The sequence below is a fragment of the Lysobacter sp. Soil_C_15 genome (genome assembly GCF_057657315.1).
Map to the genome: position 1 here is coordinate 592,998 of NZ_JBDGIR010000002.1, position 110,840 is coordinate 703,837.

At 68.7% G+C, this 110,840-nt stretch carries 103 protein-coding genes, 1 tRNA gene and 1 pseudogene (2 of these 105 cut by a window edge); 48 read left to right on the forward strand and 57 right to left on the reverse strand.

Translation table 11 applies throughout. The features are described from left to right. On the reverse strand, nucleotides 1–882 hold the 5' portion of the coding sequence (locus tag AC3A57_RS06690) for a M14 family metallopeptidase (protein ID WP_487578178.1). It extends 39 nt beyond the left edge of the window; only the first 882 of its 921 coding nucleotides appear in the window; it begins with the start codon at nucleotides 880–882; its stop codon lies beyond the left edge, outside the window. Between the two features lie 162 nt (nucleotides 883–1,044). Here AC3A57_RS06690 and AC3A57_RS06695 point away from each other — a divergent pair, with 162 nt between their 5' ends. Beyond that, the gene (locus AC3A57_RS06695; RefSeq protein WP_221672271.1) at nucleotides 1,045–1,275 is read left to right on the forward strand and encodes a DUF4287 domain-containing protein; all 231 of its coding nucleotides are present in this window, start codon (nucleotides 1,045–1,047) and stop codon (nucleotides 1,273–1,275) included. A 50-nt stretch (nucleotides 1,276–1,325) separates the two neighbouring features. Beyond that, on the forward strand, nucleotides 1,326–1,676 hold the full coding sequence (locus tag AC3A57_RS06700) for a hypothetical protein (RefSeq protein WP_221672270.1): 351 nt from the start codon (nucleotides 1,326–1,328) through the stop codon (nucleotides 1,674–1,676). 21 nt (nucleotides 1,677–1,697) lie between these two features. Here the strand turns inward: AC3A57_RS06700 and AC3A57_RS06705 are convergent, their stop codons facing one another. From AC3A57_RS06705 to AC3A57_RS06720, 4 genes and pseudogenes are all read right to left on the reverse strand, one after another. Further along, nucleotides 1,698–2,120, reverse strand: coding sequence for a YqaA family protein (locus tag AC3A57_RS06705; RefSeq protein ID WP_487578407.1), 423 nt, complete (start codon nucleotides 2,118–2,120; stop codon nucleotides 1,698–1,700). A 63-nt stretch (nucleotides 2,121–2,183) separates the two neighbouring features. Continuing rightward, complete coding sequence (locus AC3A57_RS06710; protein ID WP_487578179.1) at nucleotides 2,184–4,244, reverse strand: M13 family metallopeptidase; 2,061 nt, start codon at nucleotides 4,242–4,244, stop codon at nucleotides 2,184–2,186. Between the two features lie 400 nt (nucleotides 4,245–4,644). Continuing rightward, a pseudogene (locus AC3A57_RS06715) lies at nucleotides 4,645–5,043 on the reverse strand (DUF1801 domain-containing protein); the annotation flags it as partial. A gap of 40 nt (nucleotides 5,044–5,083) precedes the next feature. After that, nucleotides 5,084–5,659, reverse strand: a complete 576-nt coding sequence (locus AC3A57_RS06720; RefSeq protein ID WP_487578180.1) for a DUF1801 domain-containing protein — start codon at nucleotides 5,657–5,659, stop codon at nucleotides 5,084–5,086. A 189-nt stretch (nucleotides 5,660–5,848) separates the two neighbouring features. On the opposite strand from AC3A57_RS06720, the gene AC3A57_RS06725 reads away from it, so the two are divergent. Continuing rightward, entirely contained in the window at nucleotides 5,849–6,691 is an 843-nt protein-coding gene (locus tag AC3A57_RS06725; protein ID WP_487578181.1) for a class I SAM-dependent methyltransferase, read from the forward strand. Nucleotides 6,692–6,694: 3 nt separating this feature from the next. Here AC3A57_RS06725 and AC3A57_RS06730 read toward each other — a convergent pair whose 3' ends face one another. Next, a complete protein-coding gene (locus tag AC3A57_RS06730) occupies nucleotides 6,695–7,492 on the reverse strand; it encodes an alpha/beta fold hydrolase (protein ID WP_487578182.1) in 798 nt (265 codons plus the stop codon). A gap of 171 nt (nucleotides 7,493–7,663) precedes the next feature. Continuing rightward, nucleotides 7,664–8,536, reverse strand: a complete 873-nt coding sequence (locus AC3A57_RS06735) for a class I SAM-dependent methyltransferase (RefSeq protein WP_487578183.1) — start codon at nucleotides 8,534–8,536, stop codon at nucleotides 7,664–7,666. Nucleotides 8,537–8,601: 65 nt separating this feature from the next. On the opposite strand from AC3A57_RS06735, the gene AC3A57_RS06740 reads away from it, so the two are divergent. After that, nucleotides 8,602–9,081: a helix-turn-helix domain-containing protein gene (locus AC3A57_RS06740; protein ID WP_487578184.1), complete on the forward strand. Its 480-nt coding sequence runs from the start codon at nucleotides 8,602–8,604 to the stop codon at nucleotides 9,079–9,081. A 9-nt stretch (nucleotides 9,082–9,090) separates the two neighbouring features. Here the strand turns inward: AC3A57_RS06740 and AC3A57_RS06745 are convergent, their stop codons facing one another. The 4 genes from AC3A57_RS06745 to AC3A57_RS06760 form a co-directional block, all read right to left on the reverse strand. After that, complete coding sequence (locus AC3A57_RS06745; RefSeq protein ID WP_487578185.1) at nucleotides 9,091–10,248, reverse strand: hypothetical protein; 1,158 nt, start codon at nucleotides 10,246–10,248, stop codon at nucleotides 9,091–9,093. Nucleotides 10,249–10,340: 92 nt separating this feature from the next. Then, nucleotides 10,341–10,742 carry a hypothetical protein gene (locus AC3A57_RS06750; protein ID WP_487578186.1) on the reverse strand — a complete coding sequence of 134 codons (402 nt, stop codon included), beginning with the start codon at nucleotides 10,740–10,742 and terminating at the stop codon, nucleotides 10,341–10,343. Further along, on the reverse strand, nucleotides 10,739–11,035 hold the full coding sequence (locus AC3A57_RS06755) for a hypothetical protein (protein WP_487578187.1): 297 nt from the start codon (nucleotides 11,033–11,035) through the stop codon (nucleotides 10,739–10,741). Before AC3A57_RS06755 ends, AC3A57_RS06750 begins: the two co-directional genes overlap by 4 nt. Before the next feature lie 413 nt (nucleotides 11,036–11,448). Beyond that, nucleotides 11,449–12,465, reverse strand: a complete 1,017-nt coding sequence (locus AC3A57_RS06760; protein WP_487578188.1) for an alpha/beta fold hydrolase — start codon at nucleotides 12,463–12,465, stop codon at nucleotides 11,449–11,451. Between the two features lie 144 nt (nucleotides 12,466–12,609). Here AC3A57_RS06760 and AC3A57_RS06765 point away from each other — a divergent pair, with 144 nt between their 5' ends. Continuing rightward, nucleotides 12,610–13,509: a LysR family transcriptional regulator gene (locus AC3A57_RS06765; RefSeq protein ID WP_487578189.1), complete on the forward strand. Its 900-nt coding sequence runs from the start codon at nucleotides 12,610–12,612 to the stop codon at nucleotides 13,507–13,509. 132 nt (nucleotides 13,510–13,641) lie between these two features. Further along, nucleotides 13,642–14,580: a hypothetical protein gene (locus AC3A57_RS06770; protein ID WP_487578190.1), complete on the forward strand. Its 939-nt coding sequence runs from the start codon at nucleotides 13,642–13,644 to the stop codon at nucleotides 14,578–14,580. A gap of 43 nt (nucleotides 14,581–14,623) precedes the next feature. On the opposite strand, the gene AC3A57_RS06775 is transcribed toward AC3A57_RS06770, so the two are convergent. After that, the gene (locus AC3A57_RS06775) at nucleotides 14,624–14,872 is read right to left on the reverse strand and encodes a hypothetical protein (protein ID WP_487578191.1); all 249 of its coding nucleotides are present in this window, start codon (nucleotides 14,870–14,872) and stop codon (nucleotides 14,624–14,626) included. A 292-nt stretch (nucleotides 14,873–15,164) separates the two neighbouring features. On the opposite strand from AC3A57_RS06775, the gene AC3A57_RS06780 reads away from it, so the two are divergent. Then, the gene (locus AC3A57_RS06780) at nucleotides 15,165–16,259 is read left to right on the forward strand and encodes a VOC family protein (RefSeq protein ID WP_487578192.1); all 1,095 of its coding nucleotides are present in this window, start codon (nucleotides 15,165–15,167) and stop codon (nucleotides 16,257–16,259) included. On the opposite strand, the gene AC3A57_RS06785 is transcribed toward AC3A57_RS06780, so the two are convergent. Then, a complete protein-coding gene (locus AC3A57_RS06785) occupies nucleotides 16,234–17,940 on the reverse strand; it encodes a tetratricopeptide repeat protein (protein ID WP_487578193.1) in 1,707 nt (568 codons plus the stop codon). The genes AC3A57_RS06780 and AC3A57_RS06785 overlap by 26 nt on opposite strands. A gap of 143 nt (nucleotides 17,941–18,083) precedes the next feature. Between AC3A57_RS06785 and AC3A57_RS06790 the strand changes: the two genes are divergently transcribed. Next, entirely contained in the window at nucleotides 18,084–18,683 is a 600-nt protein-coding gene (locus tag AC3A57_RS06790) for a hypothetical protein (protein WP_487578194.1), read from the forward strand. 14 nt (nucleotides 18,684–18,697) lie between these two features. On the opposite strand, the gene AC3A57_RS06795 is transcribed toward AC3A57_RS06790, so the two are convergent. Further along, entirely contained in the window at nucleotides 18,698–19,531 is an 834-nt protein-coding gene (locus AC3A57_RS06795) for a transglutaminase-like domain-containing protein (protein ID WP_487578195.1), read from the reverse strand. A gap of 219 nt (nucleotides 19,532–19,750) precedes the next feature. Here AC3A57_RS06795 and AC3A57_RS06800 point away from each other — a divergent pair, with 219 nt between their 5' ends. Next, nucleotides 19,751–22,177: a SpoIIE family protein phosphatase gene (locus AC3A57_RS06800; RefSeq protein WP_487578196.1), complete on the forward strand. Its 2,427-nt coding sequence runs from the start codon at nucleotides 19,751–19,753 to the stop codon at nucleotides 22,175–22,177. Nucleotides 22,178–22,204: 27 nt separating this feature from the next. Continuing rightward, a complete protein-coding gene (locus tag AC3A57_RS06805) occupies nucleotides 22,205–22,597 on the forward strand; it encodes an STAS domain-containing protein (RefSeq protein ID WP_487578197.1) in 393 nt (130 codons plus the stop codon). A 201-nt stretch (nucleotides 22,598–22,798) separates the two neighbouring features. Here the strand turns inward: AC3A57_RS06805 and AC3A57_RS06810 are convergent, their stop codons facing one another. Next, complete coding sequence (locus AC3A57_RS06810) at nucleotides 22,799–23,035, reverse strand: DUF2188 domain-containing protein (protein WP_487578198.1); 237 nt, start codon at nucleotides 23,033–23,035, stop codon at nucleotides 22,799–22,801. Nucleotides 23,036–23,340: 305 nt separating this feature from the next. Between AC3A57_RS06810 and AC3A57_RS06815 the strand changes: the two genes are divergently transcribed. Both AC3A57_RS06815 and AC3A57_RS06820 read left to right on the forward strand, forming a co-directional pair. Then, nucleotides 23,341–23,856, forward strand: a complete 516-nt coding sequence (locus AC3A57_RS06815; RefSeq protein WP_487578199.1) for a DUF2975 domain-containing protein — start codon at nucleotides 23,341–23,343, stop codon at nucleotides 23,854–23,856. Between the two features lie 2 nt (nucleotides 23,857–23,858). Next, nucleotides 23,859–24,080: a helix-turn-helix domain-containing protein gene (locus tag AC3A57_RS06820; RefSeq protein WP_487578200.1), complete on the forward strand. Its 222-nt coding sequence runs from the start codon at nucleotides 23,859–23,861 to the stop codon at nucleotides 24,078–24,080. 203 nt (nucleotides 24,081–24,283) lie between these two features. On the opposite strand, the gene AC3A57_RS06825 is transcribed toward AC3A57_RS06820, so the two are convergent. Next, entirely contained in the window at nucleotides 24,284–26,302 is a 2,019-nt protein-coding gene (locus AC3A57_RS06825; RefSeq protein ID WP_487578201.1) for a M13 family metallopeptidase, read from the reverse strand. Nucleotides 26,303–26,920: 618 nt separating this feature from the next. On the opposite strand from AC3A57_RS06825, the gene AC3A57_RS06830 reads away from it, so the two are divergent. Both AC3A57_RS06830 and AC3A57_RS06835 read left to right on the forward strand, forming a co-directional pair. Next, entirely contained in the window at nucleotides 26,921–28,426 is a 1,506-nt protein-coding gene (locus tag AC3A57_RS06830) for a S8 family serine peptidase (protein ID WP_487578202.1), read from the forward strand. 553 nt (nucleotides 28,427–28,979) lie between these two features. Then, complete coding sequence (locus AC3A57_RS06835; RefSeq protein ID WP_487578203.1) at nucleotides 28,980–30,194, forward strand: alpha-lytic protease prodomain-containing protein; 1,215 nt, start codon at nucleotides 28,980–28,982, stop codon at nucleotides 30,192–30,194. A 350-nt stretch (nucleotides 30,195–30,544) separates the two neighbouring features. On the opposite strand, the gene AC3A57_RS06840 is transcribed toward AC3A57_RS06835, so the two are convergent. Beyond that, a complete protein-coding gene (locus tag AC3A57_RS06840) occupies nucleotides 30,545–32,086 on the reverse strand; it encodes a S1 family peptidase (RefSeq protein ID WP_487578204.1) in 1,542 nt (513 codons plus the stop codon). A gap of 203 nt (nucleotides 32,087–32,289) precedes the next feature. Here AC3A57_RS06840 and AC3A57_RS06845 point away from each other — a divergent pair, with 203 nt between their 5' ends. The 4 genes from AC3A57_RS06845 (at nucleotide 32,290) to AC3A57_RS06860 (ending at nucleotide 37,004) form a co-directional block, all read left to right on the forward strand. Then, entirely contained in the window at nucleotides 32,290–33,408 is a 1,119-nt protein-coding gene (locus AC3A57_RS06845; protein WP_487578205.1) for a hypothetical protein, read from the forward strand. Nucleotides 33,409–33,680: 272 nt separating this feature from the next. Further along, entirely contained in the window at nucleotides 33,681–34,364 is a 684-nt protein-coding gene (locus AC3A57_RS06850) for a hypothetical protein (RefSeq protein WP_487578206.1), read from the forward strand. A gap of 77 nt (nucleotides 34,365–34,441) precedes the next feature. Next, on the forward strand, nucleotides 34,442–35,140 hold the full coding sequence (locus AC3A57_RS06855) for a hypothetical protein (protein ID WP_487578207.1): 699 nt from the start codon (nucleotides 34,442–34,444) through the stop codon (nucleotides 35,138–35,140). Nucleotides 35,141–35,162: 22 nt separating this feature from the next. Next, nucleotides 35,163–37,004 carry a peptidoglycan-binding domain-containing protein gene (locus AC3A57_RS06860; protein ID WP_487578208.1) on the forward strand — a complete coding sequence of 614 codons (1,842 nt, stop codon included), beginning with the start codon at nucleotides 35,163–35,165 and terminating at the stop codon, nucleotides 37,002–37,004. A gap of 129 nt (nucleotides 37,005–37,133) precedes the next feature. Here the strand turns inward: AC3A57_RS06860 and AC3A57_RS06865 are convergent, their stop codons facing one another. From AC3A57_RS06865 to AC3A57_RS06875, 3 genes are all read right to left on the reverse strand, one after another. Next, nucleotides 37,134–37,625: a Rossmann-fold NAD(P)-binding domain-containing protein gene (locus tag AC3A57_RS06865; protein ID WP_487578209.1), complete on the reverse strand. Its 492-nt coding sequence runs from the start codon at nucleotides 37,623–37,625 to the stop codon at nucleotides 37,134–37,136. Beyond that, entirely contained in the window at nucleotides 37,600–37,773 is a 174-nt protein-coding gene (locus AC3A57_RS06870) for a hypothetical protein (protein WP_487578210.1), read from the reverse strand. The genes AC3A57_RS06865 and AC3A57_RS06870 overlap by 26 nt, the downstream gene beginning before the upstream one ends. Nucleotides 37,774–37,868: 95 nt before the next feature. After that, entirely contained in the window at nucleotides 37,869–38,117 is a 249-nt protein-coding gene (locus AC3A57_RS06875) for an XAC0095 family protein (protein ID WP_487578211.1), read from the reverse strand. Between the two features lie 100 nt (nucleotides 38,118–38,217). Here AC3A57_RS06875 and AC3A57_RS06880 point away from each other — a divergent pair, with 100 nt between their 5' ends. After that, nucleotides 38,218–38,460, forward strand: a complete 243-nt coding sequence (locus AC3A57_RS06880) for a helix-turn-helix domain-containing protein (protein WP_487578212.1) — start codon at nucleotides 38,218–38,220, stop codon at nucleotides 38,458–38,460. 688 nt (nucleotides 38,461–39,148) lie between these two features. On the opposite strand, the gene AC3A57_RS06885 is transcribed toward AC3A57_RS06880, so the two are convergent. The 9 genes from AC3A57_RS06885 to AC3A57_RS06925 form a co-directional block, all read right to left on the reverse strand. After that, nucleotides 39,149–40,705 (reverse strand): TIGR04141 family sporadically distributed protein, encoded by a 1,557-nt coding sequence (locus AC3A57_RS06885; RefSeq protein ID WP_487578213.1) that lies wholly within the window; start codon nucleotides 40,703–40,705, stop codon nucleotides 39,149–39,151. A 254-nt stretch (nucleotides 40,706–40,959) separates the two neighbouring features. Next, nucleotides 40,960–41,328, reverse strand: coding sequence for an XVIPCD domain-containing protein (locus AC3A57_RS06890; protein WP_487578214.1), 369 nt, complete (start codon nucleotides 41,326–41,328; stop codon nucleotides 40,960–40,962). A 21-nt stretch (nucleotides 41,329–41,349) separates the two neighbouring features. Continuing rightward, the gene (locus tag AC3A57_RS06895) at nucleotides 41,350–42,162 is read right to left on the reverse strand and encodes a zeta toxin family protein (RefSeq protein ID WP_487578215.1); all 813 of its coding nucleotides are present in this window, start codon (nucleotides 42,160–42,162) and stop codon (nucleotides 41,350–41,352) included. After that, a complete protein-coding gene (locus AC3A57_RS06900; RefSeq protein ID WP_487578216.1) occupies nucleotides 42,159–42,515 on the reverse strand; it encodes a hypothetical protein in 357 nt (118 codons plus the stop codon). Before AC3A57_RS06900 ends, AC3A57_RS06895 begins: the two co-directional genes overlap by 4 nt. A 215-nt stretch (nucleotides 42,516–42,730) precedes the next feature. Beyond that, a complete protein-coding gene (locus AC3A57_RS06905) occupies nucleotides 42,731–43,123 on the reverse strand; it encodes a GFA family protein (RefSeq protein WP_487578217.1) in 393 nt (130 codons plus the stop codon). An 85-nt stretch (nucleotides 43,124–43,208) separates the two neighbouring features. After that, nucleotides 43,209–43,766, reverse strand: a complete 558-nt coding sequence (locus AC3A57_RS06910; protein ID WP_487578218.1) for a DUF3228 family protein — start codon at nucleotides 43,764–43,766, stop codon at nucleotides 43,209–43,211. Nucleotides 43,767–43,853: 87 nt separating this feature from the next. Then, nucleotides 43,854–44,702 carry a methyltransferase domain-containing protein gene (locus AC3A57_RS06915; protein WP_487578219.1) on the reverse strand — a complete coding sequence of 283 codons (849 nt, stop codon included), beginning with the start codon at nucleotides 44,700–44,702 and terminating at the stop codon, nucleotides 43,854–43,856. A gap of 190 nt (nucleotides 44,703–44,892) precedes the next feature. After that, the gene (locus AC3A57_RS06920; protein WP_487578220.1) at nucleotides 44,893–46,665 is read right to left on the reverse strand and encodes a proprotein convertase P-domain-containing protein; all 1,773 of its coding nucleotides are present in this window, start codon (nucleotides 46,663–46,665) and stop codon (nucleotides 44,893–44,895) included. Nucleotides 46,666–47,299: 634 nt separating this feature from the next. Next, nucleotides 47,300–50,830 carry a methylmalonyl-CoA mutase family protein gene (locus tag AC3A57_RS06925; RefSeq protein ID WP_487578221.1) on the reverse strand — a complete coding sequence of 1,177 codons (3,531 nt, stop codon included), beginning with the start codon at nucleotides 50,828–50,830 and terminating at the stop codon, nucleotides 47,300–47,302. 474 nt (nucleotides 50,831–51,304) lie between these two features. Here AC3A57_RS06925 and AC3A57_RS06930 point away from each other — a divergent pair, with 474 nt between their 5' ends. Further along, nucleotides 51,305–51,625, forward strand: coding sequence for a YXWGXW repeat-containing protein (locus tag AC3A57_RS06930; protein ID WP_487578222.1), 321 nt, complete (start codon nucleotides 51,305–51,307; stop codon nucleotides 51,623–51,625). A 573-nt stretch (nucleotides 51,626–52,198) separates the two neighbouring features. On the opposite strand, the gene AC3A57_RS06935 is transcribed toward AC3A57_RS06930, so the two are convergent. Further along, nucleotides 52,199–52,546: a hypothetical protein gene (locus AC3A57_RS06935; RefSeq protein ID WP_487578223.1), complete on the reverse strand. Its 348-nt coding sequence runs from the start codon at nucleotides 52,544–52,546 to the stop codon at nucleotides 52,199–52,201. 154 nt (nucleotides 52,547–52,700) lie between these two features. Here AC3A57_RS06935 and AC3A57_RS06940 point away from each other — a divergent pair, with 154 nt between their 5' ends. The 3 genes from AC3A57_RS06940 to AC3A57_RS06950 all read left to right on the forward strand — a co-directional run bounded on the left by AC3A57_RS06940 (nucleotide 52,701) and on the right by AC3A57_RS06950 (nucleotide 55,855). Further along, complete coding sequence (locus AC3A57_RS06940) at nucleotides 52,701–53,804, forward strand: Glu/Leu/Phe/Val dehydrogenase dimerization domain-containing protein (protein WP_221672228.1); 1,104 nt, start codon at nucleotides 52,701–52,703, stop codon at nucleotides 53,802–53,804. Between the two features lie 133 nt (nucleotides 53,805–53,937). Continuing rightward, complete coding sequence (locus AC3A57_RS06945; RefSeq protein ID WP_487578224.1) at nucleotides 53,938–54,696, forward strand: carbonic anhydrase family protein; 759 nt, start codon at nucleotides 53,938–53,940, stop codon at nucleotides 54,694–54,696. 1 nt (nucleotide 54,697) lies between these two features. Further along, nucleotides 54,698–55,855, forward strand: coding sequence for an isovaleryl-CoA dehydrogenase (locus AC3A57_RS06950; protein WP_221672226.1), 1,158 nt, complete (start codon nucleotides 54,698–54,700; stop codon nucleotides 55,853–55,855). Nucleotides 55,856–56,705: 850 nt separating this feature from the next. Here the strand turns inward: AC3A57_RS06950 and AC3A57_RS06955 are convergent. Beyond that, entirely contained in the window at nucleotides 56,706–59,510 is a 2,805-nt protein-coding gene (locus AC3A57_RS06955; RefSeq protein ID WP_487578225.1) for a S8 family serine peptidase, read from the reverse strand. A 361-nt stretch (nucleotides 59,511–59,871) separates the two neighbouring features. On the opposite strand from AC3A57_RS06955, the gene AC3A57_RS06960 reads away from it, so the two are divergent. From AC3A57_RS06960 to AC3A57_RS06990, 7 genes are all read left to right on the forward strand, one after another. Beyond that, nucleotides 59,872–61,047, forward strand: coding sequence for a thiolase family protein (locus tag AC3A57_RS06960; RefSeq protein WP_487578226.1), 1,176 nt, complete (start codon nucleotides 59,872–59,874; stop codon nucleotides 61,045–61,047). Nucleotides 61,048–61,169: 122 nt separating this feature from the next. Beyond that, nucleotides 61,170–61,547 carry a hypothetical protein gene (locus AC3A57_RS06965; RefSeq protein ID WP_221672223.1) on the forward strand — a complete coding sequence of 126 codons (378 nt, stop codon included), beginning with the start codon at nucleotides 61,170–61,172 and terminating at the stop codon, nucleotides 61,545–61,547. Nucleotides 61,548–61,743: 196 nt separating this feature from the next. Next, nucleotides 61,744–62,133: a hypothetical protein gene (locus AC3A57_RS06970; RefSeq protein WP_487578227.1), complete on the forward strand. Its 390-nt coding sequence runs from the start codon at nucleotides 61,744–61,746 to the stop codon at nucleotides 62,131–62,133. Nucleotides 62,134–62,383: 250 nt separating this feature from the next. Continuing rightward, nucleotides 62,384–63,994, forward strand: a complete 1,611-nt coding sequence (locus AC3A57_RS06975; protein ID WP_487578228.1) for a carboxyl transferase domain-containing protein — start codon at nucleotides 62,384–62,386, stop codon at nucleotides 63,992–63,994. Nucleotides 63,995–64,617: 623 nt separating this feature from the next. Next, a complete protein-coding gene (locus AC3A57_RS06980) occupies nucleotides 64,618–65,205 on the forward strand; it encodes a bactofilin family protein (protein ID WP_487578229.1) in 588 nt (195 codons plus the stop codon). Next, nucleotides 65,202–65,576: a hypothetical protein gene (locus AC3A57_RS06985; RefSeq protein ID WP_221672217.1), complete on the forward strand. Its 375-nt coding sequence runs from the start codon at nucleotides 65,202–65,204 to the stop codon at nucleotides 65,574–65,576. The genes AC3A57_RS06980 and AC3A57_RS06985 overlap by 4 nt, the downstream gene beginning before the upstream one ends. A 36-nt stretch (nucleotides 65,577–65,612) precedes the next feature. Beyond that, complete coding sequence (locus AC3A57_RS06990; RefSeq protein ID WP_487578230.1) at nucleotides 65,613–66,158, forward strand: hypothetical protein; 546 nt, start codon at nucleotides 65,613–65,615, stop codon at nucleotides 66,156–66,158. Nucleotides 66,159–66,228: 70 nt separating this feature from the next. Here the strand turns inward: AC3A57_RS06990 and AC3A57_RS06995 are convergent, their stop codons facing one another. The 3 genes from AC3A57_RS06995 to AC3A57_RS07005 are packed head-to-tail and all read right to left on the reverse strand — an operon-like array spanning nucleotide 66,229 to nucleotide 68,610. Beyond that, on the reverse strand, nucleotides 66,229–66,471 hold the full coding sequence (locus AC3A57_RS06995; RefSeq protein WP_487578231.1) for a DUF6587 family protein: 243 nt from the start codon (nucleotides 66,469–66,471) through the stop codon (nucleotides 66,229–66,231). 1 nt (nucleotide 66,472) lies between these two features. Then, the gene (gene feoB / locus AC3A57_RS07000) at nucleotides 66,473–68,338 is read right to left on the reverse strand and encodes a ferrous iron transporter B (RefSeq protein ID WP_487578408.1); all 1,866 of its coding nucleotides are present in this window, start codon (nucleotides 68,336–68,338) and stop codon (nucleotides 66,473–66,475) included. Nucleotides 68,339–68,364: 26 nt separating this feature from the next. Continuing rightward, nucleotides 68,365–68,610 carry a FeoA family protein gene (locus AC3A57_RS07005; protein ID WP_487578232.1) on the reverse strand — a complete coding sequence of 82 codons (246 nt, stop codon included), beginning with the start codon at nucleotides 68,608–68,610 and terminating at the stop codon, nucleotides 68,365–68,367. Between the two features lie 131 nt (nucleotides 68,611–68,741). Here AC3A57_RS07005 and AC3A57_RS07010 point away from each other — a divergent pair, with 131 nt between their 5' ends. The 5 genes from AC3A57_RS07010 to AC3A57_RS07030 all read left to right on the forward strand — a co-directional run bounded on the left by AC3A57_RS07010 (nucleotide 68,742) and on the right by AC3A57_RS07030 (nucleotide 76,157). After that, nucleotides 68,742–69,524, forward strand: a complete 783-nt coding sequence (locus tag AC3A57_RS07010; RefSeq protein WP_487578233.1) for an enoyl-CoA hydratase-related protein — start codon at nucleotides 68,742–68,744, stop codon at nucleotides 69,522–69,524. A 202-nt stretch (nucleotides 69,525–69,726) separates the two neighbouring features. Then, on the forward strand, nucleotides 69,727–71,757 hold the full coding sequence (locus AC3A57_RS07015; RefSeq protein ID WP_487578234.1) for an acetyl/propionyl/methylcrotonyl-CoA carboxylase subunit alpha: 2,031 nt from the start codon (nucleotides 69,727–69,729) through the stop codon (nucleotides 71,755–71,757). Nucleotides 71,758–72,085: 328 nt separating this feature from the next. Next, on the forward strand, nucleotides 72,086–72,700 hold the full coding sequence (locus tag AC3A57_RS07020) for a hypothetical protein (protein WP_487578235.1): 615 nt from the start codon (nucleotides 72,086–72,088) through the stop codon (nucleotides 72,698–72,700). Next, nucleotides 72,697–73,596: a hydroxymethylglutaryl-CoA lyase gene (locus AC3A57_RS07025; protein WP_487578236.1), complete on the forward strand. Its 900-nt coding sequence runs from the start codon at nucleotides 72,697–72,699 to the stop codon at nucleotides 73,594–73,596. The genes AC3A57_RS07020 and AC3A57_RS07025 overlap by 4 nt, the downstream gene beginning before the upstream one ends. Next, entirely contained in the window at nucleotides 73,593–76,157 is a 2,565-nt protein-coding gene (locus AC3A57_RS07030; protein WP_487578237.1) for a putative bifunctional diguanylate cyclase/phosphodiesterase, read from the forward strand. Before AC3A57_RS07025 ends, AC3A57_RS07030 begins: the two co-directional genes overlap by 4 nt. Before the next feature lie 201 nt (nucleotides 76,158–76,358). Here the strand turns inward: AC3A57_RS07030 and AC3A57_RS07035 are convergent, their stop codons facing one another. From AC3A57_RS07035 to AC3A57_RS07050, 4 genes are all read right to left on the reverse strand, one after another. Then, the gene (locus AC3A57_RS07035; RefSeq protein ID WP_487578238.1) at nucleotides 76,359–76,955 is read right to left on the reverse strand and encodes a hypothetical protein; all 597 of its coding nucleotides are present in this window, start codon (nucleotides 76,953–76,955) and stop codon (nucleotides 76,359–76,361) included. A gap of 45 nt (nucleotides 76,956–77,000) precedes the next feature. After that, nucleotides 77,001–77,750, reverse strand: coding sequence for a KilA-N domain-containing protein (locus AC3A57_RS07040; protein ID WP_487578239.1), 750 nt, complete (start codon nucleotides 77,748–77,750; stop codon nucleotides 77,001–77,003). Between the two features lie 296 nt (nucleotides 77,751–78,046). Further along, nucleotides 78,047–78,307 (reverse strand): DUF4304 domain-containing protein, encoded by a 261-nt coding sequence (locus tag AC3A57_RS07045; protein WP_487578240.1) that lies wholly within the window; start codon nucleotides 78,305–78,307, stop codon nucleotides 78,047–78,049. Between the two features lie 58 nt (nucleotides 78,308–78,365). Then, the gene (locus AC3A57_RS07050; RefSeq protein WP_487578241.1) at nucleotides 78,366–79,028 is read right to left on the reverse strand and encodes a DUF4189 domain-containing protein; all 663 of its coding nucleotides are present in this window, start codon (nucleotides 79,026–79,028) and stop codon (nucleotides 78,366–78,368) included. A gap of 204 nt (nucleotides 79,029–79,232) precedes the next feature. On the opposite strand from AC3A57_RS07050, the gene AC3A57_RS07055 reads away from it, so the two are divergent. From AC3A57_RS07055 to AC3A57_RS07080, 6 genes are all read left to right on the forward strand, one after another. Then, nucleotides 79,233–79,715, forward strand: coding sequence for a GNAT family N-acetyltransferase (locus AC3A57_RS07055; protein ID WP_487578242.1), 483 nt, complete (start codon nucleotides 79,233–79,235; stop codon nucleotides 79,713–79,715). 82 nt (nucleotides 79,716–79,797) lie between these two features. Next, entirely contained in the window at nucleotides 79,798–80,568 is a 771-nt protein-coding gene (locus tag AC3A57_RS07060) for an SDR family NAD(P)-dependent oxidoreductase (protein ID WP_487578243.1), read from the forward strand. A 126-nt stretch (nucleotides 80,569–80,694) separates the two neighbouring features. Next, the gene (gene yeiP, locus AC3A57_RS07065; protein ID WP_363796654.1) at nucleotides 80,695–81,261 is read left to right on the forward strand and encodes an elongation factor P-like protein YeiP; all 567 of its coding nucleotides are present in this window, start codon (nucleotides 80,695–80,697) and stop codon (nucleotides 81,259–81,261) included. Then, complete coding sequence (locus tag AC3A57_RS07070) at nucleotides 81,251–81,613, forward strand: hypothetical protein (protein ID WP_487578244.1); 363 nt, start codon at nucleotides 81,251–81,253, stop codon at nucleotides 81,611–81,613. The genes yeiP and AC3A57_RS07070 overlap by 11 nt, the downstream gene beginning before the upstream one ends. Then, nucleotides 81,610–82,083: a GNAT family N-acetyltransferase gene (locus AC3A57_RS07075; protein ID WP_487578245.1), complete on the forward strand. Its 474-nt coding sequence runs from the start codon at nucleotides 81,610–81,612 to the stop codon at nucleotides 82,081–82,083. Before AC3A57_RS07070 ends, AC3A57_RS07075 begins: the two co-directional genes overlap by 4 nt. A gap of 405 nt (nucleotides 82,084–82,488) precedes the next feature. Further along, entirely contained in the window at nucleotides 82,489–84,576 is a 2,088-nt protein-coding gene (locus tag AC3A57_RS07080; protein WP_487578246.1) for a phosphocholine-specific phospholipase C, read from the forward strand. A gap of 630 nt (nucleotides 84,577–85,206) precedes the next feature. Here AC3A57_RS07080 and AC3A57_RS07085 read toward each other — a convergent pair. Further along, nucleotides 85,207–85,356 (reverse strand): hypothetical protein, encoded by a 150-nt coding sequence (locus AC3A57_RS07085; protein ID WP_487578247.1) that lies wholly within the window; start codon nucleotides 85,354–85,356, stop codon nucleotides 85,207–85,209. Between the two features lie 170 nt (nucleotides 85,357–85,526). Further along, entirely contained in the window at nucleotides 85,527–86,153 is a 627-nt protein-coding gene (locus AC3A57_RS07090; protein WP_487578248.1) for an NUDIX hydrolase, read from the reverse strand. A gap of 207 nt (nucleotides 86,154–86,360) precedes the next feature. Between AC3A57_RS07090 and AC3A57_RS07095 the strand changes: the two genes are divergently transcribed. The 5 genes from AC3A57_RS07095 to mtnC all read left to right on the forward strand — a co-directional run bounded on the left by AC3A57_RS07095 (nucleotide 86,361) and on the right by mtnC (nucleotide 91,719). After that, complete coding sequence (locus AC3A57_RS07095; RefSeq protein WP_487578249.1) at nucleotides 86,361–87,842, forward strand: amino acid permease; 1,482 nt, start codon at nucleotides 86,361–86,363, stop codon at nucleotides 87,840–87,842. Between the two features lie 242 nt (nucleotides 87,843–88,084). Beyond that, on the forward strand, nucleotides 88,085–89,512 hold the full coding sequence (locus AC3A57_RS07100; protein WP_487578250.1) for an amino acid permease: 1,428 nt from the start codon (nucleotides 88,085–88,087) through the stop codon (nucleotides 89,510–89,512). Nucleotides 89,513–89,611: 99 nt separating this feature from the next. After that, the gene (locus AC3A57_RS07105; RefSeq protein WP_487578251.1) at nucleotides 89,612–90,250 is read left to right on the forward strand and encodes a methylthioribulose 1-phosphate dehydratase; all 639 of its coding nucleotides are present in this window, start codon (nucleotides 89,612–89,614) and stop codon (nucleotides 90,248–90,250) included. Then, entirely contained in the window at nucleotides 90,247–90,804 is a 558-nt protein-coding gene (locus tag AC3A57_RS07110; RefSeq protein WP_487578252.1) for a 1,2-dihydroxy-3-keto-5-methylthiopentene dioxygenase, read from the forward strand. The genes AC3A57_RS07105 and AC3A57_RS07110 overlap by 4 nt, the downstream gene beginning before the upstream one ends. Nucleotides 90,805–91,020: 216 nt before the next feature. Then, on the forward strand, nucleotides 91,021–91,719 hold the full coding sequence (mtnC, locus tag AC3A57_RS07115; RefSeq protein WP_487578253.1) for an acireductone synthase: 699 nt from the start codon (nucleotides 91,021–91,023) through the stop codon (nucleotides 91,717–91,719). Between the two features lie 433 nt (nucleotides 91,720–92,152). On the opposite strand, the gene AC3A57_RS07120 is transcribed toward mtnC, so the two are convergent. The 13 genes from AC3A57_RS07120 to AC3A57_RS07180 all read right to left on the reverse strand — a co-directional run bounded on the left by AC3A57_RS07120 (nucleotide 92,153) and on the right by AC3A57_RS07180 (nucleotide 103,396). Further along, nucleotides 92,153–92,371 carry a hypothetical protein gene (locus AC3A57_RS07120; protein WP_487578254.1) on the reverse strand — a complete coding sequence of 73 codons (219 nt, stop codon included), beginning with the start codon at nucleotides 92,369–92,371 and terminating at the stop codon, nucleotides 92,153–92,155. A 7-nt stretch (nucleotides 92,372–92,378) separates the two neighbouring features. After that, entirely contained in the window at nucleotides 92,379–92,831 is a 453-nt protein-coding gene (locus AC3A57_RS07125) for a type II 3-dehydroquinate dehydratase (RefSeq protein ID WP_487578255.1), read from the reverse strand. Nucleotides 92,832–92,992: 161 nt separating this feature from the next. After that, entirely contained in the window at nucleotides 92,993–93,586 is a 594-nt protein-coding gene (locus tag AC3A57_RS07130; RefSeq protein ID WP_487578256.1) for a YdeI/OmpD-associated family protein, read from the reverse strand. Then, the gene (locus tag AC3A57_RS07135) at nucleotides 93,583–95,199 is read right to left on the reverse strand and encodes a calcineurin-like phosphoesterase C-terminal domain-containing protein (protein WP_487578257.1); all 1,617 of its coding nucleotides are present in this window, start codon (nucleotides 95,197–95,199) and stop codon (nucleotides 93,583–93,585) included. The genes AC3A57_RS07130 and AC3A57_RS07135 overlap by 4 nt, the downstream gene beginning before the upstream one ends. 467 nt (nucleotides 95,200–95,666) lie before the next feature. Further along, nucleotides 95,667–96,311 (reverse strand): bifunctional phosphoribosyl-AMP cyclohydrolase/phosphoribosyl-ATP diphosphatase HisIE, encoded by a 645-nt coding sequence (gene hisIE, locus AC3A57_RS07140; protein WP_487578409.1) that lies wholly within the window; start codon nucleotides 96,309–96,311, stop codon nucleotides 95,667–95,669. A gap of 16 nt (nucleotides 96,312–96,327) precedes the next feature. Continuing rightward, nucleotides 96,328–97,140: an imidazole glycerol phosphate synthase subunit HisF gene (hisF, locus tag AC3A57_RS07145; protein WP_487578258.1), complete on the reverse strand. Its 813-nt coding sequence runs from the start codon at nucleotides 97,138–97,140 to the stop codon at nucleotides 96,328–96,330. After that, nucleotides 97,134–97,883: a 1-(5-phosphoribosyl)-5-[(5-phosphoribosylamino)methylideneamino]imidazole-4-carboxamide isomerase gene (gene hisA / locus AC3A57_RS07150; protein WP_064749669.1), complete on the reverse strand. Its 750-nt coding sequence runs from the start codon at nucleotides 97,881–97,883 to the stop codon at nucleotides 97,134–97,136. Before hisA ends, hisF begins: the two co-directional genes overlap by 7 nt. A gap of 2 nt (nucleotides 97,884–97,885) precedes the next feature. Next, complete coding sequence (gene hisH / locus AC3A57_RS07155; RefSeq protein ID WP_064749668.1) at nucleotides 97,886–98,497, reverse strand: imidazole glycerol phosphate synthase subunit HisH; 612 nt, start codon at nucleotides 98,495–98,497, stop codon at nucleotides 97,886–97,888. Then, a complete protein-coding gene (gene hisB / locus AC3A57_RS07160) occupies nucleotides 98,497–99,654 on the reverse strand; it encodes a bifunctional histidinol-phosphatase/imidazoleglycerol-phosphate dehydratase HisB (protein WP_487578259.1) in 1,158 nt (385 codons plus the stop codon). Before hisB ends, hisH begins: the two co-directional genes overlap by 1 nt. Continuing rightward, nucleotides 99,651–100,748 (reverse strand): histidinol-phosphate transaminase, encoded by a 1,098-nt coding sequence (gene hisC / locus AC3A57_RS07165; protein ID WP_487578260.1) that lies wholly within the window; start codon nucleotides 100,746–100,748, stop codon nucleotides 99,651–99,653. The genes hisB and hisC overlap by 4 nt, the downstream gene beginning before the upstream one ends. A gap of 43 nt (nucleotides 100,749–100,791) precedes the next feature. Next, the gene (hisD, locus tag AC3A57_RS07170) at nucleotides 100,792–102,093 is read right to left on the reverse strand and encodes a histidinol dehydrogenase (protein WP_487578261.1); all 1,302 of its coding nucleotides are present in this window, start codon (nucleotides 102,091–102,093) and stop codon (nucleotides 100,792–100,794) included. Nucleotides 102,094–102,101: 8 nt separating this feature from the next. Beyond that, nucleotides 102,102–103,016, reverse strand: a complete 915-nt coding sequence (hisG, locus tag AC3A57_RS07175; RefSeq protein WP_487578262.1) for an ATP phosphoribosyltransferase — start codon at nucleotides 103,014–103,016, stop codon at nucleotides 102,102–102,104. Between the two features lie 68 nt (nucleotides 103,017–103,084). Then, nucleotides 103,085–103,396, reverse strand: a complete 312-nt coding sequence (locus AC3A57_RS07180) for a YerC/YecD family TrpR-related protein (protein WP_221672175.1) — start codon at nucleotides 103,394–103,396, stop codon at nucleotides 103,085–103,087. A gap of 231 nt (nucleotides 103,397–103,627) precedes the next feature. On the opposite strand from AC3A57_RS07180, the gene AC3A57_RS07185 reads away from it, so the two are divergent. Beyond that, on the forward strand, nucleotides 103,628–105,502 hold the full coding sequence (locus AC3A57_RS07185; protein WP_487578263.1) for a sensor domain-containing diguanylate cyclase: 1,875 nt from the start codon (nucleotides 103,628–103,630) through the stop codon (nucleotides 105,500–105,502). 12 nt (nucleotides 105,503–105,514) lie between these two features. Here AC3A57_RS07185 and AC3A57_RS07190 read toward each other — a convergent pair whose 3' ends face one another. The 3 genes from AC3A57_RS07190 to hisS all read right to left on the reverse strand — a co-directional run bounded on the left by AC3A57_RS07190 (nucleotide 105,515) and on the right by hisS (nucleotide 109,761). Next, a complete protein-coding gene (locus tag AC3A57_RS07190) occupies nucleotides 105,515–106,063 on the reverse strand; it encodes a prolyl hydroxylase family protein (protein ID WP_487578264.1) in 549 nt (182 codons plus the stop codon). 154 nt (nucleotides 106,064–106,217) lie between these two features. Continuing rightward, nucleotides 106,218–108,116 (reverse strand): HAL/PAL/TAL family ammonia-lyase, encoded by a 1,899-nt coding sequence (locus AC3A57_RS07195; RefSeq protein ID WP_487578265.1) that lies wholly within the window; start codon nucleotides 108,114–108,116, stop codon nucleotides 106,218–106,220. A gap of 259 nt (nucleotides 108,117–108,375) precedes the next feature. Next, nucleotides 108,376–109,761 (reverse strand): histidine--tRNA ligase, encoded by a 1,386-nt coding sequence (hisS, locus tag AC3A57_RS07200; protein ID WP_487578266.1) that lies wholly within the window; start codon nucleotides 109,759–109,761, stop codon nucleotides 108,376–108,378. Between the two features lie 274 nt (nucleotides 109,762–110,035). Here hisS and AC3A57_RS07205 point away from each other — a divergent pair. Continuing rightward, nucleotides 110,036–110,112 (forward strand) — tRNA-Pro (locus AC3A57_RS07205). Nucleotides 110,113–110,326: 214 nt separating this feature from the next. Here AC3A57_RS07205 and AC3A57_RS07210 read toward each other — a convergent pair. Continuing rightward, nucleotides 110,327–110,840: the 3' end of an SEL1-like repeat protein gene (locus AC3A57_RS07210; protein WP_487578267.1), read on the reverse strand. It continues 743 nt past the right edge of the window; 514 of the gene's 1,257 nt are visible here — the last part of the coding sequence; its start codon lies off the right edge, out of view; the stop codon is at nucleotides 110,327–110,329.

The window sequence follows — 110,840 nt, forward strand, 5'->3', positions numbered from 1 at the left end:
CGCCGCCGCCTGCGCGGCGTTGCACTGTTCCGGCGTGGCGCGCGGGCTGTCCGGATAGACCTCGGTGGTGGTGGTGTAGCGCGCGTCGGTGATGCCGGCGCACAGGCCGAGCTGCTTGACCGGGTAATTGATCACGCCGTGGGCGACCACCGGCGAGCCGATGATCTCGCCCTGGGCGTCCGGCGGCGCGATATGGGTGACCTGCTCGACCGCGGCGATCACCGCCTGCTGGAACTCCGGCTGCGGATTGTCGGTGTCGCCGACCAGATAGAAGCCGTCGGGGATCTCGCCGGGCTCGAACGGCTTGCCGTCGCGCGCGGCCAGCGCCGGACGGAACTCGGATTCGTCGCTGTCGGTGGTCTCGTGCAGGTCGATGTGCAGCAGCACCTGCGCCCGCACCGGCGCGACCAGGCGCAACAGCGCCGCCGATTCCTGCGCCGGGCTGTTCTCGCGGAACGAGCGGTTGGGATCGATCGCATCGACGTTCCAGCGGTGGATGCGCTCGTAGGCCCAGGGGCTGATGCAGGGCGCGACCAGCAGGTTGGCGCGGCCGGCGTAATCGGCGGCATGCCGGTCGAGGAACCGCAGCGCGCCGTGCACGCCGCTGGTCTCGTAGCCGTGCACGCCGCCGGTCACCAGCGCCACCGGCAGGCTTGCGTCCCAGTCGCGGCTCTTGACCGCGAACAGCGGATAGGCGTCGGGGGCGTAGTCCAGGCGGCCGTATTCGACCACCTCGAAACGCTCGCGCAGGCCTTCGATCGCGCTCAGCACATCGTCGGCATAGCTGCGATGGCGGACCTGGCGCGCGCGCCATTGCGCGACCTCCTCCGCGCCCCAGGGGCGGCCGGGCGTACCGATCGGATAGAAGGCTGGGGCGGTCATCGCGGCGCTCGCTCTGGCAGGGTCCGAAAGGCCGGCATTTTAGCACCCCGGTCCGGGGCGAAATTTTTTTCCCGGACCGTGTCGATCCGGGCCGCGCCGGTTCGTCGCTTGAGATGACAGCGCCCATCCGGCCCCGCCGGCCCTTTCGATCAGGAGTCATCCATGTCCTTCCAGGCCTATCTCGACAACATCCAGACCAAGACCGGCAAGAGCCCGGCCGACTTCCGCGCCCTGGCGGCGAAGAAAGGCTATAGCGACGCCAAGGGCCTGCGGCCCGGGGTCAAGGCCGGCCAGGTGCTGGCCTGGCTGAAACAGGACTTCGAGCTCGGCCAGGGCCACGGCATGGCCATCGTCGCCTTGCTCAAGGGCATGAAGAAAGAAGGCGACCGCTGAGTCGCTCCTCCCCTGCGGGCCGCGCCCGCCTCATCCTCAAGGAATTCCCCATGAAGAAGTTCGTCGCCATCTTCACCGGCACGCCCGGCTCGATGGACGCCTGGCAGAAGCTCGACCCGCAGACCCGCGCCGAGCGCGACCAGGCCGGCATGCAGGCCTGGGAACAATGGGTGCAGACCCATGCCGACATCATCGTCGACCACGGCGGCCCGCTCGGCAAGACCAAGCGCATCTCCAAGGACGGCATCGCCGACATCCGCAACGCGCTGGCCGGCTACACCGTAGTCCAGGCCGAGTCGCACGCGGCCGCGGCCAAGCTGTTCGAGAACCATCCGCACTTCACCATCTTCCCCGGCGACGGAGTCGAGGTGATGGAGTGCTTGCCGATTCCGGGAATGTAACCGTCCGCGCCATCCCGCGCTCTACGCGTACCGAGCGGCCACCGCCGCCACCAGCGCGTAGCGCGCGGTCTTGGCCAGGGCGACCAACGGCAGGAACACCCGCAACGGCTCGCGCATCATTCCGGCGGCCAGGGTCAGCGGGTCGCCGATCACCGGCATCCAGCTCAGCAGCAAGCTCCAGCGGCCGTAGCGGCCGTACCAGGCGCGGGCACGGGCCAGCGCCGCCGGCCTGACCGGAAACCAGCGCCGGTCGCTGAAGCGCATCGCCTCGCGGCCCAACCACCAATTGAGCAGCGAGCCGAGCACGTTGCCGACGCTGGCCGTCGGCACCAGCCATAGCGGCGTGTGGCCGGCGACGACCAGGCCGGCCAGCACGCCTTCCGATTGCGCCGGCAGCAAGGTGGCGGCGACGAACGCCGCCACGAACAGGCCCAGGTAAACCATGTCCGCGAACATCGCGGGGATCGACGGAGTCGAGCCTCGCTCGACCCCGTCGTCCCCGACGCATCACCAGATCCGCACGCGCTGTTCCGGCGCCAGGTACATCGCATCGCCCGGCTTGACCTCGAACGCGCGGTACCACGGGTCGAAGTTGCGCAGCGGGCCGTTGGCGCGGTACTGCGACGGCGAATGCGGGTTGGTCTTGATCTGGTTCAGCAGCGCCTCGTCGCGGTACTTGCCCTTCCAGATCTGGCCCCAGGACAGGAAGAAGCGCTGGTCGCCGCTGAGGCCGTCGATCACCGGCGCCGGCTTGCCGCCCAGGCTCAGCTGATAGGCGGTGTAGGCCATCGAGATGCCGCCCAGGTCGCCGATATTCTCGCCCATGGTCAGGGCGCCGTTGACGCACTGCCCCGGCAGCGGGCAGTAGGCGTCGTACTGGGCGCCCAGCGCCTTGGTGCGCTGCTCGAAACCGGCGCGGTCGGCGTCGGTCCACCAGTTGCGCTGGATGCCGGCGAAGTCGGACTTGCTGCCCTGGTCGTCGAAGCCGTGGCCCATCTCGTGGCCGATCACCGCACCGATGCCGCCGTAGTTCACCGCCGGGTCGGCGTTGAGGTCGAAGAACGGCGCCTGCAGGATGCCGGCCGGGAACACGATCTCGTTGAAGGTCGAGTTGTAGTAGGCGTTGACCGTCTGCGGGGTCATGAACCACTCGTCGCGATCCGGACGGGTGCCGATCCGGCGCACCTGGTCGTTGCGACCGTAGGCGCGCAACTGCATCACGTTGGCCATCAGGTCGTTCGGCACGATGGCGACGCTGGAGTAATCGCGCCACTTGTCCGGATAGCCGACCTTGGGCCGGAAGGTCGACAGCTTGCGATAGGCCTCGGCCTTGGTCGCATCGCCCATCCAGTCGATCTTCTCGATGTTGCTGCGCAGGGCTTTGCGCAGGTTCTCGACCAGCGCCTGCATCGCCGCCTTGGCCTGCGGCGAGAAATTGCGCTCGACGTAGAGCTTGCCCATCGCATCGCCGAGGCCGTCCATGCCGGTGACCGCGGCCACCGCGCGCTTCCAGTCGTCGCGCTGCGCCTTCTGGCCGCTCAGCACGGTGCCGTTGAAGGCGAACGCGGCGTCGTCGATCTCGCGGCTCAGCAAGCCGGCGTTGTTGCGCACGGCGTGGAAGGTCAGGTAGTCGCGCCACACCGCCAGCGGGGTCTTGCCGATTACGTCCAGCACCGGCTGCACCGCGCTCGGGGTGGCTACGTTGACCCGGTCGATCGCCGGCATGCCCTGCGCCTTCAACTGCGCCGCCCAGTCGTAGCCGGTGTACTGCTTGCCGAGCTCGGCGAAGCTGGAGACGTTGTAGGTCTTGTCGCGGTCGCGCAGCTTGGCGCGCTCCCACTGCGGCTTGGCCAGTTCGGTCTCCAGCGCCAGCACCGCTTGCGCGCGCGCCTTGGCGTCGCTCACCCCGGCGAAGCCGAGCATGCGTTCGATGTGGGCCAGGTAAGCGGTGCGGATGCCGACGAAGCGCGCGTCCTGGTTGAGGTAGTAGTCGCGGTCCGGCAGGCCGAGGCCGCCGACGCGCAGGCCGACCAGGTACTGGTCCGGGTCCTTGCGGTCCAGGTCCACGCCCAGGCGCACCGGCGCGGCGCTGCCGTCGAGGTCGGCGCGGCCGAACGCGGCGATCAGCGCCGGCTGCGAATCGATCTTGGCGATCCGGTCCAGCACCGGCTGCAGCGGACGGATGCCGGCGGCGTCGCGCGCGGCGCGGTCCATGTAGCTGGCGTAGTAGTCGCGCAGCTTGCGCGCGTCGCTGCCGGGGGCCAGGTCCTGGCGCTGGCGCAGTTCTTCGATGATCGCGTGCACCTGCGCCTCGGACTGGTCGCGCAGCGCGTTGAACGAGCCGTAGGAGGTCTCGTAGTCCTTGAGCTGGTAGCTGTCCAGCCAGTGGCCGTTGACGTAGCGGTTGAAGTCGTCGCCCGGCTTGACCTGGGTATCGCGCGCGCTCAGATCGACGCCGAAGCTTCCCAGTCGCGGCTGGCCCTGGGCGCCGGCCCCGGCGGCCTGGACGGAGGGGACGGCCAATGCGGCGGCGAGCGCCAGGCCCAGGCTCAAACGTGAAAGCTTCATGGTGGTGCGGTCCCCGGTGGAAAAGGCGCAGCCTAGCGCAGCGCCGGGGACCTGTCCTGGGCCGATGGTATGGCCACCGGCGGCCGGATTCGGCAAAGCCGCTGCGCGTCCCGGCGGCCGCGCTGCGGCGCGCCGGGACGGGCGTTCAGGCCTTGCCGGCCGGCTTCTTGGCGGCCTTCTTGGCCGCCGTTTTCCCGGCCGCCCTGGCGGGCGCCTTGCCGGCGGCCGGGGCCGCGGCCGTCTTCTTGACCGCTTTCTTGACCGCTTTCTTGGCCGGCTTCTCGGCTGCCTTCTTGACCGTCTTCTCGATCGCCTTGTTGGCAGCGTTCGCGGCCGCGCCCGCCGGCGCGGCCGACCGGGTCGCCGCCTTCTTGACCGCCTTCTTGGCCGCCGCGCCGGCCTTGGCCGAGGCGTTGAGCGCCGCGGCGGCGCGGATCAGCGCCTGCAAGGCCTTGCCGTCGATCGCCACGCCCTCGCGGAAGTCGATCGCCCGGCGGGTATTGCCGTCGAGGCTGGAATTGAACAAGCCGCTCGGGTCGTCCAGCGCGGCGCCCTTGGCGAAGGTCAGCTTGACCGCGCTCTTGTAGACCTCGCCGGTGCATACGATGCCGCCGCTCGACCACACCGGCACGCCCCACTTCCATTCTTCGACGATCCCCGGCTCGGCCTGCAGGATCAGCTTGCGCGCCTGGGCCAGGGTCTTGCCGCGCCAGTCGGGCAGGCCCGCGATGCGCTCGTCGATCTTCGCCGACGCCGCCTGGTCGTCTCCGCCGCCGGTACCGCCATGCTTGCTCTTCATGCCTGGTCGTCTCCAAATAAAGTGGGGGATCGCCGCAACGCTAGATCCGTTCCCCGGGCAAACGGCTGGCCTGTTCGGCCCAGGCCAGGAATTGCGCCTGGTCGAACGGCTGGTTTTCGTACACGTGCAGATAGCGCGTATGCGCGTTCTTCGATGGCTCCGGCGGCATCGGCCGCAGCGAGGTGCCGCGGAAAAACGCCAGCTTGATGTAGCGGTCGAAGCAATGAAAGCTCAGGAACCACCCCTCGCCGCGGATGCCGTAAAACGGCGAGTTCCACTTGACCGCCTTGTGCACGTTCGGCACCGCTTCGACGATCAGCGCATCCAGGCACTGTCCGAGCGCGCGTTTCCAGCCCGGCATCGCCGCGATATAGGCCTGCACCGGCGCATCGCCCTCGCCTTTGGCGATCTGCGGATTGCCGCCCGACAATAGCGGCGGCGCTTTGCCGGCGGCGGAACCCGCTCGGGCCGGCTTCGCAGCGGTGCTGGCCGCGGTCTTGCCGGCCGTCGTTGTCTCCGCCGCGGCCGGCCCGGTCGCGGCCTTCTTGGCGACCGGTTTGGTCGGCCGTTCGCCGGCGGCGCGACGGACCGGGGAACGGGGCGTCTTCGCGGTCATGGCGCAGCTCCCTGTGCGGTGACCGCTCTTTATACCCCGACCCGCTGCGCCGGCCGCATCCGGGCTATCCCCAGTGTCCGTCCGCATCGGCGCTGCCGGCCCGCGACGCGCCTACCGCCGCGCCGGTCGAGAAAACCGGGCGTGCGCCTTATCCTGGACGCCGCATTCGCCCGACCAGGAACACCCGCCGTGCCGCATTACTCAGGCCCCCTGCTGACCGCGCCGCTGGCCGACCAACTGCTCGCCGCGCGCGCCGCCGGCCACGGCGAATGGAGCGGTTCGCTGGACCTGGACCGCTCCAGCGGCAGCGCAGCGCTGCGAGCCGACGCCTGGCATTGGCAGGGGCAGGCCTATCCCTACCCGGCCAAGCTCAAGGACCGCACCATCTACTACTGGGACGGCGCGGACTTCGCCGCGGTCTCGCGCTACGCCGGCTCGCTGATCAAGCTGGTGCCCACGCCATGGGGCGCGCCGACCTTCGAGATCGACGGCATCAAGATGCTGCCGACCGCAAAGACCTCGCCGCTCGACGACGCGCGGCGCAAGGTCGCGCTGATCGAACCGCGCGGCAAGAGCGTGCTCGACACCTGCGGCGGCCTGGGCTATTTCGCCGCCTGCTGCCTGGAAGCCGGCGCGGCGCGGATCCGGTCGTTCGAGAAGAACGAAAGCGTGCTGTGGCTGCGCACGCTCAATCCCTGGTCGCCGGACCCCGATGCGCCGGCCAGCGGCGGCCGCCTGCAACTGAGCCATGGCGACGTGTCGCAGGCGATCGCCGGAATCGGCGACGCTTCGGTCGACGCCTTGCTGCACGACCCGCCGCGCTTCGGCATCGCCGGCGAACTGTATTCGCAGGCCTTCTACGAGCAACTGGCGCGCGTGCTGCGCCGCGGCGGCCGGCTGTTCCACTACACCGGCAGCCCGAACAAGCTCACCAGCGGCCGCGACGTGCCGCGCGAAGTCGCCAAGCGCCTGGACAAGGCCGGCTTCAAGGCCGAACTGGCCCTCGACGGCGTGCTGGCGACCCGGCGCTGAGGCTCAGGGCGCGGCCGCCAGCGCCGCGAGCGAACGCACCGCCTCGGCCACCGCCTTGGGATCTTCGCGGTGGATGTTGTGGCCGGTGGCGTAGTAGCGATGGCTGCCGCGGACGAAACCGGCGAACAGTTCGGCGTGCTGGCGCTTCCAGATCGCCTTGCCTTGCGCGGTTTCTTCCAGCACGAACGGCTCGGCGGCCACCAGGGTCGAGGTCATCAACGCCACCGGCACGTCGGCCGGCGCGCGCGGCGTCGCCGCGTCGGCGCGGTCGAGCTGTTCGACCAGCAAGCGGTAGTCCGCCGCCATCGGCGGCGGCAGCATGCCGAGCAAGGCGCGGTCGTCGGCCGCCACCCGCTCGGGGTCGGCCTGCTTGAACGCGTGGCGCTGGCTCATCGTGGCCGGGTCGACCAGCACCACGCCGAGCAGGCGTTGCGGGTGGCGGCGCGCGAACTCGCTGGCGAGCAGGCCGCCGTAGGAGTGGCCGACCAGCACCAGCTTGCGCTGCGGCGCCAGCGTGTCGATCACCGCGTGCAGGTCCTGCAGGTGTTGCTCGATGCTTTGCGGCCGGGCGGCGCGGGTATAGGCGATGCAGCTGCAGTCGGCGCCGAGTTCGGCGATGGTCTGCTTCCACACGCCCGCGCCCTGGCCGAAACCGGATTCGAACACCACCGTCACCGGTCCCTGCCCTTGCTGCTGCGCCTGCAGGCTATAGCCGTCGCGCTGCACCTGGCTGTCGCCGGCCTGCGCCGCCGCCGCGCACAGCAGACCCAACGCCAGCACCGTCGATCGTCCCCACCGCATCGCCTTGTCCATATCCGCTCCCTTGTGGTCGACAGGGCGAACCGATCGTTTCGGTCTCGGCCGCGCCTCGATGAACACAATGCTAGCGTTGTACATTACCAACACACCCTGCCAAAAGACTGCATGACTTTCGGACTGCGGCGGATCGGCGGTTCCGCATCGACGCCATGCTCAGGCCTCGGCGTCGACGCACCAGCAGGCGGCCTGGAAGCGGATCCGGTCGCCGCGCAGGTACGGCGCGAACGCCGGCACGATCGCCTCGACGATCTTCGCCCGCGTGGCCGCGTCGGCCGCCGCCAACGCCAGCCCCACCGGCCCTAACCGGCTCAGGTAGCCCGGCAATTCGCGCGCGGCGAAGCCGCACTCGACCTCGAACCCGCGCAAGCCGATCGCCCGCCAACCGGCCTGGCGCAAGATCTCGCGCACGTGTTGCGCATCGGCGAACGCGAACTGGCCCGGGCCGCCCGGCGACCGCGGCGGCAGGCTCGGCAACAGCGGCGCCGCCGCTCGCTCGGCGGTGGTCATGAACGGATTCTCCGCCGCGCCGCGCCAAGCCACGAAACGCATCGCGCCGCCTTCGCGCAGCGCACCGCGCAAGCGCGCGAACGCAGCGACTGGGTCGTCGAAGAACATCACGCCCAGGCGCGACAGGATCTGGTCGTAACGCGCGCCGCCGAACTCGTGGCGCTGCGCATCGGCGCAGACGAAGCGCGCATCGACGGCTTCGCGTTCGGCACGGGCGCGGGCCAGTCCGATCATCGGCGCGGAGATGTCGACGCCGGTGCAGCGCGCGCCGGCGCGCGCCGCCGCCAGCGCCAGCGCGCCGGTGCCGCAGCCCACGTCCAACACCTCGGCGCCGGGGCGTCGCGATACCGGTTCCAGCAATACCGGCAGCAACGGCGCGAGCATCGCGTCCAGCACGGCCTGGCTCTCGACCCAGGCCTGGCCGGCGGGGCCGTTCCACAGCGCGGCCTGATCGATGTCCGGCGGGGTCGGTTCGGCCGGGGCTTCGGGGTCGAAGTCGTAACGGGTCGGGACGGTCATGGCGGCTTGCCTGGCGAGGAAGGAGTCCGCACCATGCCACTTCAAGTTCGCTTGAGGTCAAGCCCGTGCAGTGCCTGGATATCGCCCAAGTCGCCCGCGCCTCCGGCGTGCCCGCCTCGACCCTGCGCTTCTACGAAGAAAAGGGCCTGATCGCTTCGCTCGGCCGGCGCGGCCTGCGCCGGCTGTTCGCCGCCGACGTGCTCGAACGCCTGGCCCTGATCGCGCTCGGCCGCGCCGCCGGCTTCTCGCTGGAGGAAATCGGCCGGGTGTTCGCCGACGGCAGCCGCGCCATCGACCGGCAGTTGCTGCTGGCCAAAGCCGACGAACTCGATCGCCGCATCCGCCGGCTCGGCGCGATGCGCGACGGCCTGCGCCATGCCGCGCGCTGTCGCGCGCCCAGCCATCGGGAATGCCCGACCTTCCAGCGCATCGTCCGCGCCGCCGGCAGCGGCGCGTTGGAGCGCCGGCAGGTCGGCGCCGACGCCGCCGCGCGCGGCGATGGGCTGGCGGCGCGCAAACGCCCGCCGCGCAAGCCCGGCGCGTGAGCGTTGCGCTCAGAAGCAGACGATGAAGCAGTAGATCTGCGACTTGTCCAAAGCCACATCGATGGTGTCGCCGTCGCGCGGCACGATCACTTTCTTCTCGAACGTCGTGCCCTCCTGCACCGCATACGACCAGTACGCGACCTGGTCGTTGGAGCCGATGTACTGGTTGCCGCGATAGACGTCGGTCCGGCCGACGACCTCGGGCCGGTTGACGATCTTTTCGTAGGAAAAGTTCGCCACCAGCAGGTACTCGCCTGCCGGCATGTTGGTGAACTCCCAGCGCCCCTCGTCGTCGAGGATGCGGGTCGACATGAAGTGCTTGAGGATCTGCAGCGGAATCTGCTCGGGTAGCTTCTTGTTGCGCTTGACCTGTTCGTACCAGACCTTGAACTCGTCGGTCATCCAGATAAGGCCGACCGCGCGGCTGCCCTTCGGCGGGTATTTCTTCTTCGCCAGCAAGGCGCCCTTGAAAAAGGTCTGGCCGCGGATCGTCGAGGCGCCCAGCGGCCGCAGCTCGGCGGTCGCCTCGCGCAGGCTCTTGCCGACGAAACGCTTGCCGTCCAGGCAAGCCAGCAGCGCTCCGCGGGCCTGGTCCAGGCCGTCGTAGGCCACCGATACCGTTGGAGCGGCGACCAACTTCAGCTGCATCTCGTCCTCGCGGTCGCGCATCGACTTCAGGGTCTGGCGGATATCGCCGGCCGGAATCGCGAGCACGCCGGCCGAGCTCGCCGCGTCGCCGGGCAGCTGCATGGCGTTGAGCCGGGTGACCGGCAGATCCTTCTGCACCAGTTCGACCTGCACCTGCTGCGGCGAGCGGGACGAAGGGATGCCGTAGCCGTCGAACAGGATGGACGATGCGCGCGAGCTCGTGGTCGGCCCGAGAATCGCCAGCCCGACCGCGCCGGCGCGCGCCGGCACGAATTTCACCGCGCAGTTCAAGCCCGGACGCGCGGCATCCTCGCGCAGCATCCATGCGCCCAGGGTCGAGCGGGTCACCAGCTTGGCCTCGGCGGCCTGGCCCGGCCCGGAAGCCGGAGTCGCGGCGGCGCCGGCTCCGGCCTGCATCGCGCTTGCGGCGCCGCACAGGCCGATCCACATCAGGCACGAAAGCAACGCCTTGCGCCGGAATACTCCGCCGGTACCGGCGTTGCGACGATGGTCGGACATCATTGGCCTCTCTCGCTTCATCCTGTCCACACGATACCCGAACCGCGCGAGCAGCGGTCCGGCCATCGCCTTCGCTTCGCCGTGGCGGCGGCTTACGTGTCGGGCGCGCCGCACGCGCGCAAGGCATCCACGCTGCGCGCCGCCATAGCGCAGTCGAAATGCCGGCGCGTCACCAGTCCGGAGCTGGCGCAGGTGGCCGAATCCTTGCTCAATTGTTCTTCGCCCAGCACCGTGGCGGCCTCCATGCCGTCCAGGCGATAGGTGTGCACGTAGTAGGCGCGGCAGTCCTGCGCGCTCGCCACGGTGGAGCCCGTGCCGGCGAGGTCGGAGCAGGCGGTGGCAAGCATCGCGACCACAAGCATGATCGAACGCAGTGTTTTCGGCATGTCGCTTTCCATGAGGTTCGCCTGCGTGGGCGGTTCGGGATCGAAGACGGGCGGCGCCGCCCGACGGCGCGGCCGGTCGTCGTGCGGATCCGCCCCGTCCACGTTCACATCGGGTTGCAGACCGGCGGGTTGGTCATTCCGAACGACAGCAGATTGCCGCCGTTGACCGTGCAGGCGTAGGTCTTTCCGCTCTTGGCCTTGATCGTCGCGTAGGTGTTGACGCCTTCGGTGCGGCGGTTGACCAGGGTGAGGTCGGACGGCGACAGTCCGAGCACACCCGAGGTCTTGGACAGGATGTCCGCATCGGTGAGGCTGTTGGTCTTGGTGGCGATAGCGCTGCAGCCGCCGAGGAAAACGCAGCCGACGGCCAGCGCAACGAAGGCCAAGCTCCGGATGTTCATGCATCACTCCTTTGAGGGGGCTCGAAAACGCCTCGCGCACGCCGCCCCGACGGACGCGCGCAGTCCTGGCCGTGGCGCCGCGTTGCGGCGGCGCGACGGCCTGGCGACCGCGAGCTCAAAGACACGTCAGGCGATCCTCGCCGGCGACCGGTTACTCGCGATGCGGCGCTAGGCTGCCCGCGCGCCCGGCGCCGGCGCAACACGGCGGTGACGAACCGGAGCGAATGCGGGACGAACCGTCGATTCCCTGCGCTCAAGCGAAGCGCGTGCGGGCGAAAGACGCCGCCGCGCCGGTCGCGCCACCGTGCAAACACGACGAAGCGATCGGGCGCCGGCGGGATGCCGTGCGCGCGACCGCTTCGGGCGACGATGCCGCCGCTGGCGCCGGCATGGCCGGCGCAGCGGCGCGCCGTTCACTGACCGCGCTTCACATGCCGGTCCAGGAAGCCGCCGATCTCGCGCGCCATTTCCACCCCGTGCGTTTCCAGGGCGAAGTGGCCGGTGTCGTACAGCTTCACCGTCGCGTTCGGGTTGTCGCGGCGGTACGGCGCGGCGCCGGCGGCGACGAAGATCTCGTCGTTGCGCCCCCACAGCACCAGCATCGGCGGCTTGCGTTCGCGGAAGTAGCGCTGCCACTGCGGGTACAGCGGCAGGTTGGTGCGGTAGTCGTAGAACAGGTCGAGCTGGATTTCCTGGTTGCCCGGGCGGTCCAGCCCGGCCTGGTCGTGGCTCCAGGCGTCGCGGCTGACCAGCGACACGTCGGGCACGCCGTTGGTGTATTGCCACTGCGTCGCCTTGGCGCTGGTCAGCCAGCGCAGCGCCTCGCGTTTGGCCGGCGCGCCGCTGCGCCAGTAGGCCTTGATCGGATCCCAGAAGCCGGCGATGCCCTCGTCGTAGGCGTTGCCGTTCTGGACCACGATCGCGCTGATCCGTTCCGGATGCGCCGTCGCCAGGCGGAAACCCACCGGCGCGCCGTAGTCCATCACGTACAGGGCGTAGCGCTTCAGGCCCAGGCGCTGGGTCAGGCCGTCCACCACTTTGGCGTAGTGGTCGAAGGTGTAGGCGAACTGCTCGCGCGGCGGCGCGGCGCTGTAGCCGAACCCCGGGTAGTCCGGAGCGATCACGCGGTAGCGCTTGGCCAGACGCGGCATCAGGTCGCGGAACATGTGCGAGGAGGTCGGGAAGCCGTGCAACAGCAGCAGCGCCGGCGCGTCGGCCGGGCCGGCTTCGCGATAGAACACCTCGACGCCGTCGATGTCGACGGTGCGGTGGCGCACCTGCTCGATGGCGGCCGCGGTCGCTGCGGCCGGCTGGACGGCGGCGGTCGCGGCGGGGGCGGCCTGGGCGGCGCCGGCAGCCAGCAGCGCGGCGGTGGTCATGCTCAACAGGGGCGCGCTCAACAAAGTCGCGCTCAACAAGGTCTTGCTCATGAGAAAGGCTCCGAAGGGTGGCCGGCTGCAGCGGGCCCGGCGACCGAGTGGGAAGGTCGTGCTGCGGGAGCCACTTTGAATCTTTCTCGTATCGATGATAATCGGCGACCAAGACACTTCACCATTGCCAAAACAGGAATAACCGTGGACCGTCTGCAAGCCATGAGCGTGTTCGCCGCCGTCTGCGACACCGGCGGCTTCGCCGCCGCCGCGCGCCGGCTGGGCCTGTCGCCGCCGGTGGTCACCCGCACCGTGGCCCAGTTGGAAACCCACCTCGGCGTACGCCTGCTCCAGCGCACCACCCGCTCGCTGCATCTCACCGACGCCGGCACCCGCTACCTGGACCAGGTCCGGCGGGTACTGGCCGAGGTCGACGCCGCCGAGGACATCGCCCGCGGCGAACAGGAGCGGCCGCGCGGACGGCTGGTGATCTCGGCGCCTTTGACCTTCGGCCGCATGCACATCGCCGCGCTGGTGCGGCGCTATCTGGCGGCCTATCCGGACGTGGTCGCCGAACTGCAGCTCAACGACCGCAACGTCAGCCTGATCGAAGAAGGCGTCGACATCGCGATCCGCCTGGGCGCGCTGAGCGATTCCAGCCTGGTCGCGCGTGCGCTGGGCAGCACCCGCCGGGTACTGGTCGCCAGCCCGGCCTACCTGGCCGAGCGCGGGCGCCCGGCGACGCCGGAGCAGATCGCCGGCCACGACACCATCGCCTTCGGTCCGGTCCACGCCAACGGCGATTGGCTGTTCGCCGACCCGCGCGATCCCGGCCGCGAACTGCGCATCGCCATCGCCCCGCGCCTGGCCACCAACAGCGCCGAGGCCGCGATCGACCACGCCCGCGAAAGCGGCGGCCTGATCCGCGCCCTGCACTACCAGGTCGCCGCGCATCTGGCCGCGGGCGAACTGGAAATCCTGTTGCCGCAGTTCGAACGCCCGCCCTCGCCGATCCACGCCGTCTATCCCAGCGCGCGGATGCTGCCGGCGCGAGTGCGGGCGTTCGTGGAACTGGCCCTGGCCGACGGGGTGCGCACGTACTGAAGCCGCGTTTTCGCGCCGCGCGGTTGCGCAAAAAGAAACAGCTTCGCCGCGCCGGCCGGTCTAGACTCGGCGCCTTCGCGCGCCGCATCGACGACCTCATCCGACGGTTCGGCCGACTCAAGGAACCTCAGCATGCAACGCCGCGATCTGCTCCGCCTGGCCGCCCTTTCGCCCTTGCTCGCCGCCGCCGGCCGGCTGCCCGCGGCCGATGCGCCGGCGCCGACCGACCTGATGCCGGCGTTCTGGCGCGCCTACGACGCCGGACGCGCGGTCGAGGACCGCGTGCAGGCGATCGCTCAGGCCTTCTTCGCCCCGAACGCCGAGCTCTACGCCGGCGCCGGACTCAAGCCCACGCCGGAACGGCTGGCCAGTTGGCTGCCGCAGTTCGACGCCATCGCCGAATCGGCGCGCCGCCTCAGCGCGGGCTTCGCCGGCCACTACCGGCGCCACGTCGAACACTTCCAGCGCGAATTCCCCGACTTCCGCCGCGAGCGGGCGCCGATCTACCTGATGCCCTCGCTGTTCAACTTCGACGGGCACCTGCGGCCGTGGCAGGGCAAGCTGCCGCTGTTCGTCGGCATCGACGGCATCGTCCGCTACCACGGCGACGACGCCAATCTGTCGGTGTTCCTCGACCACGAATCCTTCCACCTCTACCACGGCCAACGGGTGCCCGAACTGCTGATGGACGAGCAGCCGCCGGTCTACGGCTCGCTGTGGATCGAAGGCCTGGCCACCTACGTCAGCGAACGCCTCAACCCCGACGCCAGCCGAGTGCAGGTGCTGCTCGACGACCGCAAACTGGCGGCGGTCGACGACGCCGGCGTGCGCGACCTCGCCGGCAAGCTACTGGCCGTACTGGATTCGACCACGCCCGAGGACGCCAACCGCTTCTTCGGCGCCGGCCACAAAGGCCCCGAACCCGCTCGCGGCGGCTACCTGGTCGGCCTGCACGTCGCCCGCCGCCTCGGCCACGGCCGGTCGCTGGCCGAGCTGGCGCGGACTCCGCTGGCGCAGCTGCGCGGGTTGATCCAGCAGCAGTTGCAGGGATTGGCGCAGGGCCAGGCCTGAGCGATACGCGAGCGCGCGGCATCGCTCGATCCGAATCCTCGCTCTACGGCACCTCGCACGACCAGATCGAATCGGCCAGCCACAGGTTGGCGCGGGTGACGTGGCTGTAGACCTCGGCGATCGGCGTGCCGCCCTGGGCCTGGCATTGGCCGACGGCGTCGGCGCGGGCGTCTTCCAGGGCGAGGCCGGGGTCGTGGCTTTGGCCGTGGCCGCTGACATGGACCACGCCGGCCAGGGCCGTGCCCGATATCGACAACAGCAGCGCGGCGGTCGCAAGGGCGAGTCGCTTCATCGTGACGTCCTCGTGCGTGGGTGACCGGCCGCATTCGAGCATGAGCGCGGAAGACCGCCGTGAAGAACCGGTAAGCGCGGCGTAAATGCCGTCGCCGCGCAGCGCTGTGGGCGGCGCGGCGTTCGGGCAAGAAGGCGCGCGGTCGCTGGTTCCATCGCTTTGTCCGCATCGCTGGTCGCCAGCCGCCGCCTCGCGATCGTCCGTTCGTATCCGCCGCCGTCCGTTCGTGCGCGCCGGCATGGCATCGCGTCCGCGAAGCTGTCGGCCATCGCACCGACACCCGGAGACCGCAATGCTCGTGTACCGCTTCCTGCGCCCTGCCCTCGCCTTCGCGCTGTGCCCGGCACTGCTGGCGCTCGCCCATGCCGCCGGCGCCGCGCCGGCCGCCGCGCCCGTCGCCGGCAGCGAAATCGACCACGCCCTGGTCTGGGGCCGCAGCATCGACCAGATCAGCGCGGCGATGACGGTCAGGCTGGGTTTCCAGGTCCGGCCGGGACGGATCACCGGCGGCGTCGCCAATCGTTACGTGCGCTTCGGCGACCGCAGCTACATCGAGCTGTTCGGCATCGAAAGCGCCCAGCCCGAGTTCGACCCCGGCATGCAGGCCGACCAGTCCGCGCTGCGCGGCGGCGCCGGCTCGCACACCTTCGGCCTGCGCTCCGAGGCGCTCGAGGCGGCGCGCGATCTGCTGCGCCAACTAGGGCTGGCGGCCACGCCGCTGTTCACCGCCGCGGCCGACGACCCCGATGGCGACGGCCCCGGCCGGCCGCCGCGCTGGCGCCTGTTCGCGTTCGAAGCGCAGCCGTTGTCGAGCAACCTGTTCTTCATCGACTACGCCCGCCTCGCCGCGACGCCGGAGCGCGCACTCGACGGACGCATCGGCCCGCAACACCCCAACGGCGCCCAAGCCCTGAGCGGCCTGTGGCTGCTGTCGGCCGACGCCGAAGCCGACCGCAGGCAGTTCGAACGCATGGGCTTCGCCGGCCTGACGCCCATCCGCCTGGCGCAGATCGGCGCGCGCGGCTATTGCGTACCGGTCGGGCGCAAGCGTCTGCTGGCCCTGCAACCCGACGGCGACGGCGCCGCCGCCGACGCGCTGCGCGAGCGCGGCCCGCAGGTGCTGGGGCTCAGCATCGCGGTGGCCGATCTGCAGCAGGCGAAATGGCGGGTGGAGCGCGGCTACCAGACCCGGCTGACCGGCTATCGCGGCGCCTGGGGCGAGGCGTTCCTGGCCCCGACCCAGGGCGACCTCGGCCTGCTGGTCGAGTTCCACGCAGCGATGTCGACCGACACGCCCTGCGGCGCGGGTGGAGGCGTCCGCACAGCCAGGCCGGGCGGTCCTGGGCGCGAAACGCGCGGCGCTACAACCGCGATGCCGTCAGCTTGACGTCGGCATTGCGCCAGGCCGCATCGAAATCGCGCTGCGCGGCCTCGGCTTCGGCCTGTTTGCCCTGGGCGCGCAGGCTTTGCGCCAGTCCGAACAGCGACCAGCCGTTGCCGGGGTTGCGCAGCAATTCTTCGCGATACACCCGCTCGGCATCGGCGCCACGGCCGGCGTCCAGCAGCACCGCGCCTAGGGTCTGGCGCACCGGCGCATGCCAGCCCGGCGGTTCGTCGTAGGGGATCCGGTCCTCGATCGCGATCGCTTCGTTCAAAGCCGACACCGCCGCATCGCGCTCGCCGCGCGCGGCGGCCAGTTCGGCGGTGACCACGCGTTCGGCGATGCGCGAGGCGTGCGACAAGGGATAGCGATCCCACATCGTCAGCTTTTCCATCGCCGGATCGCCGGCCAACGGCCGCAGCGCGTCCAGGTGCCGTTGCGCATCGACCGCGCGCTGCTGCCGCACCGCCGCCATCGCCTGGGCGTAATGCCACATCGTGGTGACGTAGGGCAGGTCCGGTGCCGGATTGGGCGCGTTGACGATCTCGTCCCAGCGCCCGAAGCGCACCCGCTCGAACCAGGGCGTCATCCAGAAGTGCTGCAGCCCGGCGAAGCCTTCCTTGCGCATCAGCTCCGGCAGATTAGTGCGCTCGGCGGTGGTCCTGGCCGCGCTCCTGGCGAGCGCGCCGCTGCCTTCCATGCTGGCGGCGAACCAGAGGAAATGATGGTTGTGCGGCACGTAGCCCAGCGGGTACACGCCCTGGGTATAGCCGCGGCAGATCGCCAGATAGGCGTCGTCGGCCTCGATCGCGCGCTGGTTGGCGATCACCGCGTCGTGCCAGCGGCCGACCCGGGCGTAGATGTGCGCGGGCATGTGGACCAGATGGCCGGAACCGGGAATCAGTTCGCGCAACCGGTCGGCCGCCGCGGCGCCGCGTTCGGGCGCCGCCGAGGCTTCGACCGCATGCACGTACAGGTGCAGCGCGCCGGCATGGTCGGGGTTGCGCGCCATCACCGATTCCAGGGTCGAGACCACCTCGGCGGTGTTGCCCTTGGGCTGGCGGTTCTCGTCGTAGTAGTCCCAGGGCTGCAGGTCCATCAGCGCTTCGGCATGGAACACGGCCGCGTCCAGGTCGTCCGGGCGCTGCCGCACCAGTTCGCGGGTGGCTTCGGCATAGGCCTGATCGAGCGCGCGTCGGTCGGCCGGCGGATTCTGCGCATAGCGCGCCGACAGGGCCTGGATGAAGGCGCGCTCGCGTTCGCTGGCCTTGGGCGCCAGGGTCTTGGCGCGCTGCAGGCGGGTCCAGGCGTCGGCGTTGTCGTCCGGGTTCATCGCCGCGTTGACGTGCGGCCCCACCACCAGCGACGCGCCCCACCAGCACATCGCGCAGTCCGGGTCGAGTTCGGTGGCCTTGAGGAAAGACCGCTCGGCGGCGTCGTGATTGAAGCCGAAGGTCAGCATCAGCCCCTGGTCGAACCAACGCTGCACCTCCGGATTCTTGCTGGTGATCGCGAAGCGGTAGTCGCCCAACCCTTCGAGCAGATGCGCGCCGACCATCGCCAGCTCCGGCGGCGAGACCGCGCGCGTGGCGGACGCGTCGTCCTCGGGTGCCGGCTTGCGGCAGGACGACAACCCCAGCGCGGCGATCGCGCAGGACAAGGCGAGAATGCGCAGGACGGGTTTCATGGCCAGGCCTCGAACGGGCATGCGGCGGCGCGACGGTCGCGCGGCCGGCCCGGCGCCGCTGCGGCGCCGCCCCTGGCCGGAGCTTACGACCACCTTCGTCTGAACCGACGCGGGCCGGCCGAAGGCCGCCGTTGCCGGAGTCGATGGCATCCTACTCCCGCGCGCGGGGTGCGACGCGGTGCCGGCCAACGCCGCCCGACCGGCGGTCCGAGCCGGCGCGCGAACTGCACGCGGCGCAGGCGCTGTGCTACAAAAACGCATCATTCGGCGCAAAGGAACTTGCCATGGCCCGCTATCCCAGGATCGACCAGCCCTGCCCGCTCGATGCGCAGGCGCGCCGCCGGATCGACGGCCATTGCGGCCTGTGCGGCAAGACCGTCCACTGCCTGGACGGGCGCAGCGACACGGAGCGCGCGGCGCTGTTGCAGCAGGCCAGCGGTCCGGTCTGCGTCTCGTACCGGTTGGCGCTGGGTACGGCCCTGGCCCTGTCGTTGGCCGCGCCTGCGGCCGCCAGCCCGATCGACCGCGCCGCACCGGCGCCGCCCGCGCAGGCCGCATCGCTCGATCCGTCCAACACTGCGGCGTCGGCGCAGACGCCGGTGACGCAGCAGCCTCTGCTCGATCCCGGCCTCGACATGGTGTTCGTCGGCGGCATCAGCCGGCCCGACGAGGCCGAGTGGGTCGACGACGAGGCCGATCTGCCCGAACTGCCGATGCGGCGCGAACCGCCGCCGGGAAAATAAGCCGTCGCCGCGGCTCAGTCGGCGGCGGCGTCCTCGCCCAGTACGCCGACCGCATCCTCGATCCGCAAGCCGGCGATCGCCCGCATCGCCCCGCTCAGGCTGTCCGGACTGCCGTCGCCGACCGCCAGCGCCAGGTGGCCGGCGTCGAACTCGCCCAGGCCGGCGTCGTAGCTGACCCAGCGCTCGCCGTTCCAGGCCTGCACCCACATGTGCGGTCCGAATGCGTGCGCACGGCCGACGAAGCGGCTGCCGTAGGCCAGCCCGGCGACGACCCGGGCCGGGATGCCGCGCGCCCGCGCGGCCGCGGCCAGCAACAGCGCGTACTCGGTGCAATCGCCTTCGCGCCGGTCCAGCGCCTCGCGCGCGCTGCGGTAGCCGTAATACACCACCGGGCCCGACAGGCGCGCCTGCACCGCCGCGACCAGGCGGCGCATGCGCGCGTCCACGCTGCCGCCGCCGACCGCGCGGGCGAAACCGGCGATCGCCCGGTCCTCGCTTTGCAGCCACGGCGTCGGCGCGAGGTAGCGGCGCAGCGCTTCCGCGCCGGGTGCGGCTTCGCCGCCGCAGTCCCGGCACACGGTCAGCTCCAGCCCGTCGGGCGTGCGCGCGACGCGCTGCTCGCCGGTCTGCGGCCACGGCCAGCCCGAGGCATCGCCGCGTTCGCCGAGCCGATAGCGGATCGTGCCGCGACGCGCCGCCGCCGACAGCCGGTACGGCGACGGCACCAGCAAGGCCTGGATCTGCGCCTTGAGCTGGGCTTCGGACACGATGAGATCGGTCGCGCCGACCGCTCCGGTCCGGGCCAGACAGAGCGCCAGCAGCACCCACGACAGTCGATTCGATCGCATGCGCCACCGCAACGGAAAAAGCCAGGCCGCCATTACACCGCAAACCGCGCGGCTCGCGATCCGTGGCGGGAAGCGGCGCCTTCGCCGCATGCCGCGGCGGCGCAACCGTTCCCGGCCGCGCGCGCGCCGTCCGTCCACCGGCACCGGCGAAACTAGAACCCGCTCCGTTTTTTGGCCCGGGTTGGGGCTATGCTCGGCCGGTCCTCTGGGGAGCCGCCGATGGACCGGACCGAGCCCGTTCCCGCTCTGCCGCCGCGCGCGCAGACCGCGCGCGCCGATCCGCCCCCGGTATCGTGGCAGGACAGCCTGCGCACCAAGCTGATGCTCTGGTTCGGCCTGCTGGTCGGCGGGCTGCTGCTGATCGTGTTCGTGGTCGCCTTCCTGATCGCGCGCCAGCTGATCATCGCCAGCGCCCAGGACCGGACCCGCTACGAAGCCGCCCAGACCGCGGCGCGCCTGCGCGCGTCGATGGAGTCGGTGCGCATCACCGGCACCAGCATGATCGGCCTGTTCGACAACCTCGCCCTCGACCGCGCCTCGACCATCGCGGCGATGGAGGCCCTGCTGGACGCCGACGCCAGCGCGGTCGGCGGCCTGATCGCGCTGGAACCCGGCGTGCTGCCCGACGGCGCGCCGCTGGCCTACTACGTCGGCGCCGACCGCCGCGGCGTCGCCGACCGCGACCTGCTCGCGATCGGCTACGCCGCGCACCGGCAAGCCTGGTACCGGCGCACCCTGATGGCGGACAAGCCGTGGTGGTCGGAGCCGTATTTCAACGAAACCGCCGGCAGCCATTGGATGAGTACCCTCAACCTGCCGCTGCGCGCGCGCGACGGCCGGCGCCTGGGCATGGTCAGCCTGGACGTGCCGATCGCGCGCTGGTCGGAACTGGTCGAGCCGCTGCACCGCATCCACGGCCAGCGCCCGGCGCTGTTCGCGCCGGAGGGCACCATCGCCCTGCATGCCGATCCGAAGCTGCCGTTCAAGTTCACCCTGCAGCGCTACATCGCCCAGGCCGGGCGCAGCGACCTGGTCGGCATGGCCGCCGCGCTGGCGCAACGGCAGCGGTTCGAGTTCACCCACACGCTGCCGGCGACCCGGGAAACCCGCTACTCGGTGCTCGAACCGATCGGCGATACCGGCTGGGGCCTGCAGGTGTCGATGTCGCACCGGCCGCTGTTGGCCGCGCTCAAGCGCACCATCGTGCAACTGGCGGCGGTGGTGTCGCTGGCCTTGCTGCTGTGCACCCTGCTGGTGCGGCGGATGGCGGCGCGCATCACCACCCCGCTCAGCGACCTCACCGGCTCGGCCAGCCATTTCGCCGCCGGCGAGTTCGACTACCCTCTGGGCCAGACCGAGCGCCGCGACGAGGTCGGGGTGATGGCGCGCGCGTTCGACAACGCCCGCGGCTCGATCAAGCGGCAACTGGTCGAGATCCAGGACATGAGCACGGCCCGGCAGAAACTCGAAAGCGAGCTCGACATCGCCCGCGAGATCCAGCTGGCGATGCTGCCCGGCGCGCGCGTGCTCGGCGACGACGCCTGGCGCCTGCAGGCCAATGCGCGGCTGGAGCCGGCCAAGGCGGTCGGCGGCGATTTCTACAGTTTCTTCGAGCGCGACCACCACACCCTGTGGTTCGCGATCGGCGACGTCTCCGACAAGGGCGTGCCGGCGGCCTTGTTCATGGCCCGCACCATGACCGTGCTGGAAATCGCCGCCGGCCTGGGCGATTCGCCCGAGATCGCGCTGAAGGAAGCCGCGCACCGCCTGCTGGAAGGCAACGACACCTGCATGTTCGCCACCGTGCTGTGCGGCCTGATCGACGCGCGCAGCGGCGAGTTCGCCCTGGCCAGCGCCGGCCACGAGCCGCCGGTGCTGCTCTGCGCCGACGGCAGCGTGCAGTTCATCGAGCTGCCGTCCGGGCCGCCGCTGGGCATCGACGAGGCCGAACATTACCCGGTCTGGCGCGGCCGCTTGCGCAACGGCGATGCGCTGGTGGCCTACACCGACGGCGTCACCGAGGCCTTCGATGCCGATCAACGCCCGTTCGGCGGCGAGCGGCTGCTGGCCTCGCTCAAAGGCGGCGCCGACCCCGGCTCGCTGTGCGGCGCCCTGGTCGCCGACGTGCACCGCTTCGCCGCCGGCGCGGCGCAGTCCGACGACATCACCGTGCTGTCGCTGCACTGGGCCGGCAGCGACGACGCCAGCCGCTCGCAGGACTGCGTGGCGCAGTTCTTCCGCGCGCCGCAACAGCGCGCGCGCCTGCCCGAGCTGTTCGACGCGGTGGGCCAGGCGCTGACCGACGCCGGCGTCGACCGCGAGCGCATCGACGACGTGCGCCTGATCAGCGAAGAGGTGATGTGCAATGCGATCGACCACGGCGCCCGCCCCGACGGCGAGCACGAAGTCACCCTCGAACTGGCGATCGAACGCGAACGCATCGCCCTGCACTTCCGCGACGACGGGCCGCCGTTCGATCCGCTGGCCCAACCCGCGCCCGATCTCGACGCGGACATCGACGAGCGCCCGCTCGGCGGCCTCGGCCTGCACCTGATCCGCTCCCTCGCCGACGAAGCCCGTTACGCCCGCGAGGAGCCCTACAACGTGCTGCACCTGGTGCTGTCACGACCCGATGCCGGCGGCTGAGGCCGGCCCCCGCCCCTGGAGCCCCGCATGGACCTGACCATCCGCATCGATCCGGCGACCCACAACAGCCACCGCGTCAGCCTCGCCGGCCGCCTGGACACCGCCAGCTACGCCGAACTCGACCGGCAACTGGCGCCGCTGCTCGGCGACCGGCCGTCGCTGGTGCTGGACCTGGCCGGACTGGAGTACATCAGCTCCGCCGGCATCCGCTCGATCTTCCGCGCGCGCAAGGCGCTGTCGGCGCGCGGCGGCAAGGTCGTGATCGTCAACCCGCAACCGCAGATCCAGAAAGTCTTCGATCTGGTCAAGGCGGTGCCGCTGAGCGAAATCTTCAGCAGCGTCGCCGAGGCCGACGCCTACCTGGATGCGATGCAGCGCAAGGTACTGGCGAAGGACGAGGACGACGACGACCTGGTCTGAAAGGCGGGCGACGCCGCGGCGCAGCGCCGGTTCGACTGCGGGTCGCCGGACGGTGCGTAGACAGCCGGGGTGGCGATGGAGATGGTGTGTCGCATCGGCTTGCGAGGGTGAAGCAAATCCCCCCTTCCCCCCTTTGCAAAGGGGGGAAAAGCAAAAGCGATCGGCGGCGGCGGTGCCGGACGCAAGCGCCGCCTGCGCGGATCAATGCTTGCGGTCTTTCGGCGGATGCGGGTCGTTGCCGTAGCTGTCGCTGTCCTGGATGCGCCCGTCGCGTCCGTGGGTAACGACCTCGACGTGGTCCTTGCGGCCCAAGGTGCGCGCGGCCGCCATCGCCTTGGCCTTGGTATCGTGCACCGAACTGGCGCGGTCGCTGCCTTCGCGCCGGACCGCCCAGCCGTCGTTGTGCGGCACGACGTGGATATCTTCCTTCTTCGACATGGCTACGCTCCCCCGGTAGGGCGGCGGCCCGCACCATGCAGGCGCCCGCATTCCAATGCCACGCAACGCTGCGCCACGGCCGGCCGACCGTCCGTCGGCGATCGCGTCGGCCGCGCCGCCGACCGATCGGGCGCCGGTTGAAGGCGCCGACCGCAGCGGTCCGATGGGAGCGGCCCGGCCGGTCGACCCCGAAGCGAAGCTCGCATGTCCTCCGACGGACGGCAGCGCGGCCAAGCTGCGGGCACTTGCATATCGTTTTTCGATAATTTATATATCGAATCACGATATCTCGGGAGGATATTGCCATGACCCGCTCGCCCAACACCCTGGTCCTGGCCCGCGTGGTGATCCGCGGGCTGCTCGTGCTCAACGCCCTCTATGCCTTCGCCATCGCCGCCCTGCTGATCGCGACCCTGGTCGAGCCGCAGTTCCTGTTCGACGCCCTCGGCGCCAGCTACGGCCACCTGCACAACGCCCTGCGCGCGGTGGTGCTGCTCGGCATCGTCGGCGCCTACCTGGTCCATCGGGTGCTGCGCGAACTGCTGGCCATCGTCGACACCGTGCGCGACGGCGACCCGTTCGCCGCCGGCAACAGCCGCCGCCTGCAGGCGATCGCCTGGTGGGTGCTGGCCGGCGAAGGCGTGCGCCTGCTGATCGCGACGGTGGTCTACGCCGCCGCCAAATCCTCGCCGGCGCTGAAGATGGACATCGACGTCGGCTTCTCGTTCGCGCCCTGGCTGGCGGTGCTGTTGCTGTTCGTGCTGGCGCGGGTGTTCGAACAAGGCGCGCGCATGCGCTCCGACCTGGACGGCACGGTGTAAGCATGGCCATCGTGATCCGGCTCGACGAAAAGCTGCACGAGCGGCGCATGACCCTGACCGAGCTGTCCGAGCGGGTCGACATCACCCTGGCCAACCTGTCGATCCTCAAGACCGGCAAGGCCAAGGCGATCCGCTTCTCGACCCTGGAGGCGATCTGCGCAGTGCTGGAATGCCAGCCGGGCGAGTTGATCGCCTACGACCCGACCCGGCCGGCAGAGCAGTGAGGAGGGGCTGCAACGAAGCTTGGCGGTGCAGCTCCCAGATCGTCATCCCGCGAATCAGGTTGGCAGGTTTCGCAGCGTGACTCCGACACCGTCATCCCAGCGAAAGCGGGGATCCAGGGCTTCATCGCGGCACAACCGCGAGATCTCCGCGCCCCGGCCAGGGCGCGCAGCGCCCTGGCCTGCATCGATGCGCGAACCCGGCCTCACCACACCTCGCAGCGCTGCTCCTGCGCCCGCACCATCGCATCCCCCGCCTTGCACTGGAACGCTTGCTGGAACGCCGGCAGGTTCGACAGCGGGCCGTTGACGCGGTACTTGGCGACCGGGTGCGGATCGCCCTGGATCATCGTGCGCTGGGTCTCCATGCGGGTCTCGTCGCCGCGGAACTGGCCCCAGGCGATGAAGAACTGCTGCTCCGGGGTGAAGCCGTCGAGGGTCGGTTCCGGTCCCTTGCCCTCGCGCGACTTCAGATACGCGCGATAGGCGATCTTGGCCCCGGCCAGGTCGCCGATCGATTCGCCCAGCACCAGCTTGCCGTTGTGGTGCACGCCGGGCTCGATGAAATAGCCCTCGAACTGGTCGACCACGCACTGGCCCTTGGCCGCGAACTGGCGGCCGTCGGCCGGCGTCCACCAGTTCTTCAACCGGCCCTGGGCGTCGAACTGCGCGCCCTGGTCGTCGAAGCCGTGGCTGATCTCGTGGCCGATCACCACCCCGATCGCGCCGTAGTTGACCGCGTCGGTCGCGTCCACGTCGAACGCCGGCGGCTGCAGGATCCCGGCCGGGAACACGATCTCGTTCTGCAGCGGGTTGTAGTAGGCGTTCGACGTCGGCGGGGTCATGCCCCAGCGGCTGCGGTCGGTCGGCTTGCCGACCTGGCTGCGGTTGTCGGCCACGTTCCAGCGCGAGGCGGCGACCACGTTGTCCCAGGCCGAGTCGCGGCTCACCGCGACGCCGTCGTAGGTCTTGAACTTGTCCGGATAGCCCAGCTTGGCGACGAAGGTCGAGCGCTTCTCCAGCGCCTTTTGCTTGGTCGCCGCGTCCATCCAGTCCAGCTCGCGGATGGTGTCGTCCATCGCCGCGAGAATGTTCTTGACCATCTCCTGCATGCGCGCCTTGGCCTGCGGCGGGAAATGCTTCTCCACGTACTTCTGCCCCAGCGCCTCGCCGAGCTGGCTGTCGGTGAGTTCGGCGCAGCGCTTCCAGCGCGGCTTGATCTGGGTGGTGCCGGTGAGGAACTTGCCGTTGAAGGCGAAGTTCTCCTCGACGAACGGGGTCGACAGCGAATCGGCCGCGGCATGCAGCAGCTGCCAGCGCAGATAAGCCTGCCACTGCGGCAGCGGCGTCTTGGCCAGTTCGCGGTCGAACTGCTGCAGGAACTTGGGCTGGGTCACGTTGACCGCGGCGCGCGGCATCTGCGCGGCGTCGAAATAGCCGCCCCAGTCGAAGTTCGGCGCCAGCTTGGGCAGGTCGTCGAAGCCGGTCGGGTTGTCCTGCAGCTTGGGATCGCGCAGCTGCACGTTGTCCAGCGACGCTTCGGCCAGACGCTTCTCGAACTCGAACACGCTCTGCGCATCGCGCCGGGCCTGTTCGGCCGGGGCGCCGGCCAGCTCGAACATCTTCGCCACGTGCAGCAGGTACTTGGCCCGCGCCTCGACGAAGCGCGGCTCGGTCTTGAAGTAGTAGTCGCGGTCCGGCAGCCCCAGGCCGCCGGCGTAGAGATGGGCGATGGTCTTGGACGGCTCGCGCAGGTCCTCGCCGGCGAACGCCCCGAACGGCACCGCGATGCCGGCCGCGTGCAGCTTGCCGATCTCGCGCTGCAGGCCGTCGCGGTCGCCGATCGCGCCGATCTTGTCCAGCCACGGCTGCAAGGGTTTGATCCCGAGCGCGTCGACCCGCGACTGATCCATGCAGGCGGCATAGAAATCGCCGGCCAACTGCCCCGCGCTTCCCTTGGGCCAATCGTTGCGCGCCGACAGCTCGGTCAGGATGTCGCGCACGCGCTCCTTGTTGACTTCGCCCGACTGCCAACGCCGGCTCCAGCGATCCATGTAATCCGGAATCGGGTTCTGCTGGCGCCAGGCGCCGTTGGCGTAATCGAAGAAATCGTCGCAAGCCTGGCCGTTGCGATTGATGTCGCCGGGCTGGATCCCGTGCAGGGCGCCGGCGGACGCGGTGGAAACGGCCAACAACGCGAGTAGCGGAACGCTGGACTTGACCACGGCACGACTCCTGTCGATGGGTTCGGCCACTATAGCCAGCGCCCCGCCGCGAACCCGTCCCAAAAGTCCCGGTTTCGCTTCTGCCCCTGTAGCAGCGGCGTAAGCCGCGACCCACCGCAGCGGTGTACGACAGCGCTGCAGCCGAAGTCAGGACATTCGGACGATAGCCTCCGTGCGGGTCGAAGGTCTGGGGCTTCGGACAAGACGCTTGCGTACATCGCTGCGGTGGGTCGCGGCTTACGCCGCTCCTACAGGGACCGGACTCGCCGCCATCCGATGCGGTATCGGTGCACTGCACAACGATTCGTCCGGCGCCGCGACCGTACACGCAACCCAACCGATCACCCTGCCACGCCCGCGTCTTTCGCAACGGCGCCGCGCCCCGCCGCGACACCTTCAAGCCGTGTGCGCGATCCCGTTTCGCGCAGCGCGACACCGCGCCCGGGCCGCATCGGCGAAAGCGTGATCCGACTCAAGTCAGGGCACACGGCCGGCTGACTAACCTCGCCGCCGGATCGCCGCTGAAGCCGTACGCCGATCCCGCACCGCACCGGCCGCGAAGCCCGGACGCGTAACGCTTCGCATGACGTCACCTCCCCATCCATCCAGGACCCACTCATGCGCTCTTCCGCTCCTACCGCGCCGGCCCGCCGGCTGCGCCTGTTGCCGCTGCTGCTTATCGCCGCCCTGCCCGCCGCCGCTTCGGCCGCGCCGCCGGCCGATCCCGCCGCGCCGTCGGTGTTCGCCAAGCCGCTCAAGACCGCGCTCGGCCGCTACGATTCGCGCGAGGTCATCGAGGTCAAGTTCGTCCGCGACAGCCAGGTCAGCCTGCAGGGCGGGCGCCCGACCTCGGCCAAGTACGGCCGCCTGACCGCGCTGGAAAGCCTGACCGGCGGCGCCGGCCCGGTGGCGACGATGGAACCGTTGTTCCGCGCCGATCCGGCGACCCTGGCCGGCCTGGCCAAGAGCGCGCAGCCGCAGGCCGGCAACGCCCAGCCCGACCTCAGCCAGTGGTTCCGCCTGCAGCTGCGCCCGGGCCAGGACATCCGGCGGGTGATCGACGAACTCAACGCGATGGGCATCGTCGAGATCGCCTACCCCGCACCGCTGCCGGTGCCGCTGCCGGCCTCGCCGGCCTACGACGGCAACCAGCACTACAAGCTGCCCGCCGCGCAGAGCGGCATCGACAGCGACTACGCCCGCACCCTGCCCGGCGGCAACGGCGCCGGCGTGCGCGTGCTCGACATCGAGTACAGCTGGAACGTCAACCACGAGGACCTGTCCAAGCTGCGCCTGGCCGGCGCGCAGGTGCGCAACGGCACCCCGCGCGATCCGTTCAACGACAACAACCACGGTACCGCGGTGATGGGCGAACTGGTCGCCGACGCCAACGGCATCGGCGTCACCGGCCTGGTCAACGGCGCCAGCGCGCACTACACCAACGCGATGAACACCGAGCGCGGCTACGACCTGGCCAACGCCATCCTCACCGCGGCCAACTTCCTGCGCGCCGGCGACGTGATGCTGCTCGAACAGCAGGCCGCCGGCCCCAGCGGCTGCAGCAACTACGTGCCGGTGGAATGGACGCCGTCGGTGTACGACGCGATCGTGGTGGCCACCAACAAAGGCGTGCACGTGGTCCAGGCCGGCGGCAACGGCAACATGAACCTCGACAACACCGCCTGCTTCGGCTCGCCGTTCCCGCGCAGCCGCCCGGACTCGGGCTCGATCATCGTCGGCGCCGGCGGCCCGCGTTCCAACGCCTGGTGCAGCGACAGCGTCGCCGAGCGCGCCAAGCAGCCGTTCTCGACCTACGGCCGCCGCGTCAACGTCCAGGCCTGGGGCCGCTGCGTCACCACCGCCGGCTACGGCAACCTGTACAACGGCGGCGCCAACGCCTACTACACCAAGACCTTCTCCGGCACCTCCAGCGCCTCGCCGATCGTCGCCTCGGCGGTGGTCGCGCTGTCGGGCATCGCCAAGCAGCGCGGCATCACCCTGACCCCGCGGCAGATGCGCGACCTGCTGATCAGTACCGGCACCCCGCAGACCGGCAGCGGCGGCCAGATCGGCCCGCTGCCCGACCTGCGTGCCGCGATCTCGCGCGTCAGGGCCATGCCCTGATCGCACCGCCCAGCGCCCCGCTCACGCGGGGCGCTGGCCCCCTTGTAGGAGCGGCGTGAGCCGCGACCACGAAACGCGCAGAGCAACCAACGCCCACCGCCGCGATCAGAAACCACGCCGTACCGCGTGTAGGAGCGGTGTGAGCCGCGACCGCGGAGCTTCCGTCTCGCGCCGAACCTCTCCTGCCAGCCCACGGCCCGATCCGCTCGCCCCACCGCCGACAACGCTTCATCGCGTTTCGTCTTCCGCATCGATCGCAGATGGCTACGGCGCACCCCCCAAGCCGCGCGGTCGCGACTCGTGACCGAAGGAAATCCCCGTGGGACCTCGCTCCTACCGCGCAGGCCGCCACGCATTCACGATCTTTATCCAGGCGCCGCCGAACCCGGCACGCGAAATAAGCATCGCGTCGCACTTCCAAGGTAGGGACGCCGTCGCATCGCCCCGTTCCATTCATTGCGGCCCACCTGAGCGCCCCACCGGCGCATCCCCGACTAACCGGCCCGGCCGCATCGCTGTCCGCATCCCTTCTCTGCCCTAGGAGCTTTTGGATATGCGCAAGATCAGTAAGTCGGTTCTCGCTGCAACGGCGGTCATGATGGTGTCCGGCGCGGCCTTCGCCGCCGACGAGCTCGCCCCCGCCCTGAAGACGGCCCTGCAGCGCGACCTCGGCCTGTCCGGCCAGCAGCTCGCCCAGTACCTCAAGGCCGAACGCCTGGCCGCGCAGCAGGAGAAGGCGCTGGCCAAGCAACTGGGCCGCCACTACGCCGGCGCCTGGCTCGAGCGCAAGGCCGACGGCTCCTTCGCCTTCGTCGCCGCCAGCACCTCGATCAAGGCCGCCAAGGCCGCGGCCGGCGTGGAAACCCGCCAAGCCCGCCACAGCCTGGCCGCGCTCGACCGCGCCAAGGCCCAGCTCGACAGTCAGCTGGCGCGCAATGGCAAGGCGCCCAAGGGCGTGTACAGCTGGGCGGTCGACCTGCCCAGCAACAGCGTGATCGTCGGCGTCGCCCCGGGCGCGGAAGACGCCGCGGTCGACTTCGTCGCCCGCAGCGGCCTGGACAGCAATACCGTGCGCTTCGAAACCCTGGCCGAGGCGCCGCAGCGCCGTATCGCCATCCAGGGCGGCCGCGGCTACCTGCGCGATCCGGGCGACGGCTACGTCTACGCCTGCTCGGTCGGCTTCTCGGTCACCAAGGGCAGCAGCAACGGCTTCGCCACCGCCGGCCACTGCGGCGACACCGGCGAAGTGGTCTATCACGAAGTCTCGCAGTGGACCCCGGGCGTGCGCCTGGGTTCGTTCGCCGCCTCGACCATGCCCGACGACAACGAAACCGGCCCGGACCGCGGCTGGGTCCAGGTCGACAGCACCCACACCCTGTCGGCCAGCGTGTACGGCTACGGCAACGGCGACGTCAACGTGGTCGGCAGCACCGAGGCCGCGGTCGGCGCCGCGCTGTGCCGTTCCGGCCGCACCAGCAGCTGGCGTTGCGGCGCCATCCGCAGCAAGAACGTCACCGTGTCCTATGTCGACGACGCCGGCAATCCCGACGGCACCGTCACCGGCCTGACCCAGACCACCGCCTGCTCCGAAGGCGGCGACTCCGGCGGTTCGTTCATCACCGGCGCCGGCCAGGCCCAGGGCGTGCTCTCCGGCGGCAGCGGCAGCTGCAAGGGCCGCCAGGGCCGCACCGGCGGCGGCAACAGCTATTACAGCCCGATCAACCCGATCCTGAGCGCCTACTCGCTGACCTTGAAGACCACGCCGTAAGCCCTCGCGACCGTAGCGGCAAACCGAGCGCCCCGGCCATCCGGGGCGCTTTTCCGCGCTTGTAGGAGCGGCGTCCCACGGGATTTCCTTCGGTCATGAGCCGCGACAGGGAACGCGCAGAAACCCCGATTCCCGGCGCCGCCATTAGAAACCGCCCTCTGCCGTCGCGGTCGCGACTTGTGACCGGAGCAAATCCCCGTGGGACGCCGCTCCTACCCTTGTGAGCGTTGGTTGCAGGGGATAACGACGCGAACCCGCAACTGCGCGGTCGCGGCTTATGACCGAAGGAAATCCCCGTGGGACGCCGCTCTTACAAGGGCGGCGGCGACGGCCGCCGCCCCGGGCTGGCATTACGGCTCGATCGTGATCGACGGCGCCCCGCCCTCGCCGCCCGCCTTCGCCGCACCGGCCAGCGTCGTCGCGGTGCAGGTGCTGGTGTGCTGGATCGCGTTGGTCGCCACGCCGTCGGCGCCGATCAGGGTCGTGCTCCAGACGAAGGTCGAGGTCGGGGTCGAACCGCTGGTGTTGCATTTGTAGTTGAAAGTCAGCGGCGAAGCGCTGCTGGTGTTGTAAGTGCCGTTGTAATCGCTGCAGGTCCAGCCCGAGGCGCAGCTGACGATCTTGGTCTTGCGCTGCACCGGAAACTTCGGCACGCCCTGGAAGAACACCTGGGCCTGGAAGCTGACGTTGTGCGGCCCGGACACGTTGGGGATGCTGGTCAGGGCGAACTTCTCCTTCAGCAGGGTCACCCCGATCGCGGAGAAGTGATCCACCGGCATGAAGTACAGGTCGTTGTGGGTCGGCGTGCCGGTGCCGCCGCGACCGTGGACCAGGCCGTAGGCGGTGTTGGTGCCGAACACCGGCCCGACGCTGTCGCCGGCGGCCGTCATCACCTGGTTGCTGGCGTTGTGCACCCGGATGTAGGTGCCGACCGAGCCGGCGTACATCGCCTGCGCGTTCTTGTCCGCCACCTCGCCGCAGGTGTAATTGGTGGTGACGCCCATCTTGCACACCGTCGTGCCCAGCGGCAGATTGGCCGCGGTGGTCTCGCTGGTGATGTCCATCGTCGCCTGCGGCCCGCCGACCAGCTTGATCCGGTTGCTCTGCTCCTGCGCCGTACCGCCCGACTGCTTGTTCCACTGCAGGTCCAGCGAACCGCCGTTCTGCTCGCTCTGAAAGGTCAGGGTGACGTTCGGGCTGCCGATGTAGGTCAGCGCGTTGTCGCAATGCCCCGCCGTGATCACCCCCAGCTCGCGCGCCGCGTTGAACACGTTGAAGCCGGTGGTGCAGCGCTGGGTGCTGCCGTCGACCTGATTGCCGCCGACGATCGCCGTCGGCGTCATCAACCCCGGCACCTTCTTCACCTTGATGTAATCCGCCACCGCCATCAGCCCCGACAAGCGCTTGGCCGCAGCGGCGGTGTCGAGCACGAACAGGTTGATCTGCGACGTCTTGACGTCCACCCCCGACTCGAACGCCACCCCCGACGAACTCAACTGCGCCGCCAGTTCCTCCTGCGCCCCGCGCAGCAGCTCCAACGGCCGCGGCGCCAGCTGCGCCACGAACACCGGGTCCTTCGTATAGCGCGCCAACAAAGCCTTCGGCGTCTTGGTGAACCGCACCACCACCCGATACGCCGGCTGGTGCTCGATATACAGCCCGGCGAACGACTCCGGCAGCTCCCGCTGCAAGCGCTGCTCCAACTGCGCGATCGCCGGCACCCGCGCCATCCGGCGCTGCGCCTCCGACACCGGCACGCGATAGGTCTGCGCATACGACACCGCGATCGGGTCGCCCCCGGCCGGCTGCGCCTGCAGCCCCAGCGAACACAACAGACCGGCCGCCAACGCGGCCGGGACGAAACGCAGAGAACGACGAGATCCAAAATCCATGAGGCAACGCTCCTTGGGTCGAGACAGGCGGACACCTGTCGTCCGACTTATAGCGGTCGCTGCGAATGCGCATGCGCGCGGACCTGTCAGAACTGACACGGCGATTGGGCGCCGATGGATCGAAACGGAACGGGTGTTCCGGTTTGGCCTAGTCCGATGGTTTTCTCGCTGCAACCGTTTGGCGACCCCGGTGGCTTGAGCGAATGACCATTAGCGGCTGCATCGAACAGCAACAGCGCAACTGCCGGTTGCTCTTGCAAGGCAGCGGTCGTTCCGCAACCCTGGGCTTGTCATTGCGGATGCCGCTCATGCCCGGATTCATCGCCAAAACCCACGCCGGCTCAAGCGCGCTCGGCTGGGCGATCCTATACCTGGGCCTGGCCGCCTGCGGCTCGCCCTCCGGCGTATCCGCGACCGCGCCGCAGGCCACACGGTCTGAACAGCCCGCACCGCCGCCCCGCTCCGAGCCTCGCCCGATGAACGACACGTCTAAAGCACCGGCCTCAGCGCCCAAGCTGAGCAGCGCCGCGTTGCACGAGAAAATCCTCGCCCTGATCCAAGGCGTCCAGGGCCCGGACGATCTGAGCAAGGCTCGGGTCGAAGCGCTGACCCACCTCTCACTGGGCCCCTCCGAAGTCGACGGCACCTGGTCGGCTCGGGGTGTCCTCGACTCCGGCTCGGCGTATTCGTTCGACTTCAGCCGATATGCCGACGACAAAGAGGTGCAGGTCTACCTGCCAGACGAGAAGCGCTACGACCCGCAGCGCCGCCATACCTGCGCGTTGCCCCTGGCCGGCCTGCAGGACCAGCTGAAAGCCATGGGCTACCGGGACAGCGAATTCCCAGGGCCGCACGGGTTGCCGCAAGCCTGGCAGTACTGGAAAGGCCGGCAGTCGTTATTGGTGGACTACACCTACCACGACACGCCTGCAGGCGGTCAGGCCGCCTGCGTTCATGCCATCACGATCGAGATGATTGTTGCCAAACAGGTCCCACTCTCCCCACCTGAGCTTCCGGCTCGGCAAGTGGAGTCGATCATCTTCGGCTTGATCGACGGGGTCCGCACCAAGGCCGACCTCACCGAGCCACGCATCGAAGAGTTGACCGGACTGATCCTGCATCGCCTGGACAGCCGTGATGCGTCCTACGCCAAGGGAACGACTGCCGAGGGGTGGCGATTCTCCATCGGCATCGAGCGATTCGCGGCCGACGACGTCAGGCTGGAGATTGGGGCGATTCCAATGAAGCAAAGCGAAGGAACCGGCGCCGCTGCTTGCACGCTGGCTTTCGAAACGTTGCATCGCAAACTAGACGCAAACTAGACGCCGCCGATTTCCGCAGCGACAAATCGACCGGAGTGCACGGCAAAGCCTCGAACTGGCGTTTCTCCAGGAACGGGCAAGTGGTCCACGTGGACCTTTACCCGACCGAGCCGCTCGACCGCGGCGGCATCGAGTGCATCGATCACATCTCGGTCGTGATCGACAGAGCTGTCAACTGATCCGATAGGCCCCAGCAACTACGCAACTCCCAGTTGCTCTTGCAACCCGACGCCAGTTCCATGACCTTAGCGGCATCTTTTCGGAACCGGTCCATGCTCCGACTCATCGCCCAGATCCATTTCTACACACGCATACTCGGTTGCGAGATCTTGTGCTTGGGCCTCTTCGCCGGTGGCTCCCCAGCGGAGGTCTCGGCCACCGCACCGCAGCCCGATCGACCCGATCAACCGGCATCGCATTCCAGCTCCAAGGCTCAGCCTGTGAAAGACACACTTAATACGTCGGCCTCAGCGCCAAAGCTGAGCAGCGCAGAGTTCGAAGAAAAGTTGTTAGCCTTGATCCATGGCACCCAAGCCACAGACGACCTGAGCAAAGCACGGGTGGAGGAACTGACGCATTTCCCATTGGGCGCTTCCGAAGTCGAAGGCACCTGGTCGACGCAGGGAAGCCTGGACTCCGGCTCGGCGTATTCATTCTATTTCAGCCAGTACACCAGCGATGACAAACGGGTTGGGATCCGCCTTCCGGATGAAAAACAATACGACCCGCAACGGCTCCGGCCATGTGCGCTAGCCCTTGCTGGTCTGCACGACAAGCTGAACGCCATGGGCTACCAATACAGTGAGCTCCCCGGGCCGCATAACAGACCGCAAGCCTGGCACTACTGGAAAGGCAGGCAATCTCTATTGGTGGATTACACCCCCAGCAGCTCCCCCGAAAGCGATCAGACCGCCTGCGTGCATGCCGTCACGATCGAGATGATTATTGAGAACTGACCTATTTGCAGCTTTCGGGACCAAGCCCCTGTTCGTCCGAGTCTCGCCGAAGGACCAATCCAACAAAGAGAGATGACGTGAATCTCAACTACCTGACCGCAGCAGCCACCATTGCGTTACTGAGCTTGGCAGGCTGCCAGAAGGGAACCGCCGCTGTTGACAGTCCGGCCAGCTCGACGCCTGGCACTGAACGTGTTGCACGCGCCCAGTCCAGCGACATGCTCGCCAGCGCCGAGCTGTTCGTGAGCGACCAAGGCCGCGATTGGACGGCGTATAGAGCCTTACCCCAAATCAAATGGATCGACCCTTCGCCCAAAGAGTACGCCTCCGGCCGCTACTCACAACAAGGAAAAATTTTGCTGCTCGGGTTCCCGGTCAAAGAGGTGCCGAACGGCAGGCCTGGATCCGATTACGCGACCACGAAAAGAAACGAAGGCGAGTCGACCCTATCCATCAACGGGTCGCAGGCTGCCGTCGAGTCCATCTCGATCAGCAAGCCCTTCTATTCGGACGATTACCTCGACGTCCTCAAGAAACAGTTCGGCGCCGCGGCTGAAGTCTCCACGATCGCCGATGAATGCGCCCCGGGAGAGGCTGAAGAGGGCGCAGGAAATGGCGCGTTCTTCGCTGTCTCAATCGCGGGGCGGGACAAGATTTATGTGCAGGCGAGTCAGCAAGACGGCGGCAAATACACCGCGGGCTTCACGGTATTCGACCTGACACGGACCCGACCGAGCGAGGTCATGGCCCAACTGAAGTGCAAGCAGCACCAGTGATCAACCATCAAGGAGCAGGAACATGGCAGGGACGCGTAGGCAAGAACGAGCCGTACTGACGGCCAATCAGTATGCTCAGGGCAATATCGAAGGGTTAAGCGACTATTCCACTCGGAGACTGGTGGCTTCAACCGTCTTGACCGAGAGCAATGGCGGCGACCTGAGCATCATCAACGGTGCGGGTTACGTCGGACGATATCAGGCGGGCGCTACCTGGCTGGCCGATGCGGGCTACGTCGACGCGGATAAGGTCAGAGCGGCGATGTCGGGGTATCGCAGAGAGTGGACCTGGGCCGAGTCGGGAGGCATGACCCGCTTCCTGGAAGATGCCTCCAACTGGAAAGACGGCTTGAGCCTCGACCAGTACAAAGCCTCCGCCGACTTGCAGGATCAAGCGTTCAAACGCAACAGCGACGCCGCTTATCGCACCGCCATGAGGCAGGGAGTGCTCGTTGAGGGTGACTCCGAGGAGCACATCGCGGGTTTCCTGAAAGCACGACATATCGCCGGATATGGCGGTGCCGTGAAAGTCGTCCAGGGCAAGCAGGCTGCGACGGACGACTACGGGACCAGCAGCTACGACTATTACAACGATATAGCGCTCAATCGCGACGGACTCGACCAACTTCTGATCATCGAAGAACGATTCAAAGGCATTCCCTACCAACTGCCTGTCGAGAATGAGCTGCGCCCGGGCGAAGCCAATCTTTCCGTAAAAGCGTTGCAGGAAAATCTGAAGCTGGTCGGCGCGGCCGATGCCGACGGCAGAGCGTTGCAAGCCGACGGAGACTATGGGAAGAGCACGCGAGAAGCTGTTTCCCTGTTCCAGGAGCGCAACAACCTCCCAGCTACCGGCACAGCCGACATTGCGACGCTAACGACATTACGCACGCACGCCGCGGCACTCTCAGCGACACCGGACTTCCAGCAGGTCGCCGAGCGCTTTCAACCACACGGCTATCGAAACGATTGGATGCAGCCGAACGACCAAGGCTTGCCGTCGTACTTACAGGCCCCTACCTCCACAGCCAGCGCTCGCCAACCACGCGATGCGATGGCCGACGGCAGCTTGAAAGTAGGCGAGCAAGGTCAGGAAGTCGCAAAGTTGCAGGAGAATCTGATCCAGCTCGGAATCAATGAGCGGATCAAACAGCCGATCACCGCGGATGGCGTTTTTGGCCCGGCCACTCAACGAGCAGTACAGGCCTTTCAACTTTGGCATGGCACTGAGCAGGTTAACGGTGTCGCAGATCGGCAAACGCTCGCAGCGATCCGCACCCAGGCCGGATTGGCTATCGTCCAACGAGCGGCGGACCAAGTCTCCGACCGTCCCGCCCGCGACTTCGCCGCGAACGTCAATCTTGGCAGGCGGATCGATCCCGAGTCGGCTGCCGATCGCTACGAGGCGAGCCGCGCACCCCATGCAGCCCCCCTTTCCCCAGCACCCGCCTCCGGCTCGCAGGCCCCTGCCCCGATCAGCCCGGCTTCATCGCCAGCACGCATCGACCCCACACTGACACCCTCACGGCTAGCCCCTGAGGATCAGGCCATGTTCGACAAGATCCGACAGAACGTGCCTGCGCAAGTGACTGACGAAAAAGTGGCGCAAGCGATGCTCCAAGCCAAGCAGAACGGCATTCCCGATGCTGGTCGCATCGGCCACATCGGGGTTGTAGATGGAACCCTGTGGGTCGCGAGTGTCGTACCGGGATTCCACGCGGGTGTATCCACGTCCGAGCCGGCACCGCCGATGCAGGACACCTTGCGTGCAAACCAATCCTTCAATCAAGAGCGCGACCCACAACACGCGCAAAATCTAGCCCAACGTTCGCAGGAAGACCCGAGCCGCGGCCCGAGACAGTAAGCCAGTATCCGAGTTGACCTAAAGCCCCCCCCGCAACGGGTCGTTCCAGGCGAGCGACTACTTTGGTTGCCATGGCCAGGAAGCCGAATCGCCCCCTCCATCCGCGGCAACTCAGGGCCGCGGAAGCGCCTAGCGCCGCATTGAACCGGACAGCAGGACCGAGCGGCCTTGGGCCGACGGCACCGCGGATAGTAGAGCCGAGGCGACCGCCGACGCGTCGATGGGTTTGTAGTTCGCCGGGATCAGGAGTCCCAGCACCTTGCCGAGTGCGGCCCCCACCTCGCCCTGCCGGGTCGGTTGTCCGAGCGCCTCGCGGTCGCCGACCAGCAACGATAGACGGGCGAAGACCATGCCCTCGAACGGCACCGCCGCCAAGGCGTCCTCCAGTTCTCCCTTCATCCGGCTGCAGAAAAACCTCGACTTGGAGTCGGCGCGCATCGCGCTGACTAGGCCGACCCGCTTGGCGCCCGCGGCCAAGGCCGCCGTCGCGACCGCCAGGTTGGCGTCGTAATCGACGGCACGAAACGCTGCCTGGCTGCCGGCGATCTTGATCGTCGTACCCAACGCGAGATGCACCACGTCCGCGTGTGGCAGATCAGGTAGTGCGGCGATCGACGACATACATCGTCAGCTTGGGATGCTGCTCCGCCGGCATTCTGCGGCCGAGGCTGTGCACCGCGGCGACGCTTGGATCGGCCAGCAGCCCGGCCAGAAGCTCCCTGCCCACCAGGCCGGTTGCGCCTGCGACGATGACGGTGCGGCTTGCCATAACGAACTCCCATCGAGCGAGCTGGGATTCTGCTCAGGTCTCGGACTGGCCATCCAGAGCGACGAGCTACTGCGGCCGACTCTGGGTAGAACGAACTACAGCTCGGATGGACTGACAGCTTCGGCTATGCGGTCCAAGTCGTCAGCTAAGCGATCAAAGCACTGGGCTAGCGCCTGTGCAGATAGATAGACCACATCGGGACCGCCCTCTCCGTGCGGCTCGGCCAGTTGGGCCAGCAGGCGCAATTGGTCGCGAGTCTGAGTCAGAGCTTGTTGTGCTGTAGCGGGCAGCAGGTAGCTGTGAGGCGTAGTGATAGGGGCGTGGCGTCCGTTTCGCATGAGCATCTCCCGAAGGTCATCGATCCATGACGGGAGTATTTTATTCTATTTTTGAATATTCTTAAAGAGGATACAGCATTCGTGCGGGCCTTCGGATACCGCACACATGTCAAGCAGCACGCTCTACACGAAAGAGAACGCAGTTCTGTCCCAGCTCATCCGCGAAATGCGTAATGCAGCTGGCCTCACTCAAGCGGCCTGCGCTGAGGCGCTGGGTAAGCCGCAGTCCTATGTAAGCAAGATTGAAGGCGGAACTCAGCGCATCGATCTAATTCAACTAAAAGAATATTGTTCTATCTGCGGTGTATCACTGACAACATTCGTCAAACGTTTCGAGACAAAACTATGAGCAGACCGATCACGCGACTAACACACCCCCAGAAATTTATGACGGAAAATCAGGCACTAAAACAACGGATTCCGCAGTCGCTCCGACTGAGAGACCTCTAGTTCAGCACTCAAGTCCGCAGACAACAGTGATGGATAATCGTTCTTTGAATTAATGATGCGAAGATAGCGCAAGCGCTCTTCTTACATTTAAGCAGCTCGATTTTTGCCGAATCATTATCAGATGCCAGTACGAGGTTCGCTTCTATTTTCAATTCACCGTTCTCGCGATCGCGATCGGTAGGGAACGGCGCCGCTAGCCACCTTTCATAAGCGGCTCGTGAAGCATGTAGACTTCCACCGAGCAAGGGATAGTAAAGGGGCGAGCAAAACATTGAAATATGCGCGAGGTGACCGAGCAAACATGTCTAACTTAAGACCTCCCGGCGAAGCCTCAACACATATTCTTGCGAATACACCTCACGATCTCGCACTGCGCTCGCGCTAATCCTAAGATCCCGCGCATAAGTTGGACCCGGATTGAGCCCTGCCGTGCCTCGATATGCCTCCAGATCCGCAGCCTTTACCAATGTGTTATCCATATCAAACAGCAAAAGCTCGATCATAATAAGGCCTCCTATGCCCTTAAAGCTCTCAACGCCTTTGTGTTATGACCACCACCAATAACCACCCCTAAAATGCCAGCACTATTAAACGACTGAAAAAGTAACCTGCTTAACACGACCTGACAATTCGCGATGGACACGCATTAACCCGCACTTCGAGAACATTGGCAGTTCCGCAGCTGCACGCCCCATCGATACCAAGCAAACCTCCCACTCCATCGCACGTGGATACGCATCAAGCCACGTGGTATCAATTCCAGGGCGCTTCCGCACCAACGCCTCTTTGAGTTTATCCAAATAATCTTGATTGCTTGAAAAGAATAATTCACAAGTTCTGCGCGCTTGCTCATAGAGATGGCTCATAGGCGACGTGGCTGAGTTCTTAACAAAATATAAAATCTTGTTCACAGGATCTGCAAAATCACAGAACTCAAACTTAGACTGCCCTCCGCCAAAGAAAATATGACGAGCATCCATATGCACAAGACGCGGGGTAGCAGCGCAAGCCGCAGAGTTATATGTGCCTTCATCATCAGCCCCATTCCAGGGTGGCGGGGCGAACGCGCTTGCATTCAGCTTAACCAGAAAATCAGCCAATTTTACGTCGAGGCTGGGTGACGCCTTGTACCACTTCCCCGAAAATATTATGAAATGGCCATCTCGATTTACGTAATCGAACGAAAGAGCATCTTTAACTTTTATAGCCCCCACCCGAGCCCCAGAAGCCGCATCAACGATATGAACGATTGACTTAGCAGAGGCCTCGAGGGACGCCGCGGCTCCCGACAGAGAAGCAATCCATTCAGGATATTGCAACGACCAGGACCTCGCATGCGCCCTTGCGCGCCAGCGCCCATAGCTGAAATATATATCCTGATCAAAAACCTCCAAAGAAACCGGAGGAGTCAGCCCCACCCGCCCATCAACATTCCCGCCAGATATCTCCCCATTTAATATTGCATCCAATGCTGAGATATCTGACTTTGATTCGACAAGGATCAGATTGTCAATGTCCGGAAATTTACTTTTATACCCATACCCAAGCCGCCGGCTAGCCGCATGGAGGGCTTTGGGCAACTGATCTATATCAACATCAAACCTAAGGGGAGCTCCGCCGCGTACATTTCCAAGAAAAGGCGGAATCCTAGACACCCCTTCAACTGAAAATACGAGATCCCGGTCGCTTTCGTATCCGAACTCATACAAAGTCGCGACACTTGGTGATCGCTCGATGGACCTATGCCGCCTCGCAAGTACCTGCTCCGATCTCAGCTGGCGCAAGTCGTCGCCCGCAATTGTGTTCAATGCGACACGCCGACCAAAACTGTGATCTATCCAGTCGTTTTCCAGCTTCATCCAAGCATGGCCAAAAGTAACTACGAACAGTTTCTTATTAACCCTAACCGCAAGCAGGCCAGCAGGACTCTGAGAAACTAGACCAGCAAGAGCGGCGACTGGAACGTAGACTCCACCAAGGATCTTTACCCAATGCGGAGGCTCAGCTTCTTGAGGGATCGCGTAAAACGCTCCATTAAGACCACCAGTTAGAGCCACGCCCCGACCGATCCTCGCCAGAAACGCCCCCAATTCAATATAAGAGCTCTTTCTAATCAGAAAGACAGTAACTGGCAAGCTCGGCATACCTTCTCACCCAAATGATCGGCACTCACTCAGAAGACAAGCACTTATAAAATCATTCTTAGTCAGGCAGGCGTGCCTTCACTTTGATATTGCATCTACAACACAACGCCCCCTTCTATCGAATGCGTCCTTCACGCAATCGACAACGCAAAAAGCAAGCGTTCCAGGCCATGCTCTGCTGCTGGCTAGAAATTTTCGGCACGATAGACATGCATCGCCTCGACCAAGCCCAGGTTCGCGCTAGTGTTTGAAGATCAGGCGGGTTTCGTCCTTGGGCCGAATATTTTCTCCCCAGCGGGCGTCAGGCTGCTGGCGGCCATCAGTTGGATTTTCTGATTCCAAGGCTTACCGGCGTGGCGGTCGAGTTGCTCGACGGTGCCACGACCTGTTTCGTACAGGGCGTGATCGGGGGCGGCATCCTGCGGCGTGCTGCGCCTGGGCGATGCGGGCGTGGGTGCGAGGGCCGCGGTTTGCTGCCGGTCTGCATCCACTTCGACCGGGGCCAGGTCGGTGACTTTCAGCGCTTGTTGCTGGCGCTGATAGGTCGCGTCCAGCCGCGCAAGGTGTTCGGGATAGCCCTTAAGCATTTCAAGCAATTTGGACAGGACCTCGGAAGGAATCAATCCGGCATCAAAATTCCCACCTCATGGCATCGGCAGCTCGGTCATGCGCGCGAGTATCTTGGGAAGGTCGCGATGCAGGGCCTGTTGCTTTTTAAACCCCCTATGCACTGCCTTGGTGACTTTTGGATCGGCCAGCCGGGCCTCGCGGGCTCGCTCGAGCACCGCTCCGGGCGGCGCTGGGTCGATGCGGCCGTCATAGATCTCCAGGCCATCGCAATTGAAGATGCGGATCGGGATTTTTGCTTGATCGCACACGCGATCCAAGTTGCTTGGCATGTTCTCGTAGCACTGCTTACGGAAGGTTTCCTGGTGATAGAGACCGTGACCGTCCCTGAGGAAGCCACTCAGGAAGCGCACATCGACGGCGAGTTCGCTCTCCAATCTATGCACGGCCACGACTCGGACTTGAACTTGATAGCTCTCGACCTGCAGTAACCGTATCTGGTCGAGCAGGCTTTCCGCGTCGCTCAATGGGGTATCGATGACGATGTTTTTACGGTCTCGAACCGCCACCTCTTGCAAGGCGGCGGCCCAGAGGCCGACATCATGGTCGGTATCGAGAGGCCAGGTGTATGGGCTCGCGTTGCGCAGCTCGCGCACACCCGGCCAATAGCTGCGGAGCCTGTCCGGGTCGATCATGATCAGATCATGGCCCAGGTCTGCTTTCGCCATGCCTATCAGGGTGCTTTTCCCTGCGCCCGGCTGGCCCACCAAGAAGATCGCCCGGGGTTGGGAGTGGGATGCGGCCTGCTCCATGCCGCTATCGGGAACGATCCGATCCCAGAAAATCATCTCGCCGACTCTTATGTCCAACGCGCGCTCTTGCGATGTCATTCGAATGCCTTCCTGTGCCGCTTGAAGTAACGCCCAAGCCCGTCGGGATCGCTGTCGAAGCTCAACAGCGCGCGGCCCATCGTCGATCTTGCGCGTTCGGCCTCGTCGAACAACCCGGGGTTTCGGTCGGCCCGCGCGGCTTCCAGCTGTCGAACGGCCTCTTGAAGGAAACAGTCGAGCCGGTTCTGAAGTGCCCAGATGGCCTCGTCCAAGGGCTGCGCTCGGGGCGTCGGCTGTGCGAATTCATTCAGGACGGTTTGTAAGCTTTCGATATGCCCCGGGTAGTCCTTGAGCAATTCGCGCAAGCTGGACGGGACTTCCGGGGGCGGCAGCTTGGCCTTGAATAGCCACATGCGGTGTCCTCTTCCTGAGCGGGGCATTGGGGCCGGATAAAAGTCCCCTATTCCGAGGCCGGCTTGCAAGCCTTACGCGGCGGTCTCGGCGCAAATTGTTCGATCGATCGCGTTGAACGAACGAAACCCGCAACCGTGGGTTGCGGTCGTGCCGGGTCAGGCCGTGTTTCGACGTTCGCGATGCGTGGACGAATGTGCCAACTCGCCTGTTTGGTCTAGTCCTCGTAACGCCCCGTGCCTTCGCGATCGCGCTCGTAACTATGCGCCAGCGGAAACGGCGGCAGCCAGGATTCGCGGCGGACGGTCCACAGTTCGTAGGTGGGTTGGAACCGGTCGGGCGCGTCGAGGGCGCCGAGGTTGAGTTCGACTTCGTCGCCGCTGCGGCCGAACACCGGCGAGCCGCAGTTCGGGCAGAAGTGGCGGTTGCGGTAGTGGCGGGTGTCGCCTTCGACGCTGACCGCGTCGGCGGGGAAGATCGCCGAGGCGTGGAACAGGGCGCCGTGGTGTTTGCGGCAGTCCAGGCAGTGGCACAGGCCGACCCGGTAGGGCCGGCCGGTGGCGACGACGCGGACTTGGCCGCACAGACAACCGGCGGTGGTTCGGTCCATGCGGGGCTTCCTTCGAAGACGACCGCTGCCCGGTGTACGACGAATCCGGCGGCGTTGCAATGCGAGCCGTGCGCGGTTTCGGCGCTCAGCCGCGCCAGTTGGCGTGCGCGCTCCAGAACTCGACGCTGCGCCGGTAGGCCTCGCGGTCCAGCGCTACGCCGGAGCCGCCCTCTTCCACGCCCAGGGCATTGCGCATCATGGTGATCGGGGCCATCGGGGTTTCGACCGGTTCGGCGGTGTACATGCAGCCGACCACGCCCCAGTCGGCGTCGATGGCGGTGCCTTCCTTGGCCAGTTGCTCGCGGCTGTAGAGGATGACGATCAGGTACTCGGCCACCGGCGGGTCCAGGCCCTCGAACCAGCGCACCAGCACCGGCAGTTCGTCCTTGGTGCGGGCCTCGTAGCCGCTGCGCAGCAGGTGGCGGTTGGCGTCGGTGATCGGCACCGCCAGGCAGCGGGTGCGGGTCCAGTTGCGGTGCACGTGCAGTTTGCAGAACGGGGCGTAGCCGTCGAGCACCTTCAGCGGCGGATGGTCGTTGAGGTGGCGCTCGAACTGCTCCGGGGCGATGTCCTGGATGGTGTTGCGGCGCGGTTCGCGCGGGAACAGGCGCGGGCGGGCGAAGTCGGTGAGGACGATGGTCATGCGGGCATTATCGCGGAGCGGCCGCGCGTGGCTACGCGCGTTGCGGTCCGGCGCGCCGGCCTGCCCGGGTCGTGCGGCCGGCGCGGGTCAGCCGGCGAGGCTGCGGAACACGGCCGGGCCGCAGGCGTCGCCCTGGTCCTGCCGGGCCAGCCACGGCTGCGCGGCCAATGCCGGCGTGCACGGGCCGAAGCTGCAGACGCGGATCGGGCGCTGGGCGGCCTGTGCGCGCAGGCGGTCGAGCACTTCGGCCAGGATCGCGCCCTGGAACGGGGTGTAGAGGTAGAACACCGTGCCGAATGAGATATCCGCATGGCGCGCGTCGGCTTCGACGAACCGCACCGTAGCCAGGTGGAGATCCGCGGCGGCCCGGCGCGCGCAGGCCACGTAGGCCGGCTCCAGTTCGATGCCGACGGCCTGCGCGCCGGTGCACAGGGCGGCCAGCAGCGGCACGTGGCCGAGGCCGGAGCCGAGGTCGACCAAGACGTCGTCGGCGCCGAGTTCGCTGGCGCGGATCAGCGCCAGGATGTGGCGGGCCGGGGTGGGCTGGTAGAACACCATCTCCGGCGCCAGAGCGACTTGCGGCGCCTGCGGTTCGCCGAACGGCAGCACGCCGGCGATCAGTTCGTCGAGCAGGTCGTAGGCTTGCGGATCGCTCGGCGGCGTCCCGCCCCAGCGGTCGGCGTAGCGCAGCAGGCGCGCGGCGCCGTGGCCTTGGCGGAGGTCGTCGCGCAGGTCTTGATAGAAGGCGGCGTTGAGCGCCTCCAAGCGGTCGGCGGCGGCCTGGGCGCGTTGCCGCAGCGGTGCGTCGTCGGGGGCGATGTGGGAGAGCCAGGCGTCGAGGCGGTCCAGCGCTGCGAGCCGGTCCGGCAGACGGCCCGGTGCGTCGAGGGCGGTGTCGTGGTCGAGCTGCGCCAACAGGGCGCGGAGTTTTTCCATGCGCGCAGTGTAGGCGGTGGCGGGGCCGGACGCGCTGGCGCGATGCCCTCACCCCTGCCCCTCTCCCGCCAGCGGGAGAGGGGAACGAAGGCAGGGCGCTGAAGGCTCCGGATCCCCGCGTTCGCGGGGATCACGTTCGCAGGGGGCGGCGCGGTCGCTCCTCTCCGGGATGGCGCCGCGAAGTTGCCGATCACTCCGCGCGGAAGAACTCCAGCCGCCAGTCCAGCAAGGTGCCCGAGCCGCCGAGCACGTCGTCGGTGACGCGCAGCTTCCAGACGCCGTTGGCGACCTTGTCGGTGAAATCGAAGGCGTGGTCGGGGCTGGGATTGATCGGGCCGTTGGCGTGGTCGCGCAGCAGGTGGACCTGGCCGTCGGGGGCGATCAGTTCGACCTTCAGGTCGGTGCGATACGGGTGATTGAGGCGATAGACCAGGTGCGCCTTGCCGCCGTTGCCGTCGACGCCGCTGACGGTCAGCGGGCTTTCCACCGCGGTGTTGTCGTTGATCAGGTAGTCGGTGGGGTTGGAGAACGCGGCCGGCGGGCGGCCGTCGTAGCCGGCGCCGTAGCTGGCCATGACGCTGGCACCCTGGAGGTCGGTGGCGGCCTTCAGACGCAGGAAGTAGGTCATCGGGAAATCGGGTTGCGGGTCGCGCTCGACCCGGCAATAGCTGCTCCACAGCCCGGTGGTGCGGCAGTGGAACTCGGTATCGGTCGGCGGCGCGCCCTCGCGCACGTACAAGGTGCCGCTGCCGGTGCCGAAGCCGACCTGGGTGTCGAGGGCGAAGCCGGGCGCAGAGCCTTCGGGTTTCATGATGTTGAACAGCAGCGATTCGCCGGCGCGCAGCGACAGGCCGACGCGGGTGACTTCGTTGGGCAAGCGGTTGGCGTCGAGGTACGGCAGCACCGTCAGTTGCACCGGCAGGCGGTGGGTGGTCGAATCGCCGGTGGCGACGACGTTCGCCTGGTACTGGCCGGGCACGGCGTCGGCGTTGGCGGTGAAGGCGATGCTGGTCGGGCCGTAGGGGTAGACCGTGGCCGGGCTGAAGCGCGCGTTGACCCCGGGCGGCAGGCCTTCCATCGAGAACACGATCGGCTGGTTCCAGGCATGCAGCGGGCGGGCGTTGATCTCCAGCCAGCCGCTGATGCCGGCCTGCTGGGTCACCGCGACCAGGGCGCGGCTGCGCCCGACCGTCCACAGGGTGAAGTCCGGCGCGGGATTGACGTACAAGTCGAACGCCACGCTGCGCACCGTGCCGCCGGAGGTGCCGGTGACCCGGATCGGGTACTTGCCCTGCACCGCCTGCGTCGATGCCCTGAAGCTCAGGGTCGAACTGACCGCCGCCTTGGCGCCCGGGTGGACCGGGTTGAGGCCGAAGTCGGCCTCGACGCCGGCGGGCAGGCCGCTCACCGCCAGAGTCACTGGCTCGTTGTAGGCGATGCCGGTGACGGTGACCGGCAACTGGCTGCCGCCGCCGATCGGGGTGATGTGCTGGGTGCCGCTGACGCTGAGCTTGTAGTCCGAATCGGCGGTGACGGTGAGGTTGAGCGTGGTGCTGCGCACGCGATCGCCGTAGTGGCCGCTGACGGTGATCGGATAGGTGCCGACCGCGGCATAGGGGGCGATGGCCAGGGTGAGCTTGGAGCGCACGCTGCCGCCGGCCGGCGGGGTGAGCTTGCCCGGAAAGAAGCTGGCGCTGACGCCGACCGGCAGGTTCGATGCGGACAGCACGACGGACTGGTTGAAGCGGTCGACGCTGGCCAGAACGACGTAGCTGGCGACCGAGCTTTCGCGACTGCTGGCGACGGTGCGCGGTTCGACGCCGAGGTTGAAGTCGCCGACGGCCTTGACGCCGGACGGCGCCGGGGTTTGAGCGTGTACGCCGGCGGTGGTCGCCAGCGCCAACAGAGCGAGAACGCAGGCGCGCACGGTGAACGCACGCAGCCGCCGCAGCGGGATAGCCATGGGGGACCACTCCTGAATGAGGGGAAAGCGGCGACCGCCCCTGTCGCCGATGCCGTCGGGCGCGGCGATCTTCCCAGAACCCCGGCGGCGCGATTGAGAAAATCCGCATGGTTCGCGATGCGCAAGCGTGCCTGCGCCACAGTCCTGGCGCATACGCTGGGCGATGTTTCGCGGTCGCGATGCGCGCCGCGGTGGCAGGCGCGCGCCACGGCGCGACGGCGTGATGGGCGTCGCGGATCATGGGCGATTGAAGGGGTGGGCCTTGCCGTTCTCGGGCGGCGGCAGGACCACTGCGCCGCAGGTCGCGATGGCGCGGTCGCGGCTCGTAACCGAAGGAAATCCCGGCGGGGCGCCGCTCCCACTCTGGCGGTTTCGTGGTCGCTGTCTGTGCGCCGCCCCCTGTAGGAGCGGCGCGAGCCGCGACCACCGAAGCCAGGGTCGCAAGCGTCTCCCGCCGAGGCTCGGACCGCGGCGGTGCCGCCGCGAAACTTGGCGATCGGTCGATCCGGGTGAGTACGCGGCGTTCCACCGCTTCGGCTGTCGCGGCTCGCGCCGCTCCTGCAACAGCAGCGGCGCGGAAACGAAAAGGCCCGCTTGCGCGGGCCTTTCGTCGCAACCAATGCAGCGGCGCCGATTACATGTTGCGGCGGTACTCGCCGCCGACGTCGTACAGGGCGTGGCTGATCTGGCCCAGGCTGTGGGTCTTGACCGCTTCCATCAGGCTGGCGAACACGTTGCGGCGTTCGCGCGCGGCGGCCTGCAGGCCGCGCAGGCCGTCGCCGGCGTAGCCGTTGCGGCCGGCCTGGTAGGCCTGGACGTTGTCGATCTGCTGGCCCTTCTCGCTTTCGGTCGAACGGATCAGCTCGATCTCGGTGACGATGTCGCCGCCGTGGTCCTTGGGCAGGAAGGTGTTGACGCCGACCAGCGGCAGGCTGCCGTCGTGCTTCTTGTGCTCGTAGTACAGGCTTTCTTCCTGGATCTTGCCGCGCTGGTACATGGTGTCCATCGCGCCGAGCACGCCACCGCGTTCGCTGATCGCCTCGAACTCCTTGTACACCGCCTCTTCGACGATGTCGGTGAGCTTGTCGACGATGAAGCTGCCCTGCCAGGGGTTCTCGTTGAAGTTCAGCCCCAGCTCCTTGTTGATGATCATCTGGATCGCGACCGCGCGGCGGACGCTTTCCTCGGTCGGGGTGGTGATGGCTTCGTCGTAGGCGTTGGTGTGCAGGCTGTTGCAGTTGTCGAACAGCGCGTACAGCGCCTGCAAGGTGGTGCGGATATCGTTGAACTGGATTTCCTGGGCGTGCAGCGAGCGGCCCGAGGTCTGGATGTGGTACTTCATCATCTGGCTGCGCGGGTCGGCGCCGTAGCGCTCGCGCATCGCGCGGGCCCAGATCCGGCGGGCGACGCGGCCGATCACGGTGTACTCCGGGTCCATGCCGTTGGAGAAGAAGAACGACAGGTTGGGCGCGAAGTCGTCGATCTTCATCCCGCGGGCGAGGTAGTACTCGACGATGGTGAAGCCGTTGCTCAGGGTGAAGGCGAGCTGGCTGATCGGGTTCGCGCCGGCCTCGGCGATGTGGTAGCCGGAAATCGACACCGAGTAGAAGTTGCGCACGTTCTTGTCGACGAAGAACTGCTGGATGTCGCCCATCATGCGCAGGGCGAACTCGGTGCTGAAGATGCAGGTGTTCTGGGCCTGATCCTCTTTCAGGATGTCGGCCTGGACGGTGCCGCGCACGGTGGCCAGGGTCTTGTCGCGGATGCGCTGGTAGGTTTCGGCGTCGACGACCTGGTCGCCGGTGACGCCGAGCAGGCCCAGGCCTAGGCCGTCGTTGGTCTCGGGCAGCTGGCCGCTGTACTGCGGGCGCTGGCGGCCTTCGAACAGGGCGTCGATCTTGGCCCGCGCCTCGTCCCAGCGCGACTGGTCCTCGCGCAGGTACTTCTCGACCTGCTGGTCGACGGCGGTGTTCATGAACATCGCCAGGATGATCGGCGCCGGGCCGTTGATGGTCATCGACACCGAAGTGCTGGGCGCGCACAGGTCGAAGCCGGAGTACAGCTTCTTCATGTCGTCCAGCGAGGCGATGTTGACCCCCGAATTGCCGATCTTGCCGAAGATGTCCGGGCGCACGGCCGGGTCTTCGCCGTACAGGGTGACGCTGTCGAACGCGGTCGACAGGCGCGCGGCCGGCTGGCCGACCGACAGATAATGGAAGCGGCGGTTGGTGCGCTCCGGGGTGCCCTCGCCGGCGAACATCCGGATCGGGTCTTCGCCGGTGCGGCGGTAGGGGTAGACGCCGCCGGTGTAGGGGTAGTAGCCCGGCAGGTTTTCCTTCTGCAGGAAGGTCAGCAGCTCGCCCCAGCTCTTGTAGGTCGGCGCGGCGATCTTCGGGATCTGCTGGTGGCTCAGCGACTCGCGGTAGTTCTCGACCCGGATGACCTTGTCGCGGACCTTGTATTCGTTGACCTCGTCGGTGATCGACTTCAAGCGCGCCGGCCAGTCGCGCAGCAGCTTCAGCGCTTCGGAGGTCAGCGACTGGACGGCGTCGTTGTAGCGCTGGCGCAGGGTCAGCAGGGTGCGGTCGGCGGCCTGGCCGTCGCCCAGCAACGCTTCGCCGGCATACAGGTCCAGCGCCTTCGGCAATGCAGCGTCTTCCAGATCGCGCAACGACTGCCAATACGACTGCGCCCGGTCGGCGATCTCGGCCTGGGTCTCGATCTGCCTGTTGATCGAGCGGCCCTGCTCGGCGATCTCGGCCAGGTAGCGCACCCGGCTGCCCGGGATCAGCACGGTCGCGCGCGGTTCCTTGAGCGAAGTATCGATCTGCGGATCGAAGCTGCAGCGAACGGCGCCGGCCGCCGATTCCACCTTGCCGACTCCCAGCTTCTCGCGCAGCAACCGGCACAGGTTGGCGAACATCCAGCTGATGCCCGGGTCGTTGAACTGGCTGGCGATGGTCGGGTAGACCGGGACGTCTTCGTCGCGGGTGCTGAACGCGACGCGGTTGCGCTTCCACTGCTTGCGCACGTCGCGCAGCGCGTCCTCGGCGCCGCGCTTGTCGAACTTGTTGAGCACGACCAGCTCGGCGTAGTCGAGCATGTCGATCTTTTCCAGCTGGCTCGGCGCGCCGAAGTCGCTGGTCATGACGTACATCGGGAAATCGACCAGGTCGACGATCTCCGAATCGCTCTGGCCGATGCCGGCGGTTTCGACGATGACCAGGTCGTAGCCCAGGCTGCGCAGGAAGCCGATGCAGTCCTTGAGCACGGTGTTGGTGGCCGCGTTCTGCCGGCGGGTGGCCATCGAGCGCATGTAGACGCGATGGCTGCGCAGCGAGTTCATGCGGATGCGGTCGCCGAGCAGCGCGCCGCCGGTGCGGCGGCGGGTCGGATCGACCGAGATCACCGCGATGCGCATCTCGGGGAAGTTGGCCAGGAAGCGGTTGAGCAGTTCGTCGGTGACCGAGGACTTGCCGGCGCCGCCGGTGCCGGTGATGCCGACCACCGGGGTCTGCTTGCGGGACTCGGGACTGGGGACTCGGGATTCGCCTTGAAGGCCCGAAGCCCATTGCTTGCGCAGCAGCGCCAGCTCGGCTTCGGAGAAGATTCCGGTCTCGATCGCGGAGAGCATGCGGCCGATGCTGATCTCGTCGTCGATCGAAGCCTTGCCGAGCAGCAGCGAGTCCCGAGTCCCGAGTCCCGCATCCCGCGCGTCGCTGGCGCGGCGCACCACGTCCTCGATCATCGCCACCAAGCCCATGTGCATGCCGTCGTTGGGGTGGTAGATGCGCTCGACGCCGTAGGCCTGCAGCTCGCGGATCTCTTCCGGGGTGATGGTGCCGCCGCCGCCGCCGAATACGCGGATGTGGCCGGCGCCGCGTTCCTTGAGCATGTCGACCATGTACTTGAAGTACTCGACGTGGCCGCCCTGGTAGCTGGACAGGGCGATGCCGTCGGCGTCTTCCTGCAGCGCGGCGCGGACCACGTCCTCGACCGAGCGGTTGTGGCCGAGATGGACGACCTCCGCGCCCTGCCCCTGGATCAGGCGACGCATGATGTTGATCGCCGCGTCGTGGCCGTCGAACAGGCTGGCGGCGGTGACGAAACGCAGCGGAGTGGCGTCGGGCTGAGCGGCGGGAACGTTGGCAGCGGTGGTGCTCATGGGCATCTCGATACGCGTTGCGGGCTGCGCGTATTGTAGCCCCGCGCGGGCGCCCGCGTTCGCGGGCTTGCCGTGCGGTGGGGGATGGTGCTAGGCGGGTTTACCGCGAACAAACCACGGCCGCGACGCAGGTCGCGGTCGCGACCCCGCCTTGCGGGGGCAGGAGCGGCGCGAGCCGCGACCAAGCGCAGTCGCGACCGCAAGCGCCTTCGACCGAACCCCGCAATGTGGCCGCCGCAGATCGGGGCGATCTTCGGTTGCGGGTACCGATGCGGCGTTTCACCGCTTCGCTCGTCGCGGCTCGCGCCGCTCCTGCAGAGGCACGACACCGCCACCGTGCGCCAGCCGGATGCAGCGCAGCTTCAGTAACCCGACAGCGGTCTGAACGCTGGGCGAGACCGGGTCAACAGACGGCGCGGGTCCGGCGTTGTGTCGATGACCGGCGGGTGGCCGCCGGCTACGAGGAGAACGACGATGGCGATGCGTGCGTGGATGATGGCGGCGGTGTTCGGCGTGGCGACGATGGCGGGCGTAGCCGCGCCGGCGGCGCAGGCGCGGACTTATATCGATGTGGACGTGGTGCGGGTGGCGCCTCCGCCGCCGCGCTACGAACGGGTCCGGCCGCGGCCGGGCTACGCCTGGGCGCCGGGGCATTGGCGCTGGACCGGGCGCGGCTACGTCTGGGTCGGCGGGCATTACCTGCGGGGGCGGCCGGGCTATGTGTATGTCGGGCCGCGCTGGAATCACCACGGCCCGGGTTGGCGGTTCCGCGACGGTTACTGGGTTCGCCGCTGATCGATGGATCCGTCTGGGACGCAGTGGGTCAAGCCGCGCGGCGACGATCCGAAAACCGCTCTGCGGTCCGCGGCTTAACGTCCTCCGCTCCCTCGTCACTGCCCGCGCGACGGCGACGACGCCGTGCGGGCTGTGTCGATCGATAAGCGCCGCCCGGCCGAGCCCCCCGGCTGGCCGGTCGGCGCCGGACCGCGTCGCGACCGTTCCCCGGCGCCGCCCTGGCGGCGCATGCGCTTCGCACGGGCGACGCCTCGCAGTCCTTGCGCGATCGCGACGAAGTCCTGGGACCTCGCATCGGTTCCGGCAATCGAAGCCAACGCGCTCGCGGCAGCGACGCGGACACCGGCACCGCCGCCTACAGACGCAGGGTGTCAAGCCGAGCGTCGACCGCCGCAGCCCCGGTATCGGCTTGCGGCTTGACGCCCTCCGCCGCTGCGGGGCTTCCGCGCAGCCGGCCTGCGTCGCCGCGTCGTCGCTCGCTGCGGCCAACGCAGCGTCGTCAAGCACCGGCCGGCTGCCAGGCGCGAACCCAGCGGCGCCACGCCGCATCCGCGCGTCCTGCGCGTAGTGAGCTCACGCCGCGCCGATGCGCGCGACGCCGATTTGGATCGAGACAAGCCGCACGATGGGCACGACCTCGCCGGCGCCGTTGCGAACGCTCGTGCGCTGTCTTGCGCGCATGCCGCTGCGCAACACCCAACAGCCAGCCGCGGCAAAGTCGTTGCGCGCGCGGTCCGGCCGCGCCAGGGCGAGCAGGTCCGCGGTACCGCCGTCGCTTGGCGAAAAACCCGGCGATGCCGCGCGCCGGTCGTCTCCGCACCCCGACGCCGCCGCGACCGCGACGGGCGCGCGCGGCGCCGCCGCGTACCTTCCTGAATGCGCCTCCCTGCCCTGCCAGCCACGACCGCACGGGCCTTGCAATACCTAGCCGTATCGGCCGATTGCATTAGACTACGCCGCGCTACGCCGGGCCCCACCGCCACGACGTACAGGCCAATCCATTCCCATTCAACGACTTACACACCACCTGGCGTCGCCAGCGCTACGCGCAGCCCGCGCCGGTTCGGAGCACCCGATGATTTTCGAAACCCTCGACACCTTCGGCCATGAGCAGGTCGTCTTCTGCCATAACAAGGACGCCGGCCTGAAGGCCATCATCGCGATTCACAACACCGTGCTCGGCCCGGCCCTGGGTGGCCTGCGCATGTGGCCGTACAAGACCGAGCAGGACGCGCTGAACGACGTGCTGCGCCTGAGCCGCGGCATGACCTACAAGAACGCGGTCGCCGGCCTCAACATCGGCGGCGGCAAGGCGGTCATCATCGGCGACCCGTCGGCCGACAAGTCCGAAGCCCTGTTCCGCGCCTTCGGCAAGTTCGTCGATTCGCTGGGCGGCCGCTACATCACCGCCGAAGACGTCGGCATCGACGTCAACGACATGGAATACGTGTACCGCGAGACCGAGTACGTCACCGGCGTGCACCAGGTCCACGGCGGTTCGGGCGACCCGTCGCCGTTCACCGCCTACGGCACCCTGCAGGGCCTGATGGCGGCGCTGAACAAGCGCTTCGGCGACGAGGAAGTCGGCAAGTACAGCTACGCCGTGCAGGGCCTGGGCCACGTCGGCATGGAATTCGTCAAGCTGCTCAAGGAGCGCGGCGCGAAGATCTTCGTCACCGACATCAACAAGGGCCTGGTCGACAAGGCCGTGTCCGAGTACGGCGCCGAAGCGGTCGGCCTGGACGAGATCTACGACGTCAACGCCGACGTGTACTCGCCGTGCGCGCTGGGCGGCACCGTCAACGAGCAGACCCTGCCGCGCCTGAAGGCCAAGATCATCTGCGGCGCCGCCAACAACCAGCTCGCCAACAACGCCATCGGCGACGAAGTGGCCAAGCGCGGCATCCTGTACGCGCCGGACTACGCGGTCAACGCCGGCGGCGTGATGAACGTGGCGCTGGAACTCGACGGCTACAACCGCGAGCGCGCGATGCGCATGATGCGCACCATCTACCACAACCTCGGCCGCATCTTCGAGATCGCCGAGCGCGACAGCATCCCGACCTACACCGCCGCCGACCGCCTGGCCGAAGAGCGCATCAACGCGATCGGCAAGCTCAAGCTGCCGCTCGGCCGCAGCACGCCGAGCTTCCGCGGCCGCATCCGCGGCGGCCACTGATCCACTTCGACGGGGCCGAACGGCCCCGTCGTCGCATCCGACCTAGGGGGATGGCGCGTCGCTGCGTTCGGCATGACGCGCCCTTCGCCGTGTGTCCGTTCCGCGTTCGCGTCGCCAGCCCCTGGAGCCCGCCATGCCCAAGCTCGCCATCGCCCCACCCCTCATTCTGTCCGTCGCCCTGTCCCTCGCTCTCGCCGGCGCCTGCGCCGTGCAGGCCAAGGAACCGGCCGCCGCCGGCCATCGCGAGGTCTACGACTACGACCGCCAGGCCTCCTGGCAGGCCGCGTCGGCCCAGTCGCAGTCGCCGATCGACATCGTCACCGCCAGCGCCGTCGCCGCCGATGCGGCCGAGCCGGGCGCGATCGAGTTCCGCCACACCCACGGCCCGATCGACAAGGTCGAAGACAACGGCCATGCGGTGCAGGTCGACACCCACGCCACCGAAGCCACCATCCGCGGCCGCCATTTCAAGCTGGCCCAGTTCCACTTCCACTCGCAGAGCGAACACACCCTGGACGGCCGGCATTTCCCGCTCGAAGGGCATTTCGTGTTCAAGGCCCAGGACGGCCGGCTGGCGGTGATCGGGGTGATGTATGAACAGGGCCAGGCCAATCCGGTCGCGCAGGACGTGCTCGACGGCCTGCAGCCGGGCCGCAAGCCGGCCCAGCACGAGATCGACATCGAGGGCCTGATCCCGAAGTCGCACGCCTACTACCACTACCTGGGCTCGCTCACGACCCCGCCGCTGACGGAAAATGTCGAGTGGTACGTGATGCCGGCGCCGGTGACCATGTCGCAACGGCAGATCGACGGGTTCCTGTCGCACTACCGCCGCAACAACCGCAACCTCCAACCGCTCAATGGGCGGCCGCTGATTCGTTACGAGGGCTGATATGCGCAGTTTTCCCCTGGGTGAAGAGATCGACGCGCTGCGCGATGCCGTGCGCCGTTTCGCCGAAGCCGAGATCGCACCGCGCGCGGCGCAGATCGACCACGACAACGCCTTTCCGCAGGACCTGTGGCCCAAGCTCGGCGAGCTGGGCCTGCTCGGCATGACCGTGCCGGGCGAGTTCGGCGGCAGCGACATGGGCTATCTGGCTCACCTGGTGGCGATGGAGGAGATCTCGCGCGCGTCCGGTTCGGTCGGCCTGTCCTACGGCGCCCACTCCAACCTGTGCGTGTCCAACCTGTACGCCAACGGCAACCAGGCGCAGCGGGCGAAGTATCTGCCCAAGCTGTGCAGCGGCGAATGGAAGGGCGCGCTGGCGATGAGCGAGCCGGGCGCCGGTTCCGACGTGGTCGGCTCGATGAGCTGCCGAGCCGAGCTGCGCGACGGCGTGTGGGTCGCCAACGGCAACAAGATGTGGATCACCAACGGCCCCGAGGCCGACGTGCTGATCGTGTACATGCGCACCGCCGGCAAGGACGCGGGTAGCAAGTGCATGACCGCCTTCATCGTCGAGAAGGGCATGAAGGGCTTCAGCACCGCGCAAAAGCTGGACAAGCTGGGCATGCGCGGCTCCAACACCTGCGAGCTGGTGTTCGAGGACTGCCAGATCCCGGCCGAGAACGTGCTCGGCGAGGTCCACCACGGGGTCAAGGTGCTGATGAGCGGCCTCAACACCGAACGCCTGGTGCTGAGCGGCGGCCCGCTGGGCCTGATGCAGGCGGCGCTGGACATCGCCCTGCCCTACGTGCGCGAGCGCAAGCAGTTCGACGTGGCGATCGGCACCTTCGGTCTGATGCAGGGCAAGATCGCCGACATGTACACCGCGCTGCAGTCCAGCCGCGCCTTCGCCTACCAAGTGGCGCGCGACTACGATGCCGGGCACAAGAGCCGGGTCGACGCCGCCTCGTGCCTGCTGCACGCCTCCGATGCGGCGGTGCAGGTGGCGCTGGAAGCGATCCAGACCCTGGGCGGCAACGGCTACATCAACGAGTACCCGACCGGGCGCATCCTGCGCGACGCCAAGCTGTACGCGATCGGCGCCGGCACCAACGAAATCCGCCGCATGCTGATCGGCCGCGAGCTGTTCGACGGCAAGAGCTGAGCCGCACCGCGTCCCGCGGTCGCCGCAAGCCGAACGCCGTCGCAACCGCGACGGCGTTTTGGTTTGCGCCCGGCATTGCTGTTCGCTTCGCAGGTTCGGGGTAGGAGCGGCGTGAGCCGCGACCGCGGCACGTCGGCAACGAGGCGAACCGCAAGCAGGCGACGGTACCGAGCTTCGGCCGATTGCGATGCCATTGGCCTTCCTGCGCTTTCTCCGTCGCGGCTCACGCCGCTCCTACAAGGGCCTGCGCCGCTTGCGGTCGGCGCCAGCGTCTTGGTCAGAACGGATAGCTTCACCACGCTATCGCGCCGAAGCGCGGCTGGCCGTCGCCGCGACGGCGTTTGGGTTTGCGCTGCTGCCACCGCGCTTCGCCCCGCACTTTCGGGAGTAGGAGCGGCGTGAGCCGCGACCGCGACACCTCGGCAACGACGCGAACCGCAAGCAGGCGACGGTACCGAGCTTCGGCCGATTACGATGCTATTGGCCTTGCTGCGCCTTCTCCGTCGCGGCTCACGCCGCTCCTACAGGGGCCTGCGCCGCTTGCGGTCGGCGCGAGCGCCTTGGTCAGAACGGATAGCTCCACCACGCCATCGCGCCGAAGCGCGGCTGGCCGTCGCCGCGACGGCGTTTGGGTTTGCGCTGCGCCACCGCGCTTCGCCCCGCACTTTCGGGAGTAGGAGCGGCGTGAGCCGCGACCGCGGCACGTCGGCAACGAGGCGAACCGCAAGCAGGCGACGGTACCGGGCTTCGGCCGATTGCGATGCCATTGGCCTTCCTGCGCTTTCTCCGTCGCGGCTCACGCCGCTCCTACAAGGGCCTGCGCCGCTTGCGGTCGGCGCCAGCGTCTTGGTCAGAACGGATAGCTCCACCACGCCATCGCGCCGAAGCGCGGCGCGCCGTCTTCGTAGCGCTGATCGAGATCCAGGCGCAACGCGCCGGCGCGCGGAAAACGCAGGTCCAGGCCGAAGCCGAGCACCCCGACTTCCTCCGGCAGCGGCTCGCCGAGGATCGGCGCCCACACCTCCATCGCGGTGAAGCGCGCGGCGATGGCGTCGCCGCGCAGGCTCAGCCGGCGCTGCCATTCGGCGCGCGCGTCCCAGCGCCAACGCGTCCCGCCCCACTGCCCTTCGCGCTGCAGGCGCAGGCCCGCCAGGGCCTGGGTCGCCTGCAGGCGGGACGCTTCGCTGCGCAGGCCGAAGCCGAGCGCGCCGGGCTCGTCGAAGCCCTCGCGTTGCAGGCGCATGAGCTCGGCGCCCAGGTAAGGCGCGAACACCGTCGCGCCGCGGCCGTAGCGGCGGCCGGCCTGCAGGCCCAGGTGCAGGTAGCGCTCGCCGTAGTCGCTGCCAACCCCGAACCGGCTCGCGCCGAGGGCGATCTCGCGCTGCAGTTCGCGGTCCATGTAGCCGAACGCGGCGCGGCCGAAGGCGTAGTTGCGCTCGCCGTTCCAGGCTGCGTACAGCTGCGCCTCGGTCTGCCGGTTGCGCTCGCGGTCGCCGAGTTCGGCGTGGCGGGCATGGCCTTCGCTGCGGCTCAGCGCGGCGCCGTAGGTCCAGGCGCCGAGGCGGCGGTCCTGACCCAGCACCCAGCCGTCGGCGTCGAGTTCGTAGCGTCCGGCGGCGACGCGCTGCGCGTCCAGGCGCTCGCTCCAGGCGCCATCCTGCGGCCGCCGTACCTGCGCGTCCAGGCGCGACTCCAGCGCGCGCCGGTTGGCCTCGATCACCAGTTGCGCGAAGGCCGCGTCGGCGGTGTGCAGTTCGCCCGACAGGCTGGCCAGCGAGCGCCGCGCCTGCGCCGTATCGGCGCTGCGCTGCAAGGCGCCGAGGCCGGCGCCGAATCCGCCCTGCGCGCCGTCGCCGTTGGCTGCAGCGCCGCCGTTCAAGCCGGCCAGGGCGCCGTCGACACGCTGCGCCGCGGCCGCGGCCGCGGTCGGCACGCCGATGCTCTGCGCCGCCGCGGTGATGTTGAGCGCGACGATATCGAGCCAGGCCTGGGTGCCGCTGTAGCCCAGAGTCGCCAGCAGGAACACGCCCGGCGCGCTGCTCAGGCTATCGAACGTGCCGCTGACGCTGCCGGCGGTGAGGAACACCTCGCGACTGGAGCGCACATAGCCCGGCAGTTGGCCGAGCACGTGCGCGCCGCCGGCCAGGCTGGCGCTGCCGCCGACCTCCAGGCGCGAGCCGATCAGGAACTGCAGTTGCGCGCCGGCGCTTTGCAGGTAGTCGCCGTCGATGCGCAGGCCGGCGCCTTCCAGGCGCAGCGCGCCCTGGTTGTCGACCCGATTGCCGACCCGCGCGCCGGCGCCGCCGACGAAGCTGGCGCCCGGCCGCACCGCCAGCGGCGAGGCCAGCACGCCGTTGTCGTTCAAGCGCAGCACGCCGGCATTGACCTGGGTCGCACCGGTGTAGGTGTGGGCGGCGGCGCTGTCCAAACGCAAGCTGCCGCTGCCTTCCTTGATCAGGCCGCCGGCGCCGGCGATCGGGTTGGACCAGGTCGAGCTGCCGTCGAAGGCGACCCGCACGTCGCCCCAATCGAACCGGCGCGGGCCGCGCACCGCCGCGCCGATGTCGAGCAGGCCGTAGCCGAACACCGGGTCGACTCCGGGCGCGCCGAGATCCTTGGCGTTGCCGAGCAGGGTCTGCCGGACCAGGTCGTTGTTGAAGTAAGGGAACGCCTGCCAGACCAGCGCCGCCGCGCCGGACACCTGCGGCGCGGCGAACGAGGTGCCCTGGATGAACCAGTAGGTCGGACTGCCGACCGCATCGTTGACCCCGGTGGCGATGACATTGCCGGGCGCGACCAGGCAGTAGCGCATGGCGATGCCGCAGGCATTGGAATAGCTGGCCAACTGGGTCGGGTTGTTGCTGTCCAGCGCGGCCGCGGCCAGCCAGCCGCGCTCCAGGATCGAGGCGCCGGCGCCCTGGCTGGGCAACGAGGCGTTGTCGGTCGGGTCGGGGCGCGATTCGTTGCCGGTCGCGAACACCACCAGGCCGCCGTTGTCGATGAAGGGCTGGTAGGCGGCGATGAAGCTCTGGGTGACGTTGTCGCCGGTCCAGTACAGGCCGCCCCAGGAGTTGTTCATGATCCGCACGCCGGCGTTCATGAGGTCGCGGCTGACGATGTCCAGGCCGCCGTTGTTGGTGGCCTGGTTGCCCTGGCCGGAGCCGTCGTCGCTGGGTCGGGTGTCGGCCAGGATCCGCGCCGAGACGATCTGCGCGCCCGGGGCAATGCCGCCGGGCCACTGCCCGACCGGGGTGCCGGCGGCGATCTGCGAGACGTAGGTGCCGTGGCCGAGCACGTCGTCGATGGCGTGGTTGTTGCTGCGCGGGTCGGTGTAGAGCAGCATCGGCCCGACCCGGCCGGTCAGGGCCGGATGGGCCCGGCGCACCCCGCTGTCGACCACGCCGATGCGGATGCCCTGCCCGGTCAGGCCCAGGGCGTGCGCGGCGCGGGCGTTGGTCAGGGCCAGGTGGACGTCGGCCGCGGGCTGGTTCGGGCTCGGCGGCGGCGGGGTGGTCGGCGGCGGCGTGGCCGGCGGCGGATCGGCGCGGACGTTGCCGCCGCCTCCGCCGCCCCCGCCGCAGGCGGCCAGGGCCAGCACCAGCGCGGACAGGCTCAGGCGCGCTGCCGGCCGCGCCACCGCTGCGTATCGCTTCATCGCACACCCCCGTAGGAGGCGCAGCGTCCGCACCCTTGCGGAAGGGCTGCGCTCGGTCACGTTTTAGTCCAAGCTCGGGGCCGCGACAATCACCGGCTCATCTGTGCCGCGCGGCACTGCCCCGCCGCCGCCGCGCCGGGGCGCCCTGCCCCCGGCCCGGGGCGCCTGGGGCCGGTTTTGGCCGCTACGGCATTCAGCGGCCGGCCGGCTGGCGCGGGCGATTTGTTCGTTTTTCGTTATCCGCCATGCCGAATTTGCCGCGCTGCAGCACGGCGCCGCATAATTCGCGGATTCCGGCCGCGGCCGGCGCCCTACGACCCGCCGGCCCCCGCCGGCGCACAGAACCCGGAGTTCTCGCCCCATGAGCGACGTCGTCATCGTCGGTGCCAAGCGCACCGCCATCGGTTCCTTCCTCGGCCAGTTCACCGGCGTCCCGACGCCGACCCTGGGCAGCGCCGCCATCGCCGGCGCGCTGGCGCAGGCCGGCGTCGCCGCCGACCAGGTCGACGAAGTGATCATGGGCTGCGTGCTCCCGGCCGGCCTCGGCCAGGCCCCGGCGCGCCAGGCCACGCTCGCCGCCGGCATCCCCACCGCCGCCGGCTGCACCACCATCAACAAGGTCTGCGGCTCGGGCATGAAGGCGATCATGCTCGGCCACGACCTGATCAAGGCCGGCTCGGCCAAGGTCGTCGTCGCCGGCGGCATGGAGTCGATGACCAACGCTCCGCACCTGCTCAACAACTCGCGCACCGGCATCCGCTACGGCAGCGCCGAGTTCCTCGACCACATGGCCTGGGACGGCCTGACCAACCCCTACGACGGCAAGGCGATGGGCGTGTTCGGCGACGCCGCGTGCGAGAAGTACGGCCTCGACCGCGCCGCGATCGACGCGTTTTCCGAGGAAAGCGTCAAGCGCGCCCAGGCCGCGCAGAGCGCCGGCCACTTCAAGGACGAGATCGTCCCGGTGACGGTCAAGGGCCGCAAGGGCGACACCGTGGTCGACAGCGACGAAGAGCCGGGCAAGATCGACGTCAGCAAGATTCCGGGCCTGCGCCCGGCGTTCGGCAAGGACGGCGTGCTGACCGCCGCGTCCTCGTCGAAGATCTCCGACGGCGCCGCCGCCGCGGTGCTGATGTCGGCCGAGGACGCCGCCGCGCGCGGCCTGGCGCCGCTGGCGCGGATCGTCGCTCATGCCGGCCACGCCCAGGCCCCGGAGTGGTTCACCACCGCGCCGGTGAAAGCGATTTCAAACGTGCTCGAAAAGGCCGGCTGGAGCGTCGCCGACGTCGACCTGTTCGAGGTCAACGAGGCCTTTTCCTGCGTCGCGATGGCGCCGATGAAGGACCTCGGCATCCCCCATGAGAAGCTCAACGTGCACGGCGGCGCAGTCGCTCTGGGTCACCCGATCGGGGCCAGCGGCGCGCGCCTGGTGGTCACGTTGATCAATGCCTTGCGTACGCGCGGCGGCAAGCGCGGCGTGGCTTCGCTGTGCATCGGCGGCGGCGAAGCCACCGCAATTGCGATCGAGTTGGTGTAAAAAGTTAAAAACGCGTTGCACAAAAAAAACCGGCGGGCCGCTTGACACACGTCACCGGCTTGTCATCATGTTATCGGCGCGCAACTGCGCGTTGCCTAACTAAACGACGAGGAATCCGAATCATGAATTTCAACAAGGCGCTGATCGCCCTGGCTCTGGGCCTGGCCCTGGCCGCTTGCTCGAACCAGAAGCAGGCCGAAGAAGCTTCCGCCGACGCCGCTGCCGCTTCGACCGAAGCCCAGGCCGCTGCTGACACCGCCGCTGCCGCTGGCGACGCCGCCACCGCCGACGCCGCCGCTGCTTCGGCCGACGCCGCTGCCACCGCCGCCGACGCCGCCGCCACCTCGGCCGACGCCGCTGCCGCCGCCACCACCCCGGCTGCTGCCGACGCCGCTGCCGACGCCGCCAAGAACGCTGCCGACGCCGCTGGCCAGGCTGCCGACGCCGCCAAGGACGCTGCCGCTCCGGCGGAAGCTGCCAAGGAAGAAGCCAAGAAGTAATATCGCCTCGCGCGATATCGCTTCGGTTCCGACGCGACTTTGTCGCGTCGAACGGGAAAGCCGCCGGTTCTCCGGCGGCTTTTTCCGTAAGGTCAGTGAACGATCGAAGCCGGCTTGCCGGACCGCAGCGAGCACTGGCGTTGCCTGACAGATCCACCCAGACGTTTTTCTCAGACAACTCCTCAGGAGACAGCTCATGAAGACCCATCTCGCCCTGCTCGCCGCCGCCGTCCTGGCAATGTCGGCCTGCACCAAGACCGAAGAAGCCAAGAACGAAGCCGCTGAGGCCTCCGCCGCCGCCGAACAGGCCGGCGACGCCGCCGCCCAGGCTGCCAACGCCGCCGGCACCGCCGCCGCCGAAGGCGCCGAAGCCGCCGCCGCTGCCACCGCCGACGCCGCCGCCGCTGCCGGCACCGCCGTCGACAACGCCGCCGCCGCGGCCGCTGGCGCCGCCGACCAGGCCGCCGCCGGCGCTGCCGACGCCGCCGCCAAGGCCGCCGACGCCACCGCCGACGCCGCGCAGAACGTCGCCGACAAGGCCGACGCCGCTGCCGACAAGGCCAAGGAAGAAGCCGCCAAGCACTAATCGCTGGCGCTCTCCCGCAATGCCCGAAAGGCCCGCGCAAGCGGGCCTTTCTCTTTGTCCGTCCGCTCGTTCCCGGGCGCGGCCGCTGCGCGGCGCAGGCCGTTTCCGCGCGCGGCCTGCGCAGCGCCGACGCCGCGCCCAAGCGCGCATCCATGCGCCGGCGTGCGTTGATCCGCATCGGCGCCGGCGCTTGGCCGCCCGGCGCGCTTTGTGTTCTGATGCCGCGTCCAAAACCGACGGCCGTTGCGCGATGCCCGCCCTCACCTCCCAGCTCGACCCACGCTCGCAGGACTTCCGCGACAACGTCGCTTACCACCAGGCCCTGGTCGAGGAACTCGACGCGCGCCTGGCGCGCGCTGCGCACGGCGGCGGCGACAAGGCGCGGGCCAAGCACACCGAGCGCGGCAAGCTGCTGGCGCGCGACCGCATCGCCGCCCTGCTCGACCCGGGCTCGCCGTTCCTGGAAATCGCCCCGCTCGCCGCCGAAGGCATGTACGACGACGCCGCGCCGGCCGCCGGCATGGTCGCCGGGATCGGCCGGGTGCAGGGCCTGGAGGTGGTGATCGTCGCCAACGACGCCACGGTCAAGGGCGGCACCTATTTCCCGATGACGGTCAAGAAGCACCTGCGCGCGCAGGAGATCGCGCGCGAGAACCGCCTGCCCTGCGTCTACCTGGTCGACTCCGGCGGCGCCTTCCTGCCGCTGCAGGACGAAGTGTTCCCGGACAAGGAGCACTTCGGCCGGATCTTCTACAACCAGGCCCGGCTGAGCGCCGAGAACATCCCCCAGGTGGCGGTGGTGATGGGCAGTTGCACCGCCGGCGGCGCCTACGTGCCGGCGATGTGCGACGAGTCGGTGATCGTCAAGGAGCAAGGCACGATCTTCCTCGGCGGCCCGCCGCTGGTGAAGGCGGCGACCGGCGAAGTGGTCGACGCCGAAGCGCTCGGCGGCGCCGACGTGCACACCAGCGTGTCCGGCGTGGCCGACCATTTCGCCGAGGACGACCGCCACGCGCTGCAGATCGCGCGCGACATCGTCGCCACCTTCAACCGCAGGAAGACCCTGCCGGTCGCCGCGCAGGCGCCGCGCGAGCCGCTGTACCCGGCCGAAGAGCTGTACGGCATCGTGCCCAAGGACACCCGCAAGCCGTTCGACATCCGCGAAGTGATCGCGCGCGTCGCCGACGGCAGCGAGTTCCAGGAATTCAAGGCGCGCTACGGCAAGACCCTGGTCACCGGCTTCGCCCACCTGCACGGCTATCCGGTCGGCATCGTCGCCAACAACGGCATCCTGTTCGCCGAGAGCGCGCTCAAGGGCGCGCACTTCATCGAGCTGTGCAACCAGCGCGGCATTCCGCTGGTGTTCCTGCAGAACATCACCGGTTTCATGGTCGGCAAGAAGTACGAGAACGCCGGCATCGCCAAGGACGGGGCCAAGATGGTCACCGCGGTGGCTTGCTCGCACGTGCCCAAGTTCACCGTGGTGATCGGCGGCAGCTTCGGCGCCGGCAACTACGCCATGTGCGGCCGCGCCTACGGCGCGCGCTTCCTGTGGATGTGGCCGAACGCGCGGATCAGCGTCATGGGCGGCGAACAGGCCGCCTCGGTGCTGGCCACGGTGCGCCGCGACGGCATCGAAGCCGCCGGCAAGGTCTGGACCGCCGAGGAAGAGGACGCGTTCAAGGCGCCGATCCGCGAGCAGTACGAGCACCAGGGCAACCCCTACTACGCCACCGCGCGGCTGTGGGACGACGGCATCATCGACCCCGCCGACACCCGCCGCGTGCTCGGCCTGGGCCTGTCGGCCAGCCTCAACGCGCCGATCGAAGACCGCACCCGCTTCGGCGTGTTCCGCATGTAAGCGTCGCGCCGCCGAACGGCAGCGCACGCGTTTGCTGCATCTTCGCCATCGCCGCGCGGCCGGCCCGGGCGCCGCCGCGCGCGGACAGGGTAGACCGCGCCGGCGTGGGCCGTGCCCGGTTCGGCGTTCGTCGCGACCGTACAGCGATATCGATCGGCGTTTCAGCGCAGTCGCCGCCATGCGCGGCGCCGCATCGACCTCTCTCCTATTCGTCCCGGATCGATCGACGCGCCTGCGACGCGGCAATGCGTCCGTGGCGATGACGACGCATTCGCTGCCGCGCGCGATCGCGCAAGTGCGGACGAATGGCGGCCCAATCCCAATGCCGAACGTGGCGTCCACGCCGCAAGATCCGCGCTGCGTAGCGACGCCCGCCATTCATCGTCATGAAAAGAAACTGAATTCTTTTTGTCACGATCGCCATTGCGGAAACTCACTGAATGCGCGCAGCTGCGCAGGTTTTCCGCATCGTCAATTCGCATGCGGAATCTGAACCGGAGTCGCCGTTTCCTGCAAGTCCGATTGGTGAGGCGCATCACAGTGGGCGCTTCGGATCAGCGTGTTAGGCTCCGTTGTTCACGCGTGTCATCACTTGATCCCCCGACCTGAGGAAACACCGCGTCATGGCTATCTTCAATCAGCCCGCTCCGCCCAAGCGCGACAATCCGGTTCCGCCGGCCCAGCCCGAAACCGCGCTCAAGCGCGAGCCCGACACGCTCAACGAATTCAGCTTCGGTCAGCCGACCCAAGCGCCGGCGCCGATCGCCCCGGCGCCCGCGGCCGCCGCGCCCGCCCCGCGCGCGCCGGAACGCGAAACGGTGAAGGAATCGCTGATCGCTTCCGACCTGTCGATCGAAGGCAAGATCCAGGGCTCGGGCCATATCCGCATCGCCGGCCGCTTCAAGGGCGACGTGCAGGTCGACGGCGATCTGACCGTCGAACTCGGCGCCAAGCTCAACGGCGGCGTGCGCGCGCGCAAGGTCGTCATCGCCGGCGAGCTGGAAGGCAACATCGAAGCCGCGCAGCGGGTCGAGCTGCTGGAAAGCGGAGCGATGATCGGCGACGTCAAGGCCGGCGTGGTCACCGTCGCCGCCGGTTCGCGCATGCGCGGCCAGGTCGAGTTCGGCTGGGAAGACAAGGACGCCGGCAACGCCAAGTCGTCCAAGCACGACAAGAACGGCGCCAAGACGGAGAACGGCGCCGACTCATGAGCGCAGTCCGCCAGGGCCAGCCCGGCGCGACGCGCGTATGCCCGCATTGCAAGGCGACGATTCTCGACAGCGCGAGCGTCTGCCCGGCATGCAAGCACCATCTGCGTTTCGACTCGGATGCGTCGCAGCGCGCAGCGGCGAGGTTCTCGCCGCTGCACGTGGAAGGCACGATCCGCCCGCCGCAGGGCGACGTCGCCTGGGAATATTCGATGGTGCTGTCGATCCGCAACGAGCGCGGCGACGAGATCACCCGCCAGGTGGTCGGCGTCGGCGCCCTGCACCCGGGCGACGAGCGCACCTTCACTTTGTCGGTCGAGGCCTTCGAGGCGGTCGGCTGGAAAGCCGCGAGCAAGGGACGGCTGCGCCGCTGATCCGCGGCGCCACGGTCACAGGAAAGGATCTTCTGGATGTCGCAACCGGCAATGCCGCAACCGCTTTCGCTGTACGCGAGGTTCACCCTCGACCTGCAGCGCTATCAGGCCTACATGGATTCCGCCCCGGCGCACCCGAGCGAGTTCGGCGACTGGCCTGCGCCGGCGCAGGCCGGCCACGGCGAGCGCCGCGGCCACGCCGAAGCCCTGGCCGATCCGCAGGCGACCACCGTCGCCGAGATGATCAAGGCTTGGCGCCAGGACCCGTGGACCGGCACGCCGCCGGTGGAATACGACGAACTGCGCCGCGAACTGCGCATCGTCATGCTGCAGGCGTCTGGGCATCCGATCGAGTTGCTGCGCGTGCTCGGCCCCTTGCGCGGCGCGGCCGGGTTCAACGATGCCGAGGCGGACGATTTCGTTCTCGCCTTCGATAACCGCGGCAGCGGCGAGGTGCGCGCCTACCTGACCTTGGGCGACGGGCTGAGCCGCTTCCACGGCGCGCCGCCGCAGCATCATCTGGACGAGGCGCGCCGGCATCTGGACCGCGCCGCGGCCTACTTGCGCGAACGCGCCGGCTGAGGCGGCGCGCACGCAGTCGACGGCGCGGTAGCGACGAGGGACGCGCGCCGCGAGCGCGCGGCGCGGAGCCTCAGTCGGAAGGACCGCAGTTGTCGCAGCCGGCGCAGTTCGGCCCGGCCGCGCGCGGCGCCGGGGCGATGCGCCGGCCGAGCTTGCGCATCCAGTCCGGGCGCCCTTCGCGCACCAACGGCAGCGCGCAGGCGATGCGCAGGCGGCGCACGCCGCCGGGGAACTGCTTGCGCGCGACCACCACCGCGCTGAGCGCGACCGCGATCGCGATCACCAGGTACTGCGCGAACAGGCCCAGGTCCATCTCAGCCCGCTCCCAGCCATACCGCAACCTGATAGGTCAGCAGCGAGGCCAGATAAGCCAGCGCGAACAGGTAGCCGGCGGCGATACCCACCTGCTTCCACGAGTTGGTCTCGCGACGGATGGTGGCCAGGGTGGAAATGCACTGCGGCGCGTAGATGAACCACACCAGCAGCGCCAGCGCAGTGGCCAACGACCAGGTGTCGGTGATGATCGGCGTCAGCGCCTGCGCCGCGGCCTCGTCGTCCGGCGCCGACAGCGCATAGACCGTGGCCAGCGAGGACACCGCCACTTCGCGCGCGGCCAGGCCCGGGATCAGGGCGATGCAGATCTGCCAGTTGAAGCCGATCGGCGCGAACACCGCGGTCATCGCGTGGCCGATGCGGCCAGCGAAGCTGTAATCGATCGCCGGCGCGGTGGCGCCTTCCGGCGCGCCCGGGAACGACAGCAGGAACCACAGCAGGATGGTCAGGGCCAGGATGATGCCGCCGACCCGGCGCAGGAAGATCCAGGCGCGCTCCCACAGGCCGATCAGCAGGTCGCGCGGGTTGGGAATGCGGTAGGACGGCAGCTCCAGCAGCAGCGCGTGCTCGCTCTTGTCGCGGCGCCACTTCTTCATCACCCACGACACCGCCAGCGCGCTGAGGATGCCGGCCAGGTACAGGCCGAACAGGACCAGGCCCTGCAGGTTGAGCACGCCCCAGACCTGGCGCTGCGGGATGAAGGCGCCGATCAGCAGCGCGTACACCGGCAATCGCGCCGAGCAGGTCATCAGCGGCGCGACCAGGATCGTGGCGAGGCGGTCGCGCGGATCCTGGATCGAACGCGTGGCCATGATCCCGGGGATCGCGCAGGCGAAGCTCGACAGCAAGGGAATGAACGAGCGCCCGGACAGGCCGGCGCCGGCCATCATCCGGTCGAGCAGGAAGGCCGCGCGCGGCAGGTAGCCGGACTCCTCCAGCGCCAGGATGAAGGCGAACAGGATCAGGATCTGCGGCAGGAACACCACCACCCCGCCGAGGCCGGCGATCACGCCGTCGACCAGCAGGCTGCGCAACGGCCCGTCGGGCAGCCAAGCGCCGGCGCGCTCGCCGGTCCAGGCGGTGATCGCCTCGATCCCGTCCATCAACGGCGTGGCCCAGGCGTACACCGCCTGGAAGATCAGGAACATCACCACCGCCAGCGACAGCAGGCCGAGCACCGGGTGCAGCAGCCAACGGTCGAGCGCGTCGTCGATGCGCGCGGTGCGGGTCGGCATGCGCACGGTCAGCTCGAGCAGGCGCCGGGTTTCGGCGTGCAGGTCGGCGCCCTCGGCCAGGCGCACCCGCGGCTCGTGCGGTTCGCGCGGCGCGACCGCGATCCGGTCCAGCAGGGCCACCAGTTCGCGCGCGCCGTCGCGCTTGACCGCGACCGTCGGCACCACCGGCACGCCGAGCTCGCGCTCCAGCGCGGCCAGGTCGATGTCGATGCCGCGGCGCTTGGCCGCGTCCATCATGTTGATCGCGACCAGCATCGGCCGGCCGAGTTCGCGCAGCTCCAGGGCGAAGCGCAGGTGCAGGCGCAGGTTGGTCGCATCGACCACGCACAGCAGCACGTCCGGCGCCGGTTCGCCCGGATAGAAGCCGCGCAGCACGTCGCGGGTCACCGCCTCGTCCAGGCTGGCCGCGCTGAGGCTGTAGGCGCCGGGCAGGTCGAGCACGGCGTAGCTGCGCCCGGACGGCGCGTGCAGCCGGCCTTCCTTGCGCTCGACGGTGACGCCGGCGTAGTTGGCGACCTTCTGCCGGCTGCCGGTCAGCAGGTTGAACAAGGCGGTCTTGCCGCAATTGGGATTCCCGACCAGGGCCACCCGCATCGGTGCGGTCGCCGGCATGGCGCCGGCGTCGGCGGCGATCGCGCTCATGCCGGCGGCTCCAGCCGCACCCGCACCCGCGCCGCTTCGCTGCGGCGCAGGGCGAAACGGGTGTAGCCGACCTGCACCAGCAGCGGCTCGGCGGCGATCGGACCGGCCGCCATCACTTCCACCCGCTCGCCGGCGACGAACCCGAGTTCGCGCAGGCGCCTGGCAATGGTGTCGTTGGGAACCTGGTCATCGACGGACTCGACCGTGGCCGCGGTACGGCGCGGCAGTTCGGACAGCTTCAAAAGGCGGCTTCCAGGAAGGAGGTGGCGACCCAAATGGGAATTGTTCTCATTCTAGCACTGGTACAACGGACAGGGGCGGAGCCGGCAAGCTGAACGGTATCATTCGCCAACTCCAATCAACTCCCCCGCCGATGACCCACCCGCTGCTGAGCCTGCGCGAGGGCCCTGTCGCCCGCCTGCGCCTGAACCGTCCGGAGCTGCACAACGCCTTCGACGCCATGTTGATCGCCGCCCTGACCGGCGCGCTGGAGGCGGCTGCCGGCGACGACGAGGTGCGGGTGGTGGTGATCGAAGGCGAAGGCGCCTCGTTCTCGGCCGGCGCCGACCTCAACTGGATGCGCGGCATGGCCGCCGCCGGCGAGGCCGAGAACCGCGAGGACGCACTGGCCCTGGCGCGGCTGATGCGTACCCTCAACGAATTGCCCAAGCCGACCGTGGCCCGGGTCCACGGCGCGGCCTTCGGCGGCGGGGTCGGCCTGGTCGCCTGCTGCGACATCGCCATCGCCGCGCCGGCGGCCAAGTTCGGCCTGACCGAGAGCAAGCTCGGCCTGCTGCCGGCGGTGATCTCGCCGTACGTGGTCGAGGCGATCGGCGCGCGCCAGGCGCGGCGCTGGTTCGCCACCGCCGAAATCTTCGACGCCGCCACCGCGCTGCGCATCGGCCTGCTGCACGAGCTGGTCGACGAGGATCAGCTCGACGCCGCGGTCGCGCGCCAGGTCGAGCTGCTGCTCAAGGCCGGCCCGCGCGCCGCCGCGCAAGCCAAGCAACTGGTGCGCCGGGTCGCCTACGAACGCGACGGCGCCCGCCTGGACGCCGACAACGCCGCGCTGATCGCCGCGCTGCGGGTCTCGGCCGAAGGCCAGGAAGGCCTCGGCGCCTTCCTCGACAAGCGCAAGCCGAACTGGTCGCGCTGAGCCGGCGACGCGCGCCGGCGTCGGCGATGGACGCCTGAGCGCACGCGCGCATACCGGTACGTACGCACGCCTCCGGCGACACATTCGCCGCCGCCGGGGCGACACGAGACCGCCGCATCGGCGAAAATCGCCGGATCGCGTCCGCCCCCGGCGCCGCGGCTCCCGACCACGCGCCTCGCTGCGCCCCGACCTGCGGCCTGCCATGTTCGAAAAGATCCTGATCGCCAACCGCGGCGAGATCGCCTGTCGCGTCATCCGCACCTGCCGCCAGCTCGGCATCCGCACCGTCGCGGTGTATTCCGAGGCCGACGCCGACGCCCAGCACGCGCGCCAGGCCGACGAGGCCTATCCGATCGGCGGCCCGCGCCCGGCCGACAGCTACCTGCGCGGCGAGGCGATCATCGAGGTCGCGCTGCGCAGCGGGGCGCAGGCGATCCATCCCGGCTACGGCTTCCTCAGCGAGAACGCCGACTTCGCCGACGCGGTCGAAGCCGCCGGCATCGCCTTCATCGGCCCGAAGGCGGCGTCGATGCGCAAGATGGGCAGCAAGGCCGGGGCCAAGGAACTGATGCAGGCCGCCGGGGTGCCGGTGGTGCCGGGCTACACCGGCGAAAACCAGGATCCGGCCGTGCTGCAGACCGAGGCCGACCGCATCGGCTACCCGCTGATGATCAAGGCCGCCCACGGCGGCGGCGGCAAGGGCATGCGCATCGTGCGCGAGGCCGGCGAGTTCCTGGCCAACCTGGAAAGCTGCCAGCGCGAAGCGCGCAACGCCTTCGGCCGCGACCGGGTGCTGCTGGAACGCTACGTCGAGCGCCCGCGCCACATCGAGATCCAGATCTTCGGCGACAGCCGCGGCCAGGTGATCCACCTCAACGAGCGCGAATGCTCGGCCCAGCGCCGCTACCAGAAGGTGCTGGAAGAATCGCCTTCATCGTTCCTGAGCCCCGAACTGCGCGCGCAGATGGGCGCGGCGGCGGTGCTGGCCGGACAGGCGATCGATTACGTCAACGCCGGCACGGTCGAGTTCATCGTCGGCCAGGATGCCGATGGAAAGCCGGGCGGCTTCTACTTCATGGAGATCAACACCCGGCTGCAGGTCGAGCATCCGGTCACCGAGTGGGTCACCGGCCTGGATCTGGTCGAATGGCAGCTGCGCGTGGCCGCGGGCGAGCCGCTGCCGCTGGCCCAGGACGCGATCGTCCAGCGCGGCCACGCGATCGAGGTGCGGTTGTACGCCGAGGACCCGGAAGCCGGCTTCCTGCCCGGCTCGGGCAAGCTCGAGCGGCTGCGCCTGCCGGCCGCCGACGCGCACGTGCGTCTGGACTCGGGGGTGATCGAAGGCGACACGGTAACGATCTTCTACGACCCGATGATCGCCAAGCTGATCGTCGCCGACGCCGACCGCCCGCGCGCGCTGGCGCGGCTGCGCGCGGCGCTGGCGCAATGCGAGATCGCCGGGCCGAAATCCAACATCGAGTTCCTCGAGCGCCTGGCGCGGCATCCGGCGGTGGTCGACGGCACCATCGACACCGGCTACCTGGATCGTCATCTCGACGAGTTCATGCCCGCCGCGCACCGCGACGAGGCCGGCGAACGCGACCTGCTGCTCGGCGCGGCGGTGTGCGGGCTGCTGGCGCAGGAGCGCGGCACCCGCGAGCGCGCCGCGGCGTCGAACGACCCGGGCTCGCCCTGGGCGATCGCCGACGGCTGGCGGCTCGGCCACGGCGGCCGCCGCAGCCTGGCCTTCCTGAGCCGCGAACAGCGCCTGGAGCTGCAGGCCCACGGCAGCGCCGGCGACTACCGGATCGAGCTGGCCGGCGCCGACGGCGCCCATCGCATCGAGGGCGCGCGCCTGCTCGGCGACGAGCTGAGCCTGCGCATCGACGGCCGCGCGCGCCGGCTGCGCGCGCTCGGCGACGGCGCCCGCCTGGTGATGCACGACGGCGAACGCCGGCTGCGCCTGGAATCGGTGCCGATGTACCGCCACGAACAAGGCGCCGCGGCCGGTTCGGGCAACAGCGTCAACGCGCCGATGCCGGGCCGGGTGGTGGTGGTCAAGGCCGCGCCGGGCGATGCGGTCGAGGCCGGCCAGGAAGTGATGGTGATCGAGGCGATGAAGATGGAGCTGAGCCTGAAGGCGCCGCGCGCCGGCACCATCGCCGAGATCCGCGCCGCCGCCGGCGATTTCGTCGAGGCCGACGCGGTGCTGGCGACCCTGGCCCCGGCCTGAGCGGACCGGACGTCGGCGCAACATCGACCGCTGGCGAAATTTCCGCAATGATGGAGGCCCCGGCTGGAGCGCCGGGGCCGTTCCGCCGGCGCCGCTCGGCGCGCCGGCCCCGTCGCCAAGAGGGATCTCGCATGCGTCGGTATCCGATCCTGTGCCTTGCACCGACCGCCGGCCCGGGCGGTTGCGCGGCCGCCCTGCCTTGCGATCCGACTGCGGTCGACGGCCATGGCCGGGCCGAAGCTGGCCCGTCGCCGTTCGAGCGGCCGGAGGCGGGCACGCTTTATCGTTTCATCCGTTCGGCGCCCGCCGCGCCGACGACGGAGCCGTCATGACCGCGAACGCACTGTCCGCCGTACCCGCGCCGCGCCCGCTGCTGCGCGGCGCGATCCTGCTCGCCGCGCTGGCGCTGGCCGCCGGCTGCGTCGCCTTCGAGCGCAGTCCGGTCGCCGAATCCCGCTGCGACCCCGACCTGCCGGGCCAATGGCGCCTGCGCGCCGAGGGCGTCGACAAGACCATCCGCATCGATGCGCGCTGCCACACCGAGGACTGGCCCGGCCTGCGCGAACGCCCGGTCGCGTTGGACCTGACCGGCTTTTCGATCGGCGAGGACCGCTACATCGTGCTGTCGCCGGCGCAGGCCGAACGCGCGATCGGCGCCGAAGGCCGCAGCCTGACCGCCACCGCGCCGGCCGGCTCGGTGTTTCTGGTCTTGTATCGCATCCAGGGCGGCCGCATCAGTGCTTGGCTGCCCGATTCGCAACGCGCGCTGGCCGCGATCGCCCGCGGCGAGCTGGACGGGCGCAAGCTGGAGGACCGCTTCGCCCTGGTCCAGGGCGATGCCGAGCGCTTGCGCACCACCCTCGCCCGCCGCGCCGATCTGCTATACGACACCCAAGCCAAAGCCATGTCGCTGCAACGCGCCCCATCCAAGGAACATCCGTGACTCAGCCTTCCGCCGTACGCATCGTCGAAGTCGGTCCCCGCGACGGACTGCAGAACGAAAAGACTCCGATCGCGACCGCCGACAAGATCGCCCTGATCGACCGCCTGTCCGCGACCGGGCTGCGCAGCATCGAGGCGACCAGCTTCGTCAGCCCGAAGTGGGTGCCGCAGTTGGCCGACGCGGCGCAGGTGTTCGCCGGCATTGCCCGCCGCCCCGGCGTGCGCTATCCGGTGCTGGTGCCGAACGAACAAGGCTACGAGCGCGCGCGCGCGGTCGGAGTCGAGGAGATCGCGGTGTTCACCGCCGCCTCGGAAGCGTTCAACCAGAAGAACATCAACGCCGGCATCGACGAGTCGCTGCAACGCTTCGCGCCGGTGCTGGCGCGGGCCAAGGCCGATGGCGTGGCGGTGCGCGGCTACGTCTCCACCGTGCTCGGCTGTCCCTACCAGGGCCAGGTGCCGGTCGCCGACGTGGTGCGGGTGGCGCGCGCGCTGTTCGAAATGGGCTGCTACGAGATCTCGCTCGGCGACACCATCGGCGTGGGCACGCCGGGCAAAGCGCGGGCGATGTTCAAGGCGGTCGCCGCCGAAGTGCCGGCGTCGGCGCTGGCGGTGCATTTCCACGACACCTACGGCCAGGCGTTGTCCAACATCCTGGCCTGCCTGGAAGAAGGCGTGGCGGTGGTCGATTCGGCCGTGTCCGGCACCGGCGGCTGCCCCTACGCCAAGGGCGCCAGCGGCAACGTCGCCAGCGAGGACGTGGTCTACATGCTGCACGGCCTGGGCATCGCCACCGGCGTCGACCTGGACGCCTTGGCCCAGACCGGGCGCTGGCTGGCCGGCCTGCTCGGCCGCGAGACCGGCAGCAAGGTCGGCAAGGCGCTGGCGGCCGCGTGAAGCGCGACGCGCCCGCACCGGCTCCGCCGCAGGTCCGCACCGGCGACCCGGCGCGGACGCTGGCGGCGCTGGAACGGGCGCAACACGATCCCAAGCTCGACCCGGCGCTGCGCGCCCTGCTGGCCGAAGCCGCCGCCGCGTTGCGCGCGCGCGGCGACGGCGCCGAACACCGTTGCCTGTACCGGGCCCTGTTCGACGCGATCCCCGACCTGGTCACCGTGCTCGACGAAGACGGCACGGTGATCGAGATCAACCGCCTGGGCACCCAAGCCCACCGGCGGGTGCGCGAGGACATCCTCGGCCAGCCGATCCATGTGCTCAACCCCGAACTGCCGCAGGACCATCTGGTGCCGGTGTGGGAGACCCTCAACCGCGGCCAGACCTACGTCATCGAGGTCACCAACAAGCGCGGCGACGGCACCCGGTTCCCGGTCGAAGTGCACTCGGCCGCGTTCCTGCACGAGGGCCAGCGCCGGATCATCGCCGTCGCCCGCGACCTGAGCACCCGCCAGGACGCCGAACTGCGTTTCCGCGAGCTGGTCGAGCTGATCGACCGCGGCGTGATCGTGCAGGACGACGGCCTGCGCATCGTCTACGCCAACAGCGCGGCGATGCGCCTGTTGTCGCTGCACAGCGGCGACAGCATCGCCGACGAGCTGCGCTCCGGCCATTGGATGGTGATCGACGAGCGCGGCCGCGAACTGCCGCCCAAGCAATATCCCTCGCGCATCGCCCTGGAAACCGGGCGCGTGGTCGAGAGCACCGTGCTCGGCCTGTACCACCGCGAGCGGCGCGAACTGATCTGGCTGTCGGTGACCGCGGTACCCAAGTTCCCGCCCGGCGGCGACCGCCCGAACCAGGTGTTCGCGCTGTTTTCCAACGTCACCTCGCTCAAGCGCGACAGCGCCCTGTTCGACCGCGCCCAGGCCCTGGCCCATATCGGCGGCTGGGAATGGGACGCCGGCCGCGACCGCCTGTATCTGACCGACGAAGCCGTGCGCATCCTCGGCCGCGAGGACGCTCCGGCCTCGATCGAGGAATTGCTCGACTGCCTGCGCCCGGTGGATCGCCACCGCTTGCGCAGCCACCTCGACCGCAGCCTCGGCGGCGGCCGCGGCCTGGATCTGGAACTGCAGGGCCTGCGCCCCGACGGCAGCGTGTTCTGGGTGCGGGTGATCGGCGACGCCGGCGCCGGCGATCCGGTCGGCCAGGTGCTGACCGGCACCCTGCAGGACGTCACCGAGCGCAAGCAGGAAGAAGAACACTTGCGCATCCAGGCGCGCAGCGATCCGCTGACCGGCCTGCTCAACCGCGACGCGGTGCTGGCCGAGCTCGAACAACGCCTGGACACCTTCCCGCAATCGCCGTTGGCGGTGCTGTACATCGACCTGGATCGCTTCAAGGTGGTCAACGACGTGCTCGGCCACGCCGCCGGCGACCGCCTGCTGGCCTCGGCCGCGCGCCGGATCCGCCAAGCCATCGGCAACGACCCGGCCCAGATCGCCCGCTTCGGCGGCGACGAGTTCCTGGTGGTGTGCTCGCTCGACGGCGAGCCGCTGCGCGCCGAACGCATCGCCGACGCGATCCTGGAAAGCTTCGGCGACAGCTTCCGGGTCGACGGCGAGGAGTTCAGCATCACCGCCAGCATCGGCATCGCCCAGGCGCCGCTCGACGGCCGCACCGCGCAGCAACTGATCCAGAGCGCCGACGTGGCGATGTACGACAGCAAACGCCGCGGCCGCAACAGCTGGCAGGCGTTCACCCCGGAACTGGCCGAACAGCAGCTGCACCGCCTGCAATTGGAAACCCACCTGCGGCGCGCGGTGCACAACGACGAGTTCCATCTGGTCTACCAGCCGCAGGTCGACCTGAGCGACGGCCGGGTGATCGCGGTGGAAGCGCTGATCCGCTGGCGCAACCGCTCGCTGGGCGAGATGCGCCCGGACCGTTTCATCGGCCACGCCGAAACCACCGGCGACATCGTCGGCATCGGCGGTTGGGTGCTGCACGAGGCCTGCCGCCAGTTGCGCCAGTGGCGCGACCAGGGCGTGCGGATCGAGCGCGTCGCGGTCAACGTCTCCTACCGCCAGTTCCTCGGCGACGATCTGGCCAGCAACGTCGCCGCGGCGCTGTCCGAATACGGCCTGCCCGGCAACGCGCTGGAACTGGAGTTCACCGAGCGGGTGCTGATCGAGGACGCGCCCGACACCGTGCGCACCTTCGCCGGCCTGCGCGAACTTGGCGTGCACCTGTCGATCGACGACTTCGGCGAAGGCTACAGCGCGCTCAACTACCTGCGCCGGCTGCCGATCCACGGCCTCAAGCTGAGCCAGTTGTTCGTCCAAGGCGTACCCGACAACCAGTCCGACGTCGCGGTCTGCCAGGCCGTCACCGGCATCGCCCGCAGCCTCGGCCTGGGCCTGGTCGCCGAAGGCATCGAAACCGAACGCCAGCGCTTCTTCCTGCGCAAACTCGGCGTCGCCATCGGCCAGGGCTTTTTGTTCGCCCCGGGCTTGTCGCCGGGGGATTTGCGCGATTACTGCCGCAGCCACGCGGGCTGATGCAGCCATCCCTTTACCCCAGGCAGCACGTCCAGCAAGGTCGAGCAAACTGAAATCGAGCTTCTGACGGCACGCCACTATCTCTTCCAAGCGAGTCTCGATCTCCAGCTATCCGTTGGTTACAGCTTTGGGCTATGTCTGCTGTTGGCGCGAGATAGCGATCAAATTCGACGAGGAGGGTTGCACCGCGCCTCAAACGGTTCATTGCTGCCAAATACTTGCGACATATGCAATTTCAGCATTAACAATCGGCAACGACACGGGCACATGGGGCCCTGATGAGAACAGCTTTGCCCTCCGGACATCTAAGATCGAAAAATAATCGCCCACTTCCCCTCGTGAACGAAGCTTATGCTCCATTAGATCGATAATGATCTCCGCCTTGAACGATGTAAGAGCATCGCTTTTCAAGTACAGCTTCACCACATGTCGATCACCGTTTATAACCAACCCAAGCTCTGGGTTAACGATGATGTCAAAACCAGCTGACGAGTAGATATCACGTGGTGGGTTGAACCAACCCAAAGCCTTTCGCCCCCACCACTTTCTATAAGAACTAAGCAAATCCGTATAGTTTTTTATTTTCTTCTGATCTGTAACATTCCTCATCACTCCAAGAACGCCAGATTTTCCGCCACCACCCTTATGATTCTCTACAAGGTGTTCCCGCAAAGCCTTATAGAAATCGAAAGCAGGCTCATAATCTGGGCGCTCCTTAACCTGCCTAACCTTCGTAGCCTTAGGCCTCCCTGCTTTTGAAACGATATCAACAAAATCCGTCAGCGATATTTGAGGCATAACACAATTCCCCTCCGCGATCCATGCACGACCCGTAATGAAACACTAAGAAGCGGGCAAGAGAAGACTAGTTACAAAGGTTAGCGCCATTTTGTCCCGCTCCTCAAAATAGCGAGGAGCATGCTGCGGAAGCCACACCTCGTTAAAGTGGCGCCTAAAATCCTCATATAAGTCCAATGGATACAACTTAGCATCTACAACGCGACCATCTGGATATTCATGCTTGTACGTAGGGAAGCCATTAGGCTCAATCCCTCTATTGTCACGAAGCCATTTACAGAAAAGCCTTCCCTCTGATATGTCCGGCACCAAATTTTGAGGAAGTGTATATCCAGCCTGCTCCAAAGGAGCGATCAAATTCAAAGTCAGTTCATTCAGCATCGAAAAGTGAGTGTAAGGCACCTTTGCGCGATTCTGCATATACCTGTCGATATGCACAGGCATCACAACTTTGGAGCGCCCCTGCTGCCACTCCACTACCCACTGAGAAACCTTAACTGCAAACTTAGGCGACAACCACTGAGCAAGATTTATCGCCAAGTAAGGATGAACCCATGTCCCCTGTAAGCTGGGGACACCGCCGCTAATCACATGAATCAACTGATCTTCCCGAAGCCCAGTTTGCGCCATCAGCTCCGTAATAAAGTCAATTGTTGACTTTAATTGGCGATAATCGGAATATCTCTTTCCAACAGACTGACACAAAGCTGTTGCACTTATATACCCATCACCAATTCTCTGCGGTATTACATTACCCTCTTCAATTCTCGGAATGAGCGCTAGCTGTTGTTGCATAGACCTTCCTCAATGTGGATAAAAGTGCAGCATCAATGCGACCCGAAACCGGAGCAGAGCTTCCGCCAATCGAGAACTTAGTTCAGCCCCGCCCCAATGACGAATGATCGAAAGTTGCTCCGTTTAATACATACGCTCATTCAACGTCACTCATGGCAACGAACTAAACGTTGCGACAAGTTCAATCCGGCCACTCCTAGGCGGTGGCGGCACAGAAACATCACGATGCAGCCTACAGCGGTCAGCATGCCGTATTCAGCAATCAACAGATTCGATCTTTGATCGCGACCAAAACTCTATTGATGATCCATCATGTGATTGGCCGCCCAAGCCACCGCCGTCGCCCGTGACCACTCGGCTGTGATGTACAGCCCCAGATTGAGGGTGAAACGCGCCTGCGCGGCGCTGTTGCCGCTGCTGGCCTGGACGTTGACCACCTGCCAGCGCTCGCCGCGCCGACGGTGGAAACTGCGGCCGGCCTTGGCGAAGCCCTGCGACTTCAGCAGCGGGGCCAGGCCCTGGGCGACGACGGCGTCGATGTGTCTGGCGGGGTCCATGGGCCTGGTCTGTGCGGGTCTTGCGGCGCTCTCGGCGGCGCGGCGAGCGTGGACCGACTCAGCCGCCGTCGGCGGCCAGTTCGGCCGACAGCTCCCGGGTCATGGTCGCGATCTCGTCGGCGATCTGTTCCGGGGTGCGCCCGTTGTCCTCGCCGATGAAGTTGCCGCCCCTGTAATCCGAGCCGCTGCACAGCGGCAGGCGCCACAGCCGGCATTCGCCGGAGCGGCTGCCGCGCTTGCATTCGGCCATCGCCGTACGCGCCGCCACCCGCGGAATCAGGTCCAGTCCGCGATAGGTCTTGCGCGCCTTGTCGATCACGATCGACTGGCACTGATCGACGAACGAGCCGAGCACCACGCATTCCTGCCCGGTCTGCTGGCGGCAGTAGTCCAGCGCCAGGCTCGAGGCCTTGGCGACGTCGAGCGAGTAGTTGGACGAGTACAGCTGCGAGCGCGCCGGATCGCTGACGTGCACGCCGAAAAACCGCAGCCGCTGCAGCGTGGGCATCATCGTGATCGCCGGCATCGGCGTCGGCGCGCTGGGCGGCGGCGCCGCGCGTTGCGCCGGGCCCATCCCGTAGCCGGGCGTGGGCACGCAAATCGGCCCGGGCGCCTGGCCGATCGGGCTCAGCCCGTCCGGGCAGCCCTGCTCGGCATTCGCCTGCTGGGCGAACAGCGCCAGCAGCAACAGTCCTGCGGCCCGATAGACCGGCTTGCTCATGCGATTCTCCTTGGCTCGCGATCCCTGCCCCGACCCCGCCGACGGGCGGTCCGGGCGCCGGGCGCTACTGTAGCGCCAACCCGCGGGGTCGCGCCTGCCCGGACGCCGTCCTGGGGGCTATCCGCAGGAACCGGCCGCCGGGATCTTCGCATCGGCCCCGTCCTGAGCGAGGATGTACGCCGGTCCCCTCGAGAGTTCCGCCGCATGCCCCTGCCGCCCGGCGTCGTACTGCGCCCGATCCTGCCCCGCGACGACGCCGCGCTGGCCGCGATCGCTCGCCAGGTGCAGACCGAGTTCGGCGGGACCTTAGCCAGCGACCCGGAGCTGGACGCGATGCAGCGCAGCTACAGCCGCCCGCGCAGCGCCTACTTCGTGGTCGAACGCGACGGCAAGCTCGGCGGCGGCGCCGGCATCGCGCCGCTGCTCGGCGGCGACGACCGCACCTGCGAGCTGCGCAAGTTCTACCTGCTGCCTTCGGTGCGCGGAATCGGCCTGGGCCAGGCGCTGCTGGACAAGTGCCTGCTCACCGCGCGCGGCTGCGGCTACGCTCAATGCTATGTCGAACTGCTCGACCGGATGAGCGAGGCCCAGCGCTTGCTGGAGGCCAACAGCTTCCAGTTGCTGGACGCGCCGATGGGCTACGCGGAGCTGGCCGGCAGCCATACCTGGTACTTGCGCACGGTCTGAACGCCTCCACCGCCGCCGGCCGCGGCGGCGCCGATACCCCGGCTCCTTTAGAATGGCGGCTTTCCGCCTTCAGGAACCGCCCATGCAACTCGACAACGCCCGCGCCGTCATTACCGGCGGCGTCTCCGGCCTCGGCCTGGCCGTGGCCCAGCACCTGGTCGCCCGCGGCGGCAAGGTCGCCCTGTTCGACGTCAACGACGACAAGGGCGCGCAGGCCGTGGCGGCGCTGGGCGCGGACAAGGCGCGCTATTTCCGCACCGACGTCACCGACGAGGCCGGCGTGGCGGCCAACCTGGAGGCCGCGCGCGAGTTCCTCGGCGGGCTGAACGCGGCGATCAACTGCGCCGGCATCCTCGGCGCCGGCCGCGTGCTCGGCAAAGAAGCGCCGATGCCGCTGGGCCAGTTCCAGAGCACGGTGATGGTCAACCTGGTCGGCAGCTTCAACGTCGCCAAGGCCGCGGCCAACCTGATGCAGCACAACGAAGCCGGCGAGGACGGCGAGCGCGGCGTGATCGTCAACACCGCCTCGGTCGCCGCCTACGAGGGCCAGATCGGCCAGGCCGCCTACTCGGCCTCCAAGGGCGGCGTGGTCGGCATGACCCTGCCGATGGCGCGCGAGCTGTCGCGCTTCGGCATCCGGGTGATGACCGTGGCCCCGGGCATCTTCTGGACCCCGATGGTCGACGGCATGCCCGAATCGGTGCAGCAGTCGCTGTCGGCCTCGATCCCCTTCCCCTCGCGCCTGGGCCGCCCGGAAGAGTTCGCCGACCTGGTCGGCTACATCCTCGGCAACCGCTACCTCAACGGCGAGACCATCCGCCTGGACGGCGCTACCCGGCTGGCGCCGAAGTAAGGGCCGGGAGTCGGAAATGGGGAATCGGGAATCGCGAAAGCGCTTCCGCTCCCACCCCATCCGCTCCGGCTCCGACCCTCCGCTTCAACGACTCCCCATTCCCGATTCCCCATTCCCGGCGCCCAAATGAAAGCCTACGACGTCAAAAAAGGTAACGTGGTCGAACACAACAACACCGTGTACCAGGTGCGCGATATCGAACGCAGCTCGCCGCAGGGCCGCGGCGGCAACGTGAAGTACCGCTTCACCATGTACTCGGTGCCCGGCGGCACCAAGTTCGACCTCAGCGTCGGCGCCGAGGACGAACTCAAGGAAGTCGAGCTGAGCCGCCGCCAGGCGACGTTCTCGTACAAGGACGGCGACGCCTTCGTGTTCCTCGACGACGAGGACTACACCCCTTACACCCTCGACGCGGACGTGGTCGGCGACGCCGCCGGCTACATCGTCGAGGACTTGTCGGGCTGCTACGTGCAGATCATCGACGACCAGCCGGTGGCGCTGCAGCTGCCGCAGAGCGTGGCGATCGAAGTGATCGAAACCCCGCCCGAACTCAAGGGCGGCACCGCGACCAAGCGGCCGAAGCCGGCCAAGCTGTCGACCGGCATCGAGATCATGGTGCCGGAGTACATCGGCAACGGCGAGCGCGTGCTGGTCAACACCACCACCGGCGAGTTCGCCGGCCGTGCGGACTGAGATCGCGCTGTTGGCCGTCGGCGCGCTGGCGCTGGCGGCCGGGTGCTCGCGCTCCGGCGCGGGCGCCGACGCGGCCTGCGAGACGCCGCCGCGTATCGAAGCCGGTTTCGCCGGCGGCTGGTGCGCCCTGCCCGGCGAGCTGCGCGAATTCGTGATCGCGCACGAACAGAATCTGGACTTCTCCGGCGGCGAACCCTCCGATGCGCAGGCCATGGAAGCCCTGTCGCTCCAGGCCGAACAGCTCCGCCGCGACGAACGTGCGCGCTGGGACGAGTTGCGCGCCGAACACCGGTCCGACCCGGCCGTCGCCGCCTGGATGGCGCGCTACGGCCGCAGCCAGGAGTGGCCATGAGCGATGCTCCCCTCGCCCCCGATTACCGTTTCGCCGCCGCCGTCCCGGCCGACCTCGAGCGGTTGATTCCGGTACTGCGCGAGTTCTACGCAGTCGAGCATCTGCCGTGGAACGAGCCCGTGCTGCGGCGCGCGTTGCTGGCCCTGGTCTCGGATCCGAACGCGGGCCGGCTGCGGCTGATCCTGCGCGATGAGGACATCGTCGGCTATTTCGTCCTCGGCTTCTGTTTCAGCCTGGAATTCGGCGGCCGCTACGGACTGCTCGACGAGTTGTTCGTGCTGCCCGCCCATCGCGGCGGCGGCCTGGCCAAACGCGCCTTGAGCGAAGTCGAGGCGCTGTGCCGCAGCGAGGGGCTGGACGCGCTGCGGCTGGAAGTGAACGACGACAACGCCCACGCCCGCGGCATCTACGAGCGCGCCGGCTACCAAACGCATCCGCGGCGCCTGATGACCAAGTGGCTGCGCGGCTGAGCGATGCGCCGCCTGCCCGCGCCGCACCGCGGCCGGAGCGGCGCAAGCGGCCTTTGCAGGAGCGGCGTGAGCCGCGACCGCCGTAGCGGTGCGATACCACGCTGCTTCCGAAGCATCGGACCTGCCCGTGTTGGCGAAACCGGCAACCGCATCCGGCCGGGCTTCGGCCGGCCGCGCTCGCGATCGCCGCTGCGGTGGCCGCGGCTTACGCCGCTCCTACAGGGGCGGCGCCAACGCTTCGCGCGACCGCGCTCACAGAATTTCGCAGCGAAATTGCCCGCTCCGGCTTGCGGAAACGTGATACCGCTCGCGTGCGTTGCGCTGCCACGAACCTGCAATCTGCGCCTCTCAGGCTAGTCGTTTTCCCGCGGCAGCCCCGCCGCCCGCCCAGCCAGGAGCCCGGCCTTGGTCACTTCCACCCGTCGCGATTTCCTCAAGCTCGCCGGCTCCGCCGCCGCGCTGAGCCTGTTGCCGCCCACCATCCGCGCCGCGCTCGCCACCCCGGCTGCGCGCGTCACCGGCACCCTCCAGGACGTGCAGCACGTGGTGATCCTGATGCAGGAAAACCGCTCCTTCGACCATTACCTGGGCGCGCTGCGCGGCGTGCGCGGCTTCGACGATCCGCGGCCGATTCCGATCCCCGGCGGCAAGACCGTGTGGGAACAGCCCAAGTCGGCGACCAACCCGCAAGCGGTGCTGCCGTTCCATCTCGACACCATGCGCACCGCCGCGCATTGCATGGCCGACATCGACCACAGCTGGAAGGGCTCGCATACGCGCTGGAAGGACTACAACGCCTGGATCGCGACCAAGGGCTCGATGTGCATGGGCCACTTCCGCCGCGAGGACCTGCCGTTCTACTACGCCCTGGCCGACGCGTTCACGGTCTGCGACGCCTACTACTGCTCGCACCACGGCCCGACCAATCCCAACCGCATGCACCTGTTCGCCGGCACCAGCGGCATGACCGTCGGCGACTTCGGTCCGCAGGCGGTCAACAACGCCGACGACGGCAACTGGACCGGCGACATGGCGCGCGACAATCCGAATTTCGCCGGCCATCGCTGGACCACCTATGCCGAGCGCCTGCAGAACGCCGGAATCCCGTGGCGGGTGTACCAGGAGCACGACAACTACGGCGACAACTCGTTGGCCTACTTCGCCAAGTTCCGCAAGCTGGACACCGCGTCGGAACTGTACAAGCGCGCCCGCGCCATCGTGCCGGGCTCGAACGAGGCCAACGCCAAGACCTCGCGCGGCGAGCACCTGATCGCCGAGTTCGCCAAGGACGTGCGCCAGGGCACGCTGCCGGCGGTGTCTTGGATCGTGCCGTCCTACATCATGAGCGAGCACCCGGAAGCCACCCCGGCCTATGGCGAGTCGCTGACCGCGCGCCTGCTCGAAGCGCTGGTGGCCAATCCCGAAGTCTGGTCGAAGACCGTGTTCATCATCAATTACGACGAGAACGGCGGCTTCTTCGACCATGTTCCGCCGCCGTTGCCGGCGATCAGCGCCAGCCTGGGCAAGAGCACGGTCGACACCGCGACCGAGAACTACAACGGCATTCCGGTCGGACTCGGCATCCGCGTGCCGATGTTCGTGATCTCGCCGTGGAGCAAGGGCGGCTGGGTCAACTCGCAGGTGTTCGACCACACCTCGGTGCTGCGCTTCCTGGAAGCGCGCTTCGGCATCGCCGAGCCGAACATCAGCGCCTGGCGCCGCAGCGTCGCCGGCGACCTCAGCACCGCGTTCGACTTCGCCAATCCCAATGCGCAGTGGCCGGCCTTGCCGGACACCTCAGGCGCGATGAGCGGCGCCGACGCCAGTTGCAAGCTCAACGCGCCCAAGCCGCCGAGCAAGCCGGCGATGCCGCGCCAGGAACGCGGCGCGCGGCCGGCGCGCGCGCTGCCTTACGAGCTGCGGGTGGACGGTCGGATCGAGGCCTCCAGTGGCCGCTACTGGCTGGATTTCGGCAACGACGGCGTCGCCGGCGCCTGCTTGAACGTGTACGCCGGCAACCGCAGCGACGGGCCGTGGTACTACACCCTGGACGCGAACACCGCGCTGTCGGATTACTGGAGCGCGCGCCAGTACACCCAGGGCATCTACGACCTGGCGGCCTATGGCCCGAACGGCTTCCTGCGCCAGTTCCGCGGCGATCTGAACAAGGCGCTGTCGGCGACCGGGGCCAACCCGGAAGTCATCGTGCGTCACGATGCGATCGGCGAATTGCTGAGCCTGGAGTTGGTCAACAGCGGCCGCGCGGCCTGCCGCCTGACCCTGCGCCCGAACCACTACAGCGACGCGCCGGCGCGCCATTACGACCTCGCCCCGGGCGCGCGCCTGCGCGACCACTGGCCGCTGGCGACCAGCCAGCGCTGGTACGACTTCAGCATCACCTGCGACAGCGACGCGCGCTACCTGCGCCGCATCGCCGGCCATGCCGAGAACGGCACCCCAAGCGTCAGCGACCCGGCGATCGGGCGAGGCTGAGCTTCGGCGCCCGGTTTTGCGACGCGACCGTTGGACACCGCGGTCGCGACTCGCGTCGCTCCTACCCTGACGAAGCCGTTCCTTGTAGGAGCGGCGTGAGCCGCGACCAACCGAAGCAGTGGACGCGAGCGCAGCGCCGGCGGAGACCGGCAACGCGGCAAAGCGACAACGACGGATGATGTTGTCGATCCGCAACCGCGGACGGGAACGTGGTATCGCACCGCTGCGGCGGTCGCGGCTCACGCCGCTCCTACAGGCGACCGCGCCGCTTTGCGATATGGCGATGCAATTGGAAACATGGCGGTCGCGACTTGCGTCGCTCCTACCCCGATGGAGCCGCCTCATGTAGGAGCGGCGTGAGCCGCGACCACCGAAGCGATGGACGCAAGCGCAGCCTGGCGGAAATCGGCAACGCGGAAACGGCCGATGATCTGCCGATCCGCAGCTGCGGAACGAATCGTGGTATCGCATCGCTGCGGTGGTCGCGGCTTACGCCGCTCCTACAGGCGAGCCCGCCGCTGCAGACCGCGCATTCAGGGGTAGGAGCGGCGCAAGCCGGAAACACGACGGTGCGCCGTTGCTGCCGGCGGCGGTCTGCCAGGCGCGGCGCAGGCGGGTATGGCAGCAGCGTTATCGAAGCAGCCACCAGTACAGGCGGCGGCAACCGCCATCGACGGCCAGGGCGACCGCATTGCCGACGGCGAGCGCACCGGCGAACACGACGATCCAGGCCCATAGAGGCACCGGCTTGCCCAGCATCGACTCCGCTGCTCCCAGCATCCAGTGGATCGCCGCTCCCCCGCCGAGCATTCCGCATGAACAGGAAAAAAGCCTGCTGAGCAGCGAACTGTCCGTCCCCCTGGGACGACAGGCCCGGCAGCGGCTGGGCCGATCGCCCGCGATGCCGCGCAGGCGCATCCGGGCGCCGCAGGAGACACAAGCCCTGCTAGTCACGGCGATCCATTTGCGAGTGGGCCGTCATTGCCGCTCCGCGCCAGCCATTTCGCCGCCATGCGCCGCATCGACGCGTCGCTGGTCGGGTCGGCCAGCAGTTCGGCGATGTCGCGCCAAGCCAGGTCCAGCGATTCCTCGCTGACCACGTAGTCCTCGTGGTCGCCGGTGCGAACCACGTAGCGCAGGTCGTAGTGCCAGTGCCCCGGCACCTCGTGGCGGGCCGGGATCCAGTGCCGGTCCAGGTCGAACAGTTCCGGGTCCACGCTCAGGCCGGTCAGGCCGGATTCTTCCTCGGCCTCGCGCAGGGCGACCTGGGCCAGGTCGCGGTCGCCGTCGGCGTGGCCGCCGAGCTGCAGCCAGCGGCCGAGCTTGCGGTGGTGGGTCAGCAGCACCCGCCGGCCGGTCCGGTCGATCAGCCAGGCGCCGCCGGTGAAGTGGCCGGCCAGGCGCTCGCGCTGGAAGGGGTCGCCCGGCTCGGTCGCGCCGTCCGGCGCCGTTTCGCCGCCGTCCGCCTCGTCCAGCAAGGCCAGAAACGGCAGCGTATGTTCGGCCTCCTCGGGCCATTGGCGCGCGTACAGGTCGAGATTGGAACGCAGCCGACCAATCGGATCCGAATGTTTCACAGGCATATCGAAAAAAGCACATGGGGCGAGGCCGGGACCGTGATTATCGCCGCAAAGGCCATGACCGGCTCCGCTTGCCGCCCGTTTCCGCACTGAGTTAAGGTGGCCCGCCGCCCCGCTCCGGGAGTCGGTCATCCATCGTCGTCGCAGAACGACGGGCACAGATCACTTCAAGATCACTTCTTACGAGAGAGAGAGGGGAGTTCGATGTCGAGAGGCCTGTTCATCACCAAACCCGTGGCGGCCGCGCCCCATGTGGACGCCGGCGAGCCCGTCGAGGGCAGCCTCCAGGGCGAGGCGACGCTGAAACGTTCGCTGACCGCCACCCAATTGGTGATGCTGGGCATCGGCGCGGTCATCGGCGCCGGCATCTTCGTCCTCTCCGGCCACGCCGCCGCCGAACACGCCGGTCCGGCGATCGTGCTGAGCTTCATCGTCGCCGGCTTCGCCTGCGCCCTGGCCGGCCTGTGCTACGCCGAGTTCTCGGCGATGCTGCCGGTCTCCGGCAGCGCCTACTCCTATTCCTACGCCACCCTGGGCGAGTTCGTGGCCTGGTTCATCGGCTGGAACCTGGTGCTGGAGTACCTGTTCGCCGCCTCGACCGTCGCGGTCGGCTGGTCGGGCTACCTCAACAGCCTGCTGACCAGCTTCGGCGTCGGCCTGCCGGCCTCGCTGTCGGCGGCGCCGCTGAACGTGGTCGACGGCTCGATCGTCTACACCGGCGGCCTGATCAATCTCCCGGCGGTGGCGATCGTCGCCGCGCTCAGCGGCCTGTGCTACGTCGGCATCACCCAGTCGGCCTTCATCAACACCATCATCGTCGCGATCAAGGTCGCGGTGATCACCCTGTTCGTGGCCTTCGCCGCCAAGTACGTCAACCCGGACAACTGGGTGCCGTTCATTCCGGAAAACCAGGGCCCCGGCAAGTACGGCTACGACGGCATCATCCGCGGCGCCTCGGTGGTGTTCTTCGCCTACATCGGCTTCGACGCGGTCTCCACCGCCGCCGGCGAGGCGAAGAACCCGCAGCGCGACATGCCGATCGGCATCCTCGGCTCGCTGGTGATCTGCACCATCATCTACATCATCGTCTCCGGCGTGCTGACCGGCCTGCTGCCCTACCACATGCTGAGCACGCCCAAGCCGGTGGCGACCGCGCTGGAGGCCTACCCGGCGCTGGGCTGGCTGAAGTTGCTGGTCGAGATCGGCGCGATCGCCGGCCTGAGCTCGGTGATCCTGGTCATGCTGATGGGCCAGCCGCGCATCTTCTATTCGATGGCGAAGGACGGCCTGCTGCCGCAAATGTTCGCCAAGGTCCATCCGAAGTTCCAGACGCCCTACATCGGCACCATCATCGTCGGCGTGTTCGCCTGCATCCTGGCCGGCTTCCTGCCGATCGGCCTGCTCGGCGAACTGGTCTCGATGGGCACCCTGCTCGCCTTCGCCACCGTCTGCATCGGCGTGCTGATCCTGCGCAAGACCCGCCCGGACCTGCCGCGCCCGTTCCGGGTGCCGCTGGTGGCCGTGGTCTGCCCGCTCGGCGCGGCGGCCTGCCTGTACCTGTTCTGGAAGCCGTTCTCCGAGCATTGGCACCTGATGACCGGCTGGACCGCGATCGGCCTGCTGATCTACTTCGCCTACGGCTACCACAACAGCAAGCTGCGCAAGGCGGCGGGCGGCAAGGCCTGAACCCGGCGCATCCATGATTCGAGGCCGGCGGAGACCTTCCGCCGGCCTTTTTCCTTTTCGCGCTGCAACGTTTCTACCGATCCGCTCCGAGACCGAGCCTCGCCGAACCCTCATTCCCGCGAACTCGGGAACCCAGGACTGCATCGGGGCAAGGCGCTGAAGTCTCTGGATTCCCGCCTTCGCGGGAATGACGGGACGAGGTGATCCGGGGCGCGGACACTCGCAACACCAGGACGAACCCCATGCTGGAACAACTCCGGGCGACCAAACACCCGCACGCCGCCCACAGCGACGCCGACGGCCTCAGCCTGCACCGCACCCTCGGCCCCTGGGGCCTGACCGCGCTGGGCATCGGCGCGGTGATCGGCGGCGGCATCTTCGTCATCACCGGCAAGGCCGCGGCCGAGCACGCCGGCCCGGCGATCATGCTGTCCTTCGTCCTCGCCGCGATCTGCTGCACCTTCTGCGCCCTGGCCTACGCCGAGTTCGCGGCGATGGTGCCGGTCTCCGGCAGCGCCTACACCTACACCTACGCCACCCTGGGCGAGCTGTCGGCCTGGTTCATCGGCTGGATGCTGATATTGGAGTACGGCGTCTCCGCGTCGGCGGTGGCGGTCAGTTGGACCGGCTACTTCCTCAGTCTGTTGGAACATTTCGACATCACCCTGCCGGCGGCGCTGGTGCAGGCGCCGCTGGACGCCAAGCTGCGCCCGACCGGCGCGATCGCCAACCTGCCGGCGGCGGCGATCGTGCTGCTGCTGACCTGGCTTTGCTACGTCGGCATCCGCAAATCCTCGGCCATGAACATGGCGATGGTGTTGCTGAAGTCGGGCCTGATCGTGCTGGTGATCGTGGTCGGCTGGAAGTACGTGAATCCCGAGCTGTGGACGCCCTTCATCCCCGAATCGCAGGGCGACGGCAAGTACGGCTGGGAAGGCGTGCTGCGCGGCGCCTCGATGGTGTTCTTCGCCTACATCGGCTTCGAGGCGGTGTCGGTGGCGGCGCAGGAATCGCACAAGCCGCAGAAGGACATGCCGATCGGCATGATGGCCTCGCTGGCGATCTGCACCGTGCTCTACATCGGCATGGCCGCGGTGATGACCGGCCTGGCCCCGTACACCAGCCTGGGCACCGACGAGCCGGTGGTGACCGCGATCGCCGCCCATCCGGCGCTGAACTGGCTGCGGGTGGTGGTCGAAGTCGGCGCCCTGGTCGGCCTGTCCTCGGTGGTGCTGGTGATGATCATCGGCCAGCCGCGCATCTTCATGATCATGGCCCGCGACGGCCTGCTGCCGCCGGTGTTCACCAAGATCCACCCCAAGCACCGCACCCCGCACATCAATACCGTCATCACCGGCATCGGCATCGCCCTGCTGGCGGCGCTGTTCCCGCTCGACATCCTCGGCGACATGACCTCGATGGGCACCCTGATCGCCTTCGCCGCGGTCTGCGCCGGGGTGCTGATCCTGCGCCGCACCCAGCCCGATCTGCCGCGGCCGTTCCGGATCCCGTTCGCCTGGCCGATCTGCCTGGCCGGCATCGTCAGCTGCCTGGTCCTGCTGTCGACCATGAGCGCGCACAACTGGATGCTGATGGCGGTCTGGACCGCGGTCGGGATCGCGGTCTATTTCGCCTACGGCTTCCGCCACAGCCGCCTGCGGCCGCGCTGAACGGCCCTGCGGCCGGCGGCAACGCTGTGTTGCCGCCAGGAGGGGCAAACCCACGGCGACCGGGCCGCCCCGGTCGCCGTTTGTTTGTAAACTGAGACCATGAACAGCCCCCTGCCCTACGACCCCCAGCGCCTGGCGCACTGCGCCGGCGAGATCATCGTCAACGTGCGCGAGCTGGCCCAGCGCGGCTGGACCCCGGCCACGAGCAGCAACTTCTCGCGCCGGATCGACCAGGCGCATGTCGCCATCACCGTCTCCGGCCGCGACAAGGGCCGGCTGACCGAAGACGACATCATGGTCGTGGACCTGGACGGGCAACCGGTCGCTACCGAGCACCGGCCCTCGGCCGAGACCCTGCTGCACACCCAGCTGTACAAGCGCTACCCGGAGGTCGGCTGCGTCCTGCACACCCATTCGCAGACCCAGACCGTGGCCTCGCGCCTGTTCGCCGGCCAGGGCCACGTGCACCTGGAAGGCTACGAGCTGCTCAAGGCCTTGCGCGGCACCACCACCCACGACACCGAGCTGGACCTGCCGGTGTATCCGAACACCCAGGACATGCCGACCCTGGCCGCCCAGGTCGACGCCACCCTCGACCGGCAGCCGATGTGGGGCTATCTGATCGACGGCCACGGCCTGTACGCCTGGGGCCGCGACATGGCCGAGGCCCGGCGCCACCTGGAGGCGTTCGAATTCCTGCTCGGATGCGAACTGGAACTGAGGAGACTGCAGCGATGAGCCGCCTGCGCATTTTCGCCGAGGACGAACCCGGCACGCCGAAGCTGAGCACCAGCGACCAGGCGCAGATCGCGCGCGAGCTGGCCAAGATCGGGGTCGGCTTCGAACAATGGCAGGCCGCCCAACCGATCAAGCCGGGCGACACGCCCGAGGCGATCATGGCCGCCTATCGCGGCGACATCGAGCGCATCACCGCGCAACGCGGCTTCAAGACCGTCGACGTGGTCAGCATCGCCCCGGACAACCCGCAGCGCGAGGCGATGCGCGGCAAGTTCCTCGACGAGCATTACCACAAGGAAGACGAAGTCCGCTTCTTCGTCGCCGGCTCGGGCCTGTTCACCCTGCACGTCGAACCCAACGTGTACGAGATCAAATGCGAGCAAGGCGACCTGATCTCGGTGCCCGACAGCACCCTGCACTGGTTCGACATGGGTCCGGAGCCCAGCTTCGTCGCGATCCGCTTCTTCACCGAGCCGGACGGCTGGGTCGGCTATTTCACCGGCAGCGACCTGGCGCAGCAGTTTCCGCGCTACGAGAAAGGCCAGGCGGGATAAGGGCGAGCAGTGAGCGCAGAGCAGCGAGGAGTGAGAAGACGCTCCTGCCTGCGTTGGTTCCGCCGCTACGCCTGCCGGTTTCGCTCGCTCCTCCACGTCGAGCGGGAAAAGAGCGCAGAGAAGCCAGGAGCGAGAAGCTCCTAGCCCGGGTCCAGTCCCATGCTTCGCCTGCCGCTTTCGCTCACTCCTCACTCCTCTCCACTGTTTCCTAGCCTCATGCCCATCCGCGCCATCCTCACCGACATCGAAGGCACCACCAGCAGCATCTCGTTCGTCAAGGACGTGCTGTTCCCCTACGCGCGCCGGGCCCTGCCGGGCTTCGTCGCCGCGCGCGGGCGCGAACCGGCGGTGCGCAAATGGCTGGACGCGGTGGCGCTGGAGAACGGCGGCGTGTGCCAGGACTCGACCGTGGTCGAGGTGCTGCAGGGCTGGATCGACCAGGACCGAAAGCACACCGCGCTCAAGGCCCTGCAGGGCATGATCTGGGCCGACGGCTACCGCAGCGCCGATTTCACCTCGCACATGTACCCCGACGCCGCGCCGGCGCTGCGCCGCTGGAAGGACGCCGGCCTGCGCCTGTACGTGTACTCCTCCGGCAGCGTGCCGGCGCAAAGGCTGCTGTTCGGCCACAGCGACGCGGGCGATCTGACCGAGCTGTTCTCCGGCTGGTTCGACACCGAAGTCGGCGGCAAGCGCGAGCGCGACAGCTATGCGCGCATCGTCGAGTCGATCGGCCTGCCCGCGGACGAGATCCTGTTCCTGTCCGACGTGGTCGAGGAACTCGACGCCGCCCGCGACGCCGGCCTCGGCACGGTGCTGCTCGACCGCCGCGAGGATTACCCGCAGCCGCGCGAAGGCGAAGCCACCCACGGCCACACCCGGGTGGAATCGTTCGCCCAGATCGATCCGGTCTGAGGACAAGCCCCGGCCTGCGCCCCCCCTGCAGGAGCGGCGTCCCACGGGATTTCCTCCGGTCATGAGCCGCGACCGGGATATCGCGGCTACGACGCGATCCTGCAGCATGGCGGTCGCGACTCGCGTCGCTCCTACCCCTATCTGGGCGCTGTCTCGGCATGCCGCTCCCCACAGACTGCGATGCCTCGGCGCAGTAACGACACTGCGGCTTGCGGCCTGTGCATTCCTGTAGGAGCGGCGTAAGCCGCGACGCCGCAGCGACGCCATGCCACGCCTGTGGCCGCAGCCCGGACGCACGGACCTTCCGCCTCAGGCGGCCGATCCGGGTTCGGCCACCGCGCTCGCGCACGCCGCTTCGGCTGTCGCGGCTCATGACCGAAGGAAATGCCGTGGGACGCCGCTCCTGCCGGGAGCGATCCGTCGATCGCGGCGGCTACAACCGGCTCAACTGGCGGATGCGCACTTCCTCGCGCTCGACGCCGCGCTCTTCGGCGATGCGGCGGCGGATGCGTTCGACCAGGTCGGCCGGGTCGAACCGCGCTGCGTCCGCGGGCGCATAGTCCAGCGTGGTCTGTCCGCGGATGCAGAACCGGCCGCCGACCAGGATCTCGTAGTCGGCGAAATAGAAATGGTGCCCGCTGGCCTCATCCATGACCGGCTCAAGTGCCGACGTGGACATCGTTGCCGCTTTCGTCGCAACCCAGGTGCTCCAGCGCGATCGACAAGGCCAGGGTGTAGCTGTGCGCGGCATAGCCGTGGACCAGGCGCAGGCGCGGGCCGCAATGCGGGAGGATCGAGGGCTCCAGCGCGCCCATCCGGTCGTCGTGCACTTCGATGTAAGGCATCGGCAAGCCGTCCAGCGCGTCGCGCAGTTCGGCGCTGGCCGGGACGCAGGCGCCCGGATCGAGCAGCAGCAGTTCGGTGTTGGCCGCGCGCATGCCGCGCAGGCAGTCGACCAGCTCGCGCTCGCTGCGGCAGCAGCGCAGCGCCAGCGCCTTGCCGGCGCTGGCGGCGCGCTCGATCAAACCGGCGCGTACCGGGCCGGCCAGCGCTTGCGGCGGCCACTCGACGGCGGCCTCGGACTGCGGGCCGCGCAGGATCAGGATCGACACGTTGGCACTCGCGGCGCACTCGGGGCGGCGCGCCTTGAGGCTCACTGTAGGAACGGCGGGCGTAAAGGCTCCATTCCCGGCCGCCGCCCGAAGCGTAAAACCCGCGTCAATTGCAAAGGGACGCTGGGGGTTGAGCGCGCTCAACCCCGTCCGTCCCCGGCTCACGGATGGATCTTCTCGCCGCGCGCCAGCATCGCCACCAGCCTGGCGATCCGCGCCGCGCGCGTTTCCGGTTTCTTCGCCGTATGCACCCGCCACAGCACCGCATAGCGGTTGGCGCCGTCCAGCGCCTCGAACTGCTTGCGCGCCTTCGGCTCGCGCTTCAACGCCAGCGCCAGGTCCTCGGGCACGCTCATCTTGCTGGCCGATTCGTAGGCCGCGTCCCAGCGTCCGTCGGCCTGCGCCGCATCGACTTCGCGCCGCCCGCCCGGGCGCATGCGGCCATCGGCGATCAGCCGCTCGACCTTGCCGATGTTGATCTTCGACCACAGGCTGCGCGGCCGGCGCGGAGTGAAGCGTTGCAGGAAGTAGACCTCGTCCAGGCCGCGCTTGAGTCCGTCGATCCAGCCGTGGCACAGCGCTACATCGAGCGCGTCCTGATAGTTCACCGTGACCACGCCCTGGCCCTTCTTGGCGATCTTCAGCCATACCCCGCGCGGATCCTCACCGCTTTCCAGCCAGCGTTCGAACGCCGCGGCATCGGCGAAGGCGATCACCGGCAGGTCGTCGGCCGGCCCCTTGGGCGAGGCGCTCACGGCGCGGCCTCGATCAGGCGATAGCCGGTGGCCAGGCGCTGCTCGCCCTGCCAAGGGTCGAACACCCGCACTTCGATCGCGTGTTCGCCGGCGGCCAGGTCGGTCGGCAGCGCCGCGTTCCACAGGTGCGCCGACGGCATCGCGATCGCCGCGCGATCGTAGCCGCGCAGGCGTTCGGCCGCGTCGTCGCGGGCGTTCTCGGCCAACAGCGCCGGGTCGGGCTGCTCGACCCGGCGCATCGGTTTCCACTCGCCGCCGTCGATGCGCAGCTCGACCCGGCTGTCCGCGCGGCCCATGAACACGTTGGCGTACACGCCGCGGATCGGATACGAGCCGCGGCGCAGGGTCTTGGGCGCGTACAGGCGCAGATGCGCATTGGCGACCGAATCCGCCTCCAGCGCGCGCCCGGCCGACGGCGCCGGATGCCAGCTCAGCGCGTAGCGCGCATCCGCGCCGATGCGCAGGCGCGCGTAGCCGTTCGGGGTGCCGTCGCTCATCGTCGCGTCGGGCAGTCCCTGGGCGTCGCGCACCCCGGACCAGAACGCGCCGCAGGCGGCGCCGACGTTGTATTCGTGCAGCGGCGCCGCGCCATGCCAGCCGCTCGCCGCATCGTGGAAGACATGGCGCTGGGCATGGCTGTGCCCGCTCAGCACCAGCACCCGCGGAAACGGCCGCAGCAGGGCGAACAAGCGCTCGCGGTCGGCATGGCGGAAGGTTTCGCGGTCCGGCGCGGCGTCGAACAAGGGGATGTGCAGGGCCAGCACCAGCAGGCGCCGCTTCGGCGCATCGGCCAGATAGCGTTCGAGAAAGGCGAACTGGTCGGCGCGCAGGCCGCCGATGTAGTCCGACTTCGGCCCCGGGCGATAGACCACGTCGTCGAACACGACGAAGTTGGCCTGCGCCTCTTCCCAGGCGTAGGTGTCGGGGCCGTAGACGTGGCGGAAGCTCAGCAAAGAATCCTCGTCGCGCGCGGCGTCGAAATCGAGGTCGTGGTTGCCCGGCGCGTGCAGCCAGGGCACGCCCAGCGCTGCGGTGGCGGCATTGAGCCGCGGATACAGCGACAGGTCGTCGTGGGTGATGTCGCCCAGGCTCAGGCCCAGCTGGGCGGCCGCGCCGGCGCGCGCCAGCGGCTCGACGATGGCGCGCCGGTAATGCTCGACGTCGAGCGCGCTCTTGGTCTGCGGATCGGCGAATACCAGCACGTCGAGCGGCTTGTCGGCCTGCCCCCGCTGCGGGATCAGGCCGTAGTCGCGGCACTGCGCGGCACTGCGCGGAATGCCGCCGTATTTCAATGCCGGACCATCGTCGTCGCGCACATTGAGCCAGTAGTCCGGCAGGCCGTTGTCGCGCAAGGGAAGGCGATAGCCGGCCGGCTTGATCAGGAACTGGCTGCTGCCGTCGCGCGGGCTCAGCCGATAGCGGCCCTGCGCATCGCTGAGCACGATGGTTTCGCCGTCGGACACGCGCTGCCCGGCCAGCCCCGCCTCGCCGGGATCGCGGCGGCCGTTGCCGTTGCGGTCGGCGTAGACCGTGCCCTCGCAGACCGGTGCCGCCGATACGGCCGGGGCGATCAGGGCGAGCAACAGGATGGCGGCGGGTGCGATCGGACGCATGCGGGAACTCCCAGGGAAGGCACATTATGCGCGGTCATCGCGGGCGTGCACCGCTGCGTGGGCGCGGCTCGCGCCGCTCCTAACCCCGGAACGTGAGCTTTTGTAGGAGCGGCGCGAGCCGCGACAGCCGCAGCGACATACGCAAGCACGGCCTCCGCAGCGAGAATGTCGCACCAACTTTGCCTGGCGTTCCAGGCTTCGACCGAACGGTGACGTGCACCGCTGCGATGGGTCGCGGTCGCGCCGCTCCTATCCATCCCGGACGCGGGCTCTTGTAGGAGCGGCGTGAGCCGCGACAGCCACAGCGACGTACGCAAGCGCGGCCTCCGCGGCGAGAATGGTCGGCCGCCTTTGCCCGGGGCTCCAGGTTCGACCGCAACGGTGGCGTGCACCGCTGCGATGGGTCGCGGCTCGCGCCGCTTCGACCCTGGAACGCGGCTCTTGTACGAACGGCCGCGCAGGCCGCCTCAGTCCTCGCGCCGGCGCGCGCCGCGATGCGGCTGGCCGTGGCGTGCGCGCAATACCGCGACCGCGTCGGCCAGCGACAGGCCGCGCGCGCGCAGCAGCACCTGCAGGTGGAACAGCAGGTCGGCGGCTTCGCCGCACAGCGCGGCATCGTCTTCGCCGACCGCGGCCAGGGCGGTCTCCACGGCTTCTTCGCCGACCTTCTTGGCGATCGTCGCCACGCCCTTGTCGAACAGATGCGTGGAGTAGCTGCCCTGCGGGCGCTCGCGTTCGCGCTGGTCGATCAGGCCGTCGAGCTCGCCCAGGAACGCCAGCGCATCGGCGGGCGCCTCGGGAAAACAGCTGGCGCGGCCGAGGTGGCAGGTCGGCCCGTGCGGCACCGCGCGCACCAGCAAGGTGTCGCGGTCGCAGTCGGTCTGGATCGAAACCAGGTCGAGGAAATGGCCGGAGCTTTCGCCCTTGGTCCATAGCCGCTGCTTGCTGCGGCTGTAGAAGGTGACGTGGCCGCTGGCCAGGGTCGCGTCGAGCGCGGCACGGTCCATGTAGCCGAGCATCAGCACGCGCAGGTCGGCGGCGTCCTGGACCACCGCCGGCAGCAGGCCGTCCTGCTTGTCCCAGGCCAGGGCCTCGATCTGCGCCGCATCCAGGCCGGACGCGGCGGGGTCATTGGAGTTCGCGGACTGGGACACCCTGCTCTCGCAACGCTGCCTTGAGGACCGGAATGCGGATGCTGCCGGAGTGGAACACGCTGGCCGCCAAGGCCGCATCGACGTCGGCCTGGCGGAACACCGCGCCGAAATGCTCGATCGCGCCGGCGCCGCCGGAAGCGACCAGCGGCACCTCGCACACCGCCCGCACCGCGGCCAGTTGCTCGATGTCGTAGCCGCTGCGCACGCCGTCGCTGCCCATGCAGTTGAGCACGATCTCGCCGGCGCCCAGGCGCTGCGCCTCGACCACCCAGTCCAGGGTGCGCCGGGCCAGGGCCTGGGTGCGGCTGGGGTCGCCGGTGTACTGGCGCACCCGCCATTCGCCGTCGGGGTCGCGCAGGCTGTCGATCCCGACCACCACGCACTGCACGCCGAACTCGGCGGCGATTTCGCCGATCAGCGCCGGCCGCTCCAGCGCCGGGGTGTTGACCGAGATCTTGTCGGCGCCGGCGTTGAGCACGCCGCGCGCGTCCTCGACCGAGCGGATGCCGCCGGCGACGCAGAACGGGATGTCGATCGCGCGCGAGACCCGCTCGACCCAGTCGCGGTCGACGCTGCGGCCCTGCGGGCTGGCGGTGATGTCGTAGAACACCAGTTCGTCGGCGCCCTCGTCGCGGTAGCGCAGGGCCAGCTCGACGATGTCGCCCATGTCGACGTGGTCGCGGAAGCGCACGCCCTTGACCACCCGGCCGTCGCGCACGTCCAGGCAGGGCACGATGCGCCGGCTCAGCGGGGTCGGGTTCGGCGCGGGCGCGGCGGCGTTCAGCATCGGCGCACCTGGCGCAGCGCGTCGCCGAGCTGGAACCGGCCTTCGATCAGGGCCTTGCCGAGCACCGCCCCGCTGCAGCCGACGCCGTCGGCGGCGACGATGTCGGCGATGTCGCGGATCCCGCCGGAGGCCTGCACCTGGACCTGCGGCGCGATCGTGTGCAGGTGCCGGTACAGGTCCAGGTTGGGCCCGGCCATGGTGCCGTCGCGCGATACGTCGGTGCACAGCAGGTGGCGCAGGCCGGCGCCGGCGTAGCGCTCCAGCACCGGCTCCAGGCGCGCGCCGCTGGCCTCGGTCCAGCCCGCCACCGGCAGTTCCCAGCCGCCGTCGCCGGCCTGGCGCACGTCCAGGGCGATGGTGATGCGTTCGGTGCCGAAGCGGCGGAACCAGCCGATCACCTGCTCGGGCTCCTTCACCGCCAGCGAGCCGACCACGACCCGGTCGGCGCCGGCGTCGAGGATCGCCTCGACGTCGGCCTCGCTGCGCACGCCGCCGCCGGTCTGCACCCGCATCCAACTGGAGGTGGTGATCGCGCGCAGCAGCGGGGCCAGGGTGTAGCCGCCGTAGCGGGCGGCGTCCAGGTCGATCAGGTGCAGCCACTTGGCGCCGGCCTCGGCATAGCGGGTGGCCAGCGCCAGCGGTTCGGTCTCGTAGCGGGTTTCCTGGGCGTAGTCGCCCTGGTGCAGGCGCACGACCCGGCCGTCGCGCACGTCGATCGCGGGATACAAGGTGGCGTTGCCCATGTTCACCCCTCCAGGGCCAGGAAGTTCGCGAGCAGGCGCGAACCGACCGCGGCGGAGCGTTCGGGGTGGAACTGGGCGCCGTAGCAGTTGCCGCGCCCGGCCACGGCGGTGAAGTCGACGCCGTAGCGGGCACTGGCCAGGGTGTCCTGGGTCACCGGTGCGGCGTAGCTGTGGACGAAATAGGCCTGGTCGCGCTCGCCGAGCCCGGCGAGCAGGGCGTCGCCGCGGTCTCGCGGCGCGCGTTGGCGGAGGAGGTTCCAGCCCATGTGTGGCACACGCACTCCTGGTCCTGATGGCAGTCGGGTGATACGGCCCGGAAGCAGGCCGAGGCATTCCACCTCGCCCTCCTCCGAGGACTCGTACAACAGCTGCATTCCCAGGCAGATCCCGAGCAAGGGCTGTTGCAAGCGGCGGATCGGGTCGATCAGGCCTCGCTCGCGCAGACGCGCCATGGCGGGGGCGGCGGCGCCCACGCCCGGCAGGATCACGCGATCGGCGGAGGCGATCGTCGCTGGGTCCGCGCTCAGGATCGAACGCGCGCCCAACCGCTCCAATGCATAACGCACCGAGCCGACGTTCCCCCCCCCCGAATCCACTACTACCACCCACGTCATTACAGAACCCCTTTGGTACTCGGCAGCTCGCGGCCTTCGCGACGGATCGCCTGACGCAGCGCACGCGCCACCGACTTGAAGCATGCCTCGATCTTGTGGTGATCGTTATCACCTTCCACGTTCAGATTGAGGTTCAGGCCGGCGGTTTCGCACAACGAGCGGAAGAAGTGCGCCACCAGCTCGGTAGGGAAATCCCCCACGCGCTCGCGCGCGAACGCGCCGGAGAACACGAAGTACGGCCGGCCGGAGAAATCCAGCGCGGCCCGCGCCAGGGTCTCGTCCATCGGCAAGACGAAATCGGCCTGCCGAATAAGTGTGCTTTTTTCCTGAACACCTTCGCCTTCGCCCTCGCCGCCCGCCGCGGCGTCGAAGCCGTAACGGCCGATGCCGCGCTTGTCGCCCAGCGCCTCGCGCAGGGCCTGGCCCAACGCCAGGGCGCTGTCCTCGATGGTGTGGTGCTCGTCGATGTGCAGGTCGCCCTCGCAGCGCAGCTCCAGGGCGAAGCCGCCGTGCTTGCCGATCTGCTCGAGCATGTGGTCGAAGAAGCCCAGCCCGGTCGCGACCCGCGGCTCGGCGGCGCGGTCCAGGTCCAGCGCGACCTCGATCCGGGTCTCGCGGGTGTTGCGCTGCACCCGCGCGGTGCGCGGGCGGTCGGCCAGGGCATGCGCGATCCCGGCCCAGTCCCACTCGCCGCCGAACTGCTCGGTGCGCAGTTGGAACGCGCGGATGCCCAGGTTGGCGGCGAAGCCGTTGTCGGTTTCGCGGTCGCCGACCATCGCCGACCGCTCCCAATCGATGCTGCGGTCTTTGAGCAAGTGCAGCGCCAGGCCGATGCCGGGCTTGCGCGTGGGCCGGTTCTCGGCCGGGAAGCTGGTGTCGATCAACACCTCGCGGAACACGATGCCCTGGCTGTCGAACACCTGCATCATCAGCTCGTGCGGACCGTCGAAGCTCCAGCGCGGATAGGACTCGGTGCCCAGGCCGTCCTGGTTGGTGACCATCACGAACTGGTAGCCGGCGTCGCGCAGCTTCAGCATCGCCGGGATCACCCCGCGCACGAAGCGCAGCTTGGCGTAGCTGTCGATCTGGAAGTCGGCCGGCTCCTCGATCAGGGTGCCGTCGCGATCGACGAACAGGATCGGCGTGCCCGCGCTCATGCCGCGACTCCGGCCCGGCGCGCGATCCGGCCCAGCACCTCGATCACCGCGGCATTCTGCTCCGGCGTGCCCAGGCTGATGCGCAGCGCATCGCCGAGTTGCGGCGCGGCGCGCACATCGCGCACCACCACGCCGGTGTCGAGCAGGCCGTCGAACGCGCTCTGGGCGTCGTCGAAGCGGACCAGCAGGAAGTTGGCCTGCGAGGGATAGACCCGGCGCACTCCGGGCAGGCCGCGCAAGGCCTCGGCCAGGCGTTCGCGCTCGCCGATCGCGGTGGTCGTGCGCGCCCTGGTGGCGTTCAACGGCACCTCGGCCAGGGCGCGCAGGGCCAGGCCGACGCAGGGCGTGGGCAGCGGGTACGGCGCCTGGCAGCGCTGCAAGGCGGCGATCAGGCCGGCATCGGCGATCACCGTGCCGATCCGCGCCGCGGCCAGCGCATGCGCCTTGGACAGGGTGCGCAGCACGGCGATGTTGCGCTCGCGGCCGAGCAGGCCCACCGCCGAGGCGCCGTCGGCGAACTCGATATAGGCCTCGTCGACCACCACCAGGGCGCGGCCGCGCAGGCGCCGCGCCAAGGCGGCGATTTCGTCCAGCGGCAGCAAGGTGCCGGAGGGATTGCCGGGCGAGCACAGGAACACCAGCTTGGCCGCCTGCGCTTCGACCGCATCGGCCAGCGCGGCGAAGTCGCAGGCGAAGCCTTCGGGCGTATCGCGCAATGGCGCTTCGACGCTGCGCACGCCGTGCAGGCGCGCACAGACCGCGTACATGCCGAAGGTCGGCGGGGTGATCGCGATCGCGTCGCCGCCGGGCCGGCACAGCGCCCGCACCAGCAGGTCGATGGCCTCGTCGCTGCCGCGTCCGGCCAGCAGTTGCTGCGGCTCGCAGCCGTACAACTGGGCCAGGCGCTCGCGCAACGCCGCCGGCTGCGGGTCCGGGTAACGGCGCACCGCGCCCTCGCCGTCGGCCACGCTCGGCCAGGCCGCCTCGTTGGCGTTCAGCCAGACCCGGCCGCTGCGCTTCTCGCTGCGCGCCGAGCTGTAGCCGGCGAAATCGCGCAGGTCCTCGCGCAACAGCATTACGGGATCGTCGTTCATCGCCTCGTCGCTCACCGAAAGTCGCCCACAAAAAGTCGTCCGCTCATGCCGCCACCGCGCGCAAGCGCAGCGCCACCGCCTCGCGGTGCGCGTCCAGGCCCTCGGCCGTGGCCAGTTCGACCGCACAGGGGCCGATCGCGCGCAGGCCCTGCGGCTGCACTTCCTGCACCGTGATCGCGACCTGGAAGCTGGCCACGTTGACCCCGCCGGCGTAGCGCGCCGCGCCGCTGGTCGGCAGCACGTGGTTGGTGCCGCTGCAGTAGTCGCCCAGCGCCTCCGGCGCCCAGTCGCCGAGGAACACCGAACCGGCGGCCTCGACCTCGTCCAGCCAGGCGCGCGCGTCGCGCAGGGCCAGGATCAGGTGTTCCGGCGCGTAGCGGTTGCTGACCGCGAGCGCGGCGCCGATCGAATCGACCCGGATCGAACGCGAAGCGCTCAGCGCGGCGCGCGCGGTGTCGGCGCGCGACAGCGCGGCCAACTGGCGTTCGAGTTCGGCGTCGACCGCGTCGAGCAGGGCGGCGTCGTCGCTGAGCAGGATCACCTGCGAATCCGGGCCGTGCTCGGCCTGCGACAGCAGGTCGGCGGCGACGAAGTCGGCGCGCGCGCCGGCGTCGGCGATCACCAGCACCTCGGACGGCCCGGCCGGCAGGTCGATCGCCGCCCCGCCCTCGAGCAGGGCGACCTGGCGCTTGGCCTCGGTGACGTAGGCGTTGCCGGGCCCGAACAGCTTGTCGCACTTGCCGACGCTGTCGGTGCCGAAGGCCATCGCGGCGATGGCCTGGGCGCCGCCGAGCTTGTACACGCGTTCGATGCCGCAGCGGCGCGCGGCGTACAGCACCGCCGGGTCGGCGCTGCCGTCGGCGCGCGGCGGCGTGCACAAGGCGACCTCGCGGCAGCCGGCCAACTGCGCCGGCACGCCCAGCATCAGCGCGGTCGAAGGCAGCGGCGCCGAACCGGCCGGCACGTACAGGCCGACCCGGCGGATCGGCCGCAGCACCCGCTCGCAGCGCACGCCGTCGGCGGTGTCCAGGGCATAGGGACGGGTCATGCCGGCTTCGTGAAAGCGGGCGATGCGTTCGCCGGCCTCGTCGATCGCCGCGCGCAACGCCGGGCTCAACGCGCGCTCGGCCTGCTCGAATTCCTCGGCCGAGACCGCGAAACGCTGCGGCGCGCGGCCGTCGAAGCGCTCGGCGTAAAGACGCAAGGCGGCGTCGCCGTCGCGGCGCACCGCGGCGAGAATCTCCGCCACGGACGCGGCGGTATCGGCTCGGGTCTGCTGCGCCGGGCGGCGCAGGGCCTGCTCGCGCGCGGCTTCGTCCAGCGCATCCCATTGCAGGCGTTGCATGCGCGCGCTCATGCCAGCATGCCCTCCACCGGCAGCACCATCAGGCCGCGCGCGCCGGCGCGCTTGAGCTCTTCCAGCCGCTGCCAAGTCACCGCGCCGTGGCACAGCGCCTGCAAGGCCACATCGTCGCCGTTGTCCAGGCGCATCACCGTCGGCGCCTCGGCGTCGGGCAGCAACGGCAGCAGTTCGCCGAGCAGGTCGCGCGGGGCCTGGAACATCAGCAGCTTGCTGTTGCGCACCCGCATCGCGCCGTCGAGCCGGCGCAGCAGCAGGTCGGCCAGTTCGCCGCGCACGTCGTCGAAGCGCTCGACCGGGCCGGCCAGCACCGCCTCGCTCTCGACCAGGGTCTGCACCGCCTTGAGCTGGTTGGCGCCCAGGGTGGCGCCGCTGGAGACCAGGTCGCAGATCGCCTCGGCCTGGCCCAGGCGCGGGGCGATTTCGACCGAGCCCGACAGCAGCACCACCTGCGCGTCGATACGCTGTTCGGCCAGCCACTGGCTCAGCAGCGCCGGGTAGCTGGTGGCGATGCGCTTGCCGCTCAGCTGCTGCGGCCCTTCCCAATGCCAGGCGTCGGGCACCGCGATCGCCAGCCGGCAGCCGCCGAAACCGAGCGGGCGCCACTCGCGGAACGCCGCCGCGCGGCCCTGGCTGCGGCGGTCGCCGTCCTGTTCCAGCAGTACGTTGCGGCCGACCACGCCGAGGTCGCAGACGCCGTCGGCGATCAGCCCGGGGATGTCGTCGTCGCGCACCAGCAGCAGATCGACCGGCAGGGTCTCGCCGTAGCAGAACAAGCGATCGCGGCTTTCGCGCCAGCTCAGGCCGCAGGCGGCCAGCAGGGCGCGCGCCGGATCGGCGAGGCGGCCGGACTTCTGGATCGCGATGCGCAGGCGGTCGCGCGCGACGGCGCTGGCGGGAGGGCTCATGGACGGGGTCTCGAAGGGGTGCGGGGGCTAGGCGAGAAGACGGGAACGGACCGGGGGCGCGGCGGCGATCAACGATGTCGGCCGGGGCGACGGTGCAGGGCCGCGGCATAGCCGCCGGCGCCGCGTTCGAGCACGCGCGCGACGCGGCCGATGGTGGTCACGCTGACCTGGGTGCGGTCGTGGATCTCGCGGTAGGGCACGCCCTGTTCGAGCAGGGGCACGACCCGCCAACGGTCGCTCATCGCTTCCAGCTCGGCCGGGGTGCACAGGTCCTCGAGGAAGGCCCGGACCTGCTCGGCGCTGCGCAGGCCGGCGAACGCGTCGGCGAGGTCGGCGAGCGCGTCCTGGCTGGGGTCGAGGTCGGTGCTGCGGCGCTTCATGGACGATTCCGGTCGGGCGTCACAGTTGCCATAGGCCGGACCATGAACGCATTAATGTACTAACGCGTTAATACATTATCGATCGCAACGGGTTGCGTCAAGCCCGGCCCGGCGCCGGCCTGAACCGTCAACGAATCGCGTTAAGACTCAGGACACGCCCTGCCCGCGCTCCTCCGCGGGAGCCTCCCGCCCGCGCGACGCAACGGCCTGCGTCCGTCATCGCCATGGAAGATGAACACGACCCAGTCCGCCGTGCCCGCCCGCTCGCGCCGCTCCGCCGCGGCGTTCCGCCTGCTCTGCCTGGCTTTGCTCTGCGCCCTGTTCGCCGCGATCGCGCCGGCCCGCGCGCATAGCGTGCTCGACCTCGACCGCAGCCGCCGCGCGGTCGAGCTGGCGCCGTACACCGCCTACTACCACGACCCCGGCGGCCGGCTCGAGCTCGACGGCGCGCGCCGCTCGATGCTCGACGGCCGCTTCCAGCCGCTGCCCGGCGGGCGCGACTCGTTCGGCTTCCAACCCGGCGCGTTCTGGTTCCACATCGCGGTGCGCAACCGCAACGCCGAAGTGCCGCGCTGGCTGCTGGTGCAGGAGTTCGCGCTCAGCGACCGGCTCGACGTCTACACCGTGCGCGCCGACGGCGTCGCCACCTACCAGGCCGGCGGCGACAGCCTGCCGTTCGCGGCGCGCGCGATCCGCTACCGCCACCCGAATTTCTGGATCGACCTGCCGGCCGGCGAAACCGTCGACGTGTTCGTGCGCGTGCGCAGCCAAAGCTCGATGCAGGTGCCGCTGACCCTGTACACGCCCAGCGCCTTCACCGAACTGGCGCGCGACGCCCAGCTCGGCATCGGCCTGTACTACGGCATCCTCGCCGCGCTGTTCTTCTACAACCTGGTGCTGTGGCTGAGCCTGCGCGACTCCAGCTACTTCTGGTACCTGTTCCACATCTGCGCCTTCGGCCTGGTGCTGCTGACCCTCAACGGCCTGGGCTTCGAATACCTGTGGCCGCATTCGCCGTGGCTGGCCGACCACTCGGTGCCCTTGTCGATCTGCCTGGCGCAGATCGGCATGCAGCAGTTCGCGCGGGAATTCCTCGGCCTGCGCCAGCGCTGGCGCGGCGGCGATTACGTCGGCCTGGCGATGATCGCGTTCTTCGTCGTGCTCGGCCTGGCCGCGACCCGCCTGCCCTACCGCATCGCCACGCCGATCGCCTCGGCGGCGGTGTTCGTCAGCATCGCCTGGATCGCGGTCGAAAGCCTGGTGGCGATGCGCCGCGGCTACAAGCCGGCGCGGCTGTTCCTGCTGGCCTGGTCGGCGTTCCTGCTCGGCACCGGCATGTTCGCCGCGATCGCCTTCGACCTGCTGCCGAAGATGTTCATCACCGAATACGGGGTTCAGATCGGCTCGGCCCTGGAAATGCTGCTGCTCTCGGTCGCCCTGGGCTATCGCTACTCGTCGCTGCGCAGCGAGAACGAGCGGATCGTGCGCGAGGCGCGCGACCAGCTCGAGCACAAGGTCGAGCTGCGCACCCTGGAGCTGCGCCAGGCCCTGGTCCAGCTCGAGGACGCGCACGAGCGGCTGCGCGAAACCAGCCAGCGCGACGCCCTGACCGGCCTGCACAACCGCAGCCATTTCCGCGAGGCCTTCGAATCGCTGCTGCACCGCTCGCGCCGCCAGCGCCGGCCGCTGGTGCTGATGATGATCGACCTGGACCACTTCAAGCAGATCAACGACCGCTACGGCCACCTGATCGGCGACGAATGCCTGCGCTGGGCCGCCGGCCTGATCGCCCAGGTACTGATCCCGCACCACGCCCTGCTGGCCCGCTTCGGCGGCGAGGAATTCGTCGCCGTGCTGCCCGACCACGACCTCGACGCCGGCACCCGGGTCGCCGAGGAACTGCGCCAGCGCCTGACCGCCCAGCCCTGCCCCAGCCGCAGCCGCGACATCCCGGTCACCGCCAGCATCGGCGTGCACGAGATCGCGCCAGAGGCGGACCTGGGCGTGGAGGCGGCGCTGCAATTCGCCGACCAGGCGCTGTACCTGGCCAAGGCCGACGGGCGCGACTGCGTGCGGGTGTGGGGCGAGGAGCGGCTGGCCTCCTGAAGCGCGCGTCGCTCAGCCCGGCGCGGCGTACATCACGTCCGAGCGCAGCGCGTACTTGGTGCCGCGCTCGACCGCCGCGCCTTCGTGCCAAGTGTCGTGGACGAACAGCAGGCCCTCGCCGGTGCGCGGCACGACCCGGAACTGGCGGAAGTCGGTGTCGCCGCCGGCGAAGCCATCGTTGAGATAGACCAGCAGGGTCAACCGGCTGAGCCGGCCGTTTTCGCTCCAGGGGCCGTCCTTGTGCATGCGGAAGCGCTGGCCGGGCCCGTACTTGTAGAAGCGCAACGCGCGCGGCAGGCCGACCGCGACCTGGCCGTCCAGCGTCGGCAGGCCGGCTTCATGCAGGCGCTGCCACAGGGTGCCGACCCAATGCGGCGATTCGAATACCGCGCGCTCGTTGTTGCGCACGTGCGCCATCGGCTTCTGGCCGCCGGCGGCGGTGCGCACGCCGGCGGGCTCGAAGCCGTGCGCTTCGGCCAACGCGATCAGTTCGGCGCATTCGTCCGGCGCCAACAGCGGGGCCAGGGTGAAGACGCGGTCGTTGTGGCGGACGATCTGCATGACGGGCTCCCTGCCTTCAGCTCTTGTCCTCGCCCCTGCCCCACCCGGCCCGAACGCCGTGCGTTCGGGCGTTCGGGGCTGCGCGAGCCGATGGCCCGCAAACGCATCCCCTCACCCGGCGAGCGGGAGAGGGAATGCCAGGGCCTGCGAGACTTCAGTCCTGCAATCCGGCGCGGGCCGCGTCGAGCACGGTGCCGTCGCGCACCAGCCGCACCGCGGTCGCGACTTCGCCGTCGAGGGCGCGGTCGTGGTCGAGGAACGGGATGGCTTCGCGCAGCGCCGCGTGCGCGGCGGCGACCGCGCGGCCCGGACGGAACTCGTCGGCGGCGGCCAGTTCGGCGCGCAAGCCTTCGACTTCGGCCAGGAAGCCGGCGTGATCCTCGCCGCCGGCCAGCGGGCCGCCGGCGATCTTGGCGGCCAGCGTCGCGGCGTCGGCGCGATCGGCCAGATCGCGCGCGGCGTTGATCATGTCGCGGCGCAGATCCAGCGCCTGGGCGGCGGTGTACAGCTCCAGCGCCAGCACCTTGCCCAGGTCGTCGGCCATCGCCAGCACATGGCGCGCCTCGTTGGCGCCCATCGAGACGTGGTCTTCGGCATTCGCGCTGGTCGGGATCGAGTACACCGAGGCCGGATGGGCGCGGCAGGCCAGGTCGTTGACGATCGCCGCGGCGGTGTACTGCACGATCATGTGGCCGGACTCGGTCGAATCCTCGTTGCCGATCAAGAAGCCCGGCAGGCCGTCGTTGGTGGCCGGGTCGACCAGCTTGTTGAGGCGGCGCTCGGAAATGCTCGCCAGCACCGGGATCGCCGCCTTGACGTAGCTCATCGCCAGCGCCAGCGGCATGCCGTGGAAATGGCCGGCCGAGATCACCTGCTGTTCGACGTGCTCGGCCTGCGCGTCCGGGAACACGATCGGGTTGTCGGTCAGGGAGTTGAGTTCGACCTCAAGCACCCGCGCGGCCTGGGCGATGGCGTCGCGCACCGCGCCGTGCACCTGCGGAATGCAGCGCAGCGAATAGCTGTCCTGAGGCTGGTGCTTCTTACCGCCGCGGAACGGGCGGAAGCGGTTGTAGAACTTCTCGCGGCCGTGGCGCTGGCCGAACGGCACCCAGTCCCAGCCGATGTCGAAGCTGAGCTGCTGCGCGGCCGGGGTGTCCCAGCTCTGCGGCTGCCAGGCGCGGAAACGCGGCACCAGGTGGTAGGGAATGTCGGACAGGGTCGAGCCGGCCAGCAGCTTGCGCAGGTTGGCGGCGACCTCGACCTGGCCCGGATGCGGGCGAAGCGCGTGCACTTCCTCGGCGAACGCGCCCAGGCGGCCGGCGAAGGCGTCGATGGTCATCGCCGCGGCGAGGTCGGCGGTGTCGAGCAGGTCTTCGAGCTTGGCCAGGGCCAGCACGCCGCAGGCCAGCATCTGCGCGGTGCCGTTGTTCAACGCCAGGCCTTCCTTGTAGGACAGCTTGACCGGGGCCAGGCCGGCGCGCGCCAGCGCTTCGGCGCCGGGCAGGCGCTGGCCCTGGTAGAAGGCTTCGCCGCCGCCGAGCAGGACGATGGCCAGGTGCGACAGCGGCGCCAGGTCGCCGCTGGCGCCGACCGAACCCAGCTGCGGCACCACCGGCACGATGCCGGCGTTGAGCAGGTCGGTCAGCGCCTGCAGGGTCTGCACGCGGATGCCGGAGTGGCCGCGCATCAGGGTGTTGACCCGGATGCACAGCATCGCGCGGACGATTTCCGGCGCGAACGGCTCGCCGACGCAGACCGCGTGGGTCACGATCAGGTTGCGCTGCAGCTCTTCGTGCAGGGTCTCCTGGTTGCGCTGGGCGCCCGGCAGCTGGTCGCGCAGATGGTGCGCGCCGAGCAGACGGTCGGCGTTGCTGCCGAAACCGGTCGAAACGCCGTAGATGGGCTCTTCGCGGCGCACCTGTTCGGCCAGGAAGTCGGCCGCGCGGGCCACCGCCGGCAGTTGCGCCGCGGACAGTTCGACCTGGGCGCCGTAGGCCACGGCGACGAGCTGCGACCGCGTCAGCGAGCGACCATCGAGTTGGATCTTGTTCAAGCGTGGGTTCTCCGCATCGCACCCTGGCGATCATCTGCGGGAGCCGCGAGCGGCCGCGCATACTCGGGAGTCGGTGCGTCAATGGAACGATGGGAACCGCGCCGGCGGCTGCCGGTCGCGGGGTGGAAGCCGGCCGCAGCCGGCGCCCGATCCCGCATCGGCGTGGAGCGCCGCGCGGGATGGGAGGAGGACGCGCGGCGAGCGCGCGTCGGCGCGTCCGGACGGCCGGCGTTGCCGACGCGACCGGCGCGCGAGGGGGTCACTGCATGGCCCGCGACTGTTCGAGCTCGACCCGCAGGGTGCGCGCGAGTTCGCTGCGCGCGACCTCGAACTGGTCTTCGCGGCGCAGGTCCTTGACCGTCACCGTGCCCTTGGCCAGTTCGTCCTCGCCGAGCACGACCACGAAGCGGATGCCGGCGCGGTCGGCGTACTTGAACTGCTTGCCGAGCTTGGACGCTTCCATCACCGCTTCGGTGTTGAGGCCGCCGTGGCGCAGCTCGTTGGCGATCGCCAGGCAGTGCGGCAGGTGGGCCTCGTCCATCTGGGTGACCAGCACCTGCACGCTGCTGTCGGCGGTGCTGACCAGGCCGGCTTCCTGCAACTGCCAGAACAGCCGGGTCAGGCCGATCGAAATGCCGACGCCGGGCAGCTTGGACTTGCTGTAGTGGCTGGCCAGGTCCTCGTAGCGGCCGCCCGAGCAGATCGAACCGACCTGCGGGTAGTCGTCGAGGGTGGTCTCGTAGACCGTGCCGGTGTAGTAGTCCAGGCCGCGCGCGATCGAGAAGTTCAGAGCGTAGTTCTTTTCCGGCACGCCCAGCGCGCGCACCAGCTCCAGCACCTCGCGCAGCTCGGCCACGCCCTGGCGCAGCGATTCGTTGCCCTCGCCCAGCGCGGCCAGGCGCGCCAGCGCGTCGGCGTGCGAGGTCGAGCGGATCGCGACGAAGTCGAGGATGGTGGCGACCGCGTCCGCGGCCAGGCCGAACTCCGGCCCGGTCAGGGTCTCGCGCACGTAGTCGGCGCCGCGCTTGTCCAGCTTGTCGACCTCGCGCAGCACCAGCGCCTGCTGCTGCGCATCGGCCACGCCCTGGGCTTCGAAGAAGCCGCGCAGCAGCTTGCGGTTGTTCAGCTGGATGGTGAAGGCGCCGATGTTGAGCTCGGAGAACACCGCGTAGATCGCCGCCGGCAGCTCGGCGTCGTAGCGCACGCTGAGCGCGTCCTTGCCGATCACGTCGATGTCGCACTGATAGAACTCGCGGAAGCGGCCGCGCTGCTGGCGCTCGCCGCGGTACACGCGCTGCATCTGGTAGCGGCGGAACGGGAACGCCAATTCGTGCTCGTGTTCGGCCACGTAACGCGCCAGCGGCACGGTCAGGTCGAAGCGCAGGGCCATTTCCGGCACGCCGCGCTCGCCCGACTGCGCGCTCTTCTCCAGCGCGCCGGTGGACTGGACGAAATAGACCTGGCGCTCGGTCTCGCCGCCGGATTTGGTCAGCAGCACCTCCGACAGCTCCATGACCGGCGTTTCGATCGGCAGGAAGCCGAAACGCTCGAAGTTGCGGCGGATCGTGTCCAGCATGCGCTGGAAGGCGATCTGGTCACGGGGCAAGAGCTCCATGACCCCGGGCGGGGTGCGGGGCTTGATCAAGCGGTACTCCAATGGGGTCGGGCGGACGGGCCGGCGGCGGCGCCCGGGCCCGTCCGCGGACGGACGAACGGCTGGCGCAACCGACGCAAACAGTTTAACGTCCCGCCCCGCTCCTGGCTTGCCGCGCCGGGGCACGACGACCGATCCGGGGCGAAAGCGCCGGAACCGCCTCCGGGCGGGCTTTGATCGGGGCCGGACCCGTCGCGATGAATTTTTTGCATCGCCCCTCTTGCATCACCCGGGGGGACGTCGCTAGAATTTGCGGCTCAGCAGTCGGGGTGTAGCTCAGCCTGGTAGAGCGCTACGTTCGGGACGTAGAAGTCGCAGGTTCAAATCCTGTCTCCCCGACCAATCTGATACGACGAAAAAGCCGGCCTCGCGCCGGTTTTTTTGTGCCTGCGCTACGGCGGCGGCAAGCCGCCGTAGCAAGCGCCAACCAGACAACCGCCCTCGCCTGCAGGCCGGTCGCGCGATCGGCGCAGCTCCTCGGCATCGGCGCCATGCCTCACCTGCGCCTTTGCCGGCCGTGCCCGCTGGGTTCGAACGCGGCGACGGCAGCGCGCTTTCAGGGCGCGTCCAGCGCGCTCGACGCGTCGCGGAATCGCGAAAGAATCCGTTTGCGCAAGGCCCGATTGGCTTCGTAATCGGCCTGCGGCGCGATCAGGCCGGCGCAGTCGCCGAGCGGCGACGCCGCGGCGTCCGCGTCGCAACCGGCGACCCAGGCGGCAGATGCGGCGCGGGCGTCGGACAGTAGCGTCCTGGCCTGGGCGCAGATGCCCTCGGCGCCGTCGGCGCAGCCCATCGCCAGCGCGAGATAGGCCAGCTGACCGCGCTCGCCGGATACGCGCTGCGGCCGTTCGCTGCGCGGCGCTCCGGCCAAGGCCGCTTCGGCGAGGAAGTGGCAGCCTTCGGCGTCCAGGAACAAATCCGGGTTGTGCAGGAAGCAGGCCTTGGACAGATAGGTCCAGGCCTGGGCCGTGTCGCGCGCCGCACCGATGCCGGTGTGATGCATCCAGCCCAGGTACTTGCAGGCGTAGGGCCCCTGGCCGATGTCGTCGCTGGCGCAGACCCGGCCGAGG

Bases quoted from the DNA above. Each gene is read 5' to 3' on its own strand.
- AC3A57_RS06840 (WP_487578204.1), bottom strand. From the start codon at position 32,086: ATGGATTTTGGATCTCGTCGTTCTCTGCGTTTCGTCCCGGCCGCGTTG.
- AC3A57_RS07075 (WP_487578245.1), top strand. From the start codon at position 81,610: ATGAGCGATGCTCCCCTCGCCCCCGATTACCGTTTCGCCGCCGCCGTC.
- AC3A57_RS06950 (WP_221672226.1), top strand. From the start codon at position 54,698: ATGCGCAGTTTTCCCCTGGGTGAAGAGATCGACGCGCTGCGCGATGCC.
- AC3A57_RS07185 (WP_487578263.1), top strand. From the start codon at position 103,628: ATGAACACGACCCAGTCCGCCGTGCCCGCCCGCTCGCGCCGCTCCGCC.
- AC3A57_RS07180 (WP_221672175.1), bottom strand. From the start codon at position 103,396: ATGAAGCGCCGCAGCACCGACCTCGACCCCAGCCAGGACGCGCTCGCC.
- AC3A57_RS06775 (WP_487578191.1), bottom strand. From the start codon at position 14,872: ATGAAGCGACTCGCCCTTGCGACCGCCGCGCTGCTGTTGTCGATATCG.
- AC3A57_RS07190 (WP_487578264.1), bottom strand. From the start codon at position 106,063: ATGCAGATCGTCCGCCACAACGACCGCGTCTTCACCCTGGCCCCGCTG.
- AC3A57_RS06995 (WP_487578231.1), bottom strand. From the start codon at position 66,471: ATGGACCTGGGCCTGTTCGCGCAGTACCTGGTGATCGCGATCGCGGTC.
- AC3A57_RS06810 (WP_487578198.1), bottom strand. From the start codon at position 23,035: ATGTCGAAGAAGGAAGATATCCACGTCGTGCCGCACAACGACGGCTGG.
- AC3A57_RS06815 (WP_487578199.1), top strand. From the start codon at position 23,341: ATGACCCGCTCGCCCAACACCCTGGTCCTGGCCCGCGTGGTGATCCGC.
- AC3A57_RS06800 (WP_487578196.1), top strand. From the start codon at position 19,751: ATGGACCGGACCGAGCCCGTTCCCGCTCTGCCGCCGCGCGCGCAGACC.
- AC3A57_RS06835 (WP_487578203.1), top strand. From the start codon at position 28,980: ATGCGCAAGATCAGTAAGTCGGTTCTCGCTGCAACGGCGGTCATGATG.
- AC3A57_RS07120 (WP_487578254.1), bottom strand. From the start codon at position 92,371: ATGGATGAGGCCAGCGGGCACCATTTCTATTTCGCCGACTACGAGATC.
- AC3A57_RS06920 (WP_487578220.1), bottom strand. From the start codon at position 46,665: ATGGCTATCCCGCTGCGGCGGCTGCGTGCGTTCACCGTGCGCGCCTGC.
- mtnC (WP_487578253.1), top strand. From the start codon at position 91,021: ATGCCCATCCGCGCCATCCTCACCGACATCGAAGGCACCACCAGCAGC.
- hisC (WP_487578260.1), bottom strand. From the start codon at position 100,748: ATGAACGACGATCCCGTAATGCTGTTGCGCGAGGACCTGCGCGATTTC.
- AC3A57_RS07015 (WP_487578234.1), top strand. From the start codon at position 69,727: ATGTTCGAAAAGATCCTGATCGCCAACCGCGGCGAGATCGCCTGTCGC.
- AC3A57_RS07055 (WP_487578242.1), top strand. From the start codon at position 79,233: ATGCCCCTGCCGCCCGGCGTCGTACTGCGCCCGATCCTGCCCCGCGAC.
- AC3A57_RS07010 (WP_487578233.1), top strand. From the start codon at position 68,742: ATGACCCACCCGCTGCTGAGCCTGCGCGAGGGCCCTGTCGCCCGCCTG.
- AC3A57_RS07035 (WP_487578238.1), bottom strand. From the start codon at position 76,955: ATGCCTCAAATATCGCTGACGGATTTTGTTGATATCGTTTCAAAAGCA.
- yeiP (WP_363796654.1), top strand. From the start codon at position 80,695: ATGAAAGCCTACGACGTCAAAAAAGGTAACGTGGTCGAACACAACAAC.
- AC3A57_RS06860 (WP_487578208.1), top strand. From the start codon at position 35,163: ATGGCAGGGACGCGTAGGCAAGAACGAGCCGTACTGACGGCCAATCAG.
- AC3A57_RS06945 (WP_487578224.1), top strand. From the start codon at position 53,938: ATGCCCAAGCTCGCCATCGCCCCACCCCTCATTCTGTCCGTCGCCCTG.
- hisD (WP_487578261.1), bottom strand. From the start codon at position 102,093: ATGCAACGCCTGCAATGGGATGCGCTGGACGAAGCCGCGCGCGAGCAG.
- AC3A57_RS06875 (WP_487578211.1), bottom strand. From the start codon at position 38,117: ATGCTCATGCGAAACGGACGCCACGCCCCTATCACTACGCCTCACAGC.
- AC3A57_RS06965 (WP_221672223.1), top strand. From the start codon at position 61,170: ATGAATTTCAACAAGGCGCTGATCGCCCTGGCTCTGGGCCTGGCCCTG.
- AC3A57_RS07095 (WP_487578249.1), top strand. From the start codon at position 86,361: ATGTCGAGAGGCCTGTTCATCACCAAACCCGTGGCGGCCGCGCCCCAT.
- AC3A57_RS07040 (WP_487578239.1), bottom strand. From the start codon at position 77,750: ATGCAACAACAGCTAGCGCTCATTCCGAGAATTGAAGAGGGTAATGTA.
- AC3A57_RS06845 (WP_487578205.1), top strand. From the start codon at position 32,290: ATGACCATTAGCGGCTGCATCGAACAGCAACAGCGCAACTGCCGGTTG.
- AC3A57_RS07045 (WP_487578240.1), bottom strand. From the start codon at position 78,307: ATGGACCCCGCCAGACACATCGACGCCGTCGTCGCCCAGGGCCTGGCC.
- AC3A57_RS07105 (WP_487578251.1), top strand. From the start codon at position 89,612: ATGAACAGCCCCCTGCCCTACGACCCCCAGCGCCTGGCGCACTGCGCC.
- AC3A57_RS06755 (WP_487578187.1), bottom strand. From the start codon at position 11,035: ATGAACATCCGGAGCTTGGCCTTCGTTGCGCTGGCCGTCGGCTGCGTT.
- feoB (WP_487578408.1), bottom strand. From the start codon at position 68,338: ATGCCGGCGACCGCACCGATGCGGGTGGCCCTGGTCGGGAATCCCAAT.
- AC3A57_RS07085 (WP_487578247.1), bottom strand. From the start codon at position 85,356: ATGCTGGGAGCAGCGGAGTCGATGCTGGGCAAGCCGGTGCCTCTATGG.
- AC3A57_RS06695 (WP_221672271.1), top strand. From the start codon at position 1,045: ATGTCCTTCCAGGCCTATCTCGACAACATCCAGACCAAGACCGGCAAG.
- AC3A57_RS06705 (WP_487578407.1), bottom strand. From the start codon at position 2,120: ATGGTTTACCTGGGCCTGTTCGTGGCGGCGTTCGTCGCCGCCACCTTG.
- AC3A57_RS06780 (WP_487578192.1), top strand. From the start codon at position 15,165: ATGCTCGTGTACCGCTTCCTGCGCCCTGCCCTCGCCTTCGCGCTGTGC.
- AC3A57_RS06970 (WP_487578227.1), top strand. From the start codon at position 61,744: ATGAAGACCCATCTCGCCCTGCTCGCCGCCGCCGTCCTGGCAATGTCG.
- AC3A57_RS06730 (WP_487578182.1), bottom strand. From the start codon at position 7,492: ATGCGGTGGGGACGATCGACGGTGCTGGCGTTGGGTCTGCTGTGCGCG.
- AC3A57_RS06930 (WP_487578222.1), top strand. From the start codon at position 51,305: ATGGCGATGCGTGCGTGGATGATGGCGGCGGTGTTCGGCGTGGCGACG.
- AC3A57_RS06700 (WP_221672270.1), top strand. From the start codon at position 1,326: ATGAAGAAGTTCGTCGCCATCTTCACCGGCACGCCCGGCTCGATGGAC.
- AC3A57_RS06830 (WP_487578202.1), top strand. From the start codon at position 26,921: ATGCGCTCTTCCGCTCCTACCGCGCCGGCCCGCCGGCTGCGCCTGTTG.
- AC3A57_RS06885 (WP_487578213.1), bottom strand. From the start codon at position 40,705: ATGCCGAGCTTGCCAGTTACTGTCTTTCTGATTAGAAAGAGCTCTTAT.
- AC3A57_RS07100 (WP_487578250.1), top strand. From the start codon at position 88,085: ATGCTGGAACAACTCCGGGCGACCAAACACCCGCACGCCGCCCACAGC.
- AC3A57_RS06850 (WP_487578206.1), top strand. From the start codon at position 33,681: ATGCTCCGACTCATCGCCCAGATCCATTTCTACACACGCATACTCGGT.
- AC3A57_RS06895 (WP_487578215.1), bottom strand. From the start codon at position 42,162: ATGACATCGCAAGAGCGCGCGTTGGACATAAGAGTCGGCGAGATGATT.
- hisF (WP_487578258.1), bottom strand. From the start codon at position 97,140: ATGCTGAACGCCGCCGCGCCCGCGCCGAACCCGACCCCGCTGAGCCGG.
- hisB (WP_487578259.1), bottom strand. From the start codon at position 99,654: ATGAGCGCGGGCACGCCGATCCTGTTCGTCGATCGCGACGGCACCCTG.
- AC3A57_RS06905 (WP_487578217.1), bottom strand. From the start codon at position 43,123: ATGGACCGAACCACCGCCGGTTGTCTGTGCGGCCAAGTCCGCGTCGTC.
- AC3A57_RS06790 (WP_487578194.1), top strand. From the start codon at position 18,084: ATGGCATCCTACTCCCGCGCGCGGGGTGCGACGCGGTGCCGGCCAACG.
- AC3A57_RS06925 (WP_487578221.1), bottom strand. From the start codon at position 50,830: ATGAGCACCACCGCTGCCAACGTTCCCGCCGCTCAGCCCGACGCCACT.
- AC3A57_RS06770 (WP_487578190.1), top strand. From the start codon at position 13,642: ATGCAACGCCGCGATCTGCTCCGCCTGGCCGCCCTTTCGCCCTTGCTC.
- AC3A57_RS07135 (WP_487578257.1), bottom strand. From the start codon at position 95,199: ATGCGTCCGATCGCACCCGCCGCCATCCTGTTGCTCGCCCTGATCGCC.
- AC3A57_RS06735 (WP_487578183.1), bottom strand. From the start codon at position 8,536: ATGACCGTCCCGACCCGTTACGACTTCGACCCCGAAGCCCCGGCCGAA.
- AC3A57_RS06960 (WP_487578226.1), top strand. From the start codon at position 59,872: ATGAGCGACGTCGTCATCGTCGGTGCCAAGCGCACCGCCATCGGTTCC.
- AC3A57_RS06955 (WP_487578225.1), bottom strand. From the start codon at position 59,510: ATGAAGCGATACGCAGCGGTGGCGCGGCCGGCAGCGCGCCTGAGCCTG.
- AC3A57_RS06865 (WP_487578209.1), bottom strand. From the start codon at position 37,625: ATGTCGTCGATCGCCGCACTACCTGATCTGCCACACGCGGACGTGGTG.
- AC3A57_RS07050 (WP_487578241.1), bottom strand. From the start codon at position 79,028: ATGAGCAAGCCGGTCTATCGGGCCGCAGGACTGTTGCTGCTGGCGCTG.
- AC3A57_RS07110 (WP_487578252.1), top strand. From the start codon at position 90,247: ATGAGCCGCCTGCGCATTTTCGCCGAGGACGAACCCGGCACGCCGAAG.
- AC3A57_RS06985 (WP_221672217.1), top strand. From the start codon at position 65,202: ATGAGCGCAGTCCGCCAGGGCCAGCCCGGCGCGACGCGCGTATGCCCG.
- AC3A57_RS06975 (WP_487578228.1), top strand. From the start codon at position 62,384: ATGCCCGCCCTCACCTCCCAGCTCGACCCACGCTCGCAGGACTTCCGC.
- AC3A57_RS07060 (WP_487578243.1), top strand. From the start codon at position 79,798: ATGCAACTCGACAACGCCCGCGCCGTCATTACCGGCGGCGTCTCCGGC.
- AC3A57_RS06900 (WP_487578216.1), bottom strand. From the start codon at position 42,515: ATGTGGCTATTCAAGGCCAAGCTGCCGCCCCCGGAAGTCCCGTCCAGC.
- AC3A57_RS06990 (WP_487578230.1), top strand. From the start codon at position 65,613: ATGTCGCAACCGGCAATGCCGCAACCGCTTTCGCTGTACGCGAGGTTC.
- AC3A57_RS06805 (WP_487578197.1), top strand. From the start codon at position 22,205: ATGGACCTGACCATCCGCATCGATCCGGCGACCCACAACAGCCACCGC.
- AC3A57_RS06795 (WP_487578195.1), bottom strand. From the start codon at position 19,531: ATGCGATCGAATCGACTGTCGTGGGTGCTGCTGGCGCTCTGTCTGGCC.
- AC3A57_RS06910 (WP_487578218.1), bottom strand. From the start codon at position 43,766: ATGACCATCGTCCTCACCGACTTCGCCCGCCCGCGCCTGTTCCCGCGC.
- AC3A57_RS06760 (WP_487578188.1), bottom strand. From the start codon at position 12,465: ATGAGCAAGACCTTGTTGAGCGCGACTTTGTTGAGCGCGCCCCTGTTG.
- AC3A57_RS06980 (WP_487578229.1), top strand. From the start codon at position 64,618: ATGGCTATCTTCAATCAGCCCGCTCCGCCCAAGCGCGACAATCCGGTT.
- AC3A57_RS06720 (WP_487578180.1), bottom strand. From the start codon at position 5,659: ATGACCGCGAAGACGCCCCGTTCCCCGGTCCGTCGCGCCGCCGGCGAA.
- hisA (WP_064749669.1), bottom strand. From the start codon at position 97,883: ATGGGCAACGCCACCTTGTATCCCGCGATCGACGTGCGCGACGGCCGG.
- AC3A57_RS07020 (WP_487578235.1), top strand. From the start codon at position 72,086: ATGACCGCGAACGCACTGTCCGCCGTACCCGCGCCGCGCCCGCTGCTG.
- AC3A57_RS06820 (WP_487578200.1), top strand. From the start codon at position 23,859: ATGGCCATCGTGATCCGGCTCGACGAAAAGCTGCACGAGCGGCGCATG.
- AC3A57_RS06915 (WP_487578219.1), bottom strand. From the start codon at position 44,702: ATGGAAAAACTCCGCGCCCTGTTGGCGCAGCTCGACCACGACACCGCC.
- AC3A57_RS06710 (WP_487578179.1), bottom strand. From the start codon at position 4,244: ATGAAGCTTTCACGTTTGAGCCTGGGCCTGGCGCTCGCCGCCGCATTG.
- AC3A57_RS06880 (WP_487578212.1), top strand. From the start codon at position 38,218: ATGTCAAGCAGCACGCTCTACACGAAAGAGAACGCAGTTCTGTCCCAG.
- AC3A57_RS06940 (WP_221672228.1), top strand. From the start codon at position 52,701: ATGATTTTCGAAACCCTCGACACCTTCGGCCATGAGCAGGTCGTCTTC.
- AC3A57_RS06870 (WP_487578210.1), bottom strand. From the start codon at position 37,773: ATGGCAAGCCGCACCGTCATCGTCGCAGGCGCAACCGGCCTGGTGGGC.
- AC3A57_RS06745 (WP_487578185.1), bottom strand. From the start codon at position 10,248: ATGTCCGACCATCGTCGCAACGCCGGTACCGGCGGAGTATTCCGGCGC.
- AC3A57_RS06785 (WP_487578193.1), bottom strand. From the start codon at position 17,940: ATGAAACCCGTCCTGCGCATTCTCGCCTTGTCCTGCGCGATCGCCGCG.
- hisG (WP_487578262.1), bottom strand. From the start codon at position 103,016: ATGAGCCCTCCCGCCAGCGCCGTCGCGCGCGACCGCCTGCGCATCGCG.
- hisH (WP_064749668.1), bottom strand. From the start codon at position 98,497: ATGACGTGGGTGGTAGTAGTGGATTCGGGGGGGGGGAACGTCGGCTCG.